At 59.6% G+C, this 115343-nt stretch carries 102 protein-coding genes, 1 tRNA gene, 1 riboswitch and 1 other annotated feature (1 of these 105 running past the window's edge); of the genes, 32 read left to right on the top strand and 71 right to left on the bottom strand.

All coding sequences use genetic code 11. The annotated features are described in order from the left end of the window. Positions 1–453 carry the start of an amidohydrolase family protein gene (locus C6Y32_RS03305; RefSeq protein ID WP_105204089.1) on the bottom strand. Its footprint begins 858 nt before the window's first position, so 453 of the gene's 1311 nt are visible here — the first part of the coding sequence; the start codon lies at positions 451–453; its stop codon lies off the left edge, out of view. A 194-nt stretch (positions 454–647) separates the two neighbouring features. Between C6Y32_RS03305 and C6Y32_RS03300 the strand changes: the two genes are divergently transcribed. Then, a complete protein-coding gene (locus C6Y32_RS03300) occupies positions 648–1340 on the top strand; it encodes a Crp/Fnr family transcriptional regulator (protein WP_105203749.1) in 693 nt (230 codons plus the stop codon). 71 nt (positions 1341–1411) lie between these two features. On the opposite strand, the gene C6Y32_RS03295 is transcribed toward C6Y32_RS03300, so the two are convergent. Continuing rightward, positions 1412–2245 carry an SGNH/GDSL hydrolase family protein gene (locus C6Y32_RS03295; RefSeq protein WP_105203748.1) on the bottom strand — a complete coding sequence of 278 codons (834 nt, stop codon included), beginning with the start codon at positions 2243–2245 and terminating at the stop codon, positions 1412–1414. A gap of 158 nt (positions 2246–2403) precedes the next feature. Between C6Y32_RS03295 and C6Y32_RS03290 the strand changes: the two genes are divergently transcribed. The 3 genes from C6Y32_RS03290 to C6Y32_RS03280 all read left to right on the top strand — a co-directional run bounded on the left by C6Y32_RS03290 (position 2404) and on the right by C6Y32_RS03280 (position 7983). After that, positions 2404–2479 (top strand) — tRNA-Thr (locus tag C6Y32_RS03290). A 133-nt stretch (positions 2480–2612) separates the two neighbouring features. Continuing rightward, positions 2613–5057 carry an excinuclease ABC subunit UvrA gene (locus C6Y32_RS03285; RefSeq protein WP_105203747.1) on the top strand — a complete coding sequence of 815 codons (2445 nt, stop codon included), beginning with the start codon at positions 2613–2615 and terminating at the stop codon, positions 5055–5057. A gap of 442 nt (positions 5058–5499) precedes the next feature. Continuing rightward, on the top strand, positions 5500–7983 hold the full coding sequence (locus tag C6Y32_RS03280) for a diguanylate cyclase domain-containing protein (protein WP_105203746.1): 2484 nt from the start codon (positions 5500–5502) through the stop codon (positions 7981–7983). 363 nt (positions 7984–8346) lie between these two features. On the opposite strand, the gene C6Y32_RS03275 is transcribed toward C6Y32_RS03280, so the two are convergent. Together C6Y32_RS03275 and C6Y32_RS03270 are read right to left on the bottom strand one after the other, a co-directional pair. Then, positions 8347–8967, bottom strand: a complete 621-nt coding sequence (locus C6Y32_RS03275; RefSeq protein WP_105203745.1) for a DJ-1/PfpI family protein — start codon at positions 8965–8967, stop codon at positions 8347–8349. Positions 8968–9577: 610 nt separating this feature from the next. Then, positions 9578–10267 (bottom strand): ATP-binding protein, encoded by a 690-nt coding sequence (locus C6Y32_RS03270; protein WP_105203744.1) that lies wholly within the window; start codon positions 10265–10267, stop codon positions 9578–9580. Between the two features lie 564 nt (positions 10268–10831). Here C6Y32_RS03270 and abc-f point away from each other — a divergent pair. Then, positions 10832–12493, top strand: a complete 1662-nt coding sequence (abc-f, locus tag C6Y32_RS03265) for a ribosomal protection-like ABC-F family protein (protein ID WP_164998114.1) — start codon at positions 10832–10834, stop codon at positions 12491–12493. 267 nt (positions 12494–12760) lie between these two features. Here the strand turns inward: abc-f and C6Y32_RS03260 are convergent, their stop codons facing one another. Then, positions 12761–13054: a GNAT family acetyltransferase gene (locus C6Y32_RS03260; RefSeq protein ID WP_105203742.1), complete on the bottom strand. Its 294-nt coding sequence runs from the start codon at positions 13052–13054 to the stop codon at positions 12761–12763. 158 nt (positions 13055–13212) lie between these two features. On the opposite strand from C6Y32_RS03260, the gene C6Y32_RS03255 reads away from it, so the two are divergent. Next, complete coding sequence (locus tag C6Y32_RS03255) at positions 13213–13623, top strand: hypothetical protein (RefSeq protein ID WP_105203741.1); 411 nt, start codon at positions 13213–13215, stop codon at positions 13621–13623. 164 nt (positions 13624–13787) lie between these two features. Here C6Y32_RS03255 and C6Y32_RS03250 read toward each other — a convergent pair whose 3' ends face one another. After that, the gene (locus tag C6Y32_RS03250; protein WP_105203740.1) at positions 13788–14036 is read right to left on the bottom strand and encodes a DUF6514 family protein; all 249 of its coding nucleotides are present in this window, start codon (positions 14034–14036) and stop codon (positions 13788–13790) included. Positions 14037–14594: 558 nt separating this feature from the next. Between C6Y32_RS03250 and rlmD the strand changes: the two genes are divergently transcribed. The 9 genes from rlmD to C6Y32_RS03210 all read left to right on the top strand — a co-directional run bounded on the left by rlmD (position 14595) and on the right by C6Y32_RS03210 (position 24760). Then, positions 14595–16019, top strand: coding sequence for a 23S rRNA (uracil(1939)-C(5))-methyltransferase RlmD (gene rlmD / locus C6Y32_RS03245; RefSeq protein ID WP_207204802.1), 1425 nt, complete (start codon positions 14595–14597; stop codon positions 16017–16019). A gap of 42 nt (positions 16020–16061) precedes the next feature. Continuing rightward, the gene (locus tag C6Y32_RS15500) at positions 16062–16262 is read left to right on the top strand and encodes a hypothetical protein (RefSeq protein WP_207204801.1); all 201 of its coding nucleotides are present in this window, start codon (positions 16062–16064) and stop codon (positions 16260–16262) included. A gap of 19 nt (positions 16263–16281) precedes the next feature. Then, complete coding sequence (locus tag C6Y32_RS03240) at positions 16282–17151, top strand: restriction endonuclease (protein ID WP_105203739.1); 870 nt, start codon at positions 16282–16284, stop codon at positions 17149–17151. Between the two features lie 210 nt (positions 17152–17361). Next, complete coding sequence (locus C6Y32_RS03235) at positions 17362–18378, top strand: GGDEF domain-containing protein (protein ID WP_105203738.1); 1017 nt, start codon at positions 17362–17364, stop codon at positions 18376–18378. 16 nt (positions 18379–18394) lie between these two features. Further along, a complete protein-coding gene (locus C6Y32_RS03230; RefSeq protein ID WP_105203737.1) occupies positions 18395–18724 on the top strand; it encodes a cupin domain-containing protein in 330 nt (109 codons plus the stop codon). A 506-nt stretch (positions 18725–19230) separates the two neighbouring features. Continuing rightward, the gene (locus tag C6Y32_RS03225; protein ID WP_105203736.1) at positions 19231–20139 is read left to right on the top strand and encodes a magnesium transporter CorA family protein; all 909 of its coding nucleotides are present in this window, start codon (positions 19231–19233) and stop codon (positions 20137–20139) included. A 62-nt stretch (positions 20140–20201) separates the two neighbouring features. Continuing rightward, on the top strand, positions 20202–22883 hold the full coding sequence (locus C6Y32_RS03220; protein WP_105203735.1) for a bifunctional diguanylate cyclase/phosphodiesterase: 2682 nt from the start codon (positions 20202–20204) through the stop codon (positions 22881–22883). A gap of 86 nt (positions 22884–22969) precedes the next feature. Continuing rightward, on the top strand, positions 22970–24391 hold the full coding sequence (locus C6Y32_RS03215) for a S41 family peptidase (protein WP_105203734.1): 1422 nt from the start codon (positions 22970–22972) through the stop codon (positions 24389–24391). Between the two features lie 12 nt (positions 24392–24403). Next, entirely contained in the window at positions 24404–24760 is a 357-nt protein-coding gene (locus tag C6Y32_RS03210; protein ID WP_105203733.1) for an MGMT family protein, read from the top strand. A 352-nt stretch (positions 24761–25112) separates the two neighbouring features. Here C6Y32_RS03210 and C6Y32_RS03205 read toward each other — a convergent pair whose 3' ends face one another. The 8 genes from C6Y32_RS03205 to C6Y32_RS03170 all read right to left on the bottom strand — a co-directional run bounded on the left by C6Y32_RS03205 (position 25113) and on the right by C6Y32_RS03170 (position 34074). Next, positions 25113–25907, bottom strand: a complete 795-nt coding sequence (locus C6Y32_RS03205; RefSeq protein ID WP_105203732.1) for a type III pantothenate kinase — start codon at positions 25905–25907, stop codon at positions 25113–25115. A gap of 159 nt (positions 25908–26066) precedes the next feature. Continuing rightward, positions 26067–26600 carry an HAAS signaling domain-containing protein gene (locus C6Y32_RS03200; RefSeq protein ID WP_105203731.1) on the bottom strand — a complete coding sequence of 178 codons (534 nt, stop codon included), beginning with the start codon at positions 26598–26600 and terminating at the stop codon, positions 26067–26069. A gap of 2 nt (positions 26601–26602) precedes the next feature. Beyond that, complete coding sequence (locus C6Y32_RS03195) at positions 26603–26941, bottom strand: PadR family transcriptional regulator (RefSeq protein ID WP_105203730.1); 339 nt, start codon at positions 26939–26941, stop codon at positions 26603–26605. A gap of 369 nt (positions 26942–27310) precedes the next feature. Then, positions 27311–28120, bottom strand: a complete 810-nt coding sequence (locus tag C6Y32_RS03190) for a pentapeptide repeat-containing protein (protein ID WP_105203729.1) — start codon at positions 28118–28120, stop codon at positions 27311–27313. A 146-nt stretch (positions 28121–28266) separates the two neighbouring features. Further along, complete coding sequence (locus C6Y32_RS03185) at positions 28267–29136, bottom strand: putative ABC transporter permease (RefSeq protein WP_105203728.1); 870 nt, start codon at positions 29134–29136, stop codon at positions 28267–28269. A 37-nt stretch (positions 29137–29173) separates the two neighbouring features. Beyond that, the gene (locus C6Y32_RS15720; RefSeq protein ID WP_105203727.1) at positions 29174–30529 is read right to left on the bottom strand and encodes a 2-hydroxyacyl-CoA dehydratase; all 1356 of its coding nucleotides are present in this window, start codon (positions 30527–30529) and stop codon (positions 29174–29176) included. Beyond that, positions 30519–33461 carry an acyl-CoA dehydratase activase gene (locus C6Y32_RS03175; RefSeq protein ID WP_105203726.1) on the bottom strand — a complete coding sequence of 981 codons (2943 nt, stop codon included), beginning with the start codon at positions 33459–33461 and terminating at the stop codon, positions 30519–30521. The genes C6Y32_RS15720 and C6Y32_RS03175 overlap by 11 nt, the downstream gene beginning before the upstream one ends. A gap of 28 nt (positions 33462–33489) precedes the next feature. Beyond that, positions 33490–34074: a TetR/AcrR family transcriptional regulator gene (locus tag C6Y32_RS03170; protein WP_105203725.1), complete on the bottom strand. Its 585-nt coding sequence runs from the start codon at positions 34072–34074 to the stop codon at positions 33490–33492. Between the two features lie 406 nt (positions 34075–34480). On the opposite strand from C6Y32_RS03170, the gene C6Y32_RS03165 reads away from it, so the two are divergent. After that, entirely contained in the window at positions 34481–35575 is a 1095-nt protein-coding gene (locus tag C6Y32_RS03165) for a hypothetical protein (RefSeq protein ID WP_105203724.1), read from the top strand. A 112-nt stretch (positions 35576–35687) separates the two neighbouring features. Next, a complete protein-coding gene (locus C6Y32_RS03160) occupies positions 35688–37106 on the top strand; it encodes an MATE family efflux transporter (protein WP_243562484.1) in 1419 nt (472 codons plus the stop codon). Positions 37107–37311: 205 nt separating this feature from the next. Here the strand turns inward: C6Y32_RS03160 and spoIVA are convergent, their stop codons facing one another. From spoIVA to C6Y32_RS03050, 23 genes are all read right to left on the bottom strand, one after another. Further along, the gene (spoIVA, locus tag C6Y32_RS03155; protein ID WP_105203723.1) at positions 37312–38787 is read right to left on the bottom strand and encodes a stage IV sporulation protein A; all 1476 of its coding nucleotides are present in this window, start codon (positions 38785–38787) and stop codon (positions 37312–37314) included. Positions 38788–38803: 16 nt separating this feature from the next. Beyond that, entirely contained in the window at positions 38804–40342 is a 1539-nt protein-coding gene (locus C6Y32_RS03150) for a DUF3794 and LysM peptidoglycan-binding domain-containing protein (RefSeq protein WP_105203722.1), read from the bottom strand. Positions 40343–40708: 366 nt separating this feature from the next. Further along, a complete protein-coding gene (locus C6Y32_RS03145) occupies positions 40709–41557 on the bottom strand; it encodes a cupin domain-containing protein (protein WP_105203721.1) in 849 nt (282 codons plus the stop codon). Between the two features lie 264 nt (positions 41558–41821). After that, the gene (spoVM, locus tag C6Y32_RS15840; RefSeq protein WP_105203720.1) at positions 41822–41905 is read right to left on the bottom strand and encodes a stage V sporulation protein SpoVM; all 84 of its coding nucleotides are present in this window, start codon (positions 41903–41905) and stop codon (positions 41822–41824) included. A 50-nt stretch (positions 41906–41955) separates the two neighbouring features. Further along, a complete protein-coding gene (locus tag C6Y32_RS15250; protein WP_164998113.1) occupies positions 41956–42096 on the bottom strand; it encodes a hypothetical protein in 141 nt (46 codons plus the stop codon). Positions 42097–42153: 57 nt separating this feature from the next. Continuing rightward, positions 42154–42783 (bottom strand): thiamine diphosphokinase, encoded by a 630-nt coding sequence (locus tag C6Y32_RS03135; RefSeq protein WP_105203719.1) that lies wholly within the window; start codon positions 42781–42783, stop codon positions 42154–42156. 122 nt (positions 42784–42905) lie between these two features. Further along, on the bottom strand, positions 42906–43784 hold the full coding sequence (gene rsgA, locus C6Y32_RS03130; RefSeq protein ID WP_105203718.1) for a ribosome small subunit-dependent GTPase A: 879 nt from the start codon (positions 43782–43784) through the stop codon (positions 42906–42908). A gap of 3 nt (positions 43785–43787) precedes the next feature. Then, a complete protein-coding gene (pknB, locus tag C6Y32_RS03125) occupies positions 43788–45602 on the bottom strand; it encodes a Stk1 family PASTA domain-containing Ser/Thr kinase (protein WP_105203717.1) in 1815 nt (604 codons plus the stop codon). A gap of 13 nt (positions 45603–45615) precedes the next feature. Further along, on the bottom strand, positions 45616–46341 hold the full coding sequence (locus tag C6Y32_RS03120; RefSeq protein ID WP_105203716.1) for a Stp1/IreP family PP2C-type Ser/Thr phosphatase: 726 nt from the start codon (positions 46339–46341) through the stop codon (positions 45616–45618). 14 nt (positions 46342–46355) lie between these two features. Continuing rightward, entirely contained in the window at positions 46356–47378 is a 1023-nt protein-coding gene (gene rlmN / locus C6Y32_RS03115) for a dual-specificity RNA methyltransferase RlmN (RefSeq protein WP_105203715.1), read from the bottom strand. Continuing rightward, positions 47366–48685 (bottom strand): 16S rRNA (cytosine(967)-C(5))-methyltransferase RsmB, encoded by a 1320-nt coding sequence (gene rsmB, locus C6Y32_RS03110; protein ID WP_164998112.1) that lies wholly within the window; start codon positions 48683–48685, stop codon positions 47366–47368. Before rsmB ends, rlmN begins: the two co-directional genes overlap by 13 nt. Before the next feature lie 25 nt (positions 48686–48710). After that, entirely contained in the window at positions 48711–49406 is a 696-nt protein-coding gene (locus tag C6Y32_RS03105; RefSeq protein ID WP_105203713.1) for a zinc metallopeptidase, read from the bottom strand. A gap of 22 nt (positions 49407–49428) precedes the next feature. After that, entirely contained in the window at positions 49429–50376 is a 948-nt protein-coding gene (gene fmt, locus C6Y32_RS03100; RefSeq protein ID WP_105203712.1) for a methionyl-tRNA formyltransferase, read from the bottom strand. Positions 50377–50396: 20 nt separating this feature from the next. Further along, positions 50397–50915, bottom strand: coding sequence for a peptide deformylase (def, locus tag C6Y32_RS03095; protein ID WP_105203711.1), 519 nt, complete (start codon positions 50913–50915; stop codon positions 50397–50399). 156 nt (positions 50916–51071) lie between these two features. Then, positions 51072–53519, bottom strand: a complete 2448-nt coding sequence (priA, locus tag C6Y32_RS03090; protein ID WP_105203710.1) for a replication restart helicase PriA — start codon at positions 53517–53519, stop codon at positions 51072–51074. A 222-nt stretch (positions 53520–53741) separates the two neighbouring features. Further along, the gene (coaBC, locus tag C6Y32_RS03085) at positions 53742–54959 is read right to left on the bottom strand and encodes a bifunctional phosphopantothenoylcysteine decarboxylase/phosphopantothenate--cysteine ligase CoaBC (RefSeq protein ID WP_105203709.1); all 1218 of its coding nucleotides are present in this window, start codon (positions 54957–54959) and stop codon (positions 53742–53744) included. Positions 54960–55058: 99 nt separating this feature from the next. Further along, a complete protein-coding gene (gene rpoZ, locus C6Y32_RS03080; RefSeq protein WP_243206175.1) occupies positions 55059–55295 on the bottom strand; it encodes a DNA-directed RNA polymerase subunit omega in 237 nt (78 codons plus the stop codon). Further along, complete coding sequence (gene gmk, locus C6Y32_RS03075) at positions 55288–55908, bottom strand: guanylate kinase (protein ID WP_105203708.1); 621 nt, start codon at positions 55906–55908, stop codon at positions 55288–55290. The genes rpoZ and gmk overlap by 8 nt, the downstream gene beginning before the upstream one ends. After that, on the bottom strand, positions 55898–56173 hold the full coding sequence (gene remA / locus C6Y32_RS03070; protein WP_105203707.1) for an extracellular matrix/biofilm regulator RemA: 276 nt from the start codon (positions 56171–56173) through the stop codon (positions 55898–55900). The genes gmk and remA overlap by 11 nt, the downstream gene beginning before the upstream one ends. 25 nt (positions 56174–56198) lie before the next feature. Next, positions 56199–57077, bottom strand: a complete 879-nt coding sequence (locus tag C6Y32_RS03065; protein ID WP_105203706.1) for a YicC/YloC family endoribonuclease — start codon at positions 57075–57077, stop codon at positions 56199–56201. A gap of 245 nt (positions 57078–57322) precedes the next feature. Next, positions 57323–58345, bottom strand: a complete 1023-nt coding sequence (locus C6Y32_RS03060) for a carbohydrate kinase family protein (RefSeq protein ID WP_105203705.1) — start codon at positions 58343–58345, stop codon at positions 57323–57325. Positions 58346–58351: 6 nt separating this feature from the next. Then, positions 58352–59041 (bottom strand): phosphoribosylanthranilate isomerase, encoded by a 690-nt coding sequence (locus C6Y32_RS03055; RefSeq protein ID WP_105203704.1) that lies wholly within the window; start codon positions 59039–59041, stop codon positions 58352–58354. Between the two features lie 134 nt (positions 59042–59175). Then, positions 59176–59838: a Crp/Fnr family transcriptional regulator gene (locus C6Y32_RS03050; RefSeq protein WP_164998111.1), complete on the bottom strand. Its 663-nt coding sequence runs from the start codon at positions 59836–59838 to the stop codon at positions 59176–59178. 139 nt (positions 59839–59977) lie between these two features. Here C6Y32_RS03050 and C6Y32_RS03045 point away from each other — a divergent pair, with 139 nt between their 5' ends. After that, complete coding sequence (locus C6Y32_RS03045; RefSeq protein ID WP_105203702.1) at positions 59978–61381, top strand: spore germination protein; 1404 nt, start codon at positions 59978–59980, stop codon at positions 61379–61381. A 76-nt stretch (positions 61382–61457) separates the two neighbouring features. On the opposite strand, the gene msrB is transcribed toward C6Y32_RS03045, so the two are convergent. Continuing rightward, entirely contained in the window at positions 61458–61943 is a 486-nt protein-coding gene (gene msrB / locus C6Y32_RS03040) for a peptide-methionine (R)-S-oxide reductase MsrB (protein WP_207204800.1), read from the bottom strand. A 236-nt stretch (positions 61944–62179) separates the two neighbouring features. Between msrB and C6Y32_RS15245 the strand changes: the two genes are divergently transcribed. Genes C6Y32_RS15245 through C6Y32_RS03030 form a run of 3 tightly spaced genes read left to right on the top strand, consistent with a single transcriptional unit; the run spans position 62180 to position 62722 of the window. Then, positions 62180–62326: a hypothetical protein gene (locus C6Y32_RS15245; protein WP_164998110.1), complete on the top strand. Its 147-nt coding sequence runs from the start codon at positions 62180–62182 to the stop codon at positions 62324–62326. After that, complete coding sequence (locus C6Y32_RS03035; RefSeq protein ID WP_105203700.1) at positions 62326–62511, top strand: hypothetical protein; 186 nt, start codon at positions 62326–62328, stop codon at positions 62509–62511. The genes C6Y32_RS15245 and C6Y32_RS03035 overlap by 1 nt, the downstream gene beginning before the upstream one ends. Before the next feature lie 19 nt (positions 62512–62530). Then, positions 62531–62722 (top strand): hypothetical protein, encoded by a 192-nt coding sequence (locus C6Y32_RS03030; protein ID WP_105203699.1) that lies wholly within the window; start codon positions 62531–62533, stop codon positions 62720–62722. 88 nt (positions 62723–62810) lie between these two features. On the opposite strand, the gene C6Y32_RS03025 is transcribed toward C6Y32_RS03030, so the two are convergent. Further along, positions 62811–63167, bottom strand: a complete 357-nt coding sequence (locus tag C6Y32_RS03025; protein WP_105203698.1) for a hypothetical protein — start codon at positions 63165–63167, stop codon at positions 62811–62813. A gap of 281 nt (positions 63168–63448) precedes the next feature. Between C6Y32_RS03025 and mutY the strand changes: the two genes are divergently transcribed. Together mutY and C6Y32_RS03015 are read left to right on the top strand one after the other, a co-directional pair. Beyond that, positions 63449–64543, top strand: coding sequence for an A/G-specific adenine glycosylase (gene mutY, locus C6Y32_RS03020; RefSeq protein ID WP_105203697.1), 1095 nt, complete (start codon positions 63449–63451; stop codon positions 64541–64543). A gap of 43 nt (positions 64544–64586) precedes the next feature. Next, the gene (locus tag C6Y32_RS03015) at positions 64587–65147 is read left to right on the top strand and encodes an NUDIX hydrolase (RefSeq protein WP_243562481.1); all 561 of its coding nucleotides are present in this window, start codon (positions 64587–64589) and stop codon (positions 65145–65147) included. A 48-nt stretch (positions 65148–65195) separates the two neighbouring features. Here the strand turns inward: C6Y32_RS03015 and C6Y32_RS03010 are convergent, their stop codons facing one another. From C6Y32_RS03010 to C6Y32_RS02990, 6 genes are all read right to left on the bottom strand, one after another. Then, positions 65196–66131 (bottom strand): glycosyltransferase family 2 protein, encoded by a 936-nt coding sequence (locus C6Y32_RS03010; RefSeq protein WP_105203696.1) that lies wholly within the window; start codon positions 66129–66131, stop codon positions 65196–65198. Between the two features lie 120 nt (positions 66132–66251). Further along, a complete protein-coding gene (locus C6Y32_RS15240; protein WP_164998109.1) occupies positions 66252–66389 on the bottom strand; it encodes an OadG-related small transporter subunit in 138 nt (45 codons plus the stop codon). A gap of 12 nt (positions 66390–66401) precedes the next feature. After that, the gene (locus C6Y32_RS03005; protein ID WP_105203695.1) at positions 66402–67523 is read right to left on the bottom strand and encodes a sodium ion-translocating decarboxylase subunit beta; all 1122 of its coding nucleotides are present in this window, start codon (positions 67521–67523) and stop codon (positions 66402–66404) included. A gap of 364 nt (positions 67524–67887) precedes the next feature. Then, on the bottom strand, positions 67888–69261 hold the full coding sequence (locus C6Y32_RS03000) for a hemolysin family protein (protein WP_105203694.1): 1374 nt from the start codon (positions 69259–69261) through the stop codon (positions 67888–67890). Between the two features lie 293 nt (positions 69262–69554). Next, positions 69555–70133, bottom strand: coding sequence for a response regulator (locus C6Y32_RS02995; protein ID WP_105203693.1), 579 nt, complete (start codon positions 70131–70133; stop codon positions 69555–69557). Then, positions 70130–71980: a sensor histidine kinase gene (locus C6Y32_RS02990; protein WP_129589376.1), complete on the bottom strand. Its 1851-nt coding sequence runs from the start codon at positions 71978–71980 to the stop codon at positions 70130–70132. The genes C6Y32_RS02995 and C6Y32_RS02990 overlap by 4 nt, the downstream gene beginning before the upstream one ends. A 301-nt stretch (positions 71981–72281) precedes the next feature. Here C6Y32_RS02990 and C6Y32_RS02985 point away from each other — a divergent pair, with 301 nt between their 5' ends. The 4 genes from C6Y32_RS02985 to C6Y32_RS02970 all read left to right on the top strand — a co-directional run bounded on the left by C6Y32_RS02985 (position 72282) and on the right by C6Y32_RS02970 (position 76535). Further along, entirely contained in the window at positions 72282–73106 is an 825-nt protein-coding gene (locus C6Y32_RS02985; protein ID WP_243562479.1) for a DUF368 domain-containing protein, read from the top strand. A gap of 55 nt (positions 73107–73161) precedes the next feature. Beyond that, positions 73162–74790: a Na/Pi cotransporter family protein gene (locus tag C6Y32_RS02980; protein ID WP_105203691.1), complete on the top strand. Its 1629-nt coding sequence runs from the start codon at positions 73162–73164 to the stop codon at positions 74788–74790. Positions 74791–75123: 333 nt separating this feature from the next. Next, positions 75124–75693: an RNA polymerase sigma factor gene (locus C6Y32_RS02975; protein ID WP_105203690.1), complete on the top strand. Its 570-nt coding sequence runs from the start codon at positions 75124–75126 to the stop codon at positions 75691–75693. Beyond that, positions 75690–76535, top strand: a complete 846-nt coding sequence (locus tag C6Y32_RS02970; RefSeq protein WP_105203689.1) for an anti-sigma-V factor rsiV — start codon at positions 75690–75692, stop codon at positions 76533–76535. The genes C6Y32_RS02975 and C6Y32_RS02970 overlap by 4 nt, the downstream gene beginning before the upstream one ends. Positions 76536–76774: 239 nt before the next feature. Here C6Y32_RS02970 and C6Y32_RS02965 read toward each other — a convergent pair whose 3' ends face one another. Next, positions 76775–78877 (bottom strand): SH3 domain-containing protein, encoded by a 2103-nt coding sequence (locus C6Y32_RS02965; RefSeq protein WP_105203688.1) that lies wholly within the window; start codon positions 78875–78877, stop codon positions 76775–76777. Between the two features lie 247 nt (positions 78878–79124). Between C6Y32_RS02965 and C6Y32_RS02960 the strand changes: the two genes are divergently transcribed. Next, the gene (locus C6Y32_RS02960) at positions 79125–79625 is read left to right on the top strand and encodes a hypothetical protein (protein ID WP_105203687.1); all 501 of its coding nucleotides are present in this window, start codon (positions 79125–79127) and stop codon (positions 79623–79625) included. A 136-nt stretch (positions 79626–79761) separates the two neighbouring features. Here C6Y32_RS02960 and C6Y32_RS02955 read toward each other — a convergent pair whose 3' ends face one another. The 9 genes from C6Y32_RS02955 to C6Y32_RS02915 form a co-directional block, all read right to left on the bottom strand. Further along, positions 79762–80157, bottom strand: a complete 396-nt coding sequence (locus tag C6Y32_RS02955) for a desulfoferrodoxin family protein (RefSeq protein ID WP_164998108.1) — start codon at positions 80155–80157, stop codon at positions 79762–79764. 163 nt (positions 80158–80320) lie between these two features. Beyond that, positions 80321–81559: a DNA polymerase IV gene (gene dinB / locus C6Y32_RS02950; protein WP_105203685.1), complete on the bottom strand. Its 1239-nt coding sequence runs from the start codon at positions 81557–81559 to the stop codon at positions 80321–80323. 668 nt (positions 81560–82227) lie between these two features. Then, a complete protein-coding gene (locus C6Y32_RS02945; protein ID WP_105203684.1) occupies positions 82228–83184 on the bottom strand; it encodes a carbohydrate kinase family protein in 957 nt (318 codons plus the stop codon). A gap of 275 nt (positions 83185–83459) precedes the next feature. Continuing rightward, positions 83460–84995, bottom strand: a complete 1536-nt coding sequence (locus tag C6Y32_RS02940) for a hypothetical protein (protein ID WP_105203683.1) — start codon at positions 84993–84995, stop codon at positions 83460–83462. A gap of 544 nt (positions 84996–85539) precedes the next feature. Further along, on the bottom strand, positions 85540–86010 hold the full coding sequence (locus C6Y32_RS02935) for a VOC family protein (RefSeq protein ID WP_105203682.1): 471 nt from the start codon (positions 86008–86010) through the stop codon (positions 85540–85542). A 130-nt stretch (positions 86011–86140) separates the two neighbouring features. Next, complete coding sequence (locus C6Y32_RS02930) at positions 86141–86842, bottom strand: response regulator (RefSeq protein ID WP_105203681.1); 702 nt, start codon at positions 86840–86842, stop codon at positions 86141–86143. Continuing rightward, positions 86835–89525: an ATP-binding protein gene (locus C6Y32_RS02925; RefSeq protein WP_407937395.1), complete on the bottom strand. Its 2691-nt coding sequence runs from the start codon at positions 89523–89525 to the stop codon at positions 86835–86837. Before C6Y32_RS02925 ends, C6Y32_RS02930 begins: the two co-directional genes overlap by 8 nt. 129 nt (positions 89526–89654) lie before the next feature. After that, complete coding sequence (locus tag C6Y32_RS02920; RefSeq protein ID WP_105203679.1) at positions 89655–90527, bottom strand: hypothetical protein; 873 nt, start codon at positions 90525–90527, stop codon at positions 89655–89657. 226 nt (positions 90528–90753) lie between these two features. Beyond that, entirely contained in the window at positions 90754–92871 is a 2118-nt protein-coding gene (locus C6Y32_RS02915) for a sensor domain-containing phosphodiesterase (protein WP_105203678.1), read from the bottom strand. A gap of 215 nt (positions 92872–93086) precedes the next feature. Here C6Y32_RS02915 and C6Y32_RS02910 point away from each other — a divergent pair, with 215 nt between their 5' ends. Continuing rightward, positions 93087–94037, top strand: a complete 951-nt coding sequence (locus C6Y32_RS02910) for a 2-hydroxyacid dehydrogenase (RefSeq protein WP_105203677.1) — start codon at positions 93087–93089, stop codon at positions 94035–94037. Positions 94038–94107: 70 nt separating this feature from the next. Here the strand turns inward: C6Y32_RS02910 and C6Y32_RS02905 are convergent, their stop codons facing one another. Then, the gene (locus C6Y32_RS02905; protein WP_164998107.1) at positions 94108–95856 is read right to left on the bottom strand and encodes a DUF885 domain-containing protein; all 1749 of its coding nucleotides are present in this window, start codon (positions 95854–95856) and stop codon (positions 94108–94110) included. Between the two features lie 147 nt (positions 95857–96003). Next, positions 96004–96119, top strand: a riboswitch (TPP riboswitch). Positions 96120–96239: 120 nt separating this feature from the next. Between C6Y32_RS02905 and C6Y32_RS02900 the strand changes: the two genes are divergently transcribed. Then, a complete protein-coding gene (locus tag C6Y32_RS02900) occupies positions 96240–96797 on the top strand; it encodes an energy-coupled thiamine transporter ThiT (protein ID WP_207721447.1) in 558 nt (185 codons plus the stop codon). A gap of 3 nt (positions 96798–96800) precedes the next feature. Then, complete coding sequence (locus tag C6Y32_RS02895) at positions 96801–97595, top strand: TatD family hydrolase (RefSeq protein WP_105203675.1); 795 nt, start codon at positions 96801–96803, stop codon at positions 97593–97595. 283 nt (positions 97596–97878) lie between these two features. On the opposite strand, the gene C6Y32_RS02890 is transcribed toward C6Y32_RS02895, so the two are convergent. The 12 genes from C6Y32_RS02890 to C6Y32_RS02835 form a co-directional block, all read right to left on the bottom strand. Then, the gene (locus C6Y32_RS02890; RefSeq protein ID WP_105203674.1) at positions 97879–98397 is read right to left on the bottom strand and encodes a hypothetical protein; all 519 of its coding nucleotides are present in this window, start codon (positions 98395–98397) and stop codon (positions 97879–97881) included. After that, on the bottom strand, positions 98394–99236 hold the full coding sequence (locus tag C6Y32_RS02885; RefSeq protein WP_105203673.1) for a TFIIB-type zinc ribbon-containing protein: 843 nt from the start codon (positions 99234–99236) through the stop codon (positions 98394–98396). Before C6Y32_RS02885 ends, C6Y32_RS02890 begins: the two co-directional genes overlap by 4 nt. A gap of 235 nt (positions 99237–99471) precedes the next feature. Continuing rightward, positions 99472–100467 carry a carbohydrate kinase family protein gene (locus tag C6Y32_RS02880; protein ID WP_105203672.1) on the bottom strand — a complete coding sequence of 332 codons (996 nt, stop codon included), beginning with the start codon at positions 100465–100467 and terminating at the stop codon, positions 99472–99474. A gap of 12 nt (positions 100468–100479) precedes the next feature. After that, positions 100480–101523, bottom strand: a complete 1044-nt coding sequence (locus C6Y32_RS02875) for an ADP-ribosylglycohydrolase family protein (RefSeq protein ID WP_243562477.1) — start codon at positions 101521–101523, stop codon at positions 100480–100482. Positions 101524–101695: 172 nt separating this feature from the next. Next, positions 101696–102304 (bottom strand): ribonuclease M5, encoded by a 609-nt coding sequence (locus C6Y32_RS02870; protein ID WP_105203671.1) that lies wholly within the window; start codon positions 102302–102304, stop codon positions 101696–101698. 24 nt (positions 102305–102328) lie between these two features. Continuing rightward, complete coding sequence (gene holA, locus C6Y32_RS02865; protein ID WP_105203670.1) at positions 102329–103360, bottom strand: DNA polymerase III subunit delta; 1032 nt, start codon at positions 103358–103360, stop codon at positions 102329–102331. Positions 103361–103432: 72 nt separating this feature from the next. Beyond that, positions 103433–104737: a ComEC/Rec2 family competence protein gene (locus C6Y32_RS02860; protein WP_105203669.1), complete on the bottom strand. Its 1305-nt coding sequence runs from the start codon at positions 104735–104737 to the stop codon at positions 103433–103435. A gap of 14 nt (positions 104738–104751) precedes the next feature. Further along, positions 104752–104922, bottom strand: a complete 171-nt coding sequence (locus C6Y32_RS15235; protein ID WP_164998106.1) for a hypothetical protein — start codon at positions 104920–104922, stop codon at positions 104752–104754. Positions 104923–105011: 89 nt separating this feature from the next. Continuing rightward, positions 105012–105557 (bottom strand): phosphoribosyltransferase family protein, encoded by a 546-nt coding sequence (locus C6Y32_RS02855; RefSeq protein ID WP_105204075.1) that lies wholly within the window; start codon positions 105555–105557, stop codon positions 105012–105014. Between the two features lie 241 nt (positions 105558–105798). Continuing rightward, positions 105799–106143 (bottom strand): histidine triad nucleotide-binding protein, encoded by a 345-nt coding sequence (locus tag C6Y32_RS02850; RefSeq protein ID WP_105203668.1) that lies wholly within the window; start codon positions 106141–106143, stop codon positions 105799–105801. Between the two features lie 59 nt (positions 106144–106202). Continuing rightward, complete coding sequence (gene alaS / locus C6Y32_RS02845; RefSeq protein ID WP_105203667.1) at positions 106203–108860, bottom strand: alanine--tRNA ligase; 2658 nt, start codon at positions 108858–108860, stop codon at positions 106203–106205. 99 nt (positions 108861–108959) lie between these two features. After that, positions 108960–109172: a binding site (T-box leader), on the bottom strand. Positions 109173–109249: 77 nt separating this feature from the next. Next, the gene (locus tag C6Y32_RS02835) at positions 109250–110281 is read right to left on the bottom strand and encodes an NAD-dependent epimerase/dehydratase family protein (protein ID WP_105203665.1); all 1032 of its coding nucleotides are present in this window, start codon (positions 110279–110281) and stop codon (positions 109250–109252) included. A gap of 156 nt (positions 110282–110437) precedes the next feature. Between C6Y32_RS02835 and C6Y32_RS02830 the strand changes: the two genes are divergently transcribed. Further along, complete coding sequence (locus tag C6Y32_RS02830) at positions 110438–111028, top strand: TetR/AcrR family transcriptional regulator (protein ID WP_243562474.1); 591 nt, start codon at positions 110438–110440, stop codon at positions 111026–111028. Positions 111029–111120: 92 nt separating this feature from the next. Here C6Y32_RS02830 and C6Y32_RS02825 read toward each other — a convergent pair whose 3' ends face one another. The 3 genes from C6Y32_RS02825 to C6Y32_RS02815 all read right to left on the bottom strand — a co-directional run bounded on the left by C6Y32_RS02825 (position 111121) and on the right by C6Y32_RS02815 (position 115003). Further along, positions 111121–112011 carry a YitT family protein gene (locus tag C6Y32_RS02825; protein ID WP_164998105.1) on the bottom strand — a complete coding sequence of 297 codons (891 nt, stop codon included), beginning with the start codon at positions 112009–112011 and terminating at the stop codon, positions 111121–111123. A 252-nt stretch (positions 112012–112263) separates the two neighbouring features. Continuing rightward, complete coding sequence (pfkB, locus tag C6Y32_RS02820) at positions 112264–113181, bottom strand: 1-phosphofructokinase (protein ID WP_105203663.1); 918 nt, start codon at positions 113179–113181, stop codon at positions 112264–112266. Between the two features lie 220 nt (positions 113182–113401). Continuing rightward, positions 113402–115003, bottom strand: a complete 1602-nt coding sequence (locus C6Y32_RS02815) for a peptidoglycan D,D-transpeptidase FtsI family protein (RefSeq protein ID WP_105203662.1) — start codon at positions 115001–115003, stop codon at positions 113402–113404. Positions 115004–115343: the final 340 nt, after the last annotated feature.

The following is a 115343-nucleotide window of genomic DNA, read 5'->3' as shown; positions in this document are numbered from 1 at the left end:
GCCGGGCTGATCGATGGTGGAGCAGGTGAGATCGGCGCGCAGACCGGAATCGGCCACCGCCTGGGCCACTTCGTCCATGAAGCGGCCGCCGGCATCGGCAAAGGCGGTGGTGCCGGACTTTATCATCTCGAGGCAGGCCAGCTGGGCGCTGACCTGGACGGTTTCCCGGTCGAGGCCGCTCTCGAACGGGAGCATGATGCGGGTCCAGATCATGGGCAGCTCGTCTAGAATACGGCCCCGCAAGAGCTGCTGACAGGTGTGGGTGTGGCCGTCGATAAGGCCGGGCATGTAGAGTTTGCCGCTGCCGTCTACCAGCTGGACGGCGGCATCTGCAGCAAGGTCTGGGCCCAGCGCGGCGATCTTTTGCCCGCTGATACCGATATCCCAGCCGGTGTGCAGCTGCATATCTGCATCGAGCACGGTGGCGTTTTGTATGAGTACATCATAGTTCATAAAATAGTCCTCCCCTATTTTGCGGCGGCGGGCGGCATTTTTTAGATCGGCGCCGCCGGCCCGGCCGGCGCCCAGCACCCAGTATAGCGGAGGGGCGAGGCGGCTGAACAGGACAAAAGTCTCTTTTCAGGAAAAAAAGTTTGCCGTATACTGTATATATAAGGGACAGCGCCCGATAGAGCGGAGGGATACGGATGCAGATAGAACAGATACTGGCGCGCACCGCCAACTGGCCGGAGCTGTGCCGCTGCTTGGCGGCAATGCCGCCGGCGCTGGCCGCCACAGCCAGCGAGCAGCGCTATGACGCCGGTGCACTGCTGCAGCAAAAAGGCGACGAGGTGGACCGGTTGGGCATTTTGTGCCGCGGCAGCTTGCGGGTGGTGAACCCCTTTGACACCGGCGACAGCTATGTGATCGAACAGGATGACGCGGTGGACTTTGTGGGCGACGTGGTGCTGCTGGCCGGCGAGCGCCGGGCCCCTATCTCGCTGCAGGCGGTGACCGACTGCCTGATCTTGTGGTTTGAGCGGGCGGCGTTTGCCCGCTGGGTGCAGGGCGACCCCGCACTGCTGCGGCTGATGGCCGGGCACATTGCCGGCAAGCTGTACCGCTCCTCTTACCGGCACGGGCAGCCGCTGTTTTACCCCGGCCCACGGCTGCTGGCCGACTTTTTGAGCCGCTATGCCGACCAGAACCGGCCGGGCGACGACGGGCGCTACCGCGTGACGGATACCCGGCAGCAGTTGGCCCAGCTGCTGGGGCTGAGCCAAAAGACGGTGGACCGGGCGGTGGCCCAGCTGAAAAAGCAGCAGCTCATCGATACCGACCGGGGCAAGATCGTATTTTCTGATCGGCAGGCGGCTGGGCTGCGAGAGCTGGGCAGCTGACGGGCACACAGGCAAGCGGCAGGCCCCGGTGGGACCTGCCGCTTTTTTTACTGTATTGATTTTTGACCCGCTCAACCGGCGGTGTAGCTGCGGATGGTGGACAGCCAGGCATCGACAGCCTGCTGCGACAGCTGCAGCTGAGAGGTGCCGGTATCGACGCTGGCGACGAACTGCGACAGCTCCTCCCCCTGCGGCTGCAGGTAGTAGATCTCGAGCTCTTCACACAGGGATAGGAGCAGCTCGTCGTAGGACTGGATCTTGCTGTTTTGGAAATTGGGCAGCGCCTGCTGGGTGGCGCTGTCGACAGTGGGGATGGCCAGCAGGTAGACCTGTGCTTTGGGCAGCTCTTTTTGCACCCGCTGCACAAAATCGCGTATGCTGCTGCGCATATCTTCGCCGGAGAGCCAGGAGACGCCGTTGAGACCCAGGCAGATATACACCTTTTTGGGGCCACTATTTTTGAGCGCCTGCAAGGCGGTGACGCTCTGCCCGTTTTGCGTGAACAGCTGCTCGCGCAGAATGTTGCTGGGGTTTGCTTTGCCGGTAGCCAAAAACAGAGTGCTCCCATCCCAAAAGCTGTGTTTGGAGAGCGCGGCGACCAGGTCGTCACCCACAAAGGCGGCGTCTTTAAAGTAGCCGGCCGTCTTCTCTTTCCCCTTTTTGGGGGTGACTTTTTGAGCGGCGGCGCTGCTGGCGGCCATGCCCGACTGGTTGCCGACCAGGTTGGCGGTGGTGTGTTTTTCGTTGCCGGGGCCGTCGCTCTGGGGCCAGAGCAAAAAGGCCAGCAGCACGACCAGCGCCACCGCCAGCACGGCCAGCACGATCTTTTGGCCGCGGCGGCTCTTGGGTACCATCTCGTTCATATCGAAGCGGTTTTTATGAAAAAGGGGGCTATTTCTTCTCACGCCGGGTCCTCCCTGTTCGGATCATATCGATCTGCTCAAACTGCGCCGGGGCACAGACAGTTCTTATATTATAGCGCAGAACCAAAAAAAATGAAAGCTACCTCTTGACTGTTTGCCGAAAATAGTGAATAATAGTGTGTGTTCTGTGACGGGACCGTGCTAGAGTGGCTCAGTTGGTAGAGCAGCTGATTCGTAATCAGCAGGCCGTGGGTTCGAGTCCCATCTCTAGCTCCAAAAATAGCGCCGGACTTTCATGTCGGGGCGCTATTTTTTATTTTTTCAGTGCCGTTTGAGCGGCGGCCGGGAGCGCGCCGGAGCCAGCGGGACCGGGCGCCGGGCGAGCAGACCAGAGCGTGAGGAGGTATGTATGCGCAACATTCAGATCGTGGGGGCCAGAGAGGGAAACCTGCAAAACATTTCTCTGGAAATACCGAGGGATAAGCTGGTGGTGTTTACCGGGCTATCGGGCTCGGGCAAGTCGACGCTGCTGCTTGACGTGCTGTTTAACGAGTGCCAGCGGCAGTACCTGGAGGCCATGGCTATGGAGGGCATTCGCAAGCCGCAGGTGGAGCGCATACGGGGCGCGTCGCCGGCCATCTATATCTCTCAGGGGGACGCCAACAGAAACCCGCGCTCGACGGTGGGTACCAAGACCGACCTGTACACCGACCTGCGCATGATCTACGAAAAGCTGGGCGAGCGCAGCTGCCCCCACTGCGGGGCGCACATCGCGGCGGCCGACTGCCGCGAGGAGACCGAAAAGCGCGACGGCGAGTTTTACGTGTACATGTACTGCTGCCGGTGCGGGCGGCGGATGCGCAAGCTAACCCGCACCGACTTTTCGTTTAACACCCGCGAAGGCGCCTGCCCCACCTGCGCGGGACTGGGCAGTGTGCACACCGTGCGGCGGGAGGCGGCGGTGGACGAAGCGCTGACGCTGGAGGACGGGGCGGTGCGCTGCTGGGAAAAGCAGTACGCCAAATACCAGCTGTCGCTGCTGTACCGGGCCTACGCCCACTACGGTCTGCCGGCGCCCGCCCACCAGCCGGTAGCCCAGTTCAGCGCGCTGCAGCGGGCGATCCTCTACGAGGGGAGCAGCTGTGCGCTGGTGCGGCAGGTAATGCCGGACTGCCCGCCGCCCAAGACCGCGGGGGCCGGCAGATTTGAGGGGGTAGTGCCCAACCTGCAGCGACGCCTGGCGGAAAAAAGCGGCGACGCCGGCAGCCTGGAGCCGTTTTTTGAGCACGCGGTATGCCCGGACTGCCGCGGCCAGCAGCTGGGGCCGATGTCGCGGGCGGTGACTGTGCGGGGCACCCGGCTGCCGCAGCTGGCGCAGTACACCCTGCAAAAGCTCTGCCGCTGGGCAGAGACGCTGCGAGCCGACCTGCCCCGGCCCCAGCTGGCGCTGGTGGCGGACTACCTGCTGGACATAGAGACCAAGCTGGGCCGACTGCGGCGGGTGGGGCTTGACTACCTGACATTACAGCGGCAGGTAGTGAGCCTGTCGGGCGGCGAGCGACAGCGGCTGCGGTTGGCGGCGGCGCTGGACTGCGACTTATCGGGCCTGTTATACATTTTAGACGAGCCCACCGCCGGGCTGCACCCCCGCGACACGGCCGGACTGGTGGACATTTTAAAAAAGCTGCGCGACTTGGGGAACACCGTACTGGTTATTGAGCACGACCCCGACGTGATGGCCGCCGCCGACTATCTGATCGACATGGGGCCGGGCGCCGGGCGGCACGGCGGGCAGGTGGTATCGGCCGGTACACCGGCGGACATTGCGCGGCAGGACACGGCCACCGGGCGCTGCCTGCGCCGAGCACCGCTGGGCAAGACCCATTACCGGGCGGCCGACGGCGCGGTGGATATCGGCAACGCAGTTATGCACAACCTGCAGGGGCTGGACCTGCGCCTGCCCTGTGGCTGCCTGGTGGCGGTGACCGGGCCCTCGGGCTCGGGCAAGTCGACGCTGGTATTCGAAGTGCTTGCCAAGGGGCAGCCCGACAGCGGTGCGAATGCGGTGCGCGGGCGGCAGCAGTTTGCGCAGGTGGTAGAGGTGCGGCAGGGCGGCATAGCGCGGATGAAGCGCTCGAACGTGGCGACTTACTGCGGAGTATACAGCGAGATACGGGCGCTGTACGCCCGCACCGAGGGGGCCAAAAAGGCGGGGCTGGGGGCCGGCCACTTCTCGTTCAACTCGCCCGGTGGGCGGTGTGAGGCCTGTCAGGGCATGGGCCAGGTGGACAGTAACCTGCTGTTTTTTACCGATGCCCAGGTGGTGTGCCCGGTGTGCGGCGGGCGGCGCTTTTCGCCGGCGGTACTGGCGGTGAAGCTGCATGGGCTGTCGATCAGCGAGGTGCTGGACCTTTCGGTCGAGGAGGCGGCGGTACTGTTTGAGGGCTGCCCCAAGGTGGCCGGCCCCTTAAAGCTCCTGCAGGAGGTGGGGCTTGGGTACCTGCAGCTGGGGCAGGCGCTGACGACCTTGTCGGGCGGTGAGGGACAGCGGCTGAAGCTGGCCAGAGAGCTGATCGCCAGCCGACAGGGAGAGAAGACCCTGTACCTGATGGACGAGCCCACCGCCGGGCTGCACCCACAGGATATCGATCATTTTTTGGCGCTGCTGGACCGGCTGGTGGACGCCGGTAACACGGTGGTCGTGGTGGAGCACAACCCCCAGCTGATCAAAAGCTGCGACTGGGTCATCGATCTGGGACCCGACGGCGGCGACCGGGGCGGACAGCTGATATTTGCCGGCACCCCCGCCCAACTGCGAGGCTTTGCCGGCAGCGCCACGGCGGCTTACCTGTAAAGGGGGCGGCCGCACCCGACAGCGATACCTTTTTAAAGTACCGAGAAAAAAGCTCCCTGACAGCTGTCATCCCGACAGTTGTCAGGGGGCTCTTTTTTTCGATATCTCCCCTCTTTGTGGCGGCGGGGAGCTGGCGGCACCGGGAGAGCGGACAGCAATGTGTGTGCCGTGGACAGAGCACTGTAAGCTCCGGTCACAAACTAGCGATCTTTCGTATACAATAGATAATATCTGGGACAATATTGTACTTTATCGCTAAATATATAGAAAACTATGCGGAAATGCTTGTCCTTACTTGCCTATATCTGTCAAGATAAGCTATAATAGATATATTTGAACCGAGTTTTGCGTTGTGACCGTTTACAGAGTGCTGATATGTGCATGATTATGGTGCTTTTATTCTGTTGGCGGGCAGCGATCTTGATATTTGGAGATTTGCCTTATGAAAAAAGCACTGTGTCTGCTCTCTGCCCTGCTTTTGGCCGTGCTGGCGCCGCTGTCGGTGCTGGCCTCGGCGGAAAATGGGGACTATATCATCGATGAGGAGCGGGTCATTCGGGTGGCTTATCCGATCCAGCGCGGGCTGACCGATATGGACGAGGACGGCAACCTGTGCGGCTACACCTACGAATACCTGCAGGAGATCGCCCAGTACACCGGCTGGAGTTACGAGTTTGTGCAGACCGACGGCAGTACCGACAGTTTGATGGACCTGATGGAACAGGTACAGAGCGGTGAGATCGACCTGATGGGAGCTATGTCGTACACCGAGGCGGCAGCGGAGATGTTCAACTACAGCAGCTATAGCTACGCCACCTCTGAGACGGTGCTGCAGACCTCTTACAGCAAGATGCAGGAGGTGGTGTTCAACTCGCAGCTGCCGCAGACCTTTAAGATCGCAGTGACCGGAAACGAGAACAGCCGCAACGTCAAGGAATTGCAGGACTACTGCAGCCTCAACCAGATCACGCCGGAGTTCGTCCACTGTGATAACGACGCCGAGATGGTAAAGGCGGTGCAGGAAGACCGGGCGGACATGCTGCTGAGCACCAGCTTCAACTACCTGGAGGACATGTGGACCATAGCCAAGTTCTCGCCCAAGCCGGTGTACTTCGTGGCCTCTAAAAATGCCAAAGCAGACATTATGGAGGACCTGAACACCGCCATCATGCATATTGAGCAGTCGGACGCTAACTTTGCCACCCGGCTTTATAACAAATACTTTTTGCCCCAGACCAAAGACCTGGTATTTTCGGAGGCGGAAAGGCAGTACCTGCAGGAGACCGGCGTTTTGAAAGTCGGCGTGCTGAGCGGACAGCCGCCGTTTCAGCAGGTGGGGGTGGACGGTGAGGCCAGCGGGGTGGCCATCGACATGCTCGACTACATCAAGACACACACCGGACTTGAGTTTGAGCTGGTGTACGCCGACAGCCAAAACGCGCTGTATGACCTGGTCAAGGAGAAAAAGGTGGACCTGGTGGCCGGCATGCCGTACGACTACGATCTGGCCCAGGCCAAGCACCTCTCGATGACCCAGCCCTATGTCTCGTCGCAGTACATACTGGTAATGAACGACAAGAGCAGCAATGACAGCCTGAAGGACAAGCGGCCGGCGCTGCTGGCTAACAGCCCTTTTCGCGGCGATGCAGATACCGAGGCGGCCATATACGAGACCACCAGGGAATGCGTGCACGCTGTGGCCAGCGGTGAAGCCGACTACACCTACATCGACACCTACTCGGCCCAGTACTACATGAACCAGCCCGAGTACCGCAACCTGCGGCTGATCTCGCAGAACTACGGCACCTACACGGTGTGTTTTGGCGTGGTAAAGCCGGGGCGGCAGGAGCTGCTCTCGATCTTTAACCGGGTGATCTCCACAGCGCCGGAGGAGGACATCCAGAACATCATCAACAAAAACACACTGCAGAAGACCCCGTTTTCGCTGGGGGACCTGATCCGCCAGAACCCGGTGGGATCGATCGCGCTGGTGGGCGGCGTGCTGCTGGTCATCATCCTCATCCTGCTGTACTTTTTGCGGCAGCGCGCCCACATGAGCAAGCAGGCGGCGCTGGAGCTGAAAAAGCACCTGCAGGTGTATGCGCTGGTAAACGAGTACTTTTTTGAGTACGATTTTGCCACCGATACCTCGATGGTGTCGGTGCCGCCCAAGGATACCCAGGGGCCGTCGCAGCTGGTGTGCATCGACCACAAAAAGCCGCTGGAGGACGAGATGCTGCGCATCAGCAGAGAGCGGTTTTTAGCGGCGGTGCGGAGCGTGCAAAACGGCATACAGGAAATAGAGCTCTACTGGGACGGCGACATGCACTGGGTGCGCGTGGCCCTGGAGACGGTGCTGGACGGTGACCGGCCCATCTACACGCTGGGCAAGTTCAACATCATCGACGACGAGAAGAAGGAAAAAGAGGAGCTGCTGGAGAAGTCGCAGCTGGATAGCCTGACGCACATCCTCAACGCCGAGACCTGCCGCAGCCGCATCGTGGAAGACCTGCAGCTGTTACAGGACGGCGAGCACGGGGCGATGATCCTCATCGACATCGACCGCTTTAAGGAGATAAACGACACCTACGGACACATGAAGGGCGACGAGGCGCTGCAGAGCATGGCTGTGCTGCTGCGCTCCACCTTCCGCGCTGACGACGTGGTGGGGCGGCCCGGCGGGGATGAGTTTATCGTGTACATGAAAAACGTGACCGACACCGAGGCGCTGCGCGCCAAGTGCCGCACATTGTGCGACCGCGTACAGCAGCTGACGGTGGCCGGCGGCGGACTCACCATTAGCGCCGGGGGCATTTTGGCCCGAAAAGGCGATAGCTATAACGACCTGTATGTAGAGGCCGACCAGGCGCTGTACCGGGCCAAGAATGCCGGGCGCAACCGGTTTCAGATCGCGCCGCGCGACTGACCGCTCCCCCACCCTGCTTTTTGACTGCCCGCCAACGGAATAGAGAGAGTCCCCGGCAGATGAATAGCATCTGCCGGGGACTCTTTTATGTTGTGCGCCCAGATGAAAAAGACAGGCGGCGTTTTTATAGTTTTGGGGGCGAGCCTGCTACAGGTCCAGTCTGGGGGGGTGCCGAGCCTGGTTCACCGCTTTGGGGAACGACATCTTTTATAGGGCAAAAGACAGGTAGCGGCTGGCCCTGTACGGCGCAAGTATCGGGGCGGGAAAACCGGCTGGGCAGTAAAGGCCCTCGATGAAAGATACGTGGTTAAAAGCAGTCTGCCCGGCGTCTGACTGGTGCGCTGCTGAGACACTCTGCCGGAGCTAGACGACTTCTTCCCAGGAGGTGGCGTCTTGGGGCAGCGGAGCGCCGTAATAGCCCTTTTTGTGAAAGTCGTACCACTCGGTGATCTTGGGCTCGGGCGCGACTTGCAGGGCGAGCAGCACCTCGCGTGCAAACTCCAGCGCGGCGGTGCCGTTGGCGGTGACGATGCCGCCATCGGACACCGCCTGCTGGGGCAGAAAATTGGGCTCCCCAGTATAGGCGGCACCGGCCCACGCCTTGAGATCTTCCAGGTCGTTGGCGGTGTGGCGGACGGTATTGAGTACGCCCAAGGTACCTAAAAAGCCGGCGGCGTCACAGATGGCGCCCAGCAGCTTGCCGCTACCCAGACACTGATGCACCAGTGGTGCCAACTGGCGGGCGGTCTCTTCACGCCAGGACATGCCGCCCACCAAAATCAGCGCCTGATAGTCGCTGGGGGCTGTTTGCAGATCAAAATCGGGTACTGCGAGCAGGCCGCCGATAGAGCGCACCGGCGCCGGTGTGACGGATACCGTTTGACAGATAAAGGCATTTTGCCCCAGCATACGGATGGCCGAGGCGAGATAGGCGGCCTCCCAGTCGGCCCACTGGTCCAGCAGTGCAAAAAGTACAGTTTTCACGGGCAGTAGCTCCTTTCAAAAGGGCGGCCGAGCGGCCGCGGCAGTGCCGGCCGGCAAATGGCCGGACAGGCTGTAGGCTGATTGTATTCCTATGGGGCGGTGATGTCAACTGCCGTATGTACTGGGTAGAGCGTGCGGCGAGAGGGGCACGGCAACTGTAGGGCGGGATAAGCGGCAGGGCGGCACGGGGAGCAGGAGGCGTAGAGACACACCCTGTAGGAACATGAATGGCGGCAGTTTGAGGGAGATACTGCCCTGGCTACTGGAGCGCGCCAAGACCTACCTCGAGATCTATTTGCTGTTTTTAATAAGCTGCTGATAAAGAGACTGCCCCGCCGAATTATACTATGTTTCTACCTCGATAGGGCAGCCAGACCTTTAGCCGGTCTGGGCGCTACTTGTAAGACCAGCCAGCTGGCAGCGCGCGCTAGACCGGCGGAGAATATCCCCTCCTGCCCCACTCTGTGCGGGTGTTGCCGTGCGGGTACAAAGAGCAGCCGGCACCAATGCGCTTGGCAAAACGAAAAGGTGCAGCGGGTCCTATCGTTTTGCGCACAAAAAACGGACCGGGGCTGTACTCTGCCGCCCCGGCCCGTTGGATATGCTGTTTTTACTGCTCGACCTCGGACAGGATATCGCCATTTGTGCGCAGGGTGACCACCCGGCAGGGAATGTTTTTGCCGCACTGGGCCAAGGCGCGCTCTACTGCCGCCTGCAGGCCGCCGCAACAGGGCACTTCCATACGCAGCACGGTGACCGAGCGCAGGTCGTTTTGCGCCAGTATCTGGGCCAGTTTGTCGGCATAATCTACCCCGTCTAGTTTGGGGCAACCGATGACCGTGACCCGGCCGCTCATAAAACGCTGGTGAAAATCGCCGCGGGCAAAAGCGGTACAGTCGGCGGCGATGAGCAGATCGGCCCCATCGAAATAGGGGGCGCTGACCGGTACCAGCTTGATCTGTACCGGCCACTGGGCCAGCTGGCTGGGGGTCTCGGCACCGGGCTCCTCCTTTTGCCGGGGGTGCAGGGCGGCGGCTCTGCTGCCCGGGCAGCCGTTCTGGCGGGCAGCCATTTTGGCCTCGACAGCGGCGCGGTCGTAAGGCAGGGCCTCGCGCTCGACAAAGGTGATCGCCCCGGTGGGACAGGTGGGCAAGCAGTCGCCCAGACCGTCACAGTAGTCGTCGCGCAGCAGCTTGGCTTTTCCGTCGACCATGCCAATGGCACCTTCGTGGCAGGCGCGTGCGCACAGCCCACAGCCATTACACGCTTTTTGGTCTATGTGAATGATTTTTCTGATCATCTCGGTATCCTCCTACTGTTGGCGGCTCGCTGCCGCTTGGTGTATCTCTACTATAACATGGGGCTGCCGCCACGTATGTTGTTTTTACAACAAAGCAAAAAGATCACCTGCTCTATTTTAAAACAGGGATTCCGCCCCGTACTGTTATACCGGGTGGGTGCTGCCAAAAGCGCCTTGGGCACCGCCTGATCTGTTGCTTTTTGGGAGGCTGTGGACCGGATGCGGCCTTTAAAGGCGACAGCTGCTGTTTCGCGGCCGAACTGGGACTTTGGAGCGGGCGGCCGGCGCTAAAGCGACACTTGCATATAGCGGCGCGGTCTGCTATACTCGTAGACATAGAATTTAGAAAGGCGAGGTAATCACACCGCGAATGAGACTGTAAAAACCTTTGTACGCCACAATAACGATACTCAAGACGCCCTTTAAAGAGGGGCGCCGGGGGTGCTTTGTGCGACAAAGGGGAAAACAGTGCGGTGTGCGGCGAGACGGCGGTTTCGCTCTGTTTTTTGGCGCGCCTTTTGTTTTCCTCCCGTACAGGTCACCCCTGTAAGGGAGGTTTTTTATTTGACTGAAAACAAAATTCTTCTATCTATTCGCGGGCTGACCTATTTTGTGGGAGAGCGCCGCCTGCTGGACATTCCCCAGCTGCACATCACAGAGACAGACCACATCGGCATAGTGGGAGAGAACGGCTGCGGCAAGTCGACGCTGTTGGACTTGATGGCCGGGGTGCGGCAGCCCGAGAGCGGCAGCATAAAGCGATACTGCCCGCTGGCTTATTGCCGGCAGCTGGCGGCAGCCGACCTATCGGCAGCTGATGGGCCGCTGGCGGCGCTGGGGGCGGGTGTGCTGGCCAAGCAGCCGGGCCGCAGCGGCGGCGAGGAGACCCGGGTAAAGCTGGCCGCCGCTTTGGAGGAGCGGGCCCCCCTTTTGCTGTGCGATGAGCCCACGGCCAACCTGGACGAGAGCGGGCAAAAAGAGATCTGCCAGCGGTTGGCCGAGGTGGAGACGCTGGTACTGGTGAGCCACGACCGAGCGCTGCTGAACGCTCTGTGCCGCACGATATGGGAGGTGCGCAGCGGCGAGCTGCACATCTACCCCGGCGACTACGACTGCTACCGCCGGCAAAAAGACCTGGAGGCGGAGACCGCACGACAAAAGTGGACGGCGTACAGCGAGGAGCGCGCCCGTTTACAGGCCGCTGCCAGCCAGGCCTCGCACCAGGCCGGTAAAGTAAAAAAAGCCCCCAGCCGCATGGGCAACGCGGAGGCCCGGCCCCCCCGGCGGGAGGCGACCCAGAAACCCGCCAAGATCGCCCGCCGCAAAAAAGTGCTGGAGAGCCGTCTTGCGCGGATGGAGGAGGGGGAAAAGCCGCGCGAGGACGACAGCATCGCCCTGCATATCGACCCCGAGCCGCTGAGGGCCCGCACGGCCCTGTCGGCCAGCGGGCTCACAGCGGGATACACGGCCGGTAGGGCGATCATCTCGGACGCCACCTTCACTCTGCCCACCGGCAGCAAGACCGCCCTGATCGGCCCCAACGGCGCGGGCAAGACCACGCTTTTGCGCGTTCTGGCGGGCGAGCTCTCCCCCACCGGCGGCAGTTATCGGCTCTCGCCCCAGGCCCGACTGGGTTTTTTGCGGCAGGGATTTGAACAGCTGGACGAGCGCCGGACGATCTTGGAGAACGCGCTGGATGGCGCATGCCAGAGCCCGACGCTGGTGCGCACCGTACTGGGCCGGCTTTTCTTTAGGCGGGAGGAAGTGAACAAGCCACTGGGGGTGCTCAGCGGCGGGGAGCGGATGAAGGTGGCACTGTGCAAGCTGCTGGTGGGGGGATGTAATCTGCTCTTTCTCGACGAGCCGACCAACTACCTGGATCTTCCCGCGGTGGAGGCGCTGCAGGGCTTGTTGCAGAGCTATACCGGCACGCTGCTGCTGGTCAGCCATGACGAGACCTTTTTAGAGGCGGTGGCCGACCGGCTGCTGCTTATGGACGGCGGTGAAGTGCGCGCCTTTGCCGGCGGGCTGCGCGACTGGCACCGACAGCGGGAGCTGCCGCTCAAAAAGGCGGCGCGGGACGCCACCCTGCAGAGGACCGTGCTGGAAATGCGGCTGAGCCAGCTGGCGGTGGAGATATCTGACGCCCCGGCGCCTGAGAAAGAGGCGCTGGAGCAGGCTTACCAGAACACGGTGGCCGAACTGCGCCGGCTGCGGGAACTGTAATAAAAGACCGGCCCTTGTTGGAGGGCCGGTCTTTTGACGGTACAGGATAAACACGGCGGCCGGGCCTTATTTACCGGTGATAAGGTAAGGCACAAGTGTACAGAGCAAGAGACATAGCGGCGACAGCAGCCGGCCGCGGTAGGCCGGTCTTTGAGCTGCTGATCTGAAAAACATACCACTGGCGCCGTTTATAGAGACTGGGCGGCGCCCGCCCAGACCGACAGCCCTGCGCGGCGATATGAGCTGTCTGCGCCGCACACGCTGCTGCTAGTAAAAACGGCGGCCGTCGGGCTGGGTGCCTTCGGACACCTTTTGCAGATAAGCGGCGACCTGCTCGGTGAGCCAGTCGGCAGCCTGCTGGCGGCCGCTCTCGTCGAAGGGGAAAGTTTGGCTGGCGACGATCTCGCTCTTTTCCTGACAGTAGGGGCCGTACCAGACGCAGGCGGCGAACTGGCCGTTTTGCGGCTCGACGCGAAAGCGAAAGCCCCGCTGGCTGCCGGTATAGACGTTGTCGCTCTCGAAATAGGCAAAGTTGGGCAGAGTAATGGGTGTTATTTTCATTGGTGCTCTCCTCACAGTTTATCACCACTATTATATACCATTTTTTGCAGGGTGCATAGACTGGTAGATACAGCCATTTTTTGTGGTGGAAATACTTGTCGGATTGGGTAAAAAGGTCTATAATATCTTTTCGTCACGCCATGGAAAGGAACGAGAAAATGGAGACCATCGAACAGATCTATGCCAGCGACGTATACCGGCCCTTCGTGCGATTTTGCCAGCTCAACGGGCTGCGGGACATGCAGCAGCTGGACAGCAGAGTTTTGGCCCGTGCGGCCAGCTGGCCCGGTATGAACGCCCAACTGCTGGCCCGGGTAAAGCTGGTTTACACCACCTACCGCAAGAAGAACCCACCGGCCGTGCCGCCGACCTCCACCCCGGCTGCAACGCCCCGGCTGGAGGAACAGGTGCGGGCGTATTTTGCACAAAACGCCCACAAACTGATCCACATCAGCGACCTGATGCGCGAGGTGGGCGGCGGGCTGAAGCGAGCCGATATGGCCAAGATGCTGGCCCGCACCGACTGGTGCCGGCAGGTGGACGGCTCCACATACTTTTATCAGCCCTGAACAGCAAGGCGGCGCTGGGGCCAATACCTGAAAGCGCCAATAAACAGAGGACGGTACCGAGCGGATAGATCTCCGCTGTACCGTCCTCTTTCTGCTTATGATGTTTGGGGCAGCTGCCGCCGGCTGCCCTATGTACCCGATCGATCAAAAGGGTCATACCAAAATCATACCACGGAGAAGTCCACTAAAAAGTCTTCCACCACGTCCTGCAGCTGGCAGGGGGAGAGCTGATCTCTGGTACAGGCAGCCGCCAACTCGTCTACACTTGACTTGCAGGTGTAGATATCCGCTATGCGCTGACAGACCGTGCCGCCACCGTCACATACGGCGATACCGTATGTGACGTAGCGCCCAATATCGGGGTGTTCTCTCTCCTCCTCGTACGTCGCATACTGCCAACTGTTTGCACACATGTTATTTCCTCCTCTTTTCACCGGTGCCCACGGCATGCTTTATACTGTTAGCGTTCATTGCTGTGACTGGTGATACGGCTTTTTAGACCTCTCACGCTTTGTACAAGTAGCTGTAAAATTTTTACATGTCGCTCATTTAGGATACTGGCGCACCAAAGAAATAGCAATGTATTATATTACCCGTTATAAAAGACATGAACATTCGTTTTTGCCAGATAATCGCATAGACATGCCATTTGTGGATACCCCATCAAAATCATATACATATTTCGACACCTTATTCTTCCAAAAAAATTTGATTTTCCCCATCTTTATCGTCTAAACTAACCAGTATTTTCTTATAAACTCCTATTTTCGTATACGTTCTTGAGCATTTCTTTACAAATGGTGTGTACCAGGTGCGACTGCTCACAATCACACGCTGTGCAGCCACCGCAATGACCGGTGAGACGGCACATTGAAAAGCCGCCTCGTTTCCTGTACACTGTAGATATGTACTTATATAAGAGACTGACTTTTGGCCGAACGCGACACCGGCCTTTTTGGGAATGAGATACTATGATAAAGAAAAACGATATCTATACTTGTGAGATCACCGGCACCACCCACGACGGCAGTGGTGTGGGGCGGGTGGACGGTTTTGCCCTGTTTGTGCCCGGTGCTATTGTGGGAGAGCGGGTGCGGATACAGGTGCTAAAAGTGCTGGCCCATTACGGCTATGCCAAGATCGTGGAGATCATTGAGCCCAGCCCCGCGCGCATCGAGAGCGATTGCCCGGTGAGCAGCCGCTGCGGCGGCTGCACCTACCGCCACATGACCTATAAACAGGAGCTGGCGATCAAGACAGAGCATGTGCGGGACTGCCTGTACAAAAACGCCGGTATAGAGATGCCGCTGCCCGACTGTTTGCCCAGCCCGCTGCAGCAGGGGTACCGCAACAAATGCCAGTACCCGGTCAGCTGGAAGGATGGGCGACTGGTATTTGGGTACTACGGCAAAAACAGCCACCGGCTGGTACCCTGCACCAGCTGCCGACTACATCCGCCGGTATTTGACGAGATCGCTGCGTTTTTGTGCGATCACCTGGGGCGGCTGGGAGTAGACGCCTATGATGAGATACAGCACCGGGGGCTATTGCGGCACATCTGTCTGCGCCGGGCCGAGACCAGCGGTCAGATCATGGTGACGCTGGTAGTTTGCGGGGACGCGTTGCCCCAAGAGCAGCAGCTATGCCGGGATCTCTGCGCCGCCTTCCCGCAGGTGTGCAGCATTTACTGCAGCAGCCAGAAAGCGCGCACTAACGTGGTAATGGGCCGCCACTGCCGGCTTCTGTGGGGGCAAAAGCAGATCTATGATCGGCTGTGCGGGGTGGAGCTGGGCATCTCTCCCCTGTCGTTTTATCAGGTAAACCGCCAGAGCGCCCAGAACCTGTATCAGCTGGCCGCCGATTTTGCCCAGCTGCAAAAAGAGGATATCCTGCTGGACCTGTACTGCGGTACCGGGGCGATCGGACTGGGTATGGCCGCGCGGGTACAGGCTCTTTACGGGGTGGAAGTGATCGCCGACGCTGTGCAGGACGCCCGGGACAACGCCCGCCGCAACGGTGTCGAGAACGCCCAGTTTTTGTGCGGCGACTGCAAGAGCGCCGTCGACTACTTTGCCGCGCATCATATAGAGCCCACGGTGGTGATACTGGACCCACCTCGCAAGGGGTGTGATAGCCATGTGATCGACGAGGTGTGCGCGCTGGCCCCCCAGCGCGTGGTGATGATCTCGTGTAACGCCGCCACGATGGCCCGGGACGCAGCGCTGTTTTGCCGGGGCGGCTACCGGCTGGAAAAGGTGCAGCCGGTGGATCTGTTTCCCCGTACGGCGCATGTGGAGACGGTGGTGCTGCTTTCCCACAAAAAGCCAGACTGTCATATCAACGTAAAAGTCGAGTTTGGCGAGGGTGAGGGCAAAGTTACGTTAAAGGAAATCTAAAGGGCAGAAACCTATAAGCCGAAAGAGCGAGTTACCTACAAAATGATAAAGGAGTACATAGAAGCTAAATACGGCTTCAAAGTACATACTGCATACATTGCAGAGGTAAAAAGGGATTTAGGATTGCCGATGTATGATGCTCCTAATGCGGTAGAAGAATTGAAACAGCCGCGGAAGCATCCGACGGCAGAAAAGGTCGAAGCAATCAAAGATACTTTGAAGTACTTTGAAGTAATAAAATAAAGATGAGAGGTGGTTGGAAATGAAAAAGTCTTTAGAAGTGCCTGCTTATAACGACATGATGTGTGAATTGTTTCAGGCCATGAAAGAATTGGGGGGCTCTGGTACGATTAGAGAAATCGATGATAAAACGATTGAAATATTGGGCTTGACATCAGAGGTACAAGAAATTATGCATGCTAATAGTAGCAAGACAGAAGTGGAATACAGATTGGCATGGACACGAACATACATGAAAAAAGTTGGACTTTTGGAAAATTCTTCTCGAGGGGTATGGTCATTAACACCAAACGGAAGGGACTTAGAAAAAATTAACCCACAAGAAATTGTGCAAAAAGTTCGTGAAATGACCTTTTTAAAAAGCAAAAATGTTAATAGTATAAATCTTAAAGATGATAACTTGGAAAATGATGGCGTAGATACACCAGATGAAATACAATCTTGGCGTGAAAAGCTTAAAAATGTTTTACTAAATTTAAAACCAGATGCTTTTGAACGATTGACACAAAGGTTATTGAGAGAAGCTGGATTTACACAGGTAAAAGTAACCGGAAAAACAGGTGATGGTGGGATAGATGGTATGGGAATCGTCAAACTGAATGGCATAATTAGCTTTCATATGCTGTTCCAGTGCAAGCGATATTCGGGGAGTGTATCTGCGGGGGAAATTCGGGATTTTAGAGGTGCTATGCAAGGAAGAGCGGATAAGGGGCTATTTATTACGACTGGTAAGTTTTCCGCACCGGCAGTAGAAGAAGCAAATAGACCGGGAGCGGCGCCTATTGATTTGGTTGATGGAGATGAGTTGGTAGAAAAATTAAGAGAATTACAATTAGGTGTTACGCCCGTTAACGATTATGCAATTGATGAGGCGTGGTTTTTATCGATTTAGTTGCAGGGTACAAAAGTACAATTTTTCCGTGATTTTGTGGGGATACATTTTGATTTGGTACTCACGTTGAGACGGTGGTGCTGATGGTGAGAGGTGTTGCGGGCCGGTGACCGTAAAGTTGGATAGATAAAACAGTCGACAGCTTTTTTATCGTGTGGTATGATGAGACACATCGATTTAGGATCTTAGGATGAGAGGAGGAGACCGCTATTGCAGAGCGATCTGTGCCGGGAGGCCTGTGAACTGCTACAGCAGCTGATGGAGAGCTATGTCTCGGGCAGCTCGGGCATGGTCATGGGCATGATCAAACACCTCTCCCCGGATATTTTGGTCATTGGCACCGGCAAACACGAGCTTTATGAAAACCTGGCGGTACTGCTGCAGGGACTTGAGAAAGACCAGCAGGAGGCCGAGGGGATCGATTTTGTGATAAAAAACGCCTGGTACCAGGCCAAACCCTTAGCCGAAGATATTTGCGTGGTATACGGCGAATTTGAGGCCTGCGAGGCGGAGACTGAGGGCAAACAGGTGGTGATCAACATGGATACCCGGCTGACGGCCACTGTTCACCGCGACGCCGGCGGACAGCTTATGATCGACAGCCTGCACCACTCTACGCCGTATGTCTACCAGCAGGAGGGAGAGTATTACCCTAAGACTTTTGCCGACCAGGCCGAGGCGGCCCTGCGCCGCAGTGCGGCACTGGAAAAGGATGTACAGTTGGATGCTTTGACCGAGCTGTATAACCGCAAGTACACTGAAAAGTACATTGGGCAGTTACTGGGCAAAGGCGGACCGGGTGGCTGTTTATTTTTGCTGGATATAGATGACTTTAAAATGGTCAATGATACATATGGGCACCAGACGGGCGATACTCTGCTCAAACAGATCGCGGCAGTGCTGCTGCGCTGCGCGGGCGAAAGCGGGGTGGCCGGCCGGGTGGGCGGCGACGAGTTCATGTTGTTTTTACCCGATATTTTGGATGAGCGGGAGCGCACTGCGATCGCCCGGCAGCTGATCGCGCAGACCGGCGAGGTGTTTGTGGCGCTGGAGCTGCCGCACAGCTGCTCGATCGGCGGAGCCAGCGCTGTGGGCGGGACCAGTACCTTTGCCGAGATCTACCGCCGGGCGGACGACGCGCTGTACCGGGCCAAAGCCGCCGGTAAAGGGGTGTACCGCAGCAGCGAAGACCAGCAGATAAAGAGTTGTATCGACACCGAAATATAGAAAAAAGGAGTATTTTATGGCGGGACTTAAAAACATTGACAAGGCGGCGATCCTGACGCTGAAAGAGCAGGTGGACTACCAGCCGGGGCAGGTGGTGAGCAAGACGCTGGCACAAAATGACGCGCTGAGCATAACGCTGTTTTCGTTTGCCGCCGGTGAGGAGATCAGCACCCATGAATCGGGCGGCGATGCGCTGGTGACCTGCCTGGACGGCGTGGGGCGCATCACCATAGACGGAGAACCCCATCTGCTGCACGAGGGAGAGTCAATCGTGATGCCGGCTAAACACCCCCATGCGGTGTACGGCGAAGAGAACTTTAAGATGTTACTGGTAGTGGTGTTTTGAGACCCAGCACACAGAGAGGACCGCTCTGCCGATCGGCAGGGCGGTTTTTTTGTCGGCTCCTCTCTTTTGACAGCTGATACGGTCTGTACGGCGGATATGCAGTGAAGCACCCCCTGTGCAGATCTGTACGCCGCGTGAACACGGTGGTAAAAACGGTAGTGGCAGGTGGCGGCACTGCGCCGACCCTTTTGCAGCTGCACCTCTCCCCTGCACTGCCAGCACGACTGCCGGCAGATATTTTGAGATATTTGACGCTCCTACCATCTTTATGACAACTGCACAAACTGCGGTGCAATATTCGGCATATGGTTATGGCACCATGAAAATAGAGCACCATTATTTCCCAGCTTATCGACCCGCTAAAAGGTGAGCAAAATCGGTCTATTTCTTCGCGGCGGGAGTGGATCTGTGGTATAATAGTCAAAAATAGCCCAAAATAGTTGCCTGTTGGATCGCGCAGTTCGGCTTTTTGCCGAGAGCGCGGTTAGAGGAGGTCTGTTCATCGCATGTTTTACACGATAGGCACCCAGGGGTTGACGCCGGTACCGGGCACCCAGTGGCTGGCAGGTGGCGGTGGAGTCGGCACCTGCACGACTGACGATTGGGAGGAGCTCCCCGCATGGCTGCGGCGCGCCGCCCAGCATCAGAGCGGAGCCATTCACTTTTGCAAGCTGGAGCGCTATCCCCGTTACCTGATGGGCACGCTACATGTGCCGGCCAAGAGGCAGCCAGGTCAACATTTGGTGCTGGCCTTTTACATGTTTGACGGGCACCTGCTGTTTTGGGATGACAGCGGCACGGTAGAAAACTTTTTACAGCGGCAGCTGGCGCAGCCACTGCGGGGACGGATGTCGGCCGGGCGGGTGCTGTGCGAATTTTTACTGTGGCTGGTGGACGAGGACCTGACCTATTTAGAGGAACAGGAGAGCCGCATCGAGGACCTGGAGGAGGCTGTGCTGGCCGGGGAGAGAAAACAGCTGGGCGCCGAGATCCTGGCGGTGAAAAAAGAGACCTCTCACCTGTACCGTTACTACAGCCACCTGACCGATATGGGCCAGCGGTTACAGGAGAGCTGCGGCAGCTTTTTTGAGGCGGAGGACAGTACCATTTTTGGCCTGTTTGCCGACCGGGCTGCCCGGCTGCAGAGCGAGACCCAGGTGCAAAGAGAGTATGCCGCACAGGTACAGGAACTCTACCAAGCGCAGATCGGCATTCGCCAAAATGATATTATGAAAGTACTGACCATCGTCACCACCATCTTTTTGCCGCTGACGCTGATCGCCGGCTGGTACGGGATGAACTTTTTGCACATGCCGGAACTGAGCTGGACATACGGCTACCCCGCTGTGATATTCGTGAGCATTTTGGTGGTGGCCGGGTGCATCTGTTTATTTAAGAGCAGAAAGTTTTGGTAGTGTACACCACCTAGTGGCTGTGCAGGATACCTTTACCGATAAGACAGGAAGGAGCGGCTAGTATGGCCTGTATCCACAAGCGATCTCTGGCGGCAGGGGGACCTGCCGATCTGCCGGGGGCGCGCTCTTTGGCGCGGCCGGCGACCGACGAAGCGACTGTACCGGCGCGCGACGATGCGCTGCAGTCGTGGGTATTTGACGCCATCATGGAGAAGATACGCGCCAACGTGTACATCACCCGCCCCGAGACCGGCGAGATCTTGTTTGTAAACAACGCGATGCAGGAGGCGTTTGGCGGCGCAGAGACGCTGGTGGGCAAGACCTGCTGGCAGACGCTACAGCGCGGCATGGATGGCCCCTGCCCCTTTTGCCCAGTGCCCAAGCTGATGGCCGGCGGAGACAAGAGCCCGGCCTGTGTGTGGGAGGAGCACAATACGGTAAACGACCGGGTGTATGAAAATCACGACAGTCTGCTGCAGTGGATCGATGGCACTACGGTACATTTTCAGTATTCGCTGGACGTGACCGAGACCAAGCGGCTGCAGCGGGCGGCCAGCATCGACGAGCTGACCCACACCTATAACCGCCGAGCCGGGCGCGAGAAGCTGGGACAGAGCATCGCCCAATGCCGTCAGGCGGGGCGTACCTTCTTTTTGTGCATGTACGACATCAACCTTCTCAAGGAAGTAAACGACCTGTACGGCCATACCGAGGGCGACTTTCTCATCGCTGCCGCGGCCCGGGCAGTAAAGGCGCAGATGACACCGCCTGACTACCTGTTTCGCCTGAGCGGCGACGAGTTTATCGCCGTGTTTTTTACCGATGACGGCCAGCAGGTACAGACGCGCATCGAGCGGGCGCTGTTACAGCTCAGCGATACCCGCCGCCAGCTGGATAAACCCTACACCATGGGCTTTTGCTACGGGATCATAGCGGTGTACCCACAGGATGCGCTGGAGATGAAAGAGATACTGCGCCTGGTAGACCAGAAGATGTACGAGCAAAAGCGCGCCTACCACATTCGCCGCGCCCAGAATCTGGCGGAGAGCGGGGCCGGCAGAGAACCGGGCCCGCTCTCGTTTGACTACGACAAGGAGCGGCTGTACGACGCCTTGGTACAGAGCACCGACGACTACCTGTACGTGTGCAACATGAAAACCGGCGTGTTTCGCTACTCGGCGGCTATGGTGCGCGAATTTGACCTGCCCGGCGAGGTGATCGCCAACGCGGCTGCCGTGTGGGGCAGCCACGTGCACCCCCACGACAAGGCCTCGTTTTTAGAGTCGAACCAAGAGATCACCGATGGGCGCACCGACAGCCACCTGGTGGAATACCGGGCCCGCAACCGGCGCGGCGAATGGGTGTGGATGCGCTGCCGCGGCCATTTAGAGCGCGACGAGGACGGCGAACCGGTGCTATTTGCCGGCTTTATCACCAATTTGGGCAAGCGCGGAAAGATCGATCTGCTGACCGGGCTCTACAATAAATTTGAGTTTGAGCAGGTCATCACCGCCCATTTGCAGGAGCGTCCAGCTGACCCATTACAGGTAGCGGTGCTGGACCTGGACGACTTTGGACGCATCAACGACCTGTATGACCGGGATTTTGGCGACGCAGTCATTCGGGTGACCGGCCAGCGCATTTGTGCTATACTGCCCGATGGGGCTCAGCTGTTTCGTTTGGATGGCGACGAGTTCGGCATGATCTACCGCGACAGCGATACTGGGCCGCTAGAGCAGTTTTTTGAGGATATGCAGCGCACCTTTGGCCGCCAGCAGGAGTACGACGGACAGAAATACTTTTGCACGCTGTCAGCCGGCTGTGCCGGTTATCCTGCCGACAGCGACAACTACCTGCAGCTTTTTAAGTACGCCAGCTACGCACTGGAGTACGCCAAGCAGGGTGGAGCGGGCAATGTGGCGCATTTTTCGGCCGAGATATTTGGCCACAAGTCGCAGGCGCTGCGGCTGAGCGAGGCGCTGCGCGACAGTGTAGAAAATGGATTTAGTGGCTTTTCGCTGGCCTTTCAGCCCCAGGTGGAGGCTGATACCGGCAAGCTGACCGGGGCCGAGGCGCTGGCCCGCTGGCAGCACCCGGATTTTGGCCCGGTATCGCCGGCGGAATTTATTCCCCTGCTGGAGGAGAGCGGACTGATCCACCCGGTGGGGCGCTGGATATTTGAACGCGCGGTGCAGGCATACCGGCACTGGGCGCAGAAGGTGCCCAGCTTTTCGATGAGTGTGAACCTGTCGCGTTTACAGCTGACCCAGCCCAGCTTTATCGACTATATGCAGCAGGTGCTGCAGGAGAGCGGCGCAGACCCCAGACAGATCGTGGTGGAACTGACCGAGAGCTATATCGCCGCCAACATCGACGAGGACCGCGCGGTGCTCGACCGCATCCGCGCCTTGGGTATGCGCATCGCCATAGACGATTTCGGCACCGGCTACTCGTCGCTGGGTATTTTGAAGCGGCGACCGGGGCAGCTGGTAAAGATAGACCGCACCTTTGTGCAGGATATCCTGCACAGTTCTTTTGACACCACATTCATCCGCTTTATCGTGGCGCTGTGCCACGACGGCGGCATGCAGGTACTGCTGGAGGGCGTGGAGACCTGGGAGGAGTACCGGGCGGTAAAAGATATGGGCCTCGACTACATACAGGGTTTTTTATTTGGCCGGCCAGTAGACGGGGATGTATTCTCTGCCCTACCCGAGCAGTTGCCGGCACAGAGCCGACAATGAGCGGCAATATAACGGATATAGACATGTTACACCGAGCGGCTTTACGCCACCTACCCGCAGCTGTCAGCTGATACAGGAGTTTTGTCATGTCCCCAAGTGAAAAACGACCCACGAAAGACCTGTCCCCCGCCCCATGGCGGCACCCGCTGGCGGCGCGTGCTGCGGTATGCCTGGCACTGATCGCCACGCTGTGCATGGGGCTGTGGGGCGGGTATGCACTGCGCTTTACCCATACCGACCAGGTGCAGGATGAGCTGCAAAAAAACTGGGCCTATCCCAACAGGGAAAAGCCCGATATGCAAAAAGCGGCCCTGGAGGGCATGATCAGCGCCTTAGACGACCCCTACACCCACCTGTTTACCCCCAGTGAAGGGGAGGCGTACAACCAGAGCGTAGACGGGGCGGTACTGGGTATAGGCCTTGGTTACCGGCCGCTGGAGCGGGGTGTTTTGGTGATCGAAGCCTACCAGGACGGGCCGGCCGAAAAGGCGGGCATACTGCCGGGAGACATCATCACCCAGGTGAACGGTACTGATATTACCGAGGAGGATGCGCCGGTCGGCGAGCTGCTGACCGACGGCGGCGCCGGCACGCGCACCCTGACGGTACAGCGCGGCCAAGAACTGCTCACGGTAGAGGTGGAAGTAAAAGAGTTGCAAAACGACCTGTTTTACGAGGTGCGCACCGCCGGCGACAAATCGTTTGGCTATGTGCAGCTGACTACCTTTGGCTCGGATACCGGCGAGCATTTGGAAGAGGCGCTGCAGGACTTTAAAGAGCAGCATATCGATACACTGGTGCTGGACCTGCGGGACAACGGAGGCGGCTATTTAACTGCCGCCAAGCAGGTGCTGGACCTGTTTGTAAAAAAGGGGGAGCTGCTGTTCACTGTAGACCCGGGAAACGGTATCGATCAAAAATACCGGGCCACTGGGCGCGACAAGTACACCTTTGCCCACAGCTATCTGCTGGTAAACGGCGAGACCGCCTCGGCCTCGGAGATCACGGCGGCGGCGCTGTCACAGCTGGCCGATTTTCAGCTGGTAGGCACGCAGACTTACGGCAAAGGTGTCGTGCAGCGGCAGAAAGAGCTGACAGACGGCTCGATCTTAAAATACACCTATGCCCGGTGGCTGACACCGGACGGCAGCTGTGTGGAGGGACAGGGGCTGACACCGGATATCGAGGTGGCCAACCCCCAGATGGGGGAAGATATCCCGCTGCGCATCGAGCGGGACTGGCAGGTAGACGGCGTGGGCGACGAGGTGGTTTACATCCAGCAGCTGCTGGCGACACTGGGGTATGCGCCCGACCGCACCGACGGCTACTACTCGGAGGCCACGCGGCAGGCGATGCAGGACTTTGAGCGACAGCACGGCCTGGAACCCGACGGGATCTGCAGCCACAGCGACTACCGGTATTTGGTGGCCTACACAGTGCTACACATCTCCAGTGATGAAAACGACGATCAGTACCGCGCGCTGCTCGAGCAGATCGAGCAGCTTTAGGAGGTGCCTGGAATGGACTTTTATCGCCGGGTGGCAGTGGTGGGGCAGCGCATCCCCCGCGGACGGGTAGCTACCTATGGGCAGATAGCCATGTTGTGCCAAAAGCCACGGGCGGCGCGCCAGGTGGGGTATGCGCTGGGGCGGGTGCTGCCGCCGGGGACATTGCCGGCCCAGCGGGTAGTGGGCCACGGTGGACGGCTTTCGGGCGCGCGGTCGTTTGCCACGCCGCACACCCAGCGCGAGCTGCTGGAACGAGAAGGCGTCTGCTTTTTGCCCGATGGGCGGGTAGATATGGCGCGCTCGGCTTGGCAGACCACACTGCAACAGGTCCAGGAATTGGAGGCGCTCTTTTTGCAGCTGGGGATATAGCGCCGCCAGATCTAAGCCGCTGGGCGGCAGAACGCCGACTGGGCCAAGTCACGTCGCGCAGTGCGGAACTGCCGTGTGGAGGGCTTTTACCGCATATGATAAAAAGAGCAGCGGAACGTTACCCCATGGGTAGCTGTCCCCTGCTCTTTTTCAATTTTTAACATATGCGCGCAGGCGGATGGTCGGATGCCGAGCGCCCAGGTCGCGGCTCTTGTTAAACACAGCGGCAGTAACCCTGCCCTGCATCGCAGCAGACAGCCGAACCATCTTGCCGCCGGCCCGCTGTTGTCACCGGGGAACGGCAGGTACTTTGATGAAATAACAGAGACAGACGGGCGGAACATCGGCAATGTCAGCAGCCGCGTTGCCGGCTGATATGGCGGTCGTACAGCAGCTTGATGCCGTCGAGTATGAGCGTTTTATCGATGGCACAGAAGTTGTGGTATTCCTGCCCCACCGTTTTGGCCAGACCACCGGTGCCAACCACTTTGACAGGCATCCCCAACTGCTGCGAGAGCTTATCGACAATGTTGCTTACAGCGCCGGCGTAGCCGTAGATGATGCCCGACTGCATGCTGGTGACGGTGGACACGCCGATGGCCCCTGTCTCGGGGACCTCGATCTCGACCCGGGGCAGCTTGGCGGTGCGCTCGACCAGCGCATCCATCGAGATCTTAAGGCCCGGGTAGATGGCACCGCCCAGATAGGCGCCGTCGCAGTCGACCACATCGAAGGTGGTGGCGGTGCCAAAATCCACCACGATGAGCGGCGCGCCGTATTTGTGGCAGGCGGCGACTGCTGTGACCAGCCGGTCGGCCCCCACTTCGCTGGGGTTACCGTAGCGGTTGACGATATCTACCGGCAGATTTTCGCCCACCAGCAGCGCCTCTTTATCAAAGTACTTGCGCACCATATTTTGCACTGTATAGTTGAGCTGCGGCACTACCGACGAGATGACGATATCCTGCACCTGAAAGCGGTCGAGCCCGTTGAGGGCAAAAAACTGGGTGACCGAAAGGCCCAACTCGTCGGAGGTGATCGCCTTGTTGGTGGAGAGACGAAATTTGTGCTGCAGGCTGTCGCCCACAAAGACGCCAAATTCCATATTGGTATTGCCGATGTCTATGACTAGGACGGTGGGGTACATGGCAGGATGCCCCTTTCTGCAATTTGCTGATGTTTTTGCCGGGCAGCGGCGGCCTGTACCGGCAGTGGATGCCCGGCTGGCGCCAGGCAGCGACCGGAGCTGAGATGCAGGCTGCACGGCTCTTGACGGTTTACAGTGTAGCGGTAAACCGCCGGCTTGTCAATCGTTCTTTTCGCGGTGCAGTTGGCGGTTTAGGCAGAGCAGTATTACCAGCGCTATCGCCAGCACCAGCAGGCAGGGCCAAAACAGCCCGCCGGTGACCGAAGTCGTGACAAAGATGCGCGTTGGGCCGTCTGCCCCGCCGATGATGCCGATGGAGCCAGCAAAACCCAGAGACCCACCGGTTACCCGATATATCAGCGGCCATACCAGCTGTATCAGCCACAGAAGTAAGCCGGCGCTGCTCGCAAATAAGAGCATCCATGCACCGCCGCGGGCGATGCGCAGCCCCTGCTGACGGCCGCTGGGTTGGGTGCTCTGGTAGTTGCGGCTGAGCTCGGCGGCCAGTTCTGCCGGTGGGCCCATGCGGGCGACGATCTGGGCGGTACTCTCCCCTGCCTCGAGCGCGGCGGCGATATCGCTCTGCAGATCGGCGACGACCCGGGTGCGCAGACCGCGGGGCAGCCGCAGCTCCTGGTACACCTGTTTTACATACTTCTCTGCCTCGGGGGGCAGTAAATCATATCTTTGCATCTCTATTCCTCCCCCAAAAAGTGATCGGTACTGCGGCAGAGCGCCTGCCACAGCTGCCGCATATCACAGAGCTGCCGGCGCCCCTGCTCGGTAATGGTGTAATATTTTTTGGGCACGCCGCGGCCCGGCTGCTCCTCCCACCGGCTGGTGATGGCGCCGTCGTCCTCCAACCGGTACAAAATGGGATACAGAGTCCCCTCCTTGAGGGCAAACAGACCATTGCTGCCACTTTCCAGCGTGCTGATAAGCTGATAGCCATAGGTGGGCTGGTGGGATATCAGTTGGAGGATGACGAGCTCGAGCACCCCTTTTTTCATCTGTCGATAATAGCGATCCTGCACCCGGCTTTCCCCCCATATACTTTGTATTACTATGTATTTGTAATTTTAGTATAGTCAGCTGATGGACAGCTGTCAAGACATTCATTACAAAAAAGAGGACTGCATATATTGCAGTCCTCTTTTTATAGCCGTGGTGGGGGTTGCATGTACATGCTGCGGGGAGTGCGGGGATATGTGATCTGGGATGATCACCGGTGCTTACCGGCCTGTTTTGTCCCGGCACAGTACACCGAACAGCTGTGCCTGCGCATGCCAGCCACACTGCCGCTTTAGGGTTTTTCTGCCATTATAAAGATACAACGACAGTGCAAGCTCCTCCAGCCAAAAGCTGGTAAAGGAGGCAGCCGGACACCAGCGGCGGGACACCGGTCACTGCCAGGAGACAGGTCTGCACAGGCCGGCAGGGAGCCGGGTACTGCTGTCGCCGCGGGCGGCATTCAGCTGCCCCTGCAGTAAAAACAGACTGCTGTGCAGGTCGGCGCCGCGCAGGTCACAGTCGCGCAGGTCGGCCCCCAGCAAGCTAGTACCGGACAGATCACAGCCCCGCAAGTCGGCGGCGATGAGAAGTGCCATAGAGAGGTCGCGCTCCCGCAATGTGCGCCGGCGCAGATCTCGGCCCAGATATATGCCCGGGTACTTGCCGTCCATCTTTTTACAGGCCATCGCCACCGCCCGTTTGAGCAGCTGGTTGGCGTCGGTGCGGCAGCGCTCCACATCGACCTGCAACAGTGGCAGCAGCGGCAGTGAGACCAGCCGGCAGAGTTCGTCCAATGCCCGGTCGAGCTGCTCCCAGAGCGGCTGCGCCGCCGGCAGGATCGAGGCCTCGGCCAGGTACCAGCACACTTGATAGAGCTGCCACAGTTGCAAAAATGCCGCTGACAGCCGCTCTTGCTCTGCCCTACCGGCAGGGAGACCGCCCGCGAGCGCTGTAGCCCGCTGACCGGCTCCCATACAGTCGAAAGCCATGCAGCCGGTATAATTTTTCTGGGCCAGTTTCTGGTGGATGGCGCAGCGGAAATCGCGCTGTAGATGTTGGCAGGGAACACCGGCGGACTTGTCGGCGGGAAATCCCTCGCTGCGGGCACAGTACAGCGCCACGCAGCACAGCCCACAGCAGTTTTCGCAGTCGATGGTCATCTGTCTTTTTAGTTGGTCGGCACGCTGTTGGCGATGATCCACGGTGTTTTCCCCCTCAATGCCGCCCCCGCAGGCGGATGTATAGAACTGGTGGGCCGCAACGGTTGCTGCGGCCCACCAAAAATGTACCGGTAGATACTGGACTCTGGCTCTTTTTTACGCGGCTGCCCACACAGATCGGACGATCGCTATTTCTCTTTCTGGCGCAATTTTTGGCGCAAGCTCTGGTGCAGCTTGGCCAGCTGGTCGGAATAGCGGGTGGAGCGCATGTGGGGGAACGCGCGGCGCAGACGGCGTTTGGCAAAGCTCTCCTCCTGCGAGAGCGCCTGCAGGCGGGCAAGCAGCTTTTGCAGGCCGGCCCCGCGCTGTGCGCGGCGGTCGTCTCGCCGCTCCTCCAGTTCGGCCGCCAGCTGTGCCAGTTGTTCTTTTTTGCCGTCGAAGTAGCCCTCGACCCGCTCGATGAACTCCTCGGCGCCGGCAGTGACCCCGCTCTCCTCCAGCTTGAGCCGCAGCTCCTGTGCCACCTGGGCAAAACTGGCCGTGTCGCGGTCGAGGCCGAGCAGTGCCCGCAGTGTGACGGCACTATCGACGATAAACAGTGCCAGCAGCACCGCTGCCAAAGTCCAGAGGGCCCATACAGGCAGTGCGCCGAACATCGTTTCGACCCGGGGGTGCAGCACATACATCACAAACAGACACAGTGCGCCGAACTCCAGCGAGTTGAGCAGACATACCCGCCCATTGATCTGTAGTTTAAACTGAGAATAGTCCCACCAGCGGGTGTGGAACAGTTTTTCCATAGCCCAGCTGGTGAAGTATTCCAGGCAGGTGGTGAGCAGCATCCCCAGCAGAAATACCGCCCAGGGGGCTTTGCGCACCGGGGTGAGGCAAAAGATCACCGCCAGTGCGCCAAAGCCGTAGATGGGGCACACCGGCCCACCGAGAAAGCCCCGGTTGACCAGTTTGCGCTGGATGACCGAGCAGTAGACCGTCTCGCACATCCAGCCCACAAAGCTGTAGAAAGCCAGGTATAAAAATGTGAGTACTACAGTTTCCAAATCGAAAACGCCCCTTTAGTTTTTTGCCCATTTTTGTTTACAGGGTCACCGTCTCGCGCTGATCGCGCTCGGCCGAGATAGCGGCGGCCGGTTCGGTCTTGTCGAGGATAGGCTTTGGTTTCCCCGCCGCCGGTGCGGCACCGAACTCCTCGGTGAGGCGGGCGTTGGAGAGCATGAGCTTGAGCCGGTTCTCCTGGTTGATGGGAGTGGCGCTGGGATCGTAGTCCACCGCCACGATGTTGGCCTGGGGGTACTTGTTTTTGATCTTGCGCATCATGCCTTTGGCGATGATGTGGTTGGGCAGGCAGCCAAAAGGCTGGGTGCACACCACGTTGTTGACCCCGCTCTGGATGAGTTCGAGCATCTCGGCGGTGAGCAGCCACCCCTCACCCATTTTAGCGCCTTTGCCGATAAAGCCATCTACAGCTGCTTCGAGCTCGGCAAAAGGTGTGGGGGCGGTGAACACACCGTGTTTTTTGATGGCCCGGATCATCTGGTTTTGCCAGTGCTGGCAGTAGCGCAGCGACAGCGTCTTGATGGTCTTGCCACCTTTGGTACCGCCGTAGAGCTTGTAGTCGATAATGCCATTTTTGAGACAGTAGAGACAGAAATCCAACACGCCAGAGACCACCGGCTGGGCCCCTTCTTTGATGAGGAAGTTCTCGAGGTCGTTGTTGCCCAGCGGGGCGTATTTCATGTAGATCTCGCCGACGATGCCCACCTTGATCTTTTTTTCGCGGTGGCGCTCGATGGCGGCAAAATCCTCTAAGATCTCGCGGTAGTTGTGGCCCACCCGCAAAAACTTGCCGCTGGAGAACTGGCGGTTCATGATCTTGATCCAGCGGTCGACCACTTTATCGGTCTGCCCCTTTTTGAGCTCGTAGGGCTTGCACTGATTGCGCAGCCACATGAGCATGTCGCCGTAGATCATGGCATACACGATCTTGATGAGCATTTTGGGGGTGATCTTAAAACCGGTACCGCCGGCCAGGTCGGTAAAGTTGATGCTGATGACCGGCACCTGGGGAAATCCGCTCTGCCGCAGCGCCTTGCGCAGCAGGTATATGTAGTTGGAGGCGCGGCAGCCGCCGCCGGTCTGGGTGATGAGCAGCGCTGTTTTGTTGACGTCGTATTGGCCGCTCTTGAGTGCATCGATCATCTGCCCAATGACCAGCAGAGCCGGATAACAGGTGTCGTTGTGCACATTTTTAAGGCCTTCATCCACCAGCCGGCGGCCGGTAGTGCGCAGCAGCTCGGCGCGGTAGCCGCTCTCGCGCAGGATCTGCACGATCATCTCAAAATGGATGGGCAGCATCATGGGCACCAGGATGGTATAGTCCTCGCGCATGGCCGGGGTGAATTCCACCGGCTTGTTCTGGTGTTCAGTTGGCATGCTCTTTCTCCCTCTCGTCCATGGCTGCCAGCAGACTGCGCAGCCTGATCTTGATGGCGCCCAGGTTGTCGATCTCGTCGATCTTCAGCTGGGTGTACAGCTTGTCGCTCTCCCGCAGGATATCCCGTACCTCATCGGTGGTGATGGCATCTAAGCCGCAGCCAAAGCTCACCAGCTGCACCAGCTCGGTACCCGGCGCGTGGGACACATAACGGGCGGCGTTATACATGCGGGCGTGGTAGGTCCACTGGTTGAGCACGTTGGTTTGGGGGGCGTTGGCCAGGTTGGCCACACAGTCCTCGGTCACCACCACAAAGCCCAGGCTGGAGAGCAGCTTGTCGATGCCGTGGTTTATCTCGGGGTCGATGTGATAGGGGCGGCCGGCCAGCACCACCGTTTTTTTGTGGTGATCTTTGGCAAAGCGCAGCGCCCGCATTCCTTCCTCGCAGATATCGGCGCGATGGGCGTCGTAGGCGGCATAGGCCTTTTCGCTGGCCTGCTGCACCTCTTTTTTCGTCAGGGCAAAGCCGTACTCGTTGAGGTATTTGATGATCTTTTGCTCGAAGATCTTTTTGTCGTTGAGACTGATGTAGGGGTAGATGAACTGTACCCCATCCATAGGCACATTGCCCTTGATGAGTTCGGGGTAATAGGCCACCACCGGGCAGTTATAGCAGTTTTGCGAGATTGACTCGTCAAAATTATAGCTCATACAGGGGTAGAAGATGGTCTTGACCCCTTTTTCGAGCAGCGTGCGGATATGGCCGTGTACCAGCTTGGCCGGGTAACACACCGTGTCGGAGGGGATCGTATTTTGCCCCTTGAGGTACATCTGCTTGGTGGAGCGGCCGGAGGTGACTACCTCGAAACCCAGTTCAGTGAAAAAGGTGTGCCAAAAGGGCAGGTTTTCGTAGCTGTTGAGGCACATGGGCAGACCGATCTGCCCCCGCGGGCCGGGCCGGCCGGTGTAGCTCATGAGTTTTTTGTATTTGTAGGCCACCATGTTGGGCAGCTGGACATCGGCCCTTTTGCCGGTGACCGGGCGCTCGCAGCGGTTGCCGGCGATAAAGCGGCTGCCGTCGGAAAAGGTGTTGACGGTGAGGTTACAGTGGTTGGTACAGATACCGCAGACCGTGGCTTTAGACTGGTGCGTGAACGCCGCCAGCTGCTGGGCGGTGAGCACCGTCGACTGGCTGCCCGCATTGCGCATAGCCCAGATGGCCGCGCCAAAAGCGCCCATCAGGCCGGCGATGGCCGGCCGCACCACTTTTCGGCCCAACTCTTTCTCAAAACTGCGCAGCACCGAGTCGTTTAAAAAGGTGCCGCCCTGCACCACGATGTTTTGGCCGATATCGTCGGCGCTGCGGGCACGGATGACCTTATACAGCGCGTTTTTGACCACGCTCATGGCCAGACCAGCCGAGATATCCTCGACGGTGGCACCGTTTTTCTGCGCCTGTTTGACCGAGGAATTCATGAACACCGTACAGCGGGTACCCAGATCGACCGGGTGTTTGGCAAAGAGGCCCAGGGTGGCAAACTCGGTGATGGGGTAGCCCAGGCTCTTAGCAAAAGTCTCGATAAACGAGCCGCAGCCGGAGGAGCAAGCCTCGTTGAGGACGATATCGTCGATGGTATCATCTTTGATCTTGAAGCACTTCATGTCCTGCCCGCCGATATCGATGATAAAATCGACCGCCGGATCAAAGTGCTTGGCAGCAGTAAAATGGGCCATGGTCTCGACCACGCCAAAATCCAGGTGGAAGGCGGCGCGGATCAGATCTTCGCCGTAACCGGTCACCGCGGCACCGGCGATCGTGAGCCCCGGCCCCGCCTGGCTGTAGATCTCGTCGAGCTGGCGCTTGACGGCGGTGATAGGGTTGCCCAGGTTGTTGACGTAATCGCTGTAGAGAATGTGGTAATCCTCATCCAGCAGCACCGTCTTAGTAGTGGTGCTGCCGGCGTCTACCCCCAGAAAAGCCCGACCTGAAAATGCGGACAGGTCGCGCTGCTCCACCGCGGTGGCGGCGTGGCGATCGCAGAAGTCCTGGTACTCCTGCTCGTCGGCGAACAGCGGTTCCATCCCCTGTACCTCCTGCGGGGCGGCCAGTACCTGGGTGAAGATCTGCTCGAGTTCATCGTAACTGCGGTAGCCCGACAGCCCCTTACTGTACAGGGCGGCGCCCAGCGCCACGAAATAGGGGGCCAGCGGGTGAAAGTTGGCGCTCTCCCCATCCAGTTCCAGCGTTTTGATAAAGCGCTCCTGCAGGCCCTTGAGGAAGGAGAGCGGCCCGCCCAAAAACAGCACGTTGCCCTCGATCTCGCGGCCCTGAGCCAAGCCGGCGATAGTCTGGTCGACCACCGCCTGAAAGATGCTGGCGGCTATATTTTCGGGCTGGGCGCCCTGATTGATCAGCGGCTGGATATCAGTTTTGGCAAATACCCCGCAGCGGGAGGCGATGGGATAGATGCGGTCGTGGGCCAGACTCAGCCGATCCAGCTCGGCCAGGTCTACGTTGAGCAGGCTGGCCATCTGGTCGATAAAGGCACCAGTACCGCCGGCACAGGTGCTGTTCATCCGCTCTTCCAGTGCCCCTTTTAAGAAGATGATCTTGGCGTCCTCACCGCCCAGCTCGATGACCACGTCGGTGCTTGGCACATACTGCCGCACCGCGCCGGCGGTGGCGTACACCTCCTGCACGAAATCGATACCGCTCTCTTTGGCCATGCCCAGGCCGGCACTGCCGGTGATGGCGATGCGCAGGTGGTGACCGGTGAGCAGCTCCTTGAGACTCTGTATCTTTTCCAGAGCCATCTCCCGCACCCGGGAGCGGTGGCGCTCGTAGCTCTTGTAAACCAGATTGTCCTGTGTGTCGAGCACCACGACCTTGATGGTCGTACTGCCTACATCCAGTCCTATTTTATAGCTCATATTTTCTTCTCCTTGCCGGGTAACAGCGCTAGCGACTGCTGCAGAGTTTGGATACAGTATGTAAAATAAGGGGCCTTACCACCCGGATATCGTCGGGCTGCCGCCGAACTACCGCGTAGTAGCTGGAGCTGACGACGAATTCCAGGGCCATGGCCATGCGATTGAAGTCGTCACGGGTGGGCTCGCCACAGCAGAAGTGGCCGACCAGACGCCGTAAAAAGTGCCCCTGGGGCACCGAGAGCTGGCCGCTCTCTACATAGCTGGCGAGTACGCCCCGCTCTTTGCTGGCCATGATAAAGCGCAAGATATGTGGATTTTGCGTATAAAAATCTATCAGTGCCCCACAAAAAGTCACCGGCCAGTCCTCCCCCTGCGCGGGGGGCGCCTGCTGCAGTGTGTATTCGAACACCTCGAATGTCTTGTCGAGCACGGCCTGATCGATAATGGCCTGTTTGTCTTTAAAATAGGTGTAGACACTGCCTTTGGCCACACCGGCTTTCTGGGCGATCTGCCCCACCGAGGTGCCCCCGATGCCTTGGCGCAGAAACAGCTCGATAGCGGCATTCTCGATGCGCAGCCGCTTGTCGTCGGTGCGCAGGGCGCTCTCTTGCATCTGTGGCTCATCCCTTTCCGGTTTGGTAAACAGACTAAATTCAAATGACAAAAACTGTCGGGTATCGCCAAAATTCTTATCCAGTCTCTATGATAAACCTTTATTGACCGCCGGTCAACGGATGAGAAAACAGATTTTTAAAGTTAGGCGAATAGACCAGTTTGTGCTGACCATTCCCGGCTGTAATTATCCACTTTTTCGGTATATATTAAGAAACTGTGTACGTTATCGCTCCGGGCCGGCTTGTCTACTTTCTATTTGTATGCCGCTCCCAGCCACAACTTGCCTCATCGCGGAATGCACCTATTCTCCCCTGTACCATACCATCTGCACAAGCACGGCCGCTCTTTTTTGCCCCATCCTGAAAATATCTGCCGAGACGGTTTTCTTAATGAAGATATATAGTATGATAGAGGTGATCTATGTTTTGGTGAGGTGGTACGAGATGTGGAAAAAATGGGCGCCGCTGTTGTGCGCGGCGCTACTGGTATTGCTGGCCGGCTGTGCCGGCGGTGAAAAGAAACACGGGAGCGGGGACGGAGCAAAAAAGAGTGCTGGCCCCACCTATGCCGACCGCCTGTACGACGACACTGGCGGCCGCTATCTCAACGCCCGCTTGGTTCAGGATAGCGACCATCTGTACCTCTGTGGCAACACGGCGCTTTATCAGGTGGACAGAAAGACCGACAGGGCCCAGCTGCTGGTGGAACACGGCAGCGAGATCGGCGCGCTGTTTCGCTACAAGCACTGCCTGTACTACACCGACATTCAGGCAAACAGCGCCTGGGTGTACGATCTGAAGGCAAAAAAAGAGAGCCCTCTGCCCATACCTCCCATCGAGAACATCATCTTGGACGAGTGCCACTGCACCTATCGTGGAGATGATGCCTCTACCCGCTACCGCACCTACTGCCTGGAGCCCGACCCCACCGCCCCCCAGCTGATAGATGATAAGCTGTACAAGGCGGCCGACACCGGCGGCGAGATATTACAGACCATTTTACAGCCGGAAGAAGGGCTCTTTATCCGGGCCTATCGTCCGGAATTCTACCGACAAAACTGCCATATATGGTTGCGAGACATCTCGTATGAAGGGGATGCCATGCAGGTCATCACAGAACTGTATGTACCCGAAGGCGCCTATTATACCGATCTGGCCGGGCAGCTGCAGTTTGCCGGTGTCGATGGAAAAAAGCAGATCGTTGCCGACTTGGGGGACAGCTGTCGGATATACCTGGCCAACTACGATGAGCAGTGGCTATATGGGGTCTGCTCCACCGACCGCCAGGTGGACTTCGTGCAGATCTCCCGCCAAAACGGACAGATGACGGTACTGCCCGCCATGCAGCACGCCTCTGACCAGTACGCCCTGACCCCAGCCGCCCAATTTTCAGTGAACACAGCCGACGGCTGGGTGTACTTTCTGGATGCCCAGCAAGAGAAGCTGATGCGTTTTCGGGCCGCCGAGCCAGACCATGTACAGGCAGAGCCCTTTGCCTGAGCTGCGCAGAACGCACAGCGCACTACAAGCGCGCCCTTATGCACCAGGGGTGGCTTGTTACGGCGGCCCATGTGGTGTATAATAAAGTTGTATTCTATGTGGCGGCAGCTCTTTGGGGCTTGCCGTTGCGCTTTTGTCAGGGGGAATCGATACGGGAGAGAAAAACGACTTTTCCAAGGGTAAGGTGTGGAAGAACATCCTCAACCTGGCGCTGCCCATGACTCTGGCACAGCTCATCAACGTGCTGTACAACGTAGTCGACCGCATGTACATCGGGCATATTCCCCAGGCCTCGACGCTGGCGCTGACCGGGTTGGGCCTTACCTTCCCCATCATCTCGATCATCACGGCTTTTGCCAACCTCTTTGGCATGGGTGGTGCGCCGCTCTGCTCGATAGCGCGGGGCAAAGGAGACCATGAGCGCGCCGAGACCATTATGGGCAACGCCTTCTTTTTGCTCGTGACAGTGGGGTTGGGGCTGACGGCTCTGTTTTTGCTGTTTAAAAAGCCGCTTCTCTATCTTTTTGGCGCCAGCAGCCAAACTTTCCCCTACGCCGACAGTTACCTGACCATCTACCTGTGCGGCAGTGTTTTTGTAATGGTCGGGTTGGGCATGAACAGCTTTATCAACTCGCAGGGGTTTGCCCGCACCGGTATGATGACGGTGCTGCTGGGGGCGGTCGTCAACATCGTGCTGGACCCGCTATTTATCTTTGTGCTGCACATGGGGGTCCAGGGGGCGGCACTGGCCACCATCATTGCCCAGTTTTTGTCGGCCGCCTGGGTGCTGCGGTTCCTCACTGGCAAAAAAGCGATCTACCGCATCCAGAAAAAGACCATGAAACTGCAGTGGCCGCTGGTCAAGGAGATCATTGCGCTGGGACTCTCGAACTTCTGCTTTGCCATCACCAACAGCTTGGTGCAGATCGTCTGCAACATCAACCTGCAGCAGTTTGGCGGTGACCTGTATATCGGTATCATGACGGTGGCCGGGTCGATCCGCGAGGTGGTAAGCATGCCTATCAACGGCGTGACCAGCGGCGCCCAGCCGGTGATGGGCTATAACTTTGGCGCTGAAAAGTACGAGCGGGTGCGCAGTTCCATCCGCTTTACCTCGGTGGCCTGTATCGTGTACACGACTGTGATCTGGATCGTGCTGATGGTGTTTCCCGAACCGTTCATCCACCTCTTTAACAGCGACCCGCAACTGATCAAGGAAGGGGCATCTTCGCTGAATGTCTACTTCTTCGGCTACTTCATGATGGCTTTTCAGCAGGCGGGGCAGTCCACATTCGTAGCGCTGGGAAAATCGAAACAGGCAGTGTTTTTCTCGCTGCTGCGCAAAGTGGTGATCGTCGTGCCGCTGACCATCCTGCTCCCCCGCATGTTTGGTCTGGGCGTGGTCGGTGTATTCCTGGCCGAGCCCATCTCGAACTTTGTGGGCGGTGCCGCCTGTTACGTGACGATGCTGTTCACAGTATATCGGCCGCTGAAAGGCGCCAGCGAGGACCGGGTGACCGCAGATACATGATCTATAACCTGTTTTCTTTAGAAGAGCTACCTTATGGTGGCTCTTTTTTGTTATGTCGATCATTGATGGCCTTTTTAAAAAAACATCAGACAAATCTATAGACCTACACAGCGCAACCCAACAAACCACGCCGGGACTGACCGCAGTCAGTCCCGGCGTGGTTCAGGGAACGGATACGTGCACTTTTTGAGGAGGGGGAGTGCCCCTAGATAATGATGCAGATGAGACCGGAGCAGCCCTCGTTGATGACCCGCTCTACCGTCTCCTGTATCTTGCCGCGCGCGTCTTGGGGCATGCGGTAGAGCTTGTTGTGCAGCCCCTCGTTAACTAAGTCGTGCAGGCTCTTACCAAAGATGTTCGACTCCCAGATCTTGCTGGGGTTCTCCTCGAACTCTTTGAGCAGGTACATGACCAGTTCTTCCGACTGCTTTTCGCTGCCCACGATGGGGCTCACCTCGGTGTTGATGTTGGCCTTCATCATATGGATAGAGGGAGCTGACGCCTTGAGCCGCACGCCGTAACGCCCACCCTGCTTGACGATCTCCGGCTCCTCTAAACTGAGTTCATCGATAGAGGGCATTACGATCCCATAACCGGTGGCCTCGACCTCAGCCAACGCGTCTTTTATCTTGTCGTACTCTGCTTTAGCCGCAGCCAGGTCCATGATACAGGGCATCAGGTCCGACTCGTCGTTCAGGTCCAGGCCCGTATTCTCGGCAATGATCTTATAAAACAGATCCTGCTCCAGACCAATATTGAGCACGGCGGTGCCGGTAGCCAGGTCGATGCTCTTTACATTGACATTGGATATCTGCTCGCAGTCATAGAGCTTTTGGGCGGTGGCGTCGATCTTGGAGATGTGATCGATGCCCTCAAACAGCTCGATGATCTTGCCGAACACCGACTGGCGCAGCCAGTGGTCTTGTTTCAGCGTATTGATCCAGCGTGGCATCTGCACCGAGATCTCTTTGACCGGGAACTCGTACAGCAGTGCTTTGAGGATATCGGTGATGTCCTGCCCGGTCAAGTCAAGACAGTTGAGTGCCAACACCGGCACGTTGTGGCGATCTTGTAGGTATTCCCGCAGTTTTTGAGTTTTATCGCTGCCGGGATGAGCGGAGTTGAGCAGGATGAGAAACGGTTTTCCCCGCTCTTTGAGCTCTTTGATCACTCTGGTCTCGGCCTCTACATAATCCTCCCGCGGGATATCGCTGATAGAACCGTCGGTAGTGACTACGATGCCCACTGTAGCGTGTTCGCGTATGACCTTTTCGGTGCCTATCTCGGCGGCCTGCTCAAAAGGTATGGGCTCATCTGACCAAGGCGAATCGACCAGTCTGGTCTCGCCCCCGTCCAGGTATCCCACGGCGCTGTCGACCACATACCCCACACAGTCGACCATGCGCACCCGGAAATGGGCGCCGCTATCCAGATCCACCTCGATGGCCTCTTCGGGAATGAACTTGGGCTCGGTGGTCATGATCATCTTTCCGGCCGCCGACTGCGGCAGCTCATCTACAGTGCGCTGTCTTATGAAGTCATCGTGGATGTTGGGGATCACCAGCGTCTCCATCATCCGCTTGATAAAGGTGGATTTTCCAGTGCGTACCGGACCCACCACCCCCACGTAAATGTCGCCCGCTGTGCGCTGAGCTATGTCTTTATAGATATCGTGTTGCATGGCTATCCCCCCGCTTTTATTCCGAGACGATCGGGATCAGCAGAGTTCTCTTGTCCCCGATCCGGTCGTCTTCCAAGTCATTAGACTGCATGATGGCATCTACCGAGGTATTGTACCGTTTGGCGATCTGCCATACTTCTTCACCGGTGTCACAGTAGTAGATGGTGAGAGCGGTATTTTTGTCTACCTCTTTGACCGTCTCCTCATCCACGGTGACATCTTCGACCACATTGCCCGAAAATTGCTGGGTGAGCACAGCTTGGCAAGCGATATCCAGCTGCAGCTCGATGGCACCGTCTCCCCCCAGCGACCAACTGATGGCCGCGATCTGGGCATTTAGGTCCACAGCTGCGCTTTCAGCTGATTGACCGGCGGGCAGACGCAATTCGCAGTCGAGATTTTTGTCCTGCACCTGCAGCACCTCATCGGCGCCGCGTCCCAACACTGTGACTTTAATAGTACCGGAAGATACGACGTTCTCCCCTTCGGTGCGGCTGCCCATCAGGTTGAGTTCGCCCCACACATCGTAGATGGTCTCGATGGGGGCCCCGTCAAGGTGCAGCTGTTTTTTGATCTGTACGGTAGTGGGGGCCAAGATCGTCGACGAAGCACAGGCAAACGGTTTTGTCTTGTACTGGTAGTCATAGGTAGTGGAAAACACATCGCGTATCGTCTCGACGGTGGTTTGCTCAAAACAGATAGCGGTGACCTCCCCCACGATCTGGGTGGAGAGTACAGTATTTTCGCCTTCTATATTCTGCTTGAGTTCCACTTTGCTGTCGAGAACGGCCAGACGCACATCGTACTGCATGTCGGAGGTGCACCCGTCGATATCGACCACCTGGCTGACGGGTATGACATAGTCGGCTGTCTGCACGCTGCCATCCTCCATCAGGTAGGTGACGTGGGTCTTACACTCCCCTTTGATGATGACTTTGTTGGTTATAACTTTGTAGTCGCCGGGCTCGATACGGCTCTCGGCGCCGATGACGGCCCGTACAGAGCCGTTTAAGGCCAGATCGGTCTCGTCTTCAGCACTAAAGAGCTTTTGTCCCATTGCCGCGGGGAAGCTGGCTTGCATCTCCTCTTTTTTCTGCTGGATACCACCGCCCTGCACGTCACTGAGTACTGTTTGGGTGCTGACTCCACTGACCTTTACCCGGATGGATACCGAGCTGCGCACCGAGATAGCCCGGGGGTTGGTGGCGCGGCAGTTGATATACTCGCCTTTCACTGCCGTCTCGACCAGATCGCTCTCGATGGGGACTTTGCAGTCTATCTGTTTGGTAAAAGGAATGGTCTGCTCAAAACACTGCAGAGCGCTGCTGTCTTCTGAGGTGTACAGCAGGGTGAACTGCAGGTAGCCGTCGAGAATGACTTTCGAATCTACCTTTTGTTTGTTGACGATGTGGGGCGTGCCGATGCACTTGACGATGCGCACGATCTCTGCCAGATAATCGGGCAGGATGAAATCGCTCTCTACCGTCTGTTCAAACGTCTTGTCTAATACGGCGTTGCCCAGCTGGTAGGTCCTGGTATCTTTTTTCAGCTCCATGGCGTAAAACCTCCTCAAGTTCCCGTTTAATCCATCTTTATTTGGACAGGGAGGGGTTTATGACACCTTATCGCGTGATCGGCCCCACATATTTGTAAAAAATATCGTTTATCCGCTCTCTGCCCTGCTGTGCGATACGTACGGGGACTTTTGGCAGGCCTGCAGACCTCCTGCCGCCGAGCAGCGGCGCGAGTTTTGCGAAGCGAAGGTTTACGGCTCAGTACTGCATCGGGCTATTTTATACGTATATGCGGAATATCTGAAAGAGCCGCCCTGCTCTGCCGGCGTATCGCGACTTTAGGGACTAAATAAAAAGGACCGGGAGCAGATACACCTGCCCCCGGCCTTTTTTATTTACATGGCACTTTACTTTTTCTCGGTCAGTAGCGCTGAAGCGCACTGTACATTGGCGATCGCGCTGACCGACCAGTATGCGAGCATGTGCAGCGGTCGATCGCCGGTAGCTACTATCTTGTAGGGTTGATCGGCAAAGATATAATAGGCGATATCTTTATGCAGGGCAAACACCTCATCGGGAAAGATGAGCAGACCGGTGCCAGCGGTAACAAGGGCCATCTCATCGGCGTTGCGCGAGACATAAAAGCCCCCGCGCTGGCTGGCAGCTGGTTGGACGACTACACGGCCGGAAGAAAGGCCCGGCGTCTCGAGCACAGCCTCGACGGTGGCGGCACCGCACCACAGCTGGTACACTTGGCCCTGGCCGCGATGGGCGATGCGGTACCCGCCGTCACGGCAGTAGTACTCATTTTGATCCCAGCGGCCGCGATCAGCCCCCAGTTGGCCGGGAAAGCGCTCAGTAGCTGAACCGTTGACCCCGATACACAGCTCGATACCCACATCGGTCATATTTTTCAGCCGGTGCGGCTGGCCCTCGGCGTGGAACATACAGTCGCCGGCCTGGACCTGATGCGTACTGCCATCAGGGTAATACTGACGGCCACAGCCGGTGAGCGCATACTCGATCTCGGACCGATTTTCGTGGTACACGTAACCGGGCAGGCTGGGTGAGGATACCCCCGCCCCCTGTATGGCCCGCATAAGGGACATCTTGTCTTCATCAAAGATAGTCTTGCCCAAATTTCCCCGATTGATGGGGCAGCCATCAAAACTGGGAGAAGCCGCCCAGCGAGCCGCTTCTACGTACTGACCGGTGACCAGGTCTTTGCCCACGTCGGTATCCATCACTCTGTACATCCGCTGACATCTCCTTTATCGTTTAGGCCGCATACACATACGGCCTAACGCCTTTTTACCATCATACTGCGGCGCTGATGGCACGTCAAGAACAGCCGGACAGAAGCAGCGATTCGGACTCTTTTTGTTCTGGCTCTATTGGCCCATAGCCGGTACAGCGATTTGCCGAGGCAGAATATATGCCGGCTGGCCAGCTACCTGTTTAGACACACAATAAGCAAAGAGCCGTCTACCTCCCCGCATATGGGGGCAGACGGCTCTTTGTCACCTGTGTTCGTCTTTGATCTTGAAGATTTTTTTTAAGATACCGGACATGAATTTTGAGCTCTTGATCACTACGACTTGCATGCTGTGTGCCCCCTATTCTTGATCGCCCGGCCCCACAGGAGGGGCTGTGTTCAGCAGGAAACGAGCAGGCCCAGTAAAATGAGCACGACTGCCACGACCACCACTACAGAACCGGAGCTGAGACAGAAAGAGAGCAGTAGACCGGCGCCCAGTGTGACCATCATCAGTTTGAGCGCTCTGTTTCGTTTCACGGTCATTCCCCCCTCCTGCCTGTTTAGTACAGTATATACAGAAGGGGCGTTTTTGGTTCATTCCCGCACCAAAAGCACCAGCAAAACACCTTGTTTTACCCCGATCTTGCAGCAGATGTCGGTGAACTCGTTGCTGACCCCAATCGGAAAATGGCTCTCCATCGTGTAGCCGGACAGCGGGTACTTGACCCCCTGCAAACTGACGCCCAGGCACTGCGGGGTGAAACTGAATACCGATAGATAGCGATACCCCTCGTCGGGCAGCAGCACCTCTTCGTCTTGCAACATGAAGGCGCGGGTGCTGGCATCAGCCAGCACGCCGCTGGCTCCCTGCGCCTTTAAATAAAAGAGATTTTGCAAATTGGCGATCGTGTGATCGAGCCGGGCACCGGTACCCCCCAAGATCAAGAAATCTTCGAAACCGCGGCGCAGTCCCTCTTTGAGGGCGATGCGGGTGTCGGTGTCATCTTTGACCGGATCGAACTTGACGGTGGGGATATTGGCGGGGAGGACATCGATAGAGTCGAGATCGCCCATGAGCAGATCGGGCGTTATGCCGGCTTTTTGCAGGTGCCGGTACCCGCCGTCGGCGCAGATGACAAAATCTTGCGGGCCTATTTGCGACCGCAAAAAGTCCACCTCCTCCATGGGGGCGGCCCCCACCACTACACAGCGCGATTTCTCCACGGCTCTTCACTTTCCTTTCTCTGTACAGAGCTCTGGGGCCTCGGGGCCCGCTCGCACAGGGAGGGACAGCTAAGAAAGCCGTCCCCCATTTTTATCGCCGAGACCGCCGTACTGCACGGCCGCTACAGCTGCCAATCTTTGATATCTTTTACTGCCCGGTAGAGGGCCACGTAACTCTGGTGGCGGGAGGGGGCGATCTTGCCCTGCTCCAGTGCGGCCAGCACGGCGCAGCCCTTTTCACAGGTGTGGGAACAGCCTACGAATTTACACTGCCCCACCAGCGGCGCGATCTCGCGGAAGGTGTACTGCAGCTGATCTTTTAATATGCCTTCCTGCCGGTGCAGGTCCACATCGGAAAAGCCTGGCGTATCGGCGATATAGCCGCCAAAGGGCAGCTGGAACAGCTCTACGTGGCGGGTTGTGTGCCGACCGCGGCCCAGCTTTTCGCTGGTCTCGCCGGTCTTGAGGGAGAGGCCCAGCCCCAGATGGTTGAGCAGGGTGGATTTGCCCACCCCCGAATTGCCGCAAAAGGCGGAGACTTTGCCGGCCAGACAGTCGAGGACCTGCTGCTTCCAGGCTTTTTGCTGGTAGTCCACCTCGATGACGGTAAAGCCCGCCTGGCGGTAAATATCAGCCACCCCGGGCAGCTGGGCCATATCCAGCTTGGTGAACACTATGATCGGCTCGACATCTTTATATTCGGCGATCGAGAGCAGCTTGTCGACCACGAACAGGTTGGGCGACGGACTGACTGCCGACACCACCACGATGAACTGGTCGATATTGGCCATGGGCGGCCGGATAAAGGCGTTTTTACGGGGGGAGATCTCCTCGATGACCCCCTTCTCGTTTTGATCGACCGAGATCGTGACCTCGTCGCCCACTGCCGGGCTGAGGCCGCGCTTGCGAAAAATGCCTTTGGCACGGCACTCGATCAGGCCGCTGCCGCACTGTACATAGTAAAAGCCGCTTATAGCCTTTAAAATGCGCCCGTTCATCATCGGTTACTCACCTTCTTCGCCGCTGTCAGCGCTGGAACCGGAGCTGGAGCTGGACTGGCTGGACGAGCTGGAGCTGGAGGAAGAGCTGCTGGACTGGCTCGAAGAGGCGGCGGGCTCTTTTCCCTCGCTGATCTGGATAGAGACTACCGTACCTTTGGCCACTCGGATGCCTTTGCTGGGGTTTTGGCTGACGACTTTGCCTTTGTCGGCATCGCTGTCGGTGTAGACGTTCTCTACCCCGCCGATGGTCAGCCCTTTGGCCGACAGTGCGGCGCGAGCGCTGGACTCGGACAGGCCTATGAGATTGGGCACCTCGACCAGTTCATCCTGGGGCTCCTCTTCCTTTTCGGCCCCGTCGCTGACGACCAGTGTTACGGTGCTGCCTTTTTTGACCTCGGTACCCGCTTCGGGATCGAGACGGATGACGTACTTGAGCGGCACCGTGTCGCTCTTTTCGCGGGTGACGCTCACCACCAGGTCCATCTTTTCCAGCTGGCGCTGGGCGCTGGAGGCCTCGACATTTGAGAGGTCGGGGATCTTTACCACCTCGGGGCCCTTGCTGACTTTTACAGTGATGGCCTGCGATTTTTTGATCTTGGTGCCCGCGCGGGGCGATTGGGAGATGATGGTCCCCTTTTCGACCTTGTCGCTGTAGGCCTCTTCTTTTTTGAAGGTGTAGTCTTTATACTGCTCTTTGGCCTGGGTATAGGTGAGGCCGGTCACCTGTGGGACCGATACCTTTTTGCCGCCGAACACGCCGGTGTTGACCAGCACCATGCCGATGATGAGCAGCAGCGCCGCCACCAGAAAAGCTGCAGCCACACCGCCCAGCACCACCATATTGTTGACCTTTTTTTTGCCCGGTTTGGCGCCGGACGTTTTTTTGCCGGCCTCTGGCGGCTGGGTCTGCTTTTCACGCACGTCTTCGATGGCGTTTACGTATTTGGTGGGTTCGGCGTCGACGAAATACTTGTACTGGAAGCTGATGGAGGGGTTCTTTTTAAACTCCTCGATATCCAGGAGCATCTCTGAGGCCGACTGATAGCGCAGATTTACATCTTTCTGCATGGCCTTTAAGGTGATCTCCTCCAGCCCCTCGGGAATATCAGCGTTGATAGAGCGGGGGGATACCGGTTTATCGGATATCTGTTTAATGGCCACACTGACGGCAGTATCGGCCTCGAAAGGCAGCTGGCCGGTGAGCATCTCGAAGAGGATGACCCCGGTGGAGTAGAGATCGGCTTTGGCGTCGGTCTCGTCACCGCGGGCCTGCTCGGGGCTGATATAGTGCACCGAACCGATGGCCTTATCGGTGATGGTGCGATTTTCGCTGCGGGCAAAGCGGGCGATGCCAAAATCCATCACCTTGAGCGAACCGTCGGGCAGCAGCATGATGTTCTGCGGCTTGATATCGCGGTGGATGATGCCCCGGTCGTGAGCGTGTTGCAGCGCCCGCAATATCTGCTGCGTGAAGTGGACGGCATCTTTCCAGGTGAGCACCCCCTGCTGCTGGATGTACTCTTTTAAAGTGATGCCGTCGATGTGCTCCATGACGATGTAGTTGATGCGGTCGGTAAAGTTGACATCGAACACCTTGACGATGTTGGGATGGGAGAGCAGGGCGATAGCCCGCGACTCGTTTTTAAAGCGGCGGATGAACTCCTCGTTCTCGGCAAACTCGTCTTTGAGGATCTTGACCGCCACTGTTTTTTGCTCGAGCAGGTCGGTGGCTTTGTACACGTTGGCCATGCCGCCGATGCCGATGATCTCCTGCACCAGGTAGCGGCCATCCAGTCTTTTTCCGATATATTTGTCCATAGTGACCTGCCCCCTAACCGATCAAAACTGCAGTGGAGTTGTCGCTGCCGCCGCGGGCGTTGGCCTCGTCGATGAGCGCCTGGGCCGCATCGAAAAAGTCGTGTTCGCGCACCAGCTGCCAGAGTTCGCGGTCATCGATATGACCGGTGACCCCGTCGGTGCACAAAAGCAGGATATCCCCATCCTGCAGAGGGATCTCGTCGTAGTCGATATCTATGTTGCGGTTGATACCCACCGCCCGGGTGATGACGTTGCGCTTGGGGTGGTTTTTGGCCTCTTCGGGCGAGATCTGTCCCTGGTCTACCAGCACCTGTACCATCGAGTGGTCGCGGGTGAGCTGCACGATATCGTCTTTTTGCAGTAAGTAGGCGCGGGAATCGCCCACATGGGCGATATGTGCCACCGAGTCTTTGACCACACAGGCCACCAGCGTGGTGCCCATGCCAGCCAGTTCGGGCTGCTCCATGATCTTGTCGATCATCAAGTTGTTGGCCCGGGAGATGGCCACCTCTAAAAAGTTTTTGAGCGACCCACTGGGCAGCTGGTCGAGGCCCTCGTCCACCGACTGCTCGAAGGCGTCGACCACCAGTTTGCTGGCTATAGCGCCGCCCACCGCGCCGCCCATACCGTCGCACACCACCGACCAGATGGTCCCGTCGGCCAGAGCGCCGGATTTGGCGCAGTCTTGATTTTGCTGCCGCATAACACCGGTATCGGTTTGAGATACGATCCTAAGCATACTGTCTCCTCCTACTACTGTTGCAAGCTCTGGCGGCGCAGCTGGCCGCAGGCGGCACTGATATCCTGCCCCAGTGTGCGCCGTACCGTGGCGTTGACTCCCCGGTCTTGCAGCCAGGCCTGAAATTGCGTGACCTGATGGCTCTGTGTGTAGCCGGTCTCCTGTACTTTATTGACCGGTATCAGGTTCACATGACACATGAGACCGCGGCACAGGTCGGCCAGCTGCCGGGCGCAGTCACGGCTGTCGTTGACCCCGTCGATGAGCGTATACTCGAAGCTTATGCGGCGGCCGGTCTTTTGCTCAAATTGGCGGCAGGCGGCGAGCACCTGGTGGATGCGGTATTTGCGGTTGACCGGCATCAGCTGATCGCGCAGCACGTCGTTTGGCGCGTGCAGCGAGATGGAGAGCGTGATGGGCAGCCCCTCATCGGCCAGCTTTAAAATACCCGGCACGATGCCGCAGGTAGAAAGTGTGATGTGCCGGGGGCTGAGATCCATACCGCGGCTATCGGTGACCAGGCGGATAAAATCCAGCACGTTCTGGTAGTTGTCCAGCGGCTCGCCGATGCCCATGAGCACGATGTTGCCGATGCGCTCGCCCAGATCATCGGCGGCAGTGTAGATCTGATCGAGTATCTCGGCGGCGGTGAGATCGCGCACATAGCCGGCCAGTGTGGATGCGCAGAAACTGCAGCCCATTTTGCAGCCCACCTGGGTGGAGAGACAGATGGACAGGCCGTGCTTATACCGCATGACCACGCATTCTACCGTCTCGCCGTCGGGCAGTGAAAACAGGTATTTTACGGTGCCGTCGAGCTGGGAGACCAGCTTTTTCTCGATGGTCACTTTGGCGATGGTGCCGCGCTCTGCCAGCTGCTCGCGAAAGGCCTTGGGCAGGTTTTTCATATCCTCGAAGGCGGCGGCGCGCTTTTGGTGCAGCCAGCCAAACAGCTGGCCGGCGCGGTAGGCCGGTTGGCCGCACGCCTTGACCAGCTCTTCTACCTGTGCATAAGAGAGACCATTTATCTGTTGCATGGGGTTCCCCTTTTCAGTTTGGCGATAAAAAAGCCGTCGCTGCCCGTTTGATGGGGCAGCAGTGTAGCCATGCCGTCGGTGACGGCGGCGCCGGGACACAGACCGGTGAGATCGACGGCGGTAAAGTCGGGGCAGTCGCGCAGGAATTTGCCCACCACGCCCTGATTTTCGTTGGGGCTGAGGGTACAGGTGGAGTACACCAGCACGCCGCCGGGGCGCAGCTGTTCTGCCGCCTGTTTTAAGATGCGCAGCTGCAGATCGGGCAGATCTTTGATCTCGCCGCGCTGCTTGTAGCGCAAGTCGGGCTTTTTGCCCAGGATACCCAACCCCGAGCAGGGCACGTCGCACAGTATCTTGTCGGCCAGCGGCACCCCGGTATAGGGGGTGGTGGCGTCGTGGCAGGCGGCAGTGAGGTTTGTGATGCCCAGGCGCCGGGCGCCATCTTCGATCTTGGGCAGTTTTTGTGCCCAGATATCGAAAGAGCAGAGCCGCCCCTGGCCGCCCATGTACTGGGCGACAGTAAAGCTCTTGCCGCCGGGGGCGGCGCAGCAGTCGAGTACCGTGTCGCCGGGCTGGGCGCCCAGCGCCTGGCAGCAGTACTGCGATGAGAGGTCCTGTACATGAAACAGCCCCTCGGCAAAGCTGGGCAGCTCCGGCAGGTAGCCGGTGCGACGCAAGAGCAGGCAGTTTGGCAGCGCGGTGGGCTCGGCTGTCAGCCCCTCATCAGAGAGACGCCGGATCAGGTCTGGGGCGGTAGTCCGGAGCGTATTGACCCGGATGAACGTGGGAAACTCGCCCTCGAAACGGGCCAGCAGCTGGCGTGTCTGCTCCTCTCCGTAGGCCTTACACCACATCTTGGCGATCCAGGGCTCTACCGAATAGCGCACCGACAGGTCGCTGCCGCTATAAGTGGGTTTGCCATCGCGCAGGTAACGGCGCAACACGGCATTGACCAGACCGGTGGCGCTTTTTTGCCGCAGCAGAGCCGGCAGCCGCACGGTCTCGTTGACGGCGGCGGCATCGGGCACCCCATCCATCGACTGCAGCTGGTACAGGCCCAGCCGCAGCGTGTTACAAATCGGCGGGGTGAGCTTTTTGCCCGCACAGTACCCTGCGAGCTGCGCATCCAGCCGACGGCGGGCGGCGGTGACCCCATAGACCATGCGGGTGCACAGCGCCCGCTCTTTGGCCGGCAGCCCGCTTTTTTGCAGGGCGGCATCGAGAGCTGCATCGACGTAGCCGCCGTCCTCGCACCGGGTGAGCACCTGTACGGCTACCAGTCGGGGGTTTTGTTGCCCAGCTGCCATGTGCAGCCCTCCTTTTTGCTTGCATCTAGTCGTTGCGGCGGCGGCCGAACAGCAGCACCAGCCGCAACAGGTTGGCCAGCGATACCAAGAGCGACGCCACATAGGTGAGCGCGGCGGCGGTGAGCACCTTTTTGGCCCCCTGCAGCTCCTCGCTGGAGAGCATGGCCTGTTGGCCGATGATGGCGATGGCCCGGCGGGAGGCGTTAAACTCTACCGGCAGCGTGATGAGCTGGAATACCACCACCAGGGAAAACAGCACGATACCGGCAGTTACCAGCGGCTGCGCGCCCATGAAATAGCCGATGAGCACCAGCGGGATCGACAGCGTGGAGCCCAAATTGGTGAGTGGGATGATAGCATTGCGCAGTTTTAGCGGCGCGTAGTGCTCGGCGTGCTGCAGCGCATGCCCGGCCTCGTGTGCGGCGACCCCGATGGAGGCCACCGATGTGGAACCGTACACATCCTGCGAGAGGCGGATGACCCCGGCGCGCGGATCGTAGTGGTCGGTAAGGCTGCCGGCCACCGGCTCGACCCGGATATCGTAAAGGCCGGCCCCGCGCAGGATATCCTCTGCCGCGCGGCTGCCGCTGATGCCACGGCTGGAGAGCACCCGGCCGTAGCGGGCAAAGGTGGACTTTACCTTGTACTGGGCCCACACGGTGATGAGCAGTGCGGGGACCACCAGCAGCAGATAGTAGTAGTCAAAGTAGAAAAAAGGCATGTATGCCCCTCCTTTTTGGGGGCTATTCCCCCATTTTGCGGCCCAGCTGCAGCCCGCGGCGGCACTTTGCACCGTGCCCCTGCAAGAACTGCTCTGCGCTCATGCGCTTTGACCCCTCGAGCAATACATCTGTCAGGGCTACGACTCCGCCGTCGCCGCAGGCCACCTGCAGTGTGCCGTCGGCGGTCAGCTGGCCGGCGGCGGTGCCGGCAGCGCCCGAAATCACCCGAGAGGAAAATACCTTGAGCTTTTTGCCGTCAAAAAAAGTATGGGCTACCGGCCAGGGATTTAGGCCGCGAATGTGATCGTGTACCTGCTGTGCCGTAAGCGAGAAGTCGAGCTCGGCGATCTGCTTGTCCAGCATGGGGGCGTAGGTGGACTGACTGTCGTCCTGCTTTTGACGGGGCGCGGTGCCGTCGGCGATGCCCGTGAGCGTTTTGAGGAGCAGATCGGCCCCCACCTTGGCCAGGCGCTGATACAGCTGGCCGGAGGTCTCGTCCCCGCCGATCTCGACGGTGTCGGTGTAGATCATGTCGCCGGTGTCGAGACCGGCGTCCATATACATAGTGGTGACGCCCGTCGTCTTCTCCCCGTTTATCACCGACCACTGGATAGGTGCGGCGCCCCGGTATTTGGGCAGCAGCGAGCCGTGGACGTTGATACAGCCCAGCGGCGGCAGATCGATGACCTGCTGAGGCAGTATTTTGCCGTAGGCCACCACGGCGATGAGGTCGGGCTGCAGGCTGGCCAGCAGTTCAATCGTCTCGGCTTTTTTGACCGAGGTGGGCTGGTATACCGGGATGCCGAGCTGTTGCGCCAGCTGTTTGACCGGCGGTGCAGTGAGTACTTTTTTGCGCCCGACCGGCTTATCCGGCTGGGTAAATGCGGCGACGACCCGGTGCCCGCTGTCGGCCAGCGCCTGCAGGCTGACAGCAGCAAACTCCGGTGTGCCCATAAAGACGATGTTCATAAATCGGCCCCCTTATCTGCTCAGTGCGCCTGCTCCTGCTCGGCCTCGTACTCGGCCTGCTTCTCGGCCACCAGCTCCTCCAGCTCTTCCTGGGTGAGCATCTTCTCGGCTTTGTCCACATACAAAACGCCGTCTAAATGGTCCAGCTCGTGGCACACGCAGCGGGCAAACAGGTCCTCGCCTTCCTCTTCGTGCACGGCGCCGGTGCGGTCCTGAAAGCGCACCCGCAATTTATGCGGGCGCACCACAAAGCCCCACTGTCCGGGAAATGACAGGCAGCCCTCCAGACCGTCATCCTCCCCCTCGGTCCAGAGGATCTCGGGGTTTACCAGCTCCATGGGGCCATCGCCCACATTGATGACTACTACCCGGCGCAAAACGCCTACCTGCGGGGCGGCCAGGCCGGCGCCTTCGGCCTGTTCCAGCGTCTGATACATGTCGTCGATCAGGGTGGCCAGCTTGTCGTCGAACACCTCGACCCGGCGGCTCTTTTTGCGCAGGATCTCCTGCTCTTTGGTCAAAATATTGCGGTATGCCATCGTTTCATCTCCTATATCTGTGGGGCGCGCCCCGGTAAATATGCCGTAAAACCGCAGTGCGATGCGGCTGCGCAGTACTTTTGCAGTGCTCTTATTATAGCATCCGGGCGGATGCGGTTTGGTTTCTCAATTGTTAATAAACTGTTACTTCGGGCCTTAAATCTCGCCTTGCGGCCAGAAATCGACTGCTAAACGCACCCCGAACAGCTTTTTTTGCTCGGCCAGCTGCAGGATCGCGGTGCGAAACAGCTGGCGGGTGCGGGCGTCTTTGCGGCACTTGGCGATGATCTTGTAGCGGTAGCGGTCGCCGACCCGCTCGACCAGAAACGGGGTGGGGCCCATGAGCCGCAGCGGCAGCCCCGCATACTCGCCGGTGGCCAGCTGACCCAGTATCTCCATCAGCGCCCGGCCGGCCTGCAGGCAGCTCTCGCGCTGGGTGGCCGAGAGCGAGAACATGGCCATGTGGCAGTAGGGCGGATAGAGCAGATAGCGGCGGGCCTGCAGCTCCTCCGTAGCGAAGGTGTCGTAGTCCTGCTTGGCGGCCAGCTGCAGCACCCGGTTTTGCGGGTCGAAGGTCTGCAGGATGGCGCGGCCGGCATCGGCCCCGCGGCCGCCGCGGCCCACCACCTGGGTGACCAGTGAAAAACAGCGCTCGTAGCTCTGGTAGCTGGTGCCGGCCAGAAGGTTGTCGATACCCAGCACCCCCACCAGCGTGACGCCGGGAAAATCGAGCCCCTTGGCCACCATCTGGGTGCCCACCAGCACATCGTATTCGCCGCGGGAAAAAGCCTCTAAAAAGGTGCGGTGGGCGTTTTTGGAGGCGGTGGTATCGGTGTCCATACGCAGGATGCGGGCCCCGGGCAGCGCCTTTTCCAGCTCGTCCTCCAGCTTTTGGGTGCCGGCGCCAAGCAGGCGCAGATGGGGTTCGCCGCAGTTGTCACAGCAGGTGGCCATAGGCACCGAGTAGCCGCAGTAATGGCACATGAGCCGCCCGTTGGCCCGGTGATAGGTGAGCGGTATGTCGCAGTGGGGGCACTTGGCCACCGCCCCGCAGGTGGGACAGGTGGCCGAGGTGTGGTACCCTCGGCGGTTGAGCAGCAGGATGCTCTGCTTGCCGGCCTGCAGGTTTTTTTGCAGCTCGCGGCGCAGGGGGCGCGACAGATCTTCCACCGCGCCGGCGGCCATCTCGGCCCGCATATCCACCATCTGTACCTGGGGCAGCTGCGCACCGGCGTAGCGGGCCGGCAGCTGGTAGAGTGCGATCTCGCCTTTTTTGGCGCGGTAATAGGTGTCGATGCTGGGGGTGGCCGAGGCCAGCACCACCTGGGCACCGTGGCGGCGGGCCCGCCAGCAGGCCACATCGCGGGCGTGGTAGCGGGGGGCCGAGTCGGAGTGATAGCTGCTCTCCTGCTCCTCGTCGAGGACGATGAGACCGATGTTTTCGAGTGGGGCAAACACTGCCGAGCGGGTGCCGATGACGATATCGGCCTCTTTTTGACGGATGCGCCGGTACTCGCTGAGCCGCTGGCCCACCGAGAGCGCCGAGTGGATGACCGCCACCCGCTGGCCAAAGAGCTTTTTAAAGCGGGTGATCACCTGGGGGGTGAGCGAGATCTCGGGCACCAGCAGCATAGCCTGCCGCCCCTGCTCGAGCGCGTGGCGGATGAGGTCGACGAACACCACCGTTTTACCGGAGCCGGTGACCCCGTAGAGCAGGTCGCAGCCCCAGCTGCCGCTGTCCATACGGCCCCGGATATCAGCGGCGATCTGCTGCTGGGCGCAGGTGAGCTGCACCGGCTGCTCGCCGCCGCTTTCTACAGTGAACACCTCTTTGTAGTCGTACTGCTCGAAGTAGCGGGCGGCGCCGGCGCGCACCAGCCGGTCGGCCACCGAGCGGGTGACCCCGGTCTGGTACAGCGCCGCGCGCAGCGGCATACCGGTATTGCCGCAGGGAGCCAGCAGCTGGTAGAGCTGCTGCTGTTTGGCGGTGAGCTTGCCCGAATAGCCGGCGGTGGCGGCGATGCTGGTGGCTTGGTCGCTGACGTAGCGGCGGCGGTTCTCGGCCGTTTTGAGCAGCGCCCCCCGGCGCAGGAGCTCAGCGATCGCGCGGTCGCCGGGCTCCAGCTCCAGCTGGCGGCACAGCGCCCGCAGCTCGGCCCGGCCGCCCTGTGCGGCCAGACAGTCGAGCACCCGGGCCTCGGTCTCGGACCGGGGGGCGGTATCGGGGGCGGTGAGCTGCAGGTACTCGCGGATGTGCACCCCGGCCCCGGCGGGCAAAATGGCTTTGGCCGCGTCGTACCAGGTGCAGAAGGTGGACTCTTTTAAGTAGTCGATGAGGTCCAACAGCTCGGGGCTGTCGCACAATTCGCTGTCGTACACAGTGGCGATCGTTTTGTAGCCGGCACAGTCGCACGCATCTCTATCCTCGCAGGAGAGCACCAGCGCACTGCGCACCCGGCCCCCGCGGCCAAAAGGCACCGTGACCCGGGCGCCGCGGCGCACCTGGGGAGCCAGCTCGTCGGGTACGAGATAGCTGTAGCCCCGGTCAAAGTAGAAAGCGGCACCGTCCACCGCTACCGTCGCTATACGTTTTGCCGCGGACAATGGCCGCCCCCCTTTTTTGACAGCGCGTACAGCCGACACCGAAAGCGGCATAGAGCGGCACGGGCTGCTTTTAAGTGTGGTAACGATCTTTCCTCCCGATCGCGCACGCGCACATCGGGCCGGTATGCCGACATGCAGGCGATCGGATAAACAGGCCGGGCACAAGTTGCCGCGCGCCACCCACGGTCCGGTACTGCCGGCCTAGCGCGCGCCGATCACCGATCACTGCGCGGCGGGATTTTTTTGCCGGTAGATGGCCAGCAGTTTATCCAGCAGGCGGTCGGCCAGCTCCTCTTTGCTCATGAGCGGCAGCGGCAGCTCCTCGTCTTTAGACAGCAGCGTGGCCACATTGGTGTCGACGCCGAACCCGGCGCCGGGCTGTTTTAAGCTGTTGGCGACGATGAGGTCGCAGTGCTTGCTGTCGAGTTTTTTGCGGGAGTTCTCGATGAGGTCGCGAGTCTCCATGGAAAAGCCGCAGACCACCTGGCCTGGAGCGGCGGCGTGGCCCACCTCTTTTAGGATATCTTTGGTGCGCACCAGTTGCAGCGTGCCGTCGGACTGAGACTTTTTGATCTTATCGTCGGCAAACTGCGCCGGGGTGAAGTCGGCCACGGCGGCGGCTTTGACGATGATATCCTGTGCCGGCAGCCGGGTCATCACCGCCTCGTACATCTGGCTGGCCGAATCGATGGGCACCACCGCCACCCCCGGCGGCGGGGTCAGCTGTACTTTGCCGGTGACCAGCGTGACCTCGGCCCCGCGGCGGCGGGCACAGTCGGCGATGGCATAGCCCATTTTGCCGGTGGAGCGGTTGGAGATAAAGCGCACCGGGTCTAAGAACTCGCGGGTGGGGCCGGCGGTCACCAGTATGCGTTTGCCGGCCAGGTCTTGCCGCTGCTCGAGCTGGCGCAGGATACAGTCCACCAGCTCGGGGGGCTCGGGCAGACGGCCGGCGCCTATGTCGCCGCAGGCCAACCGCCCGCTGCCGGGCTGCAGGATGAGCATGCCCAGGTCGCGCAGCGTCTGGATGTTTTTTTGCACCACCGGGTTTTGCAGCATGGCGGTATTCATGGCCGGGGCGATGATCTTTTTGCAGGTGGCGGCCAGAAAGGTGGTGGTGAGCATATCGTCGGCGATACCGCCGGCAAATTTGCCGATGATGTTGGCGCTGGCCGGGGCCACCACGAACAGATCGGCCCCGGTGTTGAGCGAGATGTGCTTGACATCCCAGGAGAACAGCCGGTCGAAAGTATCGATATAGGTCTTGTTTTTGGTGAGGGTCTCGAAGGTGAGCGGGGTGATGAACTGGGTGGCGTTCTCGGTCATGATGACGTGCACGTCGACCCCCAGCTTGGTCAGGGCGCTGGCCACATTGGCCATCTTATAGGCGGCGATACCGCCGGTGATGCCCAGCAGCACCTTTTTTCCGGTATAGTCCACAGGCGTTTCCCCCTCTGCTGGCCGGCTCGCCGCCGGCGCTATCGGTCATAAAAGGCGTAGGGGGAGGGGCTGGCCCCTCCCCTGCTATAGATATCGTGTTCAGTCGTTATCGTGGTGGGTGGCCGGGCGCACCGAGCACTCGCCGTCGGCAAACTCCTCCACCGCCAGCTTGACCGGCTTTTCGGTGAGGATCTCTTTTTCTTCCTCGGCCTCCTCGCAGATCTCGCGGGCGCGTTTGGCGACGGCCACCACCAGCGAGTAGTAGCTCTGGTTGGGCTCTAACAGCTCGGACATGGCCGGGCGCAGCATATTGGTCTCTCTTTTGGTATTAGACATGTTGTATCACTCTTTCCATAAATGCACGCATGCGCGTGGTGGCGGTCTTTTCGGCCTGCATGATGGCACCGATGCGGCCCACGCATTGCTCCACTGTATCGTTTAGGGCCAGGTAGTCGTAGTTGACGTACTCACCCAGCTCGCTTCTGGCCACTTCGAGGCGGCGCTCGATGGTGGCGCTGTCCTCGGTCCCGCGGCCGGTGAGGCGCTCGCGCAGCTCTTTGATGCTGGGCGGAGCGATGAAGATGAGCACCGCCTCGGGCAGCAGGCGCTTTACGTTCTTGCCGCCGGTCACCTCGATCTCCAGCAGCATGTCGCGGCCCTGGCGCAGGGTCTCTTCGACCGGGGCGCGGGGCGTGCCGTAGTAGTTGCCGCAGTACTCCACGTACTCCAGCATCTCGCCGCTGGCTATCTTGTTTTCAAAATCCTGGCGGGTGATGAAAAAATAGTCTTTGCCGTCGATCTCGCCGGGGCGGGGGCTGCGGGTGGTAGCCGACACCGAAAAGGCGAAGCGGTCGGCATCCTGCTGCAGCATATGGCGGATGACCGTTCCTTTGCCCGAGCCCGAGGGCCCGGAGAGCACGTATAAAATACCCCTGCTGTCACTGCCCATCTTCCAACTGTACCTCCTCTATGAGTTCCTGTTTTTCGTCGAGCCGGCCGGCTATGGTCTCGGGTTGGATGGCCGAGAGCACCACGTGGTCGCTGTCGGTGACGATGACCGCGCGGGTGCGCCGCCCGTAAGTGGCGTCGATGAGCAGGCCTTTGTCGCGGGCCTCCTGAATGATGCGCTTGATGGGGGCCGACTCGGGGCTGACCACCGCCACCAGGCGGGAGGCCGAGACCATGTTGCCAAAGCCTATGTTGAGTAATTTCATGCTGTTTCTCCTGCCGCTGGGGCCGTCACTCGATGTTTTGCACCTGTTCGCGCATCTTCTCGATCTCGCTCTTGAGCTCGACTACCAGCTTGGTGACGGCCATATCGGAGCACTTGGAGCCGATGGTATTGGCCTCGCGGTTAAATTCCTGTACCAAAAAGTCGAGCTTGCGGCCCACGGCGCCGCCGGCGGCAAAGATCTCCTCCAGCGAGCGGATGTGGCTGCGCAGCCGCACGACCTCCTCGTCCACCGCCACCTTGTCGGCGAAGATGGCCGCCTCGGTGAGGATGCGGGCCTCGTCGATCTGGCGGCTCTCCAGTATCTCTTGCAGTTTGGCCTGCAGGCGCTGCCGATATGCCTGTACCGTCTGGGGGGAGAGCACCTCGATCTCGTCGACCAGCTGGCCCACCCGCGTCGCGCGGCAGGTGATGTCTTCTGCCATGCGGGCGCCTTCTTTTTGCCGCATGGTGCAAAACTCCTCCAGCGCGGCGGCGGCCACCTGGCTCACCAGCTGCCACACCTGCTGGGGGTCCTCCTGGGCGCGCTGCACCAGAAACACATCGGGGAAGCGGGCCACGTCGCACAGCGAGAGGTCATCGCGCACCTGCAGCTCCTGCTGCACGCCGCGCAGCGCCTGCACATAGCCGGCGGCCACCGCCCGATCGACGGCGATATGGGTATCTTGCCCCTGGATGGCCTGGAGATAGAGGTTGAGCTGGATCTTGCCGCGGGAGACCTGCGACGAGACCAGCGCCTTGAGTTTATCCTCCAGGTAGCCGTACATGCGGGGGGTCTTGCAGGCGAACTCGAAATAGCGGTGATTGACGCTCTTGAGCTCTACCAAAATGTCGTAGCCGCCCAGCTGCTGTTGGCTGCGGCCGTAACCGGTCATGCTCCTGACCATTTGCACACTCCCAATTTACAGCCGGTGCTCTGACAAGAGTACCGGCTGACTTTGATTTCTGTATAGTTTTCTTAAAAACATTCTACTATTTTTGACGGGGTGCTGTCAACCGAAAGGGCCGTCAAAATCGTCCATCCTCGTCTTTTGGCCGTTTTTCGCTGCCGTGCGCCGGCGGCGGGCCAAGAAAGAGCGCACCGGGGACACGAGGTCACCGGTGCGCTCTTGAGAGGTGCTCTTTTTGTATGCTAGACAGCGACCGGGCCGATCTGAGCGGCGATATCGGCGTGCTCGGCCATAAAAGCGGCCAGTTGCCGGCTGTTGGGGGTGGTGCGGCTGCCGGTAAACTGGATGGAGTAGCCGGCGGCGGCACTGCCCCACAGCAGGCAGTCGCGCAGGGACTTGTTTTGCACATAGGCGGTGAGGAACCCGGCGTTAAAGGCGTCGCCGGCGCCCAGCGTGTCTTTTACCGATACCGGGAAGGCCGGCATTTGGCAGCTCTCGCCGGGGCCGAACACCGCCGCTCCGGCGGCGCCGTTTTTGCTCACTACCACCCGGCAGCTCCGGCGCAACTTCTGCGCTGCCTGCACCCAGGCGGTGCAGCCGGTCAAGATGGGCAGCTCCTGGGTGGCAGAGCCGAACAGGATGTCGCTCGCGGCGGCGGCCTGTTCGAAGGCGCGGCGGATATCGTCGGTATAGCCGTGGGCCTCGACACGCATATTGAGGTCGAAGGCCACCGTGACCCCCAGTTTATGGCAGCGGTGCATACAGTCGATGAGCGTGCTGCGGGTGGGGTCGAACAGGATGGGCACCCCGGTGGTGTAAAATACCGAGAACTGCGCCAGCAGCGCATCGGGCAGGTGATCGGGGGTGAGCAGTGTGAAAGCCGCCCCCTGCTCGGGGAAGGCAAAGCTCAGTTCGCGGTCGCCGTTTTGGTCGAAGATGTTGACGGTGACCATGGTAAAGCCGCCGGGCAGACGCACCAGATGGCTGGTGTCCACCCCGTCCTTTTCGAGGTGGTCGATGGAGAATTGGCCAAAGCCATCGGCCCCGATGAGGCCGGCGATGGCCACGCGGGTGCCCAGCCGACCCAGGCCCACTGCGGTGTTGGCCGCTGTGCCGCCGGGGCAGAGCATGCCTTTATTGCCCACCGAACCGCCGCGCATCAGGTCCTCGGCGCTCTGGGTGACGGTCTTGACGGCCCGGCGGTCGATGTTGATATCGGCGTTTATATCCCCCACGCAGAGGACGCCGGCTCTATTTTGTGGCACCGCCGCTCACCTCCCGGCCGCTTTGGCCGCCTGACAGAAAGCCCGCACTTTGGCGATATCTTTTTTCTGCAGGCGCGTGCCGTCGGGCAGGAACTCATCGGTCTTGGTGAGCGAGTCGACGCCCCAGGGGCGGACGTGCTCGATGGCGGCGGCCACGTTGTCGGGGCCCAGGCCGCCGGCGATGATGACCGGGACATCGACCGACTCCACGATCTGGCGATCGAGATCCCAGTCGTGGGTGACGCCGGCCGCGCCGATCTCATCGTGGTCCGGCGCCACCGAGTCTAAAATGAGCAGGTCTGCCCACTGGGCGTATTTCTTGGCAAAATCCACCGCCTCGGGGCCGGTCATGGGCACCGCCTGCATGACCCGGGTGCCGGGCGAGAGCTCTTTGATCTTTTTGACGAACGGCTCGCTGACGAAAAAGCGCTTGCCGGTGACGTGGATGATGTCGGGGTGGTACTCGCTGGCCATGTCGTAGTAAAACTGGGGGTCGTCGTTAACCGATAGGAAAGAGAGCACCGCTCTGCCGCGGCAGGCGTTTAGGATATCGTGGCAGACCGACTTGGGCACCCCGCAGGGGATGGGCTTGCCGTCTTCCAGCTGCTCGGGCAGCAGGCCGAGATGGTCGGCCCCGGCCTCGATGCAGGCCAGCGCCTCTTCTACGGTTTGGATGGAGTAAATCTGGGTGATCATGTCGCATTGCCGCCTTTCTGTTATTAGGTGGGCACCGCGCCGGGCGCAGCGCTGTTTACACCTATCATGATAGACTGGGGCCGCTGCCCCCGGCAAGGACCCAGGTCCGATAAGGCGCCTAAAATGCGGCGCTGTTATTGTATAAATCGCCAGTGGCCGTTTTGGCAGGAGAGCCCGGCGCGGCGGGCCTGTGCGAACAGGGCGGCGCGGTCGAGAATGGTGATGGCGGTGCGGTCGACATCGATAAACCCCTGCTGGCGAAAGCGGGCCAGCACCCGGTTGGTGCTGCGGGGGGCGGCGGCCATCTGCCAGACCACATGCGCTTTGTCGAGCTGTGACTGGCCGCGCTGGGCCGCCTGGGCCAGTTCTAGGAGCAGGATCTGGTCGAGAGTGGCGCAGCTGTTGAGCGCCGCCTGCTGGGAGAGCAGCACCACTTTTTGGGCCAGCTGGTCCATGACCTGACGGCAAAAGGGCCAGCTGGACCGGCACCAGTCGAAAAAGTCCTCCCGGGTGAGACAGAGCGTTTCGCAGGCGGTCACTGCACGGGCGGTGTGCAGCACCGACTGCTGGCCCAGCGCCTCCAGGTCGCCGATGAGCACCCCCGGCTGCATGAGCCCCACCGAGAACTGACGCCCGTCGGCCAGCTGTTTGAAGATCTCTACCTGGCCCTGCCGCAGCAGGTAGAGCCAGTGCTCCTGCTCTCCCTGCAAGAGCAGCAGTTCGCCCGGGTCAAAACTGCGGGCCAGCAAGCGCTGGCGGATCGCGGCTGGGCAGCTGTCGAGCAGCTTATCCTCCACGGTCAAGTCACCTCCCTATCTACACGATCACATCTTTCACATTGGTTTTATTTTAGCATGTGCAGCGGACTGCTGGCAATGACACGCGCTGCATAGGGCAACTTTTTACCGGGCAGACTGACTGTTGGAGGTGAGTGCTGTGAGACCTGACGAGCTGCGGGCCCTGTTGCCCATGAAAAAGAGCTTTGACCTGCTGGAAAAAGCCATCGTTATCGGCCAGCGGCAGTGCACGATGTACTTTGTCGACGGCTTTGTAAAGGACGACCTGCTGCAGCGCATCATGCAGTTTTGGTACTCTATCAAAAAAGAGCAGATGGACCGGCTGCAGTCGCTGGAACAATTTGGCGACCAGTTTATGCCCTATGTGGAGTACACGGTAGAGACAGACCCCCAAAAGGCGGTGGATAGCCTGCTGGCTGGGCCGGCGCTGATGCTTATAGAGGGGCTGGAGGGCTGCATCGTTTTAGATACCCGCACCTACCCGGCCAGAGGCGTTGACGAGCCGGAAAAGGACAAGGTGCTGCGGGGCAGCCGCGACGGCTTTACCGAGACGGTGGTATTCAATACCGCTCTGATCCGCCGCCGCATCCGCGACCCCAAGCTGGTGTTTGAGATCTTCTCGGTGGGGGCGCAGTCGAAGACCGACGTCGTGGTGGGCTATATCGGCGGCAAAGCCGATGAAAAACTGCTGCAGTCGCTGCGGGAGCGCCTGCAGCAGCTGGATGTAAAAAACGAGATCATCAACCAGCAGAACCTGGTGGAGCTGCTGTTGCCGCGGCCATCGCTCAACCCGTTCCCCAAGGTGCGCAACAGCGAGCGCCCGGACGTGACCGCCGCCAACCTGGTGGAGGGGCGGGTGGTGCTGCTGGTGGACAACTGCCCCACCTCGATCATTTTGCCCACCCGGCTGGTAGACTTTACCCAGGAGGCCGACGACTTCTATTTTCCGCCGCTGGTGGGGTGGTATATGAAGATGATCCGCATCTCCACTGCCTTTGTCACCATGCTCATCACCCCGGTGTGGATGCTGGCGCTGCACTACCCCGACAAGATCCCATCGCTATTTTCGTTTTTAAAGGTGGAGAACACCTCGGCGCTGCCCATCGTGCTGCAGCTCATCCTCATCGAGTTCGCCATCGATGGGCTGCGGCTGGCCAGCATCAACACCCCTTCGGTGCTCTCGAGTTCATTTAGCATCGTCGGCGGGCTGATACTGGGTGATTTTGCGGTGCAGTCGGGGGTGGCGATCCCGCAGACGATCTTCTACATGTCGTTCGTGGCCATCGCCACCTTTTCTCAGCCGAGCATCGAGCTGGGCTACTCGATCAAATTTTGCCGCATGGGGCTTTTGGTGCTGACCTGGGCGTTTGGTATTTGGGGCTTTGGCGCCGGGCTGGTGCTGATCTTTATCATGGCCGCGGTCAATTCTACCATCACCAGAGACCGCTACCTCTCCCCCATCTGCCCCTTTAAACCGCGGGGCTTCATCGACCTGTTCAAGCGGCGCTTTGCCCGCAACAGCCAGCACCCGCACCACTCGTGAGAGAGAAATAAAAAGCACAGGGCCGCCCGCATGGATAGCGGCCCTGTGCTTTGACATTTTAAAAAAGGCTGGCGGTTCAGCCGTCGACCAGCGGTAACAGATAGCCGTAACCGGCGCGCTGCATCTCACTTTTGGGGATAAAGCGCAGTGCGGCGGCGTTGATGCAGTAGCGCAGGCCGCCGCGCTCGGCCGGGCCATCGTCAAAGACGTGGCCCAGGTGGCTGTCGCCCAGCTTGCTGCGCACCTCGGTGCGGCACATGCCCAGCGAGTGATCGGGCCGTTCCTCCAGCAGGTCTTGCCGGATGGGGCGAGTAAAGCTGGGCCATCCGCAGCCGGCGTCAAATTTGTCGTTGGAACAAAAGAGCGGCTCGCCGGTGGCGATATCGACATAGATGCCGGGCCGCTGCTCCTGCCAATAACTGCTGCTGTAGGGTTCCTCGGTATGGTCTTTGCGCACCACGGCAAACTGCTGGGGCGTGAGCCGCTTTTTTAGCTGTGCATCGCTGGGGCGTGTATAGCGCACCGGCTGTTTGGGCCGCTGTTCACTGGGTTGTATGGGCATGTATCTTTTCCCCCTCATCATTCTCGTCTCTCGGTCGCCGGCAGGCGGCGATATGCGGGCTTTTTTCATAAAATTAGTATAACCCAAATAGAACCCAAAATCGGTGTACGGCCTGTAGCGCTGAGATTTTCCATGGATGGTGCCGGCGGCGCGCTCCATACTAACAGTGCGGGGCGAAATCGATTTTTTATGGGGACCTGCCGCCGGATCACCCCGCTAGAGAAAAGGAGAGAGACATGGGAGAACAAAACGCGCAGCAGTACGAGATCGCCCCCCTGACCCCGCAGGAGGCGCTGACCATCGGCGAGGTGGAGCGCCAGATCGCCGACGTGTTGGGGGACGAGCTGATACTGATCGCCTACCGCAAAAAAGGGAGACAGTGATGGCCGAGGAGCTGTATTACCGGTTGGGGCTGTCGGACCTGCTGGACCAGGACCTATCGGCCTACGAGTACTACTGCAGCCAGCCGGTGTTTATAAAGCGCAAGCTGGACGCGCTGGACATCGGCAGCTTTGAGGAGCTGCAGCGAGCCGTGGGGATGCTGGCGGCCAAGTACACCCCTTTTTGATCAAGAGGAGGGCTAAACGGTGAAAAAGGAAAAGAAAAACACCCGCTACCAGGACCTGTACGAACTCATCGATCGAAGCGAAAAGGCCCACCAGTTGTTTGCGGCGCTGCCCCAGTATGTGCAGGGCATGATCGGTGACCGGGCCGAGAACGTGCACACCTACAAGGAGCTGTCTGCCTTTGCCGACAATCTGACCGCCGGAGACGACTGAGCGGACGCCTTGCCGGGGCAGATAAGCCGACAAAAAGGGCCGCTCTCGCGGCCCTTTTTTACATATGGATACCCCTTTACTCAGGTGACTAGCGGCAGGAGCAGCCCACGTACTGGATGCAGACGTCGACGACCATATCTTCGCAGCTCTGGCAGCCGGTGAGCGGCACCATGATCTCCAGCGGGATCTCGGTCTTGCAGTCACAGCCCTCCGGCCGTACCGGTGTAAAGTAGCTGGCGGTGGCCACGGTCTCCCCGCACTCACATTCGCTGTCGCGGACCTCTACAAAGATGTAGTAGTCCATATCGCGCAGGCCGAAGACCTCCAGCATGATGCGCATCTTCTGGGCGGCAGGTGGCGCGGTGATGCAGCCGTGTACCTCGCAGCAGGCGTCAGAGTCCTCTACTGCTACCGATTCCAGGGTCTTTTTCATAAGAAATGCCATGTCAATATCTCCCCCATCGATTTTGGTATTGGGCTGGCCGCTGCTTGGCACAGGAGCGGCAAATTGCGGAGAACCTGCCGTCTGGCGGGCCAGCTCTTTGTGTCATGCTATGCCAGACCGACCGATAGGTTCCTGCACCGGTGGCCATAAGTGCCCAAAAAGTGGGTATTTGCGTTTTTTATGGCCCTGTGGGGCGCAGATGTGCTATACTTGGGCGGTAAAGAGATTTTTGCCGGGACACTCTCGTGGTACCCGGCCGACCGATACCGATCCGGAGGATTATGGACGAGATCTTACATACAGACCTAGCCCCGGGAGAGTGCCGGGAACTGCTGGCGGCGATGAGCCAGCCGCTGCTGCAGTGGTACGACCGCAGCGCCCGGGTGCTGCCCTGGCGTGAGCGGCCCACCCCTTACCGGGTGTGGGTGTCGGAGATCATGCTGCAGCAGACCCGGGTGGCGGCGGTACTGCCCTATTTTGAGCGCTTTGTGACCGCGTTGCCCGACGAGCAGGCACTGGCCGACGCGCCCCAGGACCAGCTGCTCAAGCTGTGGGAGGGGCTGGGCTACTATAACCGAGTAAAAAATATGCAAAAATGTGCCCGGGAGGTGGTGGCCTACCACGGGGGCCGACTGCCGGGCGACTACTGCGCGCTGCTCAAGCTGCCGGGCATCGGCGCATACACGGCCGGGGCCATCGCCTCTATCGCCTTTGGCCAGCGCTTTCCGGCAGTGGACGGCAATGTACTGCGGGTGATGGCACGGCTCATCAGCTGCGACAGCGACATTTTGCAGCCCCGGGTAAAAAAGGCCTTTGGCGAGCTGGTGCTCAGCGCTATGCCACACCACCGACCGGGGGACTTTAACCAAGCGATGATGGAGCTGGGGGCGACCATCTGCCTGCCCAACACGCTGCCTTTGTGTCCCAGCTGCCCGCTGGGGGACATCTGCCGCGGACGGGCGCTGCAGACCCATCACCACCTGCCCCATAAGGCCCCCAAAAAGGCCAAACGCAATGAACAGTGGACGGTGGTGGTGGCCCGCTGGCAGGGGCGCATCCTGCTGCAGCGGCGGCCGGAGAGCGGGCTGTTGGGCGGTATGTACCAGTACCTGTGCCTGCCGGGCCATTTAGGCGCGGAGGAGTGTCAACAGCAGCTGGCCGCACAGGGGCTTTGCGTACACACCTTGCGCCCGCTGGGGGCGGCCAAGCATATTTTTACCCATATCGTGTGGCAGATGGAGGGGTACCTGGCCGACCTGAGCGCACCACCCCAAGAGCCCCTGTACACCTTGGAGGAGATCGAAGAGCAGCTGTCGGTGCCCAGCGCTTTTGCACACTATACCCGTCAGCTGCCGACCCTGCCACTGCCCCTTTGAGGCAGCGGCGGGGAGAGCATAAATACCAGAGGAGTGGATACAAGTGGAACTGAAAGCACTGTTGGAGCAGTACCGGCCGCTGTATGAGCAGGAGGAGAAGGACCGGGAAGTGATACTCTCGTACATGCGGCAATTTGACAACCTGTACACCCGGAAAAACGAGTTTGCCCACTTTACCAGCTCGGCCTTTATCGTGAACCCAGCGCGGGACAAGACGCTGATGATCTACCACAATATATACGACAGCTGGGCCTGGACCGGCGGGCACGCCGACGGCATGCAGGACCTTTTGGCCGTGGCGGTAAAGGAGGCCCAGGAGGAGACCGGGCTGGCCCAATTTGCGCCCCTGTACAGCGGGCAGATCTACACGCTGGATATTTTGCCGGTGTGGGGGCACGTAAAGCGGGGCAAATATGTATCGTCGCACCTACACCTGTCTCTTTGCTATGCGCTGGAAGCTGACGACACGCTGCCACTGACTGTAAAACCAGACGAAAACAGCGGGGTGAAATGGGTGCCCATCGACGAGATGATCGCCCACTCCAGCGAAAAAGACATGCACCCGGTGTACCAGAAGCTGATCGACAAGTTGAGGGATCTGTAGAGCTGGAATAAAAAAGAGGGACAGGTAATGCCTGTCCCTCTTTTTTATTTAGTGTTCTTCCCGCAGGATATAAATAGGCCTTTTTTTGGTCTCGAGATAGGTCTTGGCCAGGTACTGGCCCAAAATGCCCATACAAAACAGCTGGATGCCGCCGATAAAGGTGATGATACACACCAGTGATGGCCAGCCGGAGACCGGGTCGCCCCACACCAGCGTGCGCACGATGATAAAGAGCACGGCGACGACAGCTACCAGGCACAGCAGAAAGCCGAATACCGAAGCCAGCGCCAGCGGCGTGGTGGAAAAGGCGATGATGCCCTCCATCGAGTAGAGGAACAGCTTCCAGAACGACCACTTGGTCTCCCCCGCTACCCGCTCTACATTTTCGTAGGCCAGCCACTTGGTGCGAAAGCCCACCCAGCCAAAAATGCCTTTAGAAAAGCGGTTGTACTCGCTCATGGAGAGGATGGCGTCGACCATCTGCCTGGTCATGAGCCGGTAGTCACGGGCGCCATCGACGATATCGGCCTTGGATATCTTGTTGATGAGCTTATAGAACATGCGGGCAAAAAAAGAGCGGATGGGGGGCTCTCCCTTACGAGATACCCGGCGGGTGGCCACGCTGTCATAGCCCTCCTCGGTAATGGCGGTATACATCTCATCGAGCAGCGCCGGCGGGTCTTGCAAGTCGGCGTCCATCAGCACCACAAAATCGCCTTTGGCGTGCTGCAGACCGGCATAGATGGCCGCCTCTTTGCCAAAATTGCGGGAAAAAGACAGATAGTGCACCCGACTGTCGGCCGCGGCCAGTTGGCGGCAGACCGCCAGCGTCTGATCTTTTGAGCCGTCGTCGACGAAGATATACTCGAATTCCACCGGGTGTTTTTTGACCATCTCGTCGGCTACCCGGGTCATTTCTTTGTGAAACAGCGGGAGCGACTCCTCCTCGTTGTAGCTGGGGACGATGACCGTTATGAGCTGCATTTGTAGTTCCACCTTTGCGCATTTTTTATGAAAAAGAACAGGCGACCGCTGCCGCCTGTTCTAAGTTTAGGGGAAGTTTGTGGCAAAGTCAACTACGGGGCCAAAAACTTCAGGAAATCATCAGGAATCCTTTTCGGGGAAAAAGCGGCCCAGTAGTTTGATGCACAGATAGACCACCATGATGACCGTGAATATGCCCAGCATGCCGTAGAGCATCATGGGCAGGGTGGAAAGAAAATTTTCGATATTGAGATCCATTATACTCTCTCCTTAGCGGGCGATGAGGCTGATGATCAGACCGCCGGCGATGACCGAGGCGATCTGGCCGGACACGTTGGCGCCGGCCGCGTGCATGAGCAGGAAATTCTGCGGGTCCTCTTGCAGGCCCATTTTGTGGATGACTCTGGCAGACATGGGGAACGCCGAGATGCCGGCGGCGCCGACCATGGGGTTGATCTTATTTTTACTAAACAGGTTGAGCAGCTTGGCGAACATCACGCCGCCCACAGTATCGAACACGAACGCCACCAGGCCCAGGGCCATGATGAGCAGCGTCTCTTTGCGCAAAAACTGGTCGGCCTGCATTTTGGTGGCCACTGTGATGCCCAAGAGCAGTGTGATGAGGTTGGCCAGCTCTTTTTGGGCGCTCTCGGACAGAGCGCGCAGCACGCCGCATTCGCGGATGAGGTTGCCGAACATCAAAAAGCCCACCAGCGCCACCGAGCGGGGCGCGACCAGACCGGCGATAGCGGTGACCACGATGGGAAACAGGATGCGGGTGGTCTTAGACACGTTGCCCGGTTTATAGGGCATGCGGATACGCCGCTCTTTTTGGGTGGTGATGAGCCGGATGACCGGCGGCTGTACGATGGGCACTAGGGCCATGTAAGAGTAGGCGGCCACGATGATGGCCCCCAGGTAGTTGGAGCCGAAATAGTTGGCCACAAAGATGGAAGTGGGGCCGTCGGCAGCGCCGATGATGGCGATCGAAGCGGCGTCTTTCATATCGAAAAACAGCGACGAGAGACTGAGTGTAAAGAAGATGCCGAACTGGGCGGCAGCGCCGAACAGCAGCATTTTGGGGTTGGAGAGCAGCGGGCCAAAATCGATCATGGCGCCGATGCCGATAAACAGCAGCAGCGGAAACAGCTCGTTGGCGATGCCGGCGTTAAACAGCGTGTCGATCGGGCCGTGCTCCACCACGCCCTCGATTGTTTGATTCACGGCGCCAGACAGCGGCAAATTGACCAGTATAGCGCCAAAGCCCATGGGCAAGAGCAGGGCGGGCTCCATCTCTTTTTTGATGGCCAGCCAGATGAGCAGGCCGCCAATGACCCACATGATGATTTGTCCGGGCTGCAGATTGAGGATATTTTCAAATAAAATTTCCATCGCTCGGTGTACCTTCTCCTTTTCGTTTGGCGGCGCTGGGCCGCCGACCGTATTCCCCCACCCGCAGCGGGCGGGGGGCGTATCTATAAAAAGCGCCCGTATCTTCTCTGCGTTATCCTGTAGAGTGTTGACCGCTGTTGGTACCTTTTATGCCTGCCGGCGGGCGCTGAGAGCCGAAACAGGGCAAAAGAAAAAGACTCCTATCACAGCGGATCACTGTGATAAAAGTCTTACTTTCTATAGTAGGCGCGGACCTCTTTACAGAGATCGGTATGACGCGATCTACTACGCCGCTGCCGTGGCGGCGCAAGTTACTCCCTCTTATCGAGAAACAAATATGCAATTTATAGATATCATCATACCATCACCCGTCAGTTTCTTCCAGGGGGCCCGGTAGATTTTCGGTGTTTTGCTCGGTTTTTTTGCTTGGGAATACGCGTACCTGTGCAATACGCTGCCCCTCGATACGGGTGACCTGCAGCTGCAGAGCATCTCCCAAAGACAGCAGGATCGCCTCTCCCGGGGACGGAATGCGGTCGAGCACCTCCACCACGTAGCCGGCCAGCGTGTCGTACTCCCCCTGATAGGGGATATTCGTCTGCAGGATCTTTTCGGCTTCCTCCAGAGTGACGCTGCCGTCGAAAATACAGCTGCCATCGGGCTGCCAGCAGAATTCCAGCTCCTGAGTATCGTACTCGTCCTCGATGGGGCCGACGATGCTCTCGAGCAGGTCCTCCATGGTGGCGATGCCGGCGGTGCCGCCGTACTCATCTACCACCACAGCCATATGGGTGTGGTCCTGGCGCATCTGCGCCAGCAGCTTGCCGCACATTTTGGCCTGGGGGATGAATACCGCCGGGCGCAGATAGTCTTTTACCGAGAAGTGTGCCGCCCGGTCCGGCTCCACCAGATCCAGCAGATCTTTGGCGTAGACGATGCCCAGGATATCGTCTACATCTTCGCCGTAGACCGGGATGCGGGAGTAGCCCTCCTGCCGGATGACTTCCAGCAGCTGGGGCAGAGTGATATCCTCTCCCACCGCTACCATATCGGTGCGGTGGGTCATCACATCTTCTACCCGACGGTCGCCGGCGGCCAAGATATTTTCGATCATATCCTTCTCGCTGTTTTCCAGCACGCCTTGGCCGGCGCCTTCGTCGATGAGCAGCAGGATATCCTCCTCGCTCACCTGCTCGGTATCTTCACTGCCCAGGCCCATCAATTTTAGTATGCCGTTGGTGCTGTGGGCCAGCAGGGCGACGAACGGTTTGGCGATACGGGAAAAGTACCAGATGGGGGTGGCTACTTTCAGGGATACCCCTTCTGCGTTTTTCATGGCGATGCGCTTGGGCACCAGCTCGCCGAAGATGATGGTGAAGTACGAGAGTATCAGCGTGATGACCACCAGCGATACGCCCTCGATCACCGAGCGGGGAATAGGCACGTCGCCGATGGCTTTGACCAGCATGCCGGCAAAATTCTCGGCCGCCACGGCCGAGGCCAGAAAGCCGGACAGCGTGATGCCCACCTGGATGGTGGAGAGAAAGTCGGAAGACGACCTGGTGAGACGGGCCAGATAGCCGGCCCGGCGGTCGCCCTGCTCGCTGCGCTTTTGCAGCTTGGCGCGGTTGAGCGAGATGACGGCGATCTCGCTCATGGCAAAAAAGGCGTTGGCGCCGATGAGCAAGAGCAGAATGAATAAACTCAAAAATAAATTGCCGCTACTGTCGGGGTCCATGTAAGGAAATCTCCTCCTCGTAAAAATGTGGATATCGGTCCAGTTTTATGGGCGGCAGAGCCGGGCTCGGCGCACCGCTGTGGCGTTTTCGGGCCTGACCCCGCCCCACTGGCCGTGAGTCTATTATAGCAGGCTGCGGGGGCAGCGCCAAACGGCGCCAGCAGCTACCTTCTGCGCGCTAGCGAGCGCCTGACGCCGTGGGCGGGGCGATTTTGGGCCCCTTTTCAAATATTTTACCCGCTGAACCTGCATTTTTTGCGCAAAATAAGTTTTGTGTAATAGTTTATGCCGACTCAACTTTCGGCGCTGCGCAATGTGTCGCACAGAAGCTGATATTTTTCGGCGGCGGCAACATCGCCCTGACCCCGGGCGGCGGCTGCCAGCAGGCGGTAGATCTCGGGGTCCAGCGTGTGGCGGGGGAGCATGGCCAGCAGGCTATCGGCCGCCTGGCTGTATGCCCCCAGGCCCAACTGACCCTCGATATAGGCCAGCAGAGCGGTCTCGTCGCCGGCCAGTTCCTGCTGCAGCTCCTCTAATACTTTTTTGATCTTGTCGGCGGTAAACGGTTTTTGCAGGTAACACAGCGCCCCCAGGTTGGTGGTCTCCACTGCATTTTTTATGGTGCCATAGGCGGTCATCACCACCACCGGCGTATCGATATGCTGCTGGCGCAACCGCCGCAGCACCTCGGTGCCGGACATCTCGGGCATTTTGATATCCAGCATGATGAGGTCGTACGGGGTGCTCTGGGCCATCTCCAGCGCCTGGGGGCCGTTTTGGGCGGTGGCCACTTGATAGCCCTCATGCTCCAGGCAGCGGCTGAGCAGCAGCCGGATATTTTTGGTGTCGTCGGCGATCAGGGCACGCTTCATAGGTCGCTGTCCTCCTCTGGTCGTGTGGTCTTATCATATATGGGCACGGTAAAAGAAAAAATGCTGCCGCCGGTCGCGCCCGGTCGGACCCAGATATCGCCGCCGTGGGCCCGGACGATCTTCTGGGATAAAAACAGCCCGATACCGCTGCCCCGTGTCTCGAGGTCGTTTTCCTGATAGGTAAAGTCGCTCTCGAATATCTTGTGCAGATATTCCGGCGGTACCCCCATGCCGGTATCGGCTACCGACACTTCTACCCATCCGCCGCCAGTATCGGCAGCCGAGAGTCGGATATTGTCGCCGGGACGGGTGTATTTGAGCGCATTGCCCAGAATGTTGGAAAAGACCCAGCCCAGCTTTTCACCGTCGCAGTACACCGGCGGCAGAGCGGGCATATCGACTGCCAGCGACACCTGGCTGTAGCGGGCCAGGTCGGCAAACTGGGCAGTGGTCTGCCGGGCGATCTGCCGGATATCGGTGGCAGCCATGCGGTAGGACACGTTTCCCGACTGTACTTTAGAAAGCTCCAGCAGGTCCTCGATGAGGCGCCCCATGCGGTCGATATCCTCTCGCAGGGCGGACACCACCTCGGCCTGCTGCTGCCCCAGCGGACCCATGTCGCCGTTTTGCAGCATGCTGGCACCCATGAGCATGCTGGTAAGCGGGGTCTTGAGCTCGTGGGAGACTGTGGCGATAAAGTCGCCGCGGATCTTCTCGGTCTTTTTGACGACGGTGATGTTTTGCAGCAGCAGCGACAGGCACCAGGGGCTGTCGGCGCTGACGTGGGGCATGCGCGTACAGACGGCGTTGAAAACCCGCTCGTCGCCGGGCAGCTGCAGCTGGCACTCGCTGCGCTGCTCGCCGCCCAGCACCGACTCGGCCATAGAGACGACCTGCTCGCTGTCCAGTACCTCTAATATATGGCGGCCGGAGGCGACCGATTCAGCGGTGGAGAACAGGCGGCAGGCAGCGGGGTTCATGGTCTGTATGAGCAGCCGGCCGTCGAGCAGAAAAAAGGCGTCTTCCATATTTTGCAAAATGGCATCGGTCTTTTTCTTCTCGGCCAGCAGTTCGTTGACCCCCTGCTCGTCAAAGGCGCGCAGCTGGCCGATCATCTTGTTGAACTCCCGCTCCAGCTGGCCGATCTCACCGGGGGCCGCGAGCGATACCTCGCGCAGCTCGCCGCCGGCGGATACATCGCGCAGGCCCTGACACAGCTGGCCCAGCGGGGCCAGATAGCGCCGAGTGCCGCGCAGCGACAGCCAGAGCCCCAGCGCCGTCAGCAGTGCCGAAAAGCCCAGTATTCCCGCCGAGAGCCCCACCGCCTGACGGGTGGCGGCATTTTTGCGGCTGAGCATTTGGGTGCTGGCCGTCTGCCGCGCCCGCCGCAGACCGGCCTTGATCTCCTCCAGATCGGGCGCCAAGCTCTGCTGATAGTAGCTGTACATCTGCTGCTGGTCCGGCTGCTCCTGCAATAGAGAGAAGGCTTTGCAGTAGTGGTCGTACCGGGCGGTGAGCTTCTCGACTTCCCGTTTCATCTCGGCGCTCTGGGCGCCGGCCTCCAGCTGGTACTGCCATTTGAGATAATTTTGCATCCCCTCGGTAAACACCTCGATGCCGCCCACCCGGTCAAAGCTCATATAGGTGAGCGCGGCGCTGTCTTGCCGGTCGATGAGCTCGAGCATCTCGTCTGCTGCCTGGATGTTTTTATAGTCCTCCTCGATCATGCCGTCGACGTTTTTCCCCACCCAGTACATCGCGCCGGTCGACACGGCGCCAACAGTCAAGATGCACAGCGCCAAGGCGACGTAGATGGTGGTAAATTTGTGCCGCAAAGTGCCCCGCACAGCCCGCACCTCCACTTTTTTATCGATTGCCGCAGCAAAGACAGTGCGCGGCCCCACGTCCCATTATAGTGGAAAGCCAGAGGGTTACAACCGCTTATTCCTGCAAAAAACAGCCGTATTTTGACGAAAGGCAAGGAAAACAGCGGTTTTTACAGCATTATCGCCTTTAAAAAGGCATGGCAATATAAAAACAACGGAATATGAGGGTTTGCGCATCAAAAGACTGACAAACTACAATGGTAGGTGCGGGATGGCCGACACCCGGCCGCCCCTGTTTTTAGCAGAAAAAGGAGTGTTTTACTTGCATGAAGATAAAAAGAGCATGGCCAAGACAGCTCTTTCCGGGGTGGTGGTCGGCTCCTCGATGCTCATTCCCGGCGTATCTGGCGGGACCACCGCCATCATGCTGGGCATTTACGACCGACTGGTGCGCAGCATATCGGGACTGCGGCGTCACCCCAAAGAGAGCCTGCTGTTTTTAGGGCTCTTTTGTCTGGGCGGCGGGGCGGGCATGCTGCTGTTTTCCAGACTGGCGCTGTTTGTTGTAGAGCAGTTTGCCTACCCGGCCCAGTACTTTTTTACCGGGGCGATATTGGGCAGTTTGCCGCTGCTGATCAAAAAGTCTACGGTGCGCCGCTTTACCCCCGGCACAGCCCTGTTTGGGGTGGTGGGCTTTTCGCTGGTACTGGCCCTGCGGCTGGTGCCCAAAGACCTGTTCGTGCTGCACGGCAAGGTAGATGTGGCCACGATGCTGCTGCTGGCCTTTACCGGGGTGATCATCGCCGTTGCACTGGTTTTGCCGGGCATCAGCGCCTCGCACATGCTGCTGCTTTTGGGGCTGTACCAGATGACCCTCAAGGCCATCGGCGACTTTTATCTGCCCTTTTTGATCCCGTTGGGACTGGGTGGTATCGCCGGTATCTTTTTATGTACCGCCGCGCTGGAGCGGGCCATGGACGGACATCCCCAGCAGACGTACATGCTCATCGTGGGGTTTGTGGCCGCGTCGGTCATGGAGGTCTTTCCCGGGCTGCCGGGCAGTGTGGGGCTGTGGTTCATCTGCCCGCTGTGCCTGGTGGCGGGGGCGCTGCTCATCTACTGGGTGAGCGGTAAATTTGGCCAGTAGATAGCAGACGTAAGGCGGCACTGCCGGGGATTTTTTGAGGGAGGAAATGACAGCCATGCATGTAAGCGATTATTTGATGACTGCCGGGGGACTGGCCCTGTTTTTGTACGGTATGAAGATGATGAGCGGCGGCCTGGAGGCCGCTGCCGGTACGCGGCTGAAAACGCTGCTGGAAAAGCTGACCTCCAACCGCATTTTAGGGGTGCTGGTGGGGGCCGGTATCACCATGGTGATCCAGTCCTCCTCGGCCACTACCGTAATGGTGGTGGGGTTTGTCAACTCCGGCCTGATGGGGCTCAGCCAGGCGGTGTGGGTAATCATGGGCGCCAATATCGGCACCACCATCACCGGGCAGCTCATCGCTCTGGACGTGGGGGCGCTGGCCCCTGTGGTGGCGCTGGCCGGCGTGGTGATGGTCACCTTTTTCAAACAGAAAAAGGTGGTGGATACCGGTACGATCATCGCCGGGTTGGGGATTTTGTTCATCGGCATGGACCTGATGAGCTCATCGCTGCAGCCGCTGCAGAACTCCCCTGCCTTCATCTCGATGATGACTAAATTTTCAAATCCCCTGCTGGGGATCTTGGCCGGGGCAGTATTCACCGCTATCATCCAGTCCTCCTCCGCCTCGGTAGGCATTTTGCAGGCGCTGGCCACCAGCGGGCTCATTGGGCTGGGCAGCTCGGTCTACGTGCTGTTTGGGCAGAATATCGGCACCTGTATCACGGCGGTGCTGGCCAGCATCGGCACCAACAAAAATGCCCGCCGCAGCACGATCATCCACATCCTGTTCAACTGTATCGGTACTGCGGTGTTCGTGATCATCTGCATGACCACCCCATTCGTGTCGTTTATGCAGTCGCTGACGCCGGATAACCCCGCCGCCCAGATCGCCAACGTACATACGCTGTTTAACATCGTGACGACCCTGCTGCTGCTCCCCTTTGGGCAGCTGCTGGCAAAAGCTGCCTGCCGCATACTGCCCGGCGAGGATCAGCCGGACGCCGACATGGCCCCGTTACATCTGACCGAGCAGGGTATGGGCTCGACGGCTATCGCCATCTCGCAGCTGGAGCGCGAGGTGGGGCACATGTATGAGCTGGCCTGCCAAAACCTATTTGACGGTATGGACAGCGTGGTAGCCGGTAAGGCGGCCAACTTAAAAAAGATCGAGGAGCGGGAGGAGTATATCGACTACCTCAACACCGCTATCACCAGCTATATAGCTGGCGTCACTGCGGAAAATATCGCCGCCCGCGACGCGGCGGCCCTCAATGCACTGTTCTCTGTTGCCGGCAACGTGGAGCGCATGGGCGACCACGCCATGAATATTGCCCAGTACACCCAGAGCGCCAAGGATCGGGGCGTAGAGTTTTCAGACGGCGCCACCCAGGAGATGGAGATCATGCGCGAGGTACTGCGGCGGGGGCTGGAAGTGCTGCCGAGATCGTTTGCCGCCGACCGCCGTCAGGGTCTATCGGCCATCTCTCACGCCGAGGAGAAGATCGACGAGATGAACCGCCGCTTTCGGCATAACCAGATCAGCCGCCTGGGCAGCCACCAGTGCAGCGCCCAGGCCTGTGTGATGTACAGCGAGCTGCTGACCGATGTGGAGCGGGTGGGCGACCACCTGCTGAACATCGCCCAGGCCTGTTACCAGCACGAACTGCAGCTGGTATTTTAAGTTTGGTTCCCCATTATTTCAAAATAGAAAATACCTGTAGAGAAAAAGGCGCCACAGCTGCTACCAACTGCTGCGGTGCCTTTTTCTGTTTGCCAGACCACATCGCTCACACTTTTTGTTGAGTGCCGCCGCCCGCGCTGGTATACTGCCAGTGAGGGGCGCGCGCCTGTCGCCGGACCATGCGCCCCAAAAGAGCCCACCTTGTTACCGGGGCAAAAACTGCGGCGGACTATGTGACTTTTTTGAGGTACCGCCCGTCTAAAAGACAGTGAGATGATCTGGTCGGCCCTACATTTTGCGGGCGGGCTTTGCGATATAGAGGAGTGATCTGGCTTGCACAACGCTGCCAACGACCCCCTGCGACCGCGCTTTACCGCCTTTGTGCGCGAGCGCCAGCAGGATTTTTATAAACTGGCCTACAGCTATGTACACAACCAGGACGCCGCCATGGACATGGTGCAAAACGCGATCGTACAGGCGCTGGGGAGCCTGCACCGCCTGCGCCAGCCCCAGTACATGGAGACCTGGTTCTACCGCATTCTGGTCAATGCCTGCCTGAGCTACCTGCGCACCGCCGGCCGGGTCGTGCTGGTGGACCAGCTGCCGCCGCAGTCGGCGCCGCACAGCGATCTGGACCGCGCGATGGATATCGACCGCGCGCTGGACCAACTGCCGCCCAAGCTGAAAACGGTCATTGTTCTGCGCTATTTTGAGGACCGCCCACTGCAGCAGATAGCGATGATGACCGGAGTGGGGCTGAGCTGTGCCAAGGGGCGGCTGTACCGCGCACTGCAGGCCCTGCAGCGCATACTGGGCGAAGAGCTGGAGGAACTGCAGCAGCTGGAGGCCAAAAATCCGGCGGCTACCGGCACCTACCGGGACAGAGAGGAGCCTTTGAGATGAAAAATCTGCGCCGCGCCAGAGAGCGCTACGACCAGACCCCCACTCCGCCGCTGCTGGCCGGGCGGGTAGAAAACGCCCTCAATGCAACCGGCCCCAAGCCCCGCCGCCAGCTGGTGTGGCTGCGGTACACAGCGCTGGCCACCGCTTTTTTGTGCGGGGTGTTCGTGTTGTCGGTCAACCTGAGCCCGGCGTTTGCCAGTTCAGTATATGCCATACCGGTGCTGGGTGAAGTGGCGCGGGTGGTGACCTTTACCGAGTACTCCCACCAGGACGACAGCGGCCTGATCAGCGTAAAGCTGCCGGCGCTGCAAAACACCGGCAATACCCGCCTGGAGCGGCGCATAAATCGCGAGATCCAGCAAAAGATGAATGCCCGGGCCGACGAGGCGCGCAGCTGGGCGCGCTCCTACAAAGACTCGTTTTTGGCCGCTGGATTTACCGAGGAGGAGTACCGGCCGGTGGAGACGGTCATCGACTATGAGATCGAGTACTCGGGACCGGACCGGGTGTCGTTCATGATCGTGCAGTACACCTCCTGCATCAACTACCAGGAGGAGCGCTTTTACTACAACATCGACCTAGAGAGCGGCGAGGAGCTCACCCTGAAAGACCTGCTGGGCAAACATTACCGGGAGATCTGCGATGAACAGATACGCCGGCAGATAGAGGAGCGCAAAAAAGACCCGCAAAACAGCTATTTTGACGGCGATATGGGCTTTACCTCGATAAGGGCCGACCAGCCGTTTTACCTGAATGAAAAGCAGCAGGTGGTGGTCGTGTTTGCCAAGTACGCGATAGCGCCCGGTTACATGGGTGTGCAGGAATTCGTGATTGAGCCGTAGCTGCCGGGCCCTGGGGCCGGTGTGGAGATTGTGGCCCACCCTGCCGCTGCCGCCGGCACGCCCCCCTGACCAGCGCCCGATAAAAAAGGGGTTTGAGTTATACACGATGCATCGTACACCGCGCACACCCGGCCGATACCGGCGGCGAACTGCATGGCCAATACAACAGATAAAAAAAGCAGCTCTGTGGGGAAAAAGATCCCCGCAGAGCTGCTTTTTTTATCGCGGTTTAAATATCGTCAGCTGTCCAGCGCCACATAGTCGCCGTGCACGTAACCCAGTACACCACTGGGCAGCCGCACCCAGTACCAGCCGTTTTGTTTTTCGCCGATGACGGTGAGCATATCGCCCCGGTTTAACAGGCCCAGAACGGCGGATGCGGTGCTGCTCTGGCTGCGCAGCCGCACGCTGTTACCGGTGATGTGCGCCCCCCGACCGAGCGCCACGTAATCGCCGTGCACATAGCCTTCGGTACCGTCGGCCAACCGCACCCGGTACCAGCCGTTTTGCACCTCGCCTACGGCGGTAAAGGCATCTCCCCGATTTAATAGCCCCAGGATATCGGCCACCGTAGAGGGTTGGGCGCGCACCCGTACCCGGTCACCAGTAGAGTAGGCCGGCCGATCGACCACCGGTCTTGTAAAGCTGACGTAATCGCTGTGCACGTAGCCGGCGGTGCCGTCGGCCAGCTGTACCTGATACCAGCTGTTTTGCGCCTCTCCCACCACCGTAAAGGCATCGCCGCGGGAGAGATGGCGCAGGATATCGCCCCCGGTAGAGGGCTGGGCGCGCACCCGCACCCGGTCGCCGGTGGAATAACCCGTGCGGGTGATCACCGGCGGCACCTCCGACTCTTCTACCTGGATATAGTCGGCGCTGACGTAGCCGTAGCCGTTGTCGGCCAACCGAATGCGATACCAGCCATCCAGCCGGGCCACGATGGTGACCTGCTGCCCCTGGGCGAGAAAGCCGATGGTGTCGCTGGCGGTGGTGGGGCGGCGGCGAATGCGCAGCGAAGAGGCGGTGACTTTGCCGCTGAGCGATATCTCTTCCTCGCTCTCCCCCTCTACCCAGCCGGGCAGCTGGCCCAGCACCTCGTCGGAGGCCTGTGAGAGCGCCCAGGAACCCAGGCCCTTTAGGTCGTACTGGTGCATGAGCTGAGCCTTGGCCTGCAGCGACTGCCCATTTTCAAACCAGACGGTATAGTTTCCCGGCGTCAGCGGCTTGCCGGCCACTGTATACACCTTATCCCCCTCACGCACAGTAAACTCCGCCTTGGGCGACTGCATCGTGTCGGAATACGTGATGGTGGCGCGGTAGTCGGCCAGCATGCGCTCCAGCGTTTTGATGCTGATACCGTTACCCTGCAGGCGTCCGTCGGCGCTCCAAATGCGGCCGTACAGCGGGACGCCCAGCACGATCTTTTCGGCTGGGGCGTGTTGCAGAGCGTAGCGGATGGACTTTTCGACGAACGGCGCGCTGGCTACCGGACCGGGGGCGCTCCCCTCCCAGCTCTCGTCGTAGGCCATGATCATCAGATAGTCGGCGTATTGGGCCAGCCCGGCATAGTCGTACGAGCCGTGCCAGCCGGTAGTCCACCCGTTGGGGTTGGCCGCCACTGCCACCGATACCTCTTTGCCCGCCGGCAGGCGCTGCCGCAAAATGCGCACCAGCTGCGTATAGGCATCGCGGTGGGCGGCGGTGACGTTTTCGATATCGACATTCACCCCGTCGAGGCCGTGGGTATTGATGGCGTCGATGATCTGCCCGGCCAGTTTCTCCGGGTCCTGCAGGGCCCGCTCGCCGGCGGTGCGATCCCAGTGGTTGCTGAGCATGGGAACCACCTTGATGCCCATCTGGTGCATGGCGTCGACCAGCGTGGCACTGACCCCGTTGAGCGAGAGCTCTCCCTGGGCGCTGATATCGAAGTAGCTGGGGGACACGGTGTCGAAATTTCCAACAGCCTGCACCTGGGCGATCTGCTGGGAGACGCTGCCGCCGTACAGGTAGGTCATGTGAAATTTATCCCCCGCGCGCACCGCCTGCTCTACCGCCGCGAGCACCCCATCGGCGATGGAGGTAAAGTGGGGGCTCTCGGCCAGAGCAACCGTGGCGGCGCTAAAGGGGATGACCGCCACCAGCAGGCCGGCCACCACAAAGCGGATGGTCTTGATCTTTTTTTGGCGGCCGTCTTTGGCCAGATGGGCCGCCAGCTGTTTTTCTGGTTTGGGAGCCGAATTTCCGCCCCACAGGTCAAAGCCGAACTCCGCCTCTCTCCAGGGTATTTCGACGATCAGGTCGTACCCGCCGTCGGTGCGCTGTGTAAGACTATACGTATACATGCTTTTTTACCACCTCTCTCTGTTATCAGGATGTGGATTTGCGCCAAAAATATGCAGGTCTGTACCGCCGGCCACCGCCACTTTTTTACCGCCGGCGACCCGTGCTCACACTATATGTAGCGCCGGGCGCAGTGGTCCCGTATGGGGGCGGCGACGCCCGGGTTTGGCACCAATCCGGGCGGCTGCATATACTGAGGTTACAGGCGGGCCCCTTACGCCTGCAAATCCAGAAAGGAGATCTTATTTTATGAGCAACTCCCAATTCGGCTGCCTCATTGCCGGGCTGCTGAGCGTGGTGTTTGGCGGATTCATCGCCTACGCCTTTTATCAGGGCGACCGCGCTTTCATCTCGCTGCTGGCACCTTTTATCCTGGTGCTGTCGTTCATTATGCTGATGGCTCTGTTATACACGGCGGTAAAGAACGCCAGCCAGGAGAAAAACCTTCTCAACCAGTGTATGTGCGGGTACGGAAAATGCCTGATCGTCACCACGGCGGTCACCTTTTTGCTGTCGCTGCTGCTGGCCATTCTCATCGACGGGTCGCTGTCGATCATTTTGACCACCGTTATCGTCGGCCTGTGGGCCGCGTTCCTGGCGGCTGCCATTATGATCCTGGCCATGCTGCTGTCGTGTGTGTTTGAGGCGCGCTGCCCGCGGCCCGAGCCCTGCTACCCCCGCGAGAGCGACTACCGCCGCGAGAGCCGCGGACCCGATTCCAGCCGCTACGACGACCGCTACGGCCGCTAAAGACAACCTGCACATCGGCACTGCGCTGCCCGGCGCTGCCTAGCGCTGCCTGGCGCACCCACTGCGCCGCCACATAAAAAGAGGAGGTCCCGCCAGTTTGGCAGGGCCTCCTCTTTTGCTTTTCACCGCCCGGGGCCTATATGTCCTGTCGCCACAGGCCGTGCAGGTTGCAGTGGGCGTATACCGCCACCGGGCTCTCGCCCGGCGCCAACACAAACTGACACACCGGCTGGCTCTGGGCGGTGAGCAGGTGGTAGTGGCCGCCGCAGTCGGTCTGCAAAAACACCCAGTCGATGAGGTGTTCCTCGCCCATGGGGTGGTGGTTCTGCCCCACCTCTACCGTGACGGTATCGTCTTGCCGCAACACCACCGGCTGGTGTTTTTCCACGGCGGCATCTACCTGGCCGGGCACCAGCTTTTGCAGCTGTTGGCCGCAGCACATCAGCGGGGCATCGAGGCCCCAGGGCACGATGGCAAAGCCCGGGCACTGGTCGCTGGTGAGAAACTGTAAGCTCTCTTTGGTCTGTCTCATAGTGATCCTCCTGTTGCGCCGGCGATACGGCTGTTTTACAGCCGTGCGGGGCCGGTGACTATCTTGTTTTCCACATCCCAAACTATGGGCCAAAAAGAGCGCAAGTATACAAAAAAGGCGCATCCCAAAACAGGGTTTGGGACACGCTCACAGATTCACAGATCTATTCCCGGTCGCCGCCGGGCTCTATCTCGTCGGGGCGGCGGTGAAAGATATCGCTCTCGATGAGCGAGCCAAAGCCCACCGAATCGCTGCCGTACCGCTGGCGGATGGCATCGAGTGCCTGCTCCAGCTTTTGCTGGCGCTCGTGGTCGGGGGTGGAGGAAGGCACATCGAGCCGCAGCTGCTCGCCGGTATCCTGATCGGTGAGTGCGGTGCCGGTCACCGTGAGCATGCGAATGGGCTTTTTCATGTCCCAGCTGCGCTCGATGATGGCCATCGCGGCACAAAACAGCTCCCGCGCCAGATTGGTGGAGCGGGAGAGCCCCTGCTGGCGCGAGATGACGCGCAGATCGGGCGACTTGATCTGCACCTGTACCGTTTGGCAGTAGAGCTTGTGGGCGCGCAGACGGGCGGCCACCGTGTCGCACAGGGACAGCACCCCGGCGCGGATATCGCGCTGGCCCACCAGATTGCGGCGAAAAGTGATGCTGTTGCCCACGCTCTTGACTTCGCGCTGCTCATCAAAGCGGCGCACCGGGCTGTCATCGAGACCCTGGGCGTAGATCTTAGCCGTTAGGCCCCCTTTACCCAGCAGGCGCTGCAACAGCCAGTCGTCGGCGCGGGCCAGATCGCCTATGGTGTGGATGCCCGCCCGCGCCAGCTTGCCGGCAGCCACCTGCCCGATAAACAGCATGCGCTCGGCCGGCAGCGGCCACAGCAGTCTGGTGTAATTTTGGCGGGTGATCACGGTGGTGGCATCGGGCTTTTTATAGTCGCTGCCCAGTTTGGCAAACACCTTGTTAAAAGATACCCCCACCGAGATAGTGACCTTTACCTCTTGGCGGATACGGCGGCGCAGCTCGTCGGCGATCTTTTCGCCGCTGCCAAACAGCCGGTAGCTGCCGCCTACATCCAGCCAGCTCTCGTCGATGGAAAAGGGTTCGACCAGGTCGGTATACTGCTGATAGATGGCATTTATCTGCTGGGAGAACTGGCGGTACAGGTCGTGGTGAGAGGGGGCCAGCACCAAGTCGGGGCACTTGCGCTTAGCCTGCCACACCGTCTCGGCAGTCTTGATGCCGTAGGCCTTAGCCAGCTCGTTTTTGGCCAGAATGATGCCGTGTCGGCTCTCGGGGTCGCCGCACACAGCCATGGGCACGTTGCGGTACTGGGGGTGCAGCGCACACTCTACCGAGGCATAAAAGCCATTGCAGTCACAGTGCAGTATCGTGCGGTCCACGCCCGTCCCCCCAGTAAAATCAAAAGTTTGTTCTTTATAGAGTATAGCACATCGGCCGGACCGGGGCAACCGCTCTTCGTGCCCCCGGCAGCAATGAAAAGAACACCGCGGCTGTGTTGTAACAGATAAATAAAGGAGTTGGGGAAAACCAGGGATCTGCTGCAGCTGGCTATAGCTGATGGAGCGCTGCACAGTGCGGCGATGGACTATTGGCAGGAACTTCTGGCGCACGGCGGGCGGTAGCAGCACGGCGGCGCGCTGCCGGGATGGTGAACACCCGCCACTACCTCAACGACTTTTGCGGCAATACAGCGGCTGTATCGGCTACGGGGAACGGCCCATCGAACGCGGCAAGAGATATGCCACCCCGCTCTTACAGCTGTCGCGCGGTTACCACCGGCAGCTGGAGCCCAAGTGGGGGCTGCCGGGCTGCGACTTGCAAAACGGGGGCGCGCGCCGCACCATCGAACGCGACGGCAGGCTGGATAATGCGTTTGGATCACCCACACCGACAGGCAAGAGGCACTGCTCCACTGGATCGAGATACAAACAGGCACCGTTCTATCGGGTACCGTATAGACGGCGGGAACGGTGGGTGTCTCATCCTCCCCACCGGGTCCCGCCGCATTTTCACTTTTTCCGGTCTCAACGGCCAAACCAGTCAAACCTCACCGGGATATTTGCTTTAGCACAGGCGCATAGCGGTGCTCGGCGATAAAATGCTGCACCACCTGTGCCGATACCGCCCCGCCCCGCGGGTCGCGGTAGAGTGTGGAGCGGGCGGCAGCAGCCGAGGCGAACAGAGCACATTTCTCGAGCGGCCAGCAGTTGGTCAGGCCGTAGAGAAAGGCGCCGTTATAGGTGTCGCCGGCGCCGGTGGTATCGACAGCCGCCACCGGTAGGGCCGGCACCTGCAGCGCCACATCACGGGTGTAGATACGGCTGCCCTGCGCGCCCAGCGTGTGGGCCACGATACAATTTGGTGCGCGCTGAAGCAGCTGTTGGATGGCCCGGTGGCCGCTGTCGCCACAAAACTTTTGGTAGGCAAACTCGTTGAGCGAGAGAAAGCTGCAGCGTGAAAAATAGAAGTCGTCCTGCTGACGGCTCTCAAATGAAGCCGCCTCGGCATCGATAGCCAGTTTGACCCCGCCGCGCAGCACGGTATCGAGCATTTTTTGGGGATGGGGAAAGCAGCGCAGATCGCTCAGGTTCACCAGCAGCCAATCGGCGCCGCCGATCAGCGCCAGCTCGCTCTCGGTATAGGGTACGGGCTGGTGGGGCTGCTCCAGCGAAAAGATGGTGCGCTCACCGGACCGGGCGGTCTTTAAGATGACACAGTGGTGGTTTTGATACCCCTGTTTGGTGCGCACCAGATCGGTCTTGATGCCCTGCTGATGCATGAGCTGCTGGTGCATAGCCGTGCTCTCGTCCTCGGCGCCAAAAGTCTCGGCAATGTAGCAGGTGAGGCCCAGCGCCGCCATGACAAAGGCGGAATTGGAAAAGCCACCGGCCACCTTCTCTCTGCGGTAGACCGATATCTTCTCTCCCGCCATCGGGTAGTGCTCGGCCTCCCAGTACTCGTCCTGCACGCTGCGGCCCAGGGTAACGACATAGGGCTTATCCACGCGATCAACTCCTGTCTGTACGTCTCTGGCTTTATGATACGCCCCGCCAGCGGCAGATACAATGACCTGCGGCGCCGAAATACCGGCGCCACATTTGGCCAAAACTCCCGGTAGCCTCCCCTTTTTATGCCGCCGCAGCACACATTTTCGGTGGTCTTTAGCCGTAAGGGTCCGCTTGTCCCCCAACAGCGGCACCGACTGGGCCCCGGCAAAAAGAAAACAGCCGGCAGGACAAGACCTGTCGGCTGTTTGATCATGACATCGGATCCGTGCTGCTACCGCACCTGTTTTTTGCGCTTATACAGGCTCAGGCCGGTAATCGCAGCGGCTGAGAACACCAGCAGACCGCCCCAGAGCAAAACGCTGCTGTCGCCGGTAGCGGGCGCCTGTGTATCTTCACTCTCGGGTTTTTGCCCGTCGCTGGACTCGGGCTCTTTTTGCTCGCCGGTGGCGGGCAGTACAGTGTCTTCCCTGGTGATCTCCTGCGTCAAGTCTGCATCGGCAAAGTACTTACCGCAGGCCGCACAGTACCAGTATGCCACGTTGCCTTCCTCGGTGGCTGTCGCCTCTTTGCCCTCTACCTTTTGGGCCTGGTGACCAGTGGCGGCGAGCAGGATATCTGCCGCTGTAATGGCCTGCTGACAGTCCTCATCGGCAAAGTACTGCTTGCAGTTGTCGCAGTACCAGTAGGGGATGTTTCCATGCTCGGTGCAGGTGGCCTCTACGCCGTCCACCGCCGCGAGCTGTTTGTGGGCGCACTGGAAAGCAGGGGCAAACTGTCCGTCGTAGGCCGTTTCGAGCGGATAGCTCCTTTCGGGCGTCACGATCTCAGCAAAAAATACAGCGGGCTTCCAGGCGGCATAAGCCTCGCCTTTGATGACGGTCCAGTCCTGATCGCGCCCCTCGACGAGCTCGACACCACTTGTAGTCACCTGATAAAACGGGGCGCTGCTCAGGCCCTCGGCGGTGATATAGCCGTTTTCCGCCTGATAGGCCAACTGTTCCTTGTCGGCCGTATACGCCACGATCAGCTTTCCGTCGGCGTCTCTCATACCCACCTGGATAGCGGTGATCGAGTCGGTATCAAAGCCGCCCACGTATTTCCATCCCAGATTGTAGGCGTTGCTCCAGCTATCGCCCCAGGCGCCGCAGTCGGTAATGACGACATTGGCCACCGGCCGGCCCACTTTTAAGCCGCCGGACACCGAGATGTCGTTAAACCAGATATAGCCGCGCGTACCGCAATCGGCGCTCTTTACCCTCATGTCGATGTCGCCGGTGGTGCTTACCTGCTCGCCGTTTTTTAACAGCGAAAACTCGGCGTACAGGTCGCCGGAATGATCAAAATACCGGTACTGCAGCGTGTACACGCCCGCCTCGGTCACTTTGCCCTGATAGCCGGGCTGCATACCGGCAGCCACCGACACGCTCCCGTCGTTTTCTTTCCAGAACTGGACCATCAGTTCGGTCCGGTACTGGCCCTGCTTGTCGTTCATCGAGACCGACAGGGCAAACTTCTCGCCGACTGTCATGCTGGTGGGGTCGATGGTCACGTCTACCGCGTCCAGCGTCTCGCCATCGGCCAGGCTGGCCCCGCCCGCTTTGGTATAGGGCCCGCAGTGGGAGTTATCTGTATTGAGCGCCGGGTCGCCCGTGTAGGTACAGGTCCCATCCTCGTTGGCCTGAATACTGCCGTATCCGTTTCCAGTGATCCATTCGCTGCTTTCTGCCGAGGCTGCGCTCAGCGGCACCGCGCTCACCGTGAGCAGCGCCGCCGTCAAAACGGCAAGCAGCTTACTTTTTTTCCTCACAACTAAAACCTCCTGTTTTTTGACTGGGAAGAGGTCGGCGACTCTTCATACGGGGAGCGGCACCCAGCCTCTTCTCCACTTACTGGAACACTGTGCCCATCGATTGAAAACGTTTACTTTTTCATATCGCCGCCGTTTTCGGCAACTATTCCAAATAGGTAACTGGAAAAAGGCTTGAAACATGGAAAATTGTGGTGTACAATGTGGATGTGTGAACGAGTTGCCGACCGAACGAAATTCTAATCTTTTTCGTTCACAAACAGCGTGTAAAGTACACAATATTAAAACACATTATCCCATCACAAAAGTGTGTGTGCGCCGCCCAAATCGGAGCGGCGTTTTTTTAGCTAAAGACCCGGCTGTCTCCGCGGGCAGATGGGCCTTGAGGAAATCTGTCGACCGGCTCTCTCACCGGCGCTCGGTCCCGGCAAATGTTGGGCGGCAGCGATACTCTTTGTGCGTTATCGCAAAAAAGAGGCTCCACTGTATAGTGGAACCTCTTTTTTATGTGCCTATAGCTGCCGGTACTTGCCGGGCGACGTCTCTATGAAAATTTGCCGTCGAGGGGGCCATCGACCAGCAGGCCCATGACCTCGATATGGATGCCGTCGGGGTCGACGATATGCACCCACTGACCATAGGTGAGCTTGGTCACCGGGCTGGCAATGGGCACGCCCAGCTGCTGCATCTGCTCTAAAAAGTCGTCGAAGTGTTCTACGATCAGGGAGATGTGCCCCAGGCCCACCCGATTTTGAGCGATGGGGCCGGTGTGGCCGGGAGCGCTCTTATACTGCATCAGCTCCATGGTGATACCGTAGCCCTGCAGCTGCGCCAGTTCCAGGGCGGCGCCAGGTACGCACAGGCCCATTTCCACCTTTTCTGGTCCCTCGGCCCAGCGGTCACGAAGGTCAAAACCCAGGATACGGGTGTAAAAATCGACCGATCGGTCGAGGTCCTGCACCACAAAACCAATATGGTGCAGATGGTGTACGTATTTTTTTGCACAATAAGCCATCTGTTCTCCCCCATTTTTCGCGCGGGCAGAGACCCGCCCTTTTTATCAGCATAGCGCACCGACCGGGTGCTGTAAAGTATTGCTGTAAAAAGCCGCCTGCCAAAAATGGCGGCGGCTTTTTGTGCAGATATCACTCTATGCGCAGCATGCGGTAACCGACCCCTACATGGGTCTGGATATACTTGGGATGTGCGGTATCGGTCTCGATCTTTTTGCGCAGCGTAGCCATGAATACCCGCAGCGACGCCACATCGCCAGCCCAGCTGGAGCCCCACACCTCTTTGGTGATAAAGGTGTGGGTGAGCACCTTGCCCACGTTTTTGGCCAGCAGGCACAAGAGCTTATACTCGATCGGGGTCAGGTGCAGCTCCCGCCCGGCCAGATACACACAGCCGGAGGGGTAATCGATGCGCAGGTCGCCGTTTACGAATATCGGCTCCTCCCCCTCAGCCGGGCCCTGCATGTAGTGCAGGCGCCGCAGCGTGACCCGCACCCGGGCCAGCAGCTCATCGACCGAGAAGGGCTTGGTCAGGTAATCGTCGGCACCGGCGTCCAGCGCCTCGATCTTGTCGCGGTCCTCGCTGCGGGCGCTGATGACGATGATGGGCATATTCGACCAGCTGCGGATCTTTTTGATGATCTCCACCCCGTCCATATCCGGCAGACCCAGGTCCAGCAGCACGATATCCGGTTTTTGCGATACCGCCTCTACCACCGCCTCACCGCCGGTCTTAGCCATGTGGTACTGGTAGGACTGGGTCTCGAGGGTGGTGGCGATGAGGTTGCGGACGGCGGTGTCGTCTTCGACTACCAGGATGAGCGGTTTATTCATGTAGCGTTACCTCCTCTGCGGGCAGGGTGAAACAAAATACCGTACCTTGGGGCTGGTTGTCGCGGACTGTTATCTGCCCTCCGTGCGCATTGACGATAGACTTGCACAGCGCCAGGCCCATGCCCATACTGCGGCGGCTGTCGGCGATATCGGAACCCAGCGTATAAAACATCTCGAACACCCGCTTTTTCTGTTCGTCGGGGATGCCGGGCCCGTTGTCGGCGATCTCGACGGCTACCATATCGCCCTGTTTTTGGCTGGTGAGCACGATCGTCGACCCGGGCGGGGTGTACTTGATGGCGTTGTCTAAAATATTGATGACCACCTGTACGATGAGCCGGGCATCCATCTTGGCCAGCAGCAGTTCGTCTGAACACTGCACGTCGATGTGATACTGGTCGCTGTGGCGGGGCAGGTGGCGCAGCGCCTCGTCGATGACCTCCTCCACCAGCTCGGCCTGGGTGTGTATCTGCATGGTGCCGTCTTCGATGCGGGTGACCGAGAGCAGGTTCTCCACCAGGTTGATCAGCCACATGGCGTCGTCGTAGATGTCGCCGTACAGCTGTTTTTGCTTGGCTTTTGAAAGTGAGTCGGCGCTGGCCAGCAGCACCCCGGCATTGCCGGAGATCGAAGTCAGCGGCGTGCGCAGATCGTGGGAGATAGAGCGCAGCAGATTGGCCCGCAGCTGCTCATTTTTGGCCCGGGCGGCCGCCTCCTCCCGCTTTTGTACCAGCAGCTCTTTTTCCAGTGCCAAGCCGCATTCGCCCAGTATAGAGAGCACCAGGCTGTAGGTGAAGCTGTCGGGCTCATCGCTCTCTAGGGCAATGCCCACCACCCCGTACACCGCATTGGCCCCGCGCACCGCCAGGTACTGGCACTGGGCACTGCCCAGTGTGCTGGTTCCGGCGCCGGCCCGCTTGTTGTTTTTATACACCCAATGGGCCACCGCCCGCTCATTTTCATCCAGCAGGTCCTGGTGCTCGGCGCCGCTCCGGCTGGAAAATAGAGTGGGCTGGCCCAGGCTGCCGTCTTCGGGCAGATAAAATACGATGTCCCGGTCCAGCAGCTTGATGAGCTGGCCGGCGGTGACGCTGACGATGTCGCGCTGCTCCTGCTTTTGCTGCAGCATCTGGTTGGTCTCGAGCAACACCTTGGTGCGGTAGGCCACCATCGCTGACTGTTTGGCCTGTTTTTTTATTTTGCCAGCCAACGAGCCGGTTATAAAGGCGGCGGCAAACATGATGACGAAGGTGACCGGGTAGCCCTGGTCGTAGGCGTTAAAGGTAAAGCGCGGTTGGGTGAACAGAAAGTTAAAGATGAGCACGCTGGCCAGCGACATGACGCCGCTGTACACCAGTCCGTTGGTGGCCACCGCCGAGAGCAGCACCCCCAAAATGTAGACGGTGATGATGTTGACGTCGCTAAAGCCCAGCCGGTCAAAACCGATGCCGACGAGCGTTACCACCAGCAGGATACCCAGACACTTGGCGAACTCGACTGCCGGGCGTGCCCTGTCTGTGCGGGGCACCGGGCGGGGGCGGTAGGGCGGCAGCTCGCGGTCGGGGATGATGTAGATATCTAAATTGGGCGAGTAGGTGGCCAGCTGCTCAGAGAGCGAGCGGCGGCGCAGCCCCAGGCGCCGCTGGGTACCGCTGCGGCCGATAACGATCTTCGACACGCCAACGATGCGGGCGAACTCGGCGATCTGGTAGGGGACGTCGTCGCCGTATACCGTCTCGATGCGGGCGCCCAGCTGTTGGGCCAGATGGATATTTTGGCGCAGCCGGTCGCGGTCTTTTCGGTTCATGCTGGCAAAGCCGGTCGTCTCGACGAACAGCGCCGTAAAGGTGCCGCGAAAAGCCAGAGCCATGCGGGCTGCCGTGCGGATGATCTTGGCGTTGGAGGGCGAGGAGGACAGACAGACCAGAATGTGTTCGCCGGTGTAGTAATCGCTGCCGGAGGACTGCTTGCTGCGCTCGCCCACCCGGTTGACTCGATCGGCCGTACGGCGCAGGGCGATCTCGCGCAGGGCCGTCAGGTTCTCGAGACTAAAAAAGTGGCCCATGGCCTGCCGGGCCTGGCGCGGCTGGTACACCTTGCCGTCGCGCAGGCGGGCCAGCAGATCTTCCGGCTCGATATCCACCAGCTCTACCTGGTCGGCCCCGTCGAACACCCGGTCGGGGATGCGCTCGCGCACGCTGACGCCGGTGATCGAGGCCACGATGTCGTTGAGGCTCTCGATGTGCTGTACGTTGACGGTGGTGTACACGTCGATACCGGCCGCCAGCAGCTCCTCAATGTCCTGATAGCGCTTTTGATGGCGGCAGCCCTCGGCGTTTTGGTGGGCCAGTTCATCGACCAGCAGCAGCTGGGGGTGGCGCTCGATAGCCCGGTCGAGGTCGAATTCCCGCAGCTGTACCCCTTTGTAGAGCAGCTGCCTGGCCGGCAGCTGCTCCAGCCCCTCCAGCAGCGCCATCGTCTGGGGGCGGGTGTGGGGCTCGATGTAGCCGGCCACCACATCGATGCCCTGCTCGGCGGCATCGTGGGCGGCCTGCAGCATGGCATAGGTCTTACCCACACCGGCGGCATAGCCAAAAAAGATCTTCAGCCGGCCGCGGTGGCGCGCCTCTTCCTCCCGCTCGATCTGGCGCAGGATATCCCGCGGGGTCTTGGGGTCTTGCAGCACAAAAGTCACCTCCACTGTATTTTGCCCGGTACCGGCCGGATCTCTACTCCCTACTATACCGTATAGGACGTGAAAAGAGCGTTAATATCTGATAAAGAGGTATAAAGATAGCATAAAGATAGCCGCTCACCCAGCAATGGGAAACAGTGCGCGCAGTAAAAAGCGCTGGGCGTCGGTACCGCGCTGGTAGTCGAGCGCTAGGCGCTGGCCGCCACGGTACAGATGAAAGCCGGTCTTGCCATCGGTCTGGGTATACACGCCGGCGCGATCCATTGCCGTGGTCAGCGTCAGATACCAGCCAAAGTCGGGGCAGCTGTCGCCCAGCGCTGCCAGCGCCCAGCCAAACTCGGCCGGGTCGTCACCATCCTGTAAAAAGGCCAGCCACAGTTCCTGTCGCTGCAGCACGCTCAGTGCCTGCTGCCAGTTTTCTGTACCCGCCCCGTCGCACAGCGGCAGGTAGCGAAAATAGCTGTCGGTATCTCGGGGGCCGCAGCTGCCCAACTCCTCCTCTAAAAACGGGGTGCGGGGCAGAGCCAACAGATCGCAGCCGGGGCGAATGCCCATAAGCATCGACGCGATCTGCTGCCCGGCTACCCGATCGGGCACCGCGATGCACAGGCAGATATCGCACAGGGTATCGAAGTCCTGCCCGGTAACGGTGCGGGTCTGGTACGAGATGCCGTGCCAGTCGGGCGCCCAGGTGGCCGAGATATCGGCCGGTTCGCCCCAGTCGGTGCTGCCGCAAAAACGCAGCGGATAGTGCTGTGAGATCAGTGCGGCGGCCAGATCGTATTGGCTCAGCAGGTCATCGCAATCGGCGCAGCCGCCGGGCCAGTAAACCCACACCGACTCCTGGCCCTGTAACACCTGCGGCAAAGCCTCCAGCTGCTGATCCAGCTGCCACACCAACTGGCACAGCCGCCACAGGTCGGCAGCCGGCTCGATATGGGCATCTACCTGTACCTGCCACTGCCGGGCGAGCACTTTTTGATATTTCATCTGCGGTCCCTCTCTCTGCTGTAAAAGATCTGGAGAATACACATCCTCTGTCCTTAGCATAGCAAATCGCGGGTAAATGTAGTGTTAGGGCCGCCGGCCGGCAGATAAAGATCAGGTAAAGCTCCGCCCGATACAGCACCGCTCACACAAAAAATAGCAAGGCGGCAAAAAGGCGGCGGCAGACGGAGATGCCCGCCTACTGCCGCCGCCTACAAAGTGCTGCCGCTCACTGCTTATTTGCCAGATAGCGCTGATAAAATTCCTCGCCGGGCATGGGGTGGGCAAAGTGAAAGCCCTGACCCAGCTTGCAGCCGTAGGTGCGCAGCAGTAGCAGCTGCTGCACCGTCTCTATCCCCTCGGCCACCGGGGTGGTCCCCAAGTCTTGGCACAGGCTGATACCGTGCTTGGCCACCACTGTGGCCTGCGGTTGCTGCCCGATCTCCTCGACCAAGCTGCGGTCGAATTTGATCTCGTCGAAGCCGGCGGCGGTGAGCACCGACAGGTTGGAATACTGCGAGCCAAAATCGTCTAGCGAGAGCGAGAACCCGGCCCCTTTTATCTGCTGGGCGATATCGCCCAGCGAGACGCCGTCCATCTTGCCGGTGCTCTCGGTCACCTCGACGATGATCTGCCCGGGGGTGATACCGTACCGCTGCAAAATGCTCTTCATCTTCTCTTCCACACCGTGTTCCATCAGGGTGATGCGCGAGAAGTTCACCGCAATCTGCTCCGGGGCACAACCTTTCTCCCGCCACTCTTTAAGCCACTTGCAGACGGTGCGCAGCACAAAGAAATCCACATGGCGGATCACACCGCCCGCCTCGTACAGGGGGATGAACCGGTCGGGCGGGATGACCGACCCGTCGCTGCCGCGGCGGCGCACCAGCGCCTCGGCGCCGGCCATCGCCCCGGTGACCAGGTCGAATTTGGGCTGGAGATACACCATGAACTCGCCGGCGTCCAGCGCCTTTTTCAGCTCCTGCGACAGCACCCCGCGCCGGGGGTGGCGGATGCGGTGGGTGGAGCTGTTATAGTAGGCCTGTTTCTCGACGTACATCAGGTTGTCGCTGTAGCTGATCTGCTGGGAGGGGTGCACCTGCCCCGCGCTCCAGTTGACGCCGATCGAAAAGCCGGCCAAACTGTCTTTCGCCTCGTAGCGGCGCAACGCCTCTACCCGGCGGTCGAACTCCTCGCGCTCGACGTCGATGAGCAGGCCCACGAATTCGTCGCCGCCGATGCGAAAGGTGTGCTCGGGGAATATCTCCCGCAGGCCGTGGCCCACACTGCGTATCATCTCGTCGCCGTACTGGTGGCCAAAGCTGTCGTTTGCCACCTTGAGGCCGTTGATATCGATGAACACCACCCCCATCGACCGGGGCGGCGCCTTGTCGAGCCCCGCCAAAAAGCTGATATACTGGTGGCGGTTGCCCAGGCCGGTGAGCCCATCGGTGTAGCTGAGCTCTTTGAGCTGCTCGAGCAGGTGGCGCTTTTGGATGTCCTCTTTGATAAAATAGGTGATAGATTTGAGCAGATGGGTCTCGCCGGTATTGGCGGCGGGATTATCTACACCGATGAACCCGCTGAGGGTCTCCCCCTCCCACAGCGGCGCGGCCATCAGGCTGTCGATCTTCTGTGGGGCCAGTATCTGGTACTCGATCGAATCGGGCTGCAGGGTCTTGCCGGCAGAGGTGAGAAAAAACTCCCCCTGGGTGGTGAAGTACTCCATCCAGCGGTCGATAGCGGTGATCGGGATTTGCTGCAGATTTTCGATCTGCGGCTGTACCTGTTCCTGGCACCACTCGTAGGAGTTAGAGATCATTTGCCCGCCGGGATCGACCTCGAAGAGATAGGCGCGGTCGGCCTGGTAGTAGCCGCCGATGATCGAGAGCAGCTTGTTGATGGCCGTGTCGGTATCGTCCTCACCCGAGAGCGTATGTACACAGCGCAGCAGCGTCTCCTCGGTGGTGAGCTGGTTCTGCAGGTGCAGGTTGGTGTTCTCGCTGTCGGTAATGTCGGTACAGATCTCCAGCCGCACCAGGCGGCCGCCGGGGAGTTTAAACAGCTTATCCCGCAGCAGATAGTACTGCTTTAAAATGGGGTTATAGTGTTTCCAGTACAGATACTTTTCGGTGGTGAGCAGATGATTGGTGCAAAACGGGCAGGGGGCCTCCAGCCCCTGCAGCACCCGGTAGCAGGGCTGGCCCAGATAGGCGTCGCCGCAGAGACCGAAGCCGCGCACCACCGCCTTGTTGACATACAGCAGTTCGTAGGTTGAGGGGTCGGCCACATAGGCCATATTCTCGCTCTCATCGGCGATGAGGGCGGCGATCTGTTCGCGCTGCATAATCGTTCTCCCGCAGTTGGCCGCACAAGGGGCACGGCCTGACCAGTCTACTTTGTCTCATTATACCCCAAACGGCCACATCTGCGCAAGCAGATACGGCAGCTGGCCGCACTTTGTGACCGCCGCACTTTACGGCGCCGGCGCGATAGCGTATACTGATAAAAAAGTGGGGCCGCAGCTTAGCCCCACAGACCAGAAAAAGGTGGTATGACCATATGGACGACAAGACCGTACTGCTCAATGCGGCACGCATCGATTTTGACGGCAAGATAGACATGCGCAGTTTGGCCAGCCAGGTGACCGTATACAACGACACCCCGGCCGAGCTCATCTGCCAGCGGGCGCAGGGCCACCGCATCGTGGTGACCAAAGAAATGCCCATGCCCGCCGCCGTGATCGACGCGCTGCCCAGCTGTGTGCAGCTCATCTGCGAGGCGGGTACCGGCTACAACAACATCGACCTGGATGCCGCCCGCCGCCGGGGGATCGCCGTGTGCAACATCCCCGCTTACAGCACCCAGCGGGTGGCGCACACCGTCATTATGATGCTGCTGGCGCTGGCCTCCTCTATGGGGGTGCAAAAGGCCATGTTGGCGCGCGGCGACCACCGCAATTTTACCGATCATTTGGCGGTGCCGCACACCGAAGTAAACGGCAAGACGCTGGGTATCATCGGCGCCGGCACCATTGGCCGCGAGGTGATGCGGGTGGCGCGGGCGATGGACATGCAGGTCCTCGCCTACACCCGCACCCCCCGCCCCGACGAGGACGGCATCCGCTACGTGGCGCTGGATGAGGTGCTCAAAAACTGCGATTATCTCAGTCTGCACTGCCCCCTGACTGAAGATACCCGCCACATGATCGACCGCCGGGCACTAGAGCTGATGAAGCCCACCGCCTGTGTGATCAACACCTCCCGCGGGGCGCTCATCGATCAGCCGGCCCTGATCGAGGCACTGCAGCAGGGGGTCATTGCCGGGGCCGGGCTGGATGTGCTGGAACAGGAGCCACCGGCCGAGGACTGCCCGCTCTACACGATGGACAACGTCATCCTCACCCCGCACATGGGCTGGAAGGGGCTGGAGACCCGACAGCGGCTGGTCTCGCTGCTGGCCCAAAACATCCGCCGCTTTGTGGACGGCGACCCCATCAACCGCGTCGTTTGACCGCTGTTATAAAACGGCTGCAAAACGCTCCACCGCACAGTAACTGCGGTGGGGCGTTTTTGTCTGCGCGCTATTTCTGGCTCTCAATAAAGCTGGCTACCTGCTGTTTTTGCACCTCGTAAGAGCAGCCGCCCAGCGAGGCAAACATCTGGTGAAAGGCGCTCTCGTCAAATTTTTTGCCCAGCTCTTTTTGGGCCTGCTGGTAAAGCTGGCGAATGAGCAGCGCCCCCACCCCGTAGGATAGATAGGTGCCGGGGTCATCGGCGACCTGCTGGTAGACAGCCTGAGCCCCGTCATCGCCAAATATAGGTGCCAGGGACGCGATCACCTCCTGCTCGCTGTAGTCGCCGCTGTGAGCCATGATATCGGCTTTGCAGTAAAGCAGCAGCGAGGCAAAGCTGTTGTGCGCCAGCAGCGCTGTCGCCTCCTTGTCGTCGGTGGGCAAATACTGATAGCCGTAGCCGTACTCCACGTAGGTGGCCCACCCCTCGCTGTAGCCGTTAAAGCTCGTAAAGGCCCGCACGTCGTCGGTGCGCGCACGCATCTCCATATTTGTCTGGTACAGGTGGCCCGGGTACCCCTCGTGGGCGATGGTAGTGTAATCGGCGACCGGGTCGCTGCTTTCCAAATTGGGGTTTACGTACACCACATTGGCGCCCGAGCCGTCGATGGGCGGGATGATGTACAGGGCGGGGTTGGGGATGGCGCTGTCGGTGGGCAACTCTTTTACCCGGCAGTCTACGCCGGAGAGCGGCGGGAAAGAAGACGCTGTTTTCTCTTGCAAGTCCTCTAGCATCTGCTGCGGGGCCATTTCTGGCAAAGTCAATGCAAAGGCCCGCTCTATAGTATTTTCGTCGGTGCCGGCCATCGCCTGCATCTCTTTGGCGATAGCCCGGTCCACCAGGTCTTCCAGCTCATCGAGCCGACCGTAGTAACCGGTCTTCTCTTTGACCAGATTTTGGTAGTACGCTTTTCCCTGTTTGGTGGCGCCCAGGCCGGCGTGCTGACTGCAGCTGGGGCGCAGCGCCTCCAGCCCCTGGATCAATGCCTGGTAGGCGGGCACTACCTGCTCCAGCACCAAACTGCTATTTCGCTGGGTGTACTGCTGCCGCTGCTGCTCATCGGTATCGGGTATCGCCTCCAGGCGCTGGGAAAAGGTGGTGATCAGCGCATTTTGCTGCGGATCGCGCACATTGGTGGTCAAGGCCTCCAGTGCCGCATCGAGCTGCGCGGCGGTCATAAAGGTACCGGCAGCCGCCTTTTGCTGCTCGAACAGGAGTATCTCGCCAAAGTAGCGGGGCATGTCGCCCAGCAGAGCCAGATAGTCCTCCACATCCCCGCTGTCCTGCAGCGCATACTCGGACAGAAGCAGCGGTATCTGGTTGACCAGCCCGTTGGGAGAGCAGTACTCGTAATACAGCGCCAGACCGGCATAGTCCGCCTGCACCTGCAGGTAGTCTTCCAGCACGTCATATACCAGCTGCTGGCTCTCGGTCAGCGCCTCCCTCTTAAAGGCCCGCAGCTCTTTGAGCTGCTCAGCGCTCTGATCGGCGGCCTGCTCCCAACTGTCGCGGCCGACACTGCCCCAGGTGGCCGGGCCGGAGGTATAGCCCCGGGCCTCGGGATCCAGCAAAATAAAGTGCTCGCTCATCTTGTCGGCGGCCAGTGATTGCTGGGTGAGCCGGTGGGTGAACGCGTTGAAGTTTTGTTGCTGGGCCCTGTCTTGGCTGCCGGTGGCGCACCCGGCCAGCAACGAGACCAACAATGCCAAACATAGAAAGAGCGCCGCCGGTCGGCGGGCGCGGTAGACGGTGTGCATAAAATGCCCCCTTATATTGTCGCTGTGTTCAGTATAGCACAGGGCGGCGGTAAAAAATAGCACATTGCCCCGGAGCGGCACCACTTGACAGCTACCGGCCAGCGGCATATAATGAGCACGGCTAGACAGGATGTGACAGATCCTGCTGTGAGCCGACAGGGGTGCTGGGTGCAAGCCCGGCTGAGATAGAGCGTAACGCCGCTCTGGACCCTCTATACCTGATCCGGGTAATGCCGGCGTAGGAAGGTTTTTAAAAGCTTGTATTACGCACCGCATTACAGACATGCCGGTGCGTTTTTTGCGCCTTGTGTGCTTTTAGGTGCCGCCACCGGCCAGACCCACGACCGCCGCCATATGCGGCAGAGAGAAAAGGAGCATATACGATGTCAACACAGTCGAGCCGAAACTCAAAGGTGCGCATCCTCTGTGAAGGGGCGCTGATGGTGGCGGCAGCCATCATTCTGAGCTATTTTAAACTGCAGTTTTTACTGGCCGGGTCGATCAGCTTTGCCATGATCCCCATCATCATCTTCGCCGTTCGCCGGGGCGCCGGCTGGGGCGTAGCCGCCGGTGTGGTGTACGGTACCTTAAAATTTATTTTGGGTGCGGGCTATGCCTGGAACTGGGCCTCTATTTTGCTGGACTACTCGCTGGCCTACGGTGCGGTGGGCTTTGCCGGGCTGTGTAAGGGCCGTAAATGGGGGCTGCCGGTAGGCGCCTTCGTGGGCTGCTTTGCCCGCTTTATCGTCCACTTTATCAGCGGTATCACCATCTACAAGATCACCGCCCCCACCGAGGTCATCGGTGTAACGGTAGCCAATCCCTGGATCTACTCGCTGCTCTATAACATCTCGTACATGCTGCCCAATACCATCATTGCCATCGTGGCCGGCCTGCTGCTGACTGCCCCACTGAAAAAATACATGCGGGGGCAGCTGTAGACGGTGATCGACAGCCACTGCCACCTCGACTTGTACCCCGCTGCAGAAGATCAGCTGTCCAGCTGGCTAAAGCAGGGGCTCACTGCACTCGTCACGCCGTCGACCGACAGCGCGTCGCTGCAGCGGCTGCTCGTTCTGGCCCGCCACTTTCCCGGGCGGGTATTTCCCGCTGCCGGGGTGCACCCCGAGCAACCGGTGACTCCGCAACTGCTCGAACAGGCGCAGCAGATGGCGCGCTGGGTGCGGCAAGGTGGCAGCCGGCAGCTGTGCGCCATCGGCGAGGTGGGGCTGCCCTGCTACAGCCAGGAGCCGCCCTACCACCCTATTTCCCGGGAGATATTTGCGCTGTTTGCCAGGCTGGCGGTCGACTGTGACCTGCCGCTCATCGTACATGCGGTGCACGACGCGGCGGCTTTGGCACTGGAGCTCTTGCAACAGCTGGGGGTGCGGCGCGCCGTCTTTCACTGGCTCAAAGCGCCCAGAGAAGTGGCACAGGCAATTGCCGCTGCCGGGTATTGCGCCTCGCTCACGCCGGAGATCTGCTGCATGCAGCGCGACGGACAGCTGAGCGACTGTTTCCCCCTTACTCAGCTGTTGGCCGAGACCGACGGCCCCTACCCACAGCGGCTGACCGCCGACGGCGGGATAGAGGACACCCCTACCCCACTGTGGACCATGCGGGTGCACCGGGCGCTGGCGGCGCGTCGGCATCTGCCAGAACAGGTGATAGCCCGCCAGCTAGATCAAAATGCACGCCAGCTGTTTGGCCTGCACTCCAGCTGTGCTGATAAAATATGACCTGCAATAAAAGAGAGGCGTCCGCCGGGATATCCCCAGCTGGCGCCTCTCTTTTTTCGTCTATACGGTGCGGGATACAAGCAGCTCTAGCGGCTGCGGCCCAAGCCGATGGCACCCAGTGTGGTGACGGCAGCACCGCATAGGGTAATGAGCACCCCCAGCACGATCGATACGATAGAAAAGCCTTTTTTCACAAGTAGCGCCTCCTTTTGATCTTTTGATGTATCCAGTATAGCATAAACCAGCCGCATATAGTACACAAAATATAGCGGACACTTCCACTTTATACCAGTGAATATGCATGGCCCTGCGCCCAATCCAGCGGCAGAGACCAGTTCTTCTCATCGCCCTCTATACCGCTGTAGCAGCGCACGTTGAGCTGGGGCAAGCCGTCGGCCACTTCCAGGATCACCGTGTGCTGTCCGCGCTGACCGGCGGGCAGCACCGGGGTGTTCTGGTAGTAAAAGAGCGTCTCGTCGCTGTTTTCTTCTACCTCTTCTACGTCGCTGTAACTATTGCCCTCGAAATACAGCGACAGATAGCGCAGCTGTTGGGTGGTGCCGCCGGTGTTCTCCACCTCTACCTGTACCTGCCAAAACGAGCGGCCACTGTCGGCCTGCTTGCCCCGATAGCTGGTGCCCAGCCGGGTGGCCGTGAGGCCATGTACGGTGATAGCCGGCTCGTACTGGGCGCGCCGGTAGCGGTCGTGGGCCGGGATCAGCAGCCCCAGCGAGAGCAGCAGCGACAAAAGCAGGCCGGTGACCGCCGCCAGCGGCAGCCAGTTCACTCTCCGCTGTTTCACGCGATCACCCCGCTCTCGTCAATCGGTAAAGACACGCGAAACACCTTTTCGGCCCGCTCACCGCTCTCGTCAGCTTGTTCCACACAAAAAGTGAGCGCCGCGGTATCGGCGGGCACAAAAAAGAGCAGGTCGCCCGCCCGGTCGCCGTCCCCCACCAGATCGTACTCGTCCAAAACAGACTGCACCCCGTGCAGCGCCGCATAGGGGCGTATGTCGCTGCCGCTGACCGGCTGTTTATATACCGTGCCGCACTGCACATAAGGAATGCGCACATCGCGCCGCCAGTCGCGCGCACCGCCTTTTACCTGCACCGACACGGCTACCGCCTTTTGTCCCGGCGGAAAACCGGGTTGGCTGTCGGCGGCAATGACCGTGCGGGCGCCGGTAACGGTGAGTTTGCTGTTTTCTGCGAAGAAGGGCTGCCCTGCCGCCTGGGCAGTGGCTACCGGCGGTGGGCAAGAGATCTTTTTTTCGGCTTGGCGCTGCAAAAAGTCGCGCCCCACCAAAGCGCCCACCGGCAGCACCAGCGCTATGGCCAGCAGCACGACCCAGATAGCACCGCCGCGCTTTTTAGCTGCGACCATCTGGTGCGGTATCTGCACTTTTTGCGGCGAAACACCGGTGTTGGGCGTCGCCCCCCGAACCTCGCCCGGGGCACTGTATCCGGCCGGGCCCCGGGCGTAACTGGTATGTACCGGCGGCGCGCTGGCTGGCATATGTGGTGCCCCTACGCCAGCCGCTGACGGGCGGCTAAAGTGGCCGCACTTGGGGCAACTGCCCCCGTGCATATCGTAATCAAAGCGCTTGCCACAGTTGGGGCAGCGGTGTTTTTGGGTCATGGTACTCCCCTCTTTATCTGCATTTTGTCGGGCTGCCGGGCGGCGGCCCCACCAGCATCATTATGGCACAAACTGCCGGCAAAGAAAAGGCCTGTAGGCGGTGTGCGCGCTCGCCGCCGTTTGCACCGCGCCCCCCTCTTTATCGGCGGTGTACGGTACTGTATGTTATCGGACCACATAGCCGCACACCAAAAACTGGGCCCCGGCAGTGCCGGGACCCAGTTATATTTACTGGCTACAGAGTAAATGTGGCGAAACTGCGCTGTGTATGTACGCTGTCGGGCAGGCTATAGCCCCCCTGCTGCAGCACAGACACGATCTCGTCAAAGGTGGGCACCTGGGTACCGGAACCGTGCTTGCGCACCTTGGCCGCGCCCATGGCGTTGGCCAGCGTGGCGGTAGCCCGCTCACCCAAGCCGTACAGGTGTCCGTACATCAGCCCGGCGATAAACGAGTCGCCGGCGGCGGTGGTGTCGACCAGCGGCACATTAAATCCGGGGTACCAGCGGCCCTCCTCACCGGCGCGCTGGATATAACAGCCGCGGCCACCGGCCTTGTTGACGATAAGGCCGGGGCAGCGCGCGCACAGTGCGGCAGTAGCCGCCTCCACATCGTCTTTTATGCCGGTGATATCGCCGGTCTCGGTGTCGTTGCCCACGTACACGGTAACGCCCGCCAGGACCTGGTCCATGATCGCCGGGTCCACCTTGGCAATGACCGGGCCGGGGTCAAAAAAGATCTCTAGCCCCCGGTCCCTGGCCTGCTGATAAAAGTCTAGCGTGCTCTTTAAAAAACAGGGCTCAGCCAACATGTAGCCCGAGAGATAAATGGCTTTGGCGCTCTGCATCGGGGCCTCAAATACCGCCGAGTCGACCGGCGTCCCCTCGAGCATACTGATAAAGCTGTGCTGGCCATCCTGGTCGATAAGCACCAGCGCCTTGGGCGTCTCCATGCCCGGTACCACCTCCAGCAGCGACAGGTCTATCCCTTCGCTGCGATAGGCGCTCTGCAAAAACTGGCCGTAGTAGTCGTCCCCGATCGCGCCGATGGGCACGATATCCAGCCCGATACGCCCCGAGGCGATCAGCGTGTTGCCGGGGCCGCCCGGCTCGTTGCCAATGGTGAGTATTTTAGTGGTGGTACTCTTTTCTACCGGAAATCTGGCCTGCATGGGCACGATGAGGTCCACACAGGGAAAGGTATAAAAGAGCACGTCGTGCTGTTTTGCCATACCGGTGCCCCGCTACATCCGCGACTCGGCGATGGCAGCCAGGTCTTTAGAGACCGCCTTAAAGTCCAGCGCGGGGTTGGCCTGCTCAAACAGCTCTACCCAGTCTTTGCGCAGAGCCTCGTAGCCGCTGTAAGCACCGGCCACCATGCCGGCGATGCAGGCGATCGTATCGGTATCGCCGCCGATGTTGGCGCCGCCCAGGATCGTCTGGTGCGGGTCGCCGCAGGCGAACACGAACAGACCCATCGCACAGGCGACCGAGGGCTGGATCTCACCGCCGTTGCCGATGCGGGCCTCCAGCTTGGCGATGCAGTCTTCCATGTCGGTGGCATCGAGACCGATGGTGATGCCCTCCAACAGTTTGTCGTACAGGCGCACACCGGTGGCGATGCGGGCCTCTTTCAGGCCGATCTCCTCGCCCCGTTTCGCGCCGTACAGCGCCGCTTTGATGATGGTAAACACGTTGGCCTGCTCGGTCATGGCCTCGGCGATTGCACAGGCGATCGCGCAGGCGCCCGAGTAGGCGTGCTGGGTGCCGTGGGAGGGTTTGGTCATGATCACAGCTGTCTGCACGGCTCCTTCCAGGTCACCGGGGTGTACCAGACCGGCAGCCGCCACGCGCATAGCCGCACCGTTTGAGGTGCCGCGGCCATACAAAAGCCCCACCTTGCCCACTTCTTCGGGGTCGGCCCCCTCTTTGAGCTCTTTAATGACGTGTGAAGTGGTCGGCCCGGCGTTGCGGGGGAAATACTTGGGGTAGCTCTCGCTCCAGATAACCAGCGCGTCGGCTGCCCCCTGCACGGTGAGATCGCCTTTTTCCTTGACCATCATCTTGGCCATCTCGTACATCTGGGAGGCGTCGTCGGTCACCTCGGCCACAAAGTTGCCATAGGCGATCTTGTTGTCAAAAGGATCTTCAAACTTGGTGACCAGCCCACCAAATTTTTTCTTGATCTCGTCGGTGCTCATGGCCTCGGTGGCGCCACCCATGCCGTCGCCCATACCAGCCACTGTCAAAGAACCCAAAATTCTGTCATATACACTGTAACTTTTCACAATACATTCCTCCTCGTAGACAATAAAAGGATACATCTTCACGAGAAGTATACCTGAAATAGCGGCAAAGTGCAATATGGCCAAGCCATTCAAATAGCCCCCTGTAGCGGGTCTGTAGCGGTCTGAGACAGCTGCTACAGGGGGCTTTAAAAATCCAGGTATAGAGCTCTATTTAGAGAGCGGCACGCACAAGGTCTCCTACCAGTTCCTCCAGCTGCCGGCTGTCAAACTGCCGGGCCAGCACCTGAGTCAGTGCCTTGGGCGATAGGTTTTCGGGCAGATCGAGTTTCTTTTGCAGCTTTTGGCGCAGGGCAGCGCTGTCGGCACTGCCGTATAGGCCCAGGTTATACAGTGTCAGCCGGGTGACCGGCGGCCCCTGTGGCGTCGGCGCACGAACATCGGCCGGAAGCAGCGCACCGCAGTCGCGCAGCGCCTGTATAAGGATCGGGGCCGGCACGCCTTCCACCCCCAGCTTCCCCTCTTTGCCCGGGCGAGCCTTGCGCCGCTCCTTGCCGTAGATATCGGGGATAAAGCAGTCCAGCACATCCAGGCCCTGCAGCAGATTTTTGAGGTAACTGCGCAGCTGAAAGCCGGCCACGTCGCTGTCGGTGAGGATGACCGCCCCGTACTGGGCCGCCATTTTTTTGATAAAGTCCCGCCGCTGGACGTCTTTATAGATGCCAAATCCATGGCAGGGGATGATCTGGGCCTGTACCAGACTAGAGAGCTTTGTCTTGTCGTACCGGCCCTCTACAATAATGATACGGCTACACGCAACCATATAGTCTCTCCTTACCTGCTGCGCTCAGTGTCGGCGCATGAGCAGACTGATCTCTACCAGCAGCTTTTGCAGCAGTATCTTCGGGTCGGCGGCGGTGGATTTCAGCGCCAAGTCGCACTGCAGCAGCGCCTCGATGATGGCATCGATCTGCTGTTGGCTCACGCCGCGGCCATTCTGGCCCGCCTGCTTGATGCGAAAATCACCCGGCCGGTAGCCAAAGGTCTTTTCGATCTGACTGGCGCTCATATAGGCGGCCCCGGCCACCTTTACCTTGAAAATATCGCAAAAATTGGTGCTGAGCGCGGCGATGATCGAGACCGGCTCCTCCCGCAGCGAGAACAGGTCCTCCAGCAGCCGCATGGCCTGCGGCACATCGCCCCGCAACAGCGCGCGGGCCATCTCGAACGAGGTGAGCTCTACCGTGCGGGGGGTAAAGGCGTCGATATCCCGGCGGGTGACCGGCTCGCCCAGCCGGTAGCTGCCCAGTTTGCACAACTCATTTTGAGTTTTGAGCAGATCGCCGCCGCAGCGCTCCAACAGATAGCGCAGGTCTGTCTGCCCGATCTGCACCCCTTCTTTTTTGGCCAGAGCCTGGGCCACTGTCAGGTTTTGCCGGGTATCTTTTTGTCCCACATCTACCAGCACGCCTTTTTCCTGGGCCAACTTGCGCAACTTCTGCGCCTTGGCCCGCTTGTTGCGCGGCCCCTCGGGCAAAAAGTTTTCTTTGATGATAAGGGTCGTCTGCGGCGACAGATAATCGGCGATCTCGCCCAGTCGAGTGATGTCGGCCTCGCTGGTCGCCTCGGGCGACAGACCGTTGATCACCGTCACCTGTACCGGCGCAAACGATACCGTCACCGCCATATCGCCCAGCTGCTCCATATCCAGCTGGTCGCCGTCGATGACCGCCACATCATCTTCCCCGGCGCCCAGCGCGTGTATGATCGCCGCCGCGTAGGCGTCTATCAGGTAGCGCTGCTGCCCGTGCAGATAGCAAAAGCCGTACAGCTCTTTTGCCGCCAGCGCCTTTTTAAAGGTGGACGGTGTGTATTTCACCGCGGGTCTCCCCTCTCTGCTCTGTCACTGTCGGGCCAAAAAATGCCCGTCTATATTTTTTTGCACTGTTTTTTATTTTACCCCAGTACCGCGGTCACTGTCAAACCGGTGGCGGCGGGGCAACCACAGCATCAGCGCCAGCAAAATAAGGGCCACCCCTATCACCGTCAGCGCTGTGGGCGTGCCGGCGTCTACCAGCAACCAGGGAAAGCGCTGTACAAAGCGGTACATCTGCCCGGCCACCAGCTCGATGCCCCGGGCAGCCAAGCCCGAGATTACGAGCGGCAAAAAGCCCACACTACCCACCCCCGGCAGTGCGGTGAGCAGCGCCCCTATCAGCCCCAGCGATACGACGATGCCGCATAGTGGAATACACACAAGATTGGAAAGGAGTCCCAACAGCGATACTTTCCCCACACTGACCGCTGCCACCGGCAGCGTGCACAGCGTAGCCGCCAGCGTTTGGCAGAGGCTGGCGGCCACTGGGCCCCGGGACCTGCGGCGCTGTAACCTGGGCAGCAGCAACACCAGCCCGGCAGTGGCCCCCAACGACAGCAGCAAGCGCACATCGGCCACCGCCAGCGGGTCGCCTGCCGTCAGCACCAGCGCCGCCACCCCCAGCAGCGTATAGGGGTCTACACTCTTGTAAAACAGCAGTGCCGAGCGGGCGTAAAAAAACATACACAGTGCCCGCACCACCGAGGGGGAAAAGCCCACCAGCGCCCCATAAGCCAAACAGACAGCTGCACACAGCAGCGTATTTACCCGGTAGCCCAGCCCCAATAGCTGTAGCAGCGCCGTCAGTAACCCCGCCACTACCGCCACGTGCAGCCCGGAAAGTGCCAGCAGGTGCGAGATGCCGGCAGCGGCGTAGGCCTCTTTGGTATCCGCCGAGAGATACCGTTTATCCCCCAGCGACATAGCACAAACAGCCCCTCCGGCCTGTGCGGGCAGCTGCCTATACACCCCATCTGCCAGCTGGCGCCGGGCATCGGCCCAAAATGTCGCCATACCGCTGTCACTATCTGGCACCGGTGGGTATACCAGCTGGTCGGCACTGGGCACAAAAGCCCGCAAAAATATGCCCCGCCCTAAAAAGGAGTCGAATATCTGGTCCTCGTCGGCTCGCTGCAGTTGGGTTGAGACCGCTATATACTGCCCCTGCTGTACATCAGCTGACCCCAGCACGGTAAAGTAAATCAAAAATTCATCGGGCGCCTGGGGCAGGTCGCAGCCGATGACCCGGCCGGTGAAACCGGTCGTCTGGCCCGAGTACTGGGGCAGATCCGTCACCTGCACCGTAAAGCTGCCCGCGCTGCCGGCCAGCGCCTGCTGGGGCAGCATGCGATCAGTGGTGGCGCGGTAGTTTGCCAGCACGCCCACCGCTGCCGTTAAGCAGATGAGCGCCGTGGGCGCAGCTGTTTACCGCCGATGGCCACTGTCAGCAGTGCACAGCCCAAAAGCGCCAGCACTGCCGGCAGTTTAGCCGGCAGCGGCAAAAAAAGAGCGACCCCCAGGGAAAACAGGTAGGAAAACCCGATGATCCCCAGAGGTCGTCTCATTTTAATCGCACCTTTCAGCCGGACCTAGACAGCCGGCGCAAAACAGGTCCACTCAGCAGCCGGCTGCGCCCAGTGTGCTCTGGCTGTACTTATCCCTCGGTGGGGAATACCGGCAGCTTCTCTAAGAAGATGATATCGTCGCGGTCGGCAGCGTCGCCCTCAGCCAACACGAAAGCCTTGCCCACGATGTTGCCGCCAGCCTCGTTTACCAGCACTTCCAGCGCGCGCAGGCTGTCGCCGCCGCTCACCACGTCGTCGACGATGAGGATGCGTTTGCCGCGCAGCTGCTCGGCCTCGTTTTTATCCAGATACAGGTCCTGCACCTTGGCAGTGGTGATCGATTTTACCTGCACGTGGATGGGGTCGCGCATGTACAGTTTGGTCATCTTGCGGGCGGGGAAATACTTTTTGCCCGACTGGCGCGACATCTCGTATGCCAGGGGTATGCCTTTGGCCTCGGCGGTGACGATGTAGTCGAACTCCGGCACCTTTTTGAGCAGCTCTTCGGCACAGGCAACGGTGATCTCCACATCCGAGAACATCACGAAACCCGCGATGGACAGCTGGTCGTTTACCTTGCAGATGGGCAGGTCACGGGTCAACCCGGCGATCTGCATTCTGTGAAATTCATTCATCTCTATAACGCCTTTCTCCAAAGCCGTGCCCCTTTGGCCCGGCTGTATTACATTGTAGAGGCCGGGGAGCAGTAGCCGCCACCCCTGCCGCACGACAAAGTCAGTGCATTGTGCGTGCTGAACTGATAACTACTCTACCACATATGCACAATTTGATGCGCACAAGACGGGTAGAAAATATCCAGTACCGCGCTGTACGCAAATATTTTACCTCTATTGCGAGACCTGCACGCTAAAGGGCTCAGCTCGCAAAAGGTGGCCAACCCATCTCTCTGCCACCCAGCACGTGAAAATGCAGGTGCTGTACCGTCTGCCCACCGTCGGCGCCGCAGTTATTGACGATGCGGTACCCGCCGGTGAGCCCCAGCTGCTTGGCCAGCCGGGCGATCACGGTGAACACGTGCGATACCACCGGGTCCTCACTCTCTTCCAGCGCGTCGCAGGAGGGGATGTGCGCCTTGGGGATGACCAGAAAATGGACTGGGGCCTGCGGGTCGATATCGTAAAAGGCCAGCACCTGCTCATCCTCATAGATCTTGTTAGAGGGTATCTCTCCCGCTGCTATTTTACAGAATAAACAATCCATTGTAAATACTGCCTCCTTAAAAAGATGGCTTTCCCACCGCCGGGCGACCTGCCCGGCATTTAGGCCAGCATATCGCGGATGAGGTCGGGGGTGGCGGCCATGGCCTCATCGATCTTAAAGATCTCTTTCACGCCGGCCATAGCGCTGTCGGGGCGGCCGCCGCCGCTGCCGCCGGCCAGCTTGGCGATCTCTTTGATGAGTTTGCCGGCATGCAGGCCAGCAGCCACCGCGCTCTTGCCGCAGGCCACGCAGATGGTCCCCTTCTCGCCGACTACCGTCGACAGAACCACCACCAGATCATCTTTGCCTTCGCGGGCCTTTTCGCCCATGGTGCGCAGCGCACCGGCATCGGTGCCGGTAAAGCTGGCAGTAATCACCTTGACCGGGCCCACCTGGATGGCTTTGTCAAACAGTCCCTCGGCCTCGATGGCGGCCAATTTGGAGGACAGCTCTTCGATCTTGCGGCCGGCCTCTTTGAGCTCAGCCATCACCGACTCGGCTTTGTGGACGAGCTCGGCAGTGTTTTGCAGCTTTAGAGTATGGGCCGTATCGCGGATCTGCTGGGTCTGCTCGCCGATAAAGCGGATGACCCCGGTGCCGGTGACCGCCTCTATACGGCGAATGCCGGCAGCTGCCGACGACTCCGAGAGGATCTTAAACAGACCGATACAGCCGGTGTTCTGCACATGGGTGCCACCGCACAGTTCCATCGAGAAATCGCCGACCCGGCACACCCGCACCACATCGCCGTACTTCTCGCCAAACAGGGCCATCGCACCCAGGTCGCGGGCGGCCTGCTGGCTCATCTCGCTGATGTCGGTGGGGATGGCGGCCATGATCTTGCGGTTGACGATCTCCTCTACCTGCATGATCTCCTTGCCGCTCATGGCTGAAAAATGGCTGAAGTCAAAACGCACACGGTGGCTGTCGACCAGCTGGCCGGCCTGGTGCACGTGGTCACCCAACACCTGCCGCAGCGCCGCCTGCAGCAGGTGGGCGGCGGTGTGATTGCGGGCGACCGCCTGGCGGTAGTCGTTGTCGATGGCGCAGTGCAAGCTGTCGCCGGTGGCGATGACGCCTTCCTGCACCTGTATATGATGGAGGAAGTAGCCGCCGGTGGCACTCTTCTGACAACCGGTGACCAGTGCGCTGAGCCCCGCGCCGCTCACGGCGCCGCGATCGGCCACCTGGCCGCCGCTCTCGGCATAAAACGGGGTCTGATCCAGGATCAGGATGGCCTGCTGGCCCTGCCCTACCTGGTCGACGATCTCACCGTTTTCGATGATGCAGAGCACTTTGGCGGTGGCCTCATCACGGCCGTAGCCCACAAATTCGGTGGCCGGCAGGTCGAGCGTAACCGTCACGTCCTCCACCCAGGCCACATCGCCCATATCTTCACGGGCGGCACGGGCGCGGGCGCGCTGCTGATCCATCAGCTCGTCAAAGCGGTCCTGGTCCAGGGCGATCTGCCGCTCGGCGATGATCTCGCGCACCAGATCCACCGGGAACCCATAGGTGTCGTAGAGCTTAAAGGCGTCGTCGCCGGGCAAAATGGCCTTACCGGCCTCGATGGCGGCGGCATCCATCTTGTCGATCAGCTCCGATAGCATCTCCATACCCTGATCGATGGTCTTTTCAAAGCGGGCCTCCTCGTTTTGAATGACCTTTTTGATATAGCCGCGCTTGCCCTCCAGCTCGGGGTAAGCCGAGAGGTTCTCATCGATCACGGTGTCGCACACCTTGTAGAGGAACGCCTCTTTAATGCCCAGCAGCCGGCCGTGGCGGGCTGCCCGGCGCAGCAGACGGCGCAGCACATAGCCGCGGCCCTCGTTTTGCGGCACCACCCCGTCGGCCACCATAAATACGGTGGAGCGGATGTGGTCGGTAACTACCCGCAGCGACACGTCCTGCTCGGGGGTGCCCTGATGATAGGCGATGCCGGCGATGCGGCTGATGTGCTGCATGATGTTCTGGACGGTATCTACCTCAAACAGGTTGTCTACCCCCTGCATAATGCAGGCCAGCCGCTCCAGGCCCATACCGGTATCGATGTTCTTGTGCTCCATCTCGGTATAGTTGCCCTCACCGTCGTTGACAAACTGCGAGAACACCAGGTTCCAAAACTCCATGTAGCGGTCACACTCACAGCCGGGGCCACAGTCGGGGCTGCCGCAGCCAAATTTCTCGCCCCGGTCAAAATAGATCTCCGAGCAGGGGCCGCAGGGGCCGGCGCCGATCTCCCAGAAGTTGTCGTCTTTGCCCAGGCGCACGATGCGCTCGGGGGGGATGCCCACCTCTTTGGTCCAGATGTCAAAAGCCTCGTCATCATCCAGATAAATGGTGACCCACAGCCGGTCTTTGGGGATCTCGAGCCGCTCGGTGATAAACTCCCAGGCCCACTTGGTGGCCTCGTGTTTAAAGTAGTCGCCAAACGAAAAGTTGCCCAGCATCTCGAAATAGGTGCCGTGGCGGGCGGTCTTACCCACCTGCTCGATATCTGGGGTGCGGATACACTTCTGGCAGGTGGTCACCCGCACATTGGGCGGGGTCTCCTGCCCCAAAAAGAACTTTTTCATGGGTGCCATGCCCGAGTTGATGAGCAGCAGGCTGTTGTCGCCCTGGGGCACCAGCGGGTAGCTGGGCAGCCGGGTGTGCCCCTTCTCCTCAAAAAACGAGAGGAACATCTCCCGCAGCTCGTTGAGACCAGTCCATTTCATCTTTTATCACCTGTCTTTTTGTTTTTGTGCCGCGCACTACAGCGGCTTTTATATCATTTCTTGCGTGTCGCGGGCAAAAAAGATAGGCTCCCGCCCCGGTTATGGGACGAAAGCCTGTATCTGCTCCGCGGTACCACCCAAATTGCGCGCTCGTCTGCGCGCCACTTTGCCGCCGTAACGGGGCGTGCCGTCACCGCTTTTGGCGGCGAAACTCCGAGGTGGCCGCTGCCTGTCGCCGCCGCGCCCCTCTCACCAAATGGGGCGCTCTCTGCACACAGCTCTCCAGGCAGTCTTCCTCATCATCGTCTTTTACCGTATAAGTATACCCCGCCACAGCCGCCTTTGTCAACTGTATCCGGGTCTGGCGGTGTTTTTTATGCCGGTCTAAACTATATTTTTTCATCCGCTCTTCTTTTTGTCCTCCAGGTTCCCCGGACCGCCCCTTCCCGCAGCCAGCACACTGTGTCGGCGACCGTCACCGCCAGATCGCGGGTGGTGTAACCCAACTCACGGCTGGCCCGTTCGTGGGAAAAACGGCTGCCGGCAGTCAGTGTATGCAGCGCGTACGGGGTATAGAGTGGCCGGCGCCCACGGCGGCGCTGTATCCAGCTGATAGCCGGGCAGACAGCCCGAGCCACCCACATGGGCAGCGCTGCCAGTTTTCTGCCACCGGCGGTCCGGCGCACCAGTTCCAACACCTCTTTTACCGTGTACTGGTCGCCCGACAAAATGTAGCAGCGGCCGCGGCGGCCCCTATCTGCCGCCGCAACACAGCCGTCGGCCACATCGCGCACATCTACAAAATCATAGGCGCCGCGCACGCAGGCCGGTAGCCGTCCGTTCATATAGTCCTCTACCATCTGTACCAGATGGTTGCCGCCATCACTGTAAGGGCCCAAAATGCCAGACGGATGGACCACCACCGCATCGAGGCCGGCCGCCGCGGCCAGCAACACCCGGCGAGTGGCGGCGGCTTTGGTCTTGGCATAGCCGCCCACCACCAGGTCGGGCGAAAAATGCGCCACCTCCCGCACAGTGTGCAGCTGACCTCGTTCGGGGATCGCATGCACCGAACTCACATATACCAGCCGCGCTATCTGATACCTTTGGCAGCAGTCGATCATATTCTGCGTGCCCAGCACATTTACCTGCCACAGCCGGTCGGTCCCTCGCTGGGCAATGTCCACGATCCCCGCGGTGTGGATGACGGCCGTATCCCCAGCAGGTACCCCTTCAAACAGCGGTCGCAGCGTCGCAGCATCACAGATATCGCCGGTAAAGTACCGGGTGCCAGGTCCGGCAGTTGGCCGTTGGCCGGGCTGGATCAATCCCCGGATAGAGGCCCCTTTTTGCTGCAAAGCGCGGACGATCGCGGTTCCCAGGTGTCCTGCCGCACCGGTCACGATATACAGCTTAAACATGTTATAAACACCTCCGCTATATACTGCACACCGTGTTGATCATCTCTTCTAAGTACAGTATACTCAGAGGGAAAGCAGCGCGCAATAAACAGCTGGGGCGCAGTTGTCCAGATATCCGACACCGGCAGCCCCAACTGTCTGATAGGGGGAGATCTTTTGAAAAATACCGACCACCGGGTGCGGGTGACCCGTATGCTCATCCGGCAGGCCTTTACCAAGTTGCTGCAGCAAAAACCGATCCAGAGCATCTCTATCAAGGAGCTGTGTGCCGCCGCCGGTATCAATCGGGGCACCTTTTACGCCCACTATACCGATATTTACGACCTGCTCGCCAAGATCGAACAGGAGATGTTTGGCGAGATCCAAGAGGCCCTACAGCCGCTGCTGGAGGAGGCGCGTCCCCTCAATCCGGTCGATATCAGCACCGGCATCTTTCAGTGCTTAAAAGACAACTCCGATCTGTGTATCGTGACACTGGGCCCTTATGGCGATAAGGCCTTCGCCGCCAAGTTACTCGAGTTGGGGCGCGAGCGCTGTCAGGCCAGCTACAGTCAGTACTTTCGCCGCGCCACTCCCGAGCAGATCAGCTACTACTATGCCTTTGTCAGCGCCGGCTGCATCGGCCTGCTCGACCGCTGGCTGCAGGACGGCATGCGGGCGCCGGCCGGCGAGATAGCTCGCATCGCCCAGGAGATCATGCTCAGCGGGATCGGTTTTTTACAGGATCGACAAGAGGAAACGCCCTAAATAAATAGTACCTCGTCCATACACCACTTTAAAAAGGCGCGCCGTGTACTCAGATCGTACACGGCGCGCCTTTTAACAATGCTCTACAGTTTTTACTCTGCGTTCTGCCCCTCTATTCTGCGGGCTGGGTGATCTTTGTGCAGACTAAAGCCGCGGCCGCGGACCTCGCTGACTTTGGCCGCCACCAAAAAGGCGGTGGGGTCAATCTCCTCTACCAGCTCTTTCATGGCCGGCAACTGCCGGTGGCTGATGACCGAGAGAATGACCCGGCCGGGCTGTTCCAGCCAGCCGGTAACTGACTCTAAATAGGTCACGCCCCGGTCCAGCTTTTTCTGGATCGCCTGGCTGATCTCGGCGTGTTTGGGGCTGACGATGGTGACCTGTGTCTGGCTCTCGCCCAGCATCATCACCTTATCCATCACCACGCTGGTGACGATGATGACCACGATGCCGTAGAGCAGCTGCTCCGGTGTGGCAAAGAGGATCTGAAAGGCGATGATAACAAAATCAAATACCCAGATGAGCATGGGCACCGACAGGCCAAATTTTTTGTTGAGGATCAGCGGGGGGATGTCCATGCCGCCGGTCGAGGCGCCCTCTTTGATGACTAGACCCATGCCCGCTCCAACAAGGATACCGGCAAACAGCGCGGCCAACAGCACATCGTCGGTAATATGCTGCAGGTAATCTACCTTGCGCAGCAGCATGAGTTCAAACGGGTAGACGACGGTGGCCAATAGAGTGGATAGAGCAAACTTTTTACCCAGAAAGAGCGCGCCCACAAAAAACAGCACCCAGTTGCACACAGTGATACCCAGGCCCACATCGAACCCCAGCCAGTGCTCGGCGATCAGACCTAGGCCGGTGATGCCGCCAGATACCAGATCGTTGGGCAAGATAAACGCCGCTACGCCCAGCGCCAACAGCCCGTTGCCCACGATCACCATCAAGGCCGTCTTTGCCTCTTTCTTCCAGTTTTTCACAACCCATTCCTCCGTCTTTGGCATACTTGCCGCCCGCTGGCAGTTCCCGCTCGCCACCAGCTGTCAAACGGGTGGCGAGCCGAGATCTCTGGCGGGCGGCACGCGCATTACCGAATCAGTATACCACACTCCCGCAGGCCTTACAATATGTCATTTTCCGCATAGTTATCCGCTTTTTTGTACTGCTGTGCTGCCCTGTTAAACAGCTGGCGTCTTTGCCGCCCAAGCGGCAAGTCTGGGAACTTTTGCCGCTCACAGCCGCTCCGCACGCAAGCCCCCGCGCAGTGCCTCGACCTGGCTGCGGGTAGCCAGACCAGGTGAAAATGCCGATGCGCTGCCGGCAGCTACACCCCAGCAAAATGCCTGGCGGCAGTCGCCGCTGCACTGCCATCCAGCCAAAAAGCCGGCCACCATCGAGTCGCCCGCCCCCACTGAATTGACCACTTTTCCCTGCGGCGCCGGCAGCTTGTATACTGCCCCATCTTCGGCGCACAAAAGCGCCCCGTCGCCGGCCATCGACACCAGCACGTTGCGGGCCCCCTGTTTTTGCAGCTGCCGGACAAAAGCAATGCGCTGGCGGTCATCGTCCAACGGCCGACCGGCTATCTCCGCCAGCTCGTGATGGTTGGGCTTTATGAGAAATGGCCGGTAGCGCAGCGTCTCACCCAGCAGCCGGCCGGTGGCGTCCACCACAAAATCGACCCCCCGCTGCTGTAACCGGGCCATGACCGTCTGGTAGATATCGTCGGGCAGGCTCCGGGGAATGCTGCCGGCCAGCACCAGCACATCCCCCGTTTGCAGGCGGTCCAGCTTGTGTTGCAGCGCCTGTAGTGCCACCGGTTCTATGTCGGGGCCGGCGCCGTTTATCTCGGTCTCCTGCCCGGTGTGCAGCTTTACATTGATGCGCGAAACACCCCGTGCCAGCCGTATAAAATCGGTGCGGCAACCGGTATTTTGCAGCTGTCGGGCGATCTCGTCGCCCACAAAGCCACCCACAAAACCCATAGCCACACTGTCAACGCCCAAATTGCCCAGTACCAGCGACACATTGAGTCCCTTACCGCCCACCGTGAGCTGCTCTTTTTCTGCGCGGTTGACCCGCCCCATCTGCAGCTCTTCGAGCTGCAGCACGTAATCCAGCGACGGGTTAAAGGTCACTGTGTAGATCATTGCACTCTCCCCCTACATAAAATCATGTATCGGCACCATCGGCAGATCGCCCGGCCACTTTTTTCCCACCGTGCCTGGCGCGGCTGCCCGCACCGCATATAAATCCCTTTACACCGGCCGCCGATCCCGGCTGTCTCTACGATCATAGCACGGCCGCTCTCCACTGAAAAGTACTTCCGTCGACGGCTCTTGTTACTCTACGGTATCCACCAGCGCCTACTTATTCCAGCTCCATCAGCCGGGCGCAGATCTTGGCAAACACCGGGGCGGCGGTAAATGAGCCCTCACCGCCGTACTCATAAAACACCAGTACCGTGTATCGGGGGTCTTCAGCCGGGAAAAAGCCGCTGAAGTAACTGTGCAGTTTCTCGATCCCATCCTCGCCAAATTCACCGGTCTGGGCGGTGGCGGTCTTGCCGGCGATGCGCACCCCATCCACCGCTGCCTGCCGCCCGGTGCCGGTCACGGTCACCGCTACCATCGCGTCGGCTATCTTCTGTGCCGTCTGTGGCTCCATCACGCGAATGGGGTCCGGCGTCTCCTGTTCCTGCAAACTGCCATCCTGCCATATCCCCTGTACCAGCGTGGGGCGCAGGTACTCCCCGCCGCGGGCAAAGGTGTTTACCATAGCCGTCAGCTGCAGTGGGGTGGCGGTGAGTCCCCCCTGCCCAAACGAGAAGTTGGGCAGATCATAGCTCGCCAGTGCCTGGGTGCTGGGCAGGTTGCCGGCCTGACACAAAAGACCCGGCGCCAGCTGCCACGACTGGCCAAAGCCAAAGCTCTGGGCGGTGGCGCGGGCAAAGGCGGGGTCGAGCTTCTCGGCCAGCTGCACGAAATAGCAGTTGCACGACAGCTCGATAGCCTGGGCCATGTCGATCTCGCCGTGTCCCTCTGCGCGGTGGCACTTGTACTCGGTATCGCCGATCTTCACACTGCCGGTACAGGTGAACCTGGTCGACAGCGGCAGCCCCGCCTCCAAAGCCGAGGTGGCACTGACCAGTTTAAAGGTGGAGCCCACACTGTAGGGCTGCAGCGTCTTGTTGAGCAGCGGCGAATTCACCTCTTTTAAGCTGGCTCCCACATCCTGCGGGTCGTAGCTGGGAAAGCTGGCCGCCCCCCGCACCTGGCCGGTGGCACAGTCCAGCACCACGATACTGCCCGAGGGCACCCCGCTCTTTCCTTCCTCCTCAATGATCTGCTGCACCCGCTTGTCGATGGTGAGCACCACCCCATCTTCCAGGTCGGGCACCTGCTGAGCCAACGGCTCCCCACTGCGCAGCGGCTGGCCCAGCGCATCGATGCCAAAAGTAATGCTCTGGGTGCCGCCGGCCTGCCGCAAAAAGTCCTCGTATCCCGCCTCCAGGCCGGTAAAGCCCTGACCGTCCTGCAGATATCCGATCAGGTGGGGGCACAAAAAGCGGCTGCCATAGCGCTTTTTGTAGGGGACGGTATACCCGCCGGAAAACTGCACCGGCCCAGTCAGCTCCACGGCAAATATCTGTTCTTTTTTAGCCATCTCGCGGGCATAGCTGCGGTCGTCCTTTTTGATGGACGGGAGAATATCATCCACCTGGTCAAAATCGCCGGTGACTACCAGCTTATAGCCGGTCTCGGCGTTGACCAGCGGCTGCATATCCCGGTCATAGATGGTCCCGCGGCATTGGGCGATCTCGATTTTTTTCTGCGACTGCCCCTGCGCCGCCTGCACGATCTCGCTGTCCTCCCCCAAGGCGCCAATACGCACCACCAGCACCACCGCACACAGCACCACCGCTATAAATATGGCCGCCATACGCCGCGATAATTTTTCAAAACCAGCCACCTGTTCTGCCTCCTCTGCGGTCTATTACCCAGTAGCAGTATGGGCAGCACAGCAAAAGTTATGTCGCCAGTTTGTCAGTCGGCGCATAGAATAGCAGTGGCCGCACCGGCTAAAACAGCTCGGTCGCTGCACGCCAAAAAGAGCCATGCCCCATCTGGCACAGCTCTTCTCTCGTTTCTTAATTGGCTATTTTCCGCCACACTTTTTTACCATAAGGCTATGTCACAATAAATAGTTGACTAAATTTAGTAAATGATGTAATATAATGGTAGAAAAAGCAAGAAAGAAGAATTGCCAATGTCTGCCATTAAAGAAATTTTAAACTCCATACGAAAGTTGT

Source organism: Neobittarella massiliensis (ex Bilen et al. 2018), from assembly GCF_900289145.1.
Classification (GTDB): domain Bacteria; phylum Bacillota; class Clostridia; order Oscillospirales; family Ruminococcaceae; genus Neobittarella; species Neobittarella massiliensis.
This window is presented reverse-complemented; position numbering and strand designations above follow the sequence as displayed.

Excerpts from the sequence above, each read along its gene's own strand:
- C6Y32_RS03300 (WP_105203749.1), top strand. The coding sequence starts at position 648 with ATGCAGATAGAACAGATACTGGCGCGCACCGCCAACTGGCCGGAGCTG.
- C6Y32_RS03285 (WP_105203747.1), top strand. The coding sequence starts at position 2,613 with ATGCGCAACATTCAGATCGTGGGGGCCAGAGAGGGAAACCTGCAAAAC.
- C6Y32_RS03280 (WP_105203746.1), top strand. The coding sequence starts at position 5,500 with ATGAAAAAAGCACTGTGTCTGCTCTCTGCCCTGCTTTTGGCCGTGCTG.
- C6Y32_RS03270 (WP_105203744.1), bottom strand. The coding sequence starts at position 10,267 with ATGATCAGAAAAATCATTCACATAGACCAAAAAGCGTGTAATGGCTGT.
- C6Y32_RS03260 (WP_105203742.1), bottom strand. The coding sequence starts at position 13,054 with ATGAAAATAACACCCATTACTCTGCCCAACTTTGCCTATTTCGAGAGC.
- C6Y32_RS03255 (WP_105203741.1), top strand. The coding sequence starts at position 13,213 with ATGGAGACCATCGAACAGATCTATGCCAGCGACGTATACCGGCCCTTC.
- C6Y32_RS03250 (WP_105203740.1), bottom strand. The coding sequence starts at position 14,036 with ATGTGTGCAAACAGTTGGCAGTATGCGACGTACGAGGAGGAGAGAGAA.
- rlmD (WP_207204802.1), top strand. The coding sequence starts at position 14,595 with ATGATAAAGAAAAACGATATCTATACTTGTGAGATCACCGGCACCACC.
- C6Y32_RS15500 (WP_207204801.1), top strand. The coding sequence starts at position 16,062 with ATGATAAAGGAGTACATAGAAGCTAAATACGGCTTCAAAGTACATACT.
- C6Y32_RS03240 (WP_105203739.1), top strand. The coding sequence starts at position 16,282 with ATGAAAAAGTCTTTAGAAGTGCCTGCTTATAACGACATGATGTGTGAA.
- C6Y32_RS03230 (WP_105203737.1), top strand. The coding sequence starts at position 18,395 with ATGGCGGGACTTAAAAACATTGACAAGGCGGCGATCCTGACGCTGAAA.
- C6Y32_RS03225 (WP_105203736.1), top strand. The coding sequence starts at position 19,231 with ATGTTTTACACGATAGGCACCCAGGGGTTGACGCCGGTACCGGGCACC.
- C6Y32_RS03220 (WP_105203735.1), top strand. The coding sequence starts at position 20,202 with ATGGCCTGTATCCACAAGCGATCTCTGGCGGCAGGGGGACCTGCCGAT.
- C6Y32_RS03215 (WP_105203734.1), top strand. The coding sequence starts at position 22,970 with ATGTCCCCAAGTGAAAAACGACCCACGAAAGACCTGTCCCCCGCCCCA.
- C6Y32_RS03210 (WP_105203733.1), top strand. The coding sequence starts at position 24,404 with ATGGACTTTTATCGCCGGGTGGCAGTGGTGGGGCAGCGCATCCCCCGC.
- C6Y32_RS03205 (WP_105203732.1), bottom strand. The coding sequence starts at position 25,907 with ATGTACCCCACCGTCCTAGTCATAGACATCGGCAATACCAATATGGAA.
- C6Y32_RS03200 (WP_105203731.1), bottom strand. The coding sequence starts at position 26,600 with ATGCAAAGATATGATTTACTGCCCCCCGAGGCAGAGAAGTATGTAAAA.
- C6Y32_RS15720 (WP_105203727.1), bottom strand. The coding sequence starts at position 30,529 with ATGCCAACTGAACACCAGAACAAGCCGGTGGAATTCACCCCGGCCATG.
- C6Y32_RS03175 (WP_105203726.1), bottom strand. The coding sequence starts at position 33,461 with ATGAGCTATAAAATAGGACTGGATGTAGGCAGTACGACCATCAAGGTC.
- C6Y32_RS03170 (WP_105203725.1), bottom strand. The coding sequence starts at position 34,074 with ATGCAAGAGAGCGCCCTGCGCACCGACGACAAGCGGCTGCGCATCGAG.
- C6Y32_RS03165 (WP_105203724.1), top strand. The coding sequence starts at position 34,481 with ATGATAGAGGTGATCTATGTTTTGGTGAGGTGGTACGAGATGTGGAAA.
- spoIVA (WP_105203723.1), bottom strand. The coding sequence starts at position 38,787 with ATGCAACACGATATCTATAAAGACATAGCTCAGCGCACAGCGGGCGAC.
- C6Y32_RS03150 (WP_105203722.1), bottom strand. The coding sequence starts at position 40,342 with ATGGAGCTGAAAAAAGATACCAGGACCTACCAGCTGGGCAACGCCGTA.
- C6Y32_RS03145 (WP_105203721.1), bottom strand. The coding sequence starts at position 41,557 with ATGTACAGAGTGATGGATACCGACGTGGGCAAAGACCTGGTCACCGGT.
- spoVM (WP_105203720.1), bottom strand. The coding sequence starts at position 41,905 with ATGCAAGTCGTAGTGATCAAGAGCTCAAAATTCATGTCCGGTATCTTA.
- rsgA (WP_105203718.1), bottom strand. The coding sequence starts at position 43,784 with ATGATGAACGGGCGCATTTTAAAGGCTATAAGCGGCTTTTACTATGTA.
- pknB (WP_105203717.1), bottom strand. The coding sequence starts at position 45,602 with ATGGACAAATATATCGGAAAAAGACTGGATGGCCGCTACCTGGTGCAG.
- C6Y32_RS03120 (WP_105203716.1), bottom strand. The coding sequence starts at position 46,341 with ATGCTTAGGATCGTATCTCAAACCGATACCGGTGTTATGCGGCAGCAA.
- rlmN (WP_105203715.1), bottom strand. The coding sequence starts at position 47,378 with ATGCAACAGATAAATGGTCTCTCTTATGCACAGGTAGAAGAGCTGGTC.
- rsmB (WP_164998112.1), bottom strand. The coding sequence starts at position 48,685 with ATGGCAGCTGGGCAACAAAACCCCCGACTGGTAGCCGTACAGGTGCTC.
- C6Y32_RS03105 (WP_105203713.1), bottom strand. The coding sequence starts at position 49,406 with ATGCCTTTTTTCTACTTTGACTACTACTATCTGCTGCTGGTGGTCCCC.
- fmt (WP_105203712.1), bottom strand. The coding sequence starts at position 50,376 with ATGAACATCGTCTTTATGGGCACACCGGAGTTTGCTGCTGTCAGCCTG.
- def (WP_105203711.1), bottom strand. The coding sequence starts at position 50,915 with ATGGCATACCGCAATATTTTGACCAAAGAGCAGGAGATCCTGCGCAAA.
- rpoZ (WP_243206175.1), bottom strand. The coding sequence starts at position 55,295 with ATGTCTAATACCAAAAGAGAGACCAATATGCTGCGCCCGGCCATGTCC.
- gmk (WP_105203708.1), bottom strand. The coding sequence starts at position 55,908 with ATGGGCAGTGACAGCAGGGGTATTTTATACGTGCTCTCCGGGCCCTCG.
- remA (WP_105203707.1), bottom strand. The coding sequence starts at position 56,173 with ATGAAATTACTCAACATAGGCTTTGGCAACATGGTCTCGGCCTCCCGC.
- C6Y32_RS03065 (WP_105203706.1), bottom strand. The coding sequence starts at position 57,077 with ATGGTCAGGAGCATGACCGGTTACGGCCGCAGCCAACAGCAGCTGGGC.
- C6Y32_RS03055 (WP_105203704.1), bottom strand. The coding sequence starts at position 59,041 with ATGATCACCCAGATTTACTCCATCCAAACCGTAGAAGAGGCGCTGGCC.
- msrB (WP_207204800.1), bottom strand. The coding sequence starts at position 61,943 with ATGCCCATACAACCCAGTGAACAGCGGCCCAAACAGCCGGTGCGCTAT.
- C6Y32_RS15245 (WP_164998110.1), top strand. The coding sequence starts at position 62,180 with ATGGGAGAACAAAACGCGCAGCAGTACGAGATCGCCCCCCTGACCCCG.
- C6Y32_RS03035 (WP_105203700.1), top strand. The coding sequence starts at position 62,326 with ATGGCCGAGGAGCTGTATTACCGGTTGGGGCTGTCGGACCTGCTGGAC.
- C6Y32_RS03025 (WP_105203698.1), bottom strand. The coding sequence starts at position 63,167 with ATGGCATTTCTTATGAAAAAGACCCTGGAATCGGTAGCAGTAGAGGAC.
- mutY (WP_105203697.1), top strand. The coding sequence starts at position 63,449 with ATGGACGAGATCTTACATACAGACCTAGCCCCGGGAGAGTGCCGGGAA.
- C6Y32_RS03010 (WP_105203696.1), bottom strand. The coding sequence starts at position 66,131 with ATGCAGCTCATAACGGTCATCGTCCCCAGCTACAACGAGGAGGAGTCG.
- C6Y32_RS15240 (WP_164998109.1), bottom strand. The coding sequence starts at position 66,389 with ATGGATCTCAATATCGAAAATTTTCTTTCCACCCTGCCCATGATGCTC.
- C6Y32_RS03005 (WP_105203695.1), bottom strand. The coding sequence starts at position 67,523 with ATGGAAATTTTATTTGAAAATATCCTCAATCTGCAGCCCGGACAAATC.
- C6Y32_RS03000 (WP_105203694.1), bottom strand. The coding sequence starts at position 69,261 with ATGGACCCCGACAGTAGCGGCAATTTATTTTTGAGTTTATTCATTCTG.
- C6Y32_RS02995 (WP_105203693.1), bottom strand. The coding sequence starts at position 70,133 with ATGAAGCGTGCCCTGATCGCCGACGACACCAAAAATATCCGGCTGCTG.
- C6Y32_RS02980 (WP_105203691.1), top strand. The coding sequence starts at position 73,162 with ATGCATGTAAGCGATTATTTGATGACTGCCGGGGGACTGGCCCTGTTT.
- C6Y32_RS02970 (WP_105203689.1), top strand. The coding sequence starts at position 75,690 with ATGAAAAATCTGCGCCGCGCCAGAGAGCGCTACGACCAGACCCCCACT.
- C6Y32_RS02965 (WP_105203688.1), bottom strand. The coding sequence starts at position 78,877 with ATGTATACGTATAGTCTTACACAGCGCACCGACGGCGGGTACGACCTG.
- C6Y32_RS02960 (WP_105203687.1), top strand. The coding sequence starts at position 79,125 with ATGAGCAACTCCCAATTCGGCTGCCTCATTGCCGGGCTGCTGAGCGTG.
- C6Y32_RS02955 (WP_164998108.1), bottom strand. The coding sequence starts at position 80,157 with ATGAGACAGACCAAAGAGAGCTTACAGTTTCTCACCAGCGACCAGTGC.
- C6Y32_RS02935 (WP_105203682.1), bottom strand. The coding sequence starts at position 86,010 with ATGGCTTATTGTGCAAAAAAATACGTACACCATCTGCACCATATTGGT.
- C6Y32_RS02930 (WP_105203681.1), bottom strand. The coding sequence starts at position 86,842 with ATGAATAAACCGCTCATCCTGGTAGTCGAAGACGACACCGCCGTCCGC.
- C6Y32_RS02920 (WP_105203679.1), bottom strand. The coding sequence starts at position 90,527 with ATGAAATATCAAAAAGTGCTCGCCCGGCAGTGGCAGGTACAGGTAGAT.
- C6Y32_RS02915 (WP_105203678.1), bottom strand. The coding sequence starts at position 92,871 with ATGCAGCGCGAACAGATCGCCGCCCTCATCGCCGATGAGAGCGAGAAT.
- C6Y32_RS02910 (WP_105203677.1), top strand. The coding sequence starts at position 93,087 with ATGGACGACAAGACCGTACTGCTCAATGCGGCACGCATCGATTTTGAC.
- C6Y32_RS02905 (WP_164998107.1), bottom strand. The coding sequence starts at position 95,856 with ATGCACACCGTCTACCGCGCCCGCCGACCGGCGGCGCTCTTTCTATGT.
- C6Y32_RS02900 (WP_207721447.1), top strand. The coding sequence starts at position 96,240 with ATGTCAACACAGTCGAGCCGAAACTCAAAGGTGCGCATCCTCTGTGAA.
- C6Y32_RS02885 (WP_105203673.1), bottom strand. The coding sequence starts at position 99,236 with ATGACCCAAAAACACCGCTGCCCCAACTGTGGCAAGCGCTTTGATTAC.
- C6Y32_RS02880 (WP_105203672.1), bottom strand. The coding sequence starts at position 100,467 with ATGGCAAAACAGCACGACGTGCTCTTTTATACCTTTCCCTGTGTGGAC.
- C6Y32_RS02870 (WP_105203671.1), bottom strand. The coding sequence starts at position 102,304 with ATGGTTGCGTGTAGCCGTATCATTATTGTAGAGGGCCGGTACGACAAG.
- C6Y32_RS15235 (WP_164998106.1), bottom strand. The coding sequence starts at position 104,922 with ATGAGACGACCTCTGGGGATCATCGGGTTTTCCTACCTGTTTTCCCTG.
- C6Y32_RS02855 (WP_105204075.1), bottom strand. The coding sequence starts at position 105,557 with ATGAATGAATTTCACAGAATGCAGATCGCCGGGTTGACCCGTGACCTG.
- C6Y32_RS02850 (WP_105203668.1), bottom strand. The coding sequence starts at position 106,143 with ATGGATTGTTTATTCTGTAAAATAGCAGCGGGAGAGATACCCTCTAAC.
- alaS (WP_105203667.1), bottom strand. The coding sequence starts at position 108,860 with ATGAAATGGACTGGTCTCAACGAGCTGCGGGAGATGTTCCTCTCGTTT.
- C6Y32_RS02835 (WP_105203665.1), bottom strand. The coding sequence starts at position 110,281 with ATGTTTAAGCTGTATATCGTGACCGGTGCGGCAGGACACCTGGGAACC.
- pfkB (WP_105203663.1), bottom strand. The coding sequence starts at position 113,181 with ATGATCTACACAGTGACCTTTAACCCGTCGCTGGATTACGTGCTGCAG.